The following is a 115343-nucleotide window of genomic DNA, read 5'->3' on the forward strand; positions in this document are numbered from 1 at the left end:
GGATTTTAGGGCGTAGGTGTATTTTTTGGCTTTTGTATTCTGAAGCATTATCTCCCCGTTCTTATCATCTGCATTAACCAATGCAAAAGCAGAAGCCGGAAGCTGATCAAAAAATAATTTTTTCACATCCCTGTATTCCGCAAAGGTTTTATGATAGTCTAAATGATCATGGGAAAGGTTGGTAAAGATCCCGCCTGCAAACTGCAATCCGGTGGTTCTTTCCTGAGCAATTCCATGAGAACTAACCTCCATAAAGCAGTATTCAACGCCCTCGTTATTCATTTTCTTTAAATAAGAATTTATGCTCAGGGAATCGGGGGTGGTATGCGTTGCAGGATACGTGGTTTCCGCTATTTTAATATCAACTGTGGAAAGCAATCCTACTTTATAGCCTGCTTTAGTAAACAAATGATATAATAAAGTAGCGATGGTGGTTTTTCCATTGGTACCGGTTATTCCTATAAGTTTTAAATTTTCGGAAGGGTTGTCATAATAATTGGCAGCCATAAAAGCCAGTGCTTTTTGAGAATTTTCAACCTGAACATAGGTAACGCCATTTACAATATTCTTAGGCATCACTTCACAAATAATAGCCAAAGCTCCCTGATTAACCGCCTTTGAAATGTATTCATGCCCATCTGAAAGAGTTCCTCTCACGGCCACAAAAACATCGTTGAATTCCACTTTTCGGGAATCAAACTGGACCGCATGAATTTGAACTGAAGTTTGTCCAACAACAGCTTCCATTGAAACCTTATATAATATGTCTTTTAGTACTTTCAACTTAAACTAAGTGCTACTTTTTGATTATTCTTAATTTTTTCTCCCGGAGGAACCGACTGGTTTTTCACATTCCCGTTCCCTTTTATTTCCACCTGTAAGCCAAGGTTTTCCAGCAAGGAAATTGCATCCATAACCGGCATTCCCACAACATTTGGCATAAGTTTTTTTTCTTCCCTGGAGGCTGCAAAATATTTCTCAAAATCTTCAGAAATATCGGCATGATTTACTTCCAGCGATTCCAGTTCATCCTCTACCGGCGTATCTGTATAAATTTTTTGAGCGATTCTTTTAAAAACAGGTCCGCTAACATCTGCGCCATAATACCCGATACTGTTCTTGGGCTTATGGATAATTACGATACTGGTATACTTCGGATTTTCAGCAGGAAAATATCCTACAAAAGAAGAGATATAGCGCCTGTTCGAAGCCCAGTCATCCATCCAGTATTCGGTTTGTGCCGTTCCGGTTTTACCTGCCATTGAAAAATTAGGGGAGTACAAACTTTTTGCAGTACCGTGTTCAACCACATTTTTAAGCAATGCCTGAACCTTGTCGATAGTTTCCTTAGAGCAAATTGCAGGATTGATAATTTCCAGGTCGTTCCGAACAATGGTTTTATCCCATTCCTTGATCTCCTTAATAAATCTTGGTTTCACCATTACGCCGTCATTTGCAATGGCATTATAAAATGTGAGGGTTTGCAATGGAGTGATTTGGATACTTCCATATCCGTAAGCCATCCAGGGAAGGGAAATCGCCGACCATGTTTTATCTCCCGGACTTGGTATATACGGAGTCCCTTCTCCTTTTATAGAAATGCCGAGTTTTTGGTTAAGATTCATCCTGTTAAGACCATCTATGAATTTTTGAGGATTGTCCTTATAATTTTCATAGATAAGCTTTACGATCCCAACATTTGAAGAGACTTCAAACGCCTTCGCCGCCGTAATCTTTCCATACCCACCGTGTTTTGAATCCCTTACTTTACTCCTTCTTATGGTCATGATCCCATTTTCGGTATCTACCACAGTACTGGTATCTATCACTTTATCTTCCAGGGCAACAACCAAAGCCATCAGTTTAAATGTGGAACCAGGCTCGTGGGTTTCACCTACTGCATAATTCAGCTTTTCAAAATAAGTACCCTTGGAGGTTCTTCCCAAATTTGAAATAGCTTTAATCTCTCCGGTCTTGGTTTCCATAACCACCACAGTGCCGTGATCTGCCTCATATTTTTCCAACTGTGCCAACAATGCGTGATGTGCTATATCCTGAATATTAACATCTATGGTAGAAATAACATCATACCCATCTTTAGGCTCTACTTCATTATTATCACTAATAGGTTTCCACTGGCCTTTGGCAATTTTCTGCTTTAGCCGGTGCCCGTCTGTTCCCTGTAAAAAAGGACTAAAAGCCCCTTCAAGCCCCACACGGGTGGAATATCCCTGTTCATCTTTCCTGTCATAACCAACGGTTCTGGCAGCCATTCCTCCAAGAGGGTGCTCCCTAACTGTTCGTTGCTCTGTAATCATTCCTCCTTTATAAGTTCCCAGATTGAACATTGGAAAACTCTTCACTTTCAAATATTCTGAATAGCCCAAACCTTTTGCAATAAAAAGGTAGCGGTGTTTGTTCACCCTTGCAGTGCGCAGGGTTTGCGACCAATGGGATTGAGTTTTACCCAACATTGCTGCCAAACTTTTTGATAGTGCACCTATATTTTCTTCAAAATTTTTATCGGAAACAGTAACCGCATCAAAACGGATATCATACTTAGGGATAGAGGTCGCCATTAGATTCCCGTTCACATCATAAAGATTCCCCCTGTTGGCAGGAATGGTGAAATTTCTGAAGGTTCGTTCTTCTGCAAGCTGATTGTATTTATCACCTTCCACAAACTGAATGTTGAGCAACTGAATGGCTATAGCAACTGCAAACACAAACAGGATTCCTGCTACAAAATACAAACGGTTTAATATGTGCTTTTCGGTTGTTGCCACAGTTAGTCTTCAGTTATTTTGATTTTTATCTTGTATGGGGGCGTTTCAGAAGGCTTCACTCCCCTGTTCGACATTTTAGCGGTAAGGGTGGATTCCATCTTGAGTTTCATCAATTCCGATCTTTTTTCCACAAACTCACTTCGCAACTCCCGCACTTCATTATTTAATTTGGCAATTGAATGCACTTTACGCTCTGCGCTATGAGAAAAGGCGATCATCACAATAGCCAAAAAGGTGCAGAAAACTATAAACCGCCAATTCTTAAAAGCATCATTGCTTATAAGAAAATTCGCTTTTAATATCCCGTAGATCCCTTTTTTCATTTCCCTTTTATTTCTTGTTCAGAAAAAAATCCAATCGACAATTTAAGCTTACAGCTTTTTAGCAATTCGAAGTTTAGCACTCCTTGCCCTGTTATTTCTATATATTTCTTCAGCAGTAGGGACAATAAGTCCGCCCACTTTTTTAAATGGAACCGATATATTTCCGAAGAAATCCTTTTCCGGTTCGCCTTCAAAAAGACCACTTCTTATGTACCTTTTCACCAGCCTGTCTTCCAAAGAATGGTAGGAAATAAGACTCAACCTTCCTCCCTTTTTTATAAGCTCCTCGGTTTGCAGTAAAAACTCTTTTAAAGCTTCAATTTCCTGATTAACCTCAATCCTGATAGCCTGATATATTTGAGCCAGTATTTTATGTTCCTTCTCCTTGAATAATATAGGCCGAAGGATTTCATTCAATTGTTCACTGCTTTCTATAGGAGCTTCTGTTCTTGCTTTTACGATTTCTGAAGCTAACCTTGGAGCATTCCGCAAATCGGCATACTCATAAAACAGCTTTTTTAAATGTTCCTCGTCGTATTCATTGATCACCTCATAGGCACTCAGGCTGCTTTTTTGATTCATCCTCATATCCAGTTTAGCTTCAAAACGTGTAGAAAAACCGCGTTCTGCCACATTAAACTGATGCGAAGAAACCCCAAAATCGCCTAAAATTCCGTCAACTTCCTTTACTCCGTAAAATCTTAAAAAGCGTTTTATGAATCTGAAATTTTCATTTATAAGCGTAAACCTGGGGTCATCAATTTTATTTTCAAGCGCATCAAGATCCTGATCGAAGGCGTAGAGCTTTCCCTTTTCACCCAATTTGCTAAGGATCAACTTAGAATGACCACCGCCACCAAAAGTGACATCCACATAAACACCGTCCGGTTTTATGTTTAGCCCATCTACAGACTCCTCAAGCAATACGGGGTTATGATATTCCATCTGATTCATCATTTCCCATGACGTCTTCGGCCAGATCGGCAAAATCATCGGCCGCAGCGTCTAGGGCATTTTCATATTTATCTTTATCCCAAATCTCTATAATGTTGATTGCCGAAGACAAAACAATCTCCTTATCAATTTCAGCAAAACCTACAAGGTCTTTTGGGATCAATAACCTTCCGTTGGCATCAACTTCCACGGTTTTTACACCTGCAGTAAACCTCCGGATGAAATCATTATTTTTCTTTTTGAAACGGTTCAACCCATTCACTTTTTGCATAAGCTTATTCCACTCTTCCATTGGATAGAGTTCCAGACATGGCTGAAAAACAGAGCGTTTCAACACAAAACCATCCTGCAAAAGTGGGGACAATTGCTTTTTTAATGCTGAAGGAACCATCAAGCGGCCCTTAGCATCAACTTTACATTCGTATGTCCCTATCAGGTTTACCACTTCATTTCTTTAAGTATCAAATATATTGAAATTATTACCACTTTCTACCACTTTCTACCACTTTGTTGATAAGTTTCTCCACCTACTTGACTGAAACACTACTAAATAGCGCTAGTTCATTAGATTTCAGCACCTTGGTTTCTGCAGAAGAAAATTTGACTTTTTTTTCAATAATATATCCTGTTTTCAATATAAAAGCTTTGGTTGCAAGAAGAATGGATTATGTAAAAAATGATTATACTTGTGCTTAAATCGCTATATTTGCGATTGCAAAACCGCAAAGGGCATAAATGGAAAATAATTTACAAAAAGAAGGAAAGTTCACATACCTTGAAAAAGGGGAAGGCCCTCCAATAGTTATCTTACATGGACTCATGGGCGGATTGAGTAATTTCGATGGAGTGGTAGATTACTTTCCGAAAAATGGATATAAAGTTATCATCCCGGAATTGCCATTATACAGCATGACGCTGCTGCAAACAAGTGTTCAAACATTTGCGAAATACCTTAAAGATTTTTTAAAGTTTAAGGGATATAAGGATGTTATCTTGCTTGGGAATTCCCTTGGCGGACACATCGCATTGCTAGGAACCAAAATGTACCCTGAACTTGTAAAAGGATTGGTGATTACAGGAAGTTCTGGCTTATACGAAAATGCGATGGGCGAAAGTTACCCCCGCCGCGGAGACTACGAATTTATCAAGAAAAAAGCTCAGAATGTCTTTTATGATCCCGCAACTGCAACCAAGGAAATAGTAGATGAAGTGTATGTTACCGTAAGCGACCGGAACAAATTGATCAAAACCCTGGCTATTGCCAAAAGCGCGATCCGCCATAATATGGCAAAGGACCTTCCTAAAATGAAAACACCTACCTGCATTATTTGGGGTAGAAATGACAATGTTACACCTCCTGAAGTCGCTGAGGATTTTGATAAATTGTTACCGGATTCCGATCTTTTCTGGATCGATAAATGCGGACATGCAGCAATGATGGAACACCCGGATCATTTTAACGAATTACTTTACAACTGGTTACAAAAAAGAGGATTCTAAGACGTTACAAAATGAAAATAAAATCTTCTGAATTTGTTATAAGCAACAGCGAAGTAAGCAAATGTCCAAACAGCAAACTTCCCGAATATGCATTTATTGGACGTAGCAATGTTGGGAAATCCTCCCTTATCAACATGCTTACCGCACGTAAAAGCTTAGCAAAAACATCGGGCAGACCAGGAAAAACTCAACTAATAAATCATTTTTTGATCAATGGGGATTGGCATTTGGTAGATCTTCCGGGATATGGGTATGCCAGGGTTTCCAAATCCATAAAGAACACATTTCAAAAATTTATAACTGCATATTTTGAAAAAAGAGAACAAATGCTGTGTGCGTTTGTTTTAATAGACAGCCGGCATAATGCCCAGCAAATAGACCTGGAATTCATGCAATGGCTTGGCGAACATGCTATCCCCTTTTGCATTATATTTACCAAAGCTGATAAACTCAAGCCGAAAGCTTTGGGACGCAATATTGAAGCCTACAAAAACAAAATGCTGGAATTCTGGGAGGAAATGCCAAAGCATTTTATCACTTCAGCAGAAAATGGTGTTGGTAGAGAAGAAGTTCTTGAATACATTGAAAACCTCAACAATCAATTTATAAAGTAGTTTTACCCTTACTTTTTCTACGCAAAAAAATCACGGCAATTAGAATTCTCCAAAATCATTTATTTTGATTTTGGATGCCCCAATATTGTATTAATGAGAGATAAATTTTGAATTTAAAAAAACAAAAAAACTGTCGGAAAGATAATTTTCCGACAGTTTTTTTGTAATAAAATCAAGATTGATAAAACCTATAATTCCGCAACGTGTTTTGCAAGTTTAGATTTTAGGTTAGAAGCCTTATTTTCATGGATAATGTTCTTCTTAGCCAATTTATCGATCATAGATACAACAGATGGATAAAGTGTTTCAGCTTCTTTCTTATCGGCCTCACGCAATTTTTTGATCGCGTTTCTGGTTGTTTTATGCTGGTAGCGGTTACGTAGACGTTTTACGTCATTGCTACGGATTCTTTTTAACGCTGACTTATGATTTGCCATTACAAATAATTTAATTAAATTTTTTAAAGTAGTCCGTAGGGGAATCGAACCCCTGTTACATGGATGAAAACCATGCGTCCTAACCCCTAGACGAACGGACCATTATCGTTACAAAAAGGAGCCTGCCTTCCGGCAGACACACTTGCCTCTCAACAAGCTGTTGCAATCTAAAATTGCTATCGTAGTCCGTAGGGGAATCGAACCCCTGTTACATGGATGAAAACCATGCGTCCTAACCCCTAGACGAACGGACCATTTTTTCTTTAACGCGGATGCAAAAATACAACTATTTTTTAATGCCGCAAATGTTGATCTATCTTTTTCTGAAAAAAATGCAAATTAGATAAAACCTCACTTTTTTGATTCTCACACGAATAATTCAAAACAACTTTAAACGCCTAATTATTAGCCTTTCCGAAGTGCCAGAAACAAATTCACTTAATTTACAGCCGCTTTGTTTTTTTTTAAGGAAGCTGAAAAATCCTGAATACCACTTTCAGTAAAAAATAGTGGCTCTCACGAAAAATCACTTTGCTTTCTTTATAGACCTTAATAAGCCTTTGCAAAAAGAACTCTTTGAGAGGAAGGATTTCCTGTTAGAATGCATTTCCCATCTTCCATTTTGCCATCCATTGGAATTAGCCTTATGGTAGCTTTTGTTTTGTCTTTAATCTTCAGCTCGGTTTCCGAAGTCCCGTCCCAGTGCGCGGAGATAAATCCACCTTTAGTTTCCAAAACCTCTTTAAATTCCTCAAAATTATCAACTTCAGTAATATGGGAATCCCTGTAATTCTTTGCTCTCTCAAACAGGTTTTCCTGGATCTCTATCATTAAACCCTTCACTTTATCCAAAACCATATCCTGAGGGACGATCTCTTTGCTTAAGGTATCTCTTCTGGCGAGCTCTACGCTGCCCTTTTCCAAATCCTTGGGTCCTATTGCGATTCTTACCGGAACGCCCTGTAATTCATACTGCGCGAATTTCCAGCCCGGTTTATACGTGTCCCGATTATCAAATTTTACCGAAATTCCGGCTTCCCTTAGTTTTCCTGCCATTTCATTTGCCACAACCGAGATTAGCTCCAACTGCTCTTCCCCTTTATAAATGGGAACTATAACCACCTGAACAGGAGCTAATTTAGGAGGTAAAACCAACCCCTGGTCATCACTATGCGTCATGATAAGAGCACCAATCAATCTGGTTGAAACACCCCAGGAAGTAGCCCATACATATTCCTGCTTCCCTTCTTTTGAGGTGAATTTCACATCAAAGGCTTTCGCGAAATTCTGACCCAAAAAGTGGGATGTTCCGGCCTGCAGCGCTTTTCCATCCTGCATAAGTGCTTCTATACAATAGGTTTCCAGGGCTCCTGCAAAGCGTTCATTTTCTGATTTGATTCCTTTTATAACCGGGATGGCCATAAAATTTTCGACAAATTCAGCATAAATATCATTCATTTGTTCGGCTTCTGCTAGAGCTTCCGCCTTGGTTTCATGTGCGGTATGTCCCTCCTGCCATAAAAATTCAGCAGTCCTAAGGAACAATCTTGTACGCATTTCCCAACGAACAACATTTGCCCATTGATTGATAAGGATAGGCAAATCCCTGTAAGATTGAACCCAGCCCTTGTAGGTATTCCATATAATCGCTTCAGAAGTAGGCCTAACAATTAGCTCTTCCTCCAGCTTTGCTTCCGGATCGACGATGAGTTTGGATGGATTATCGGGATCTGTTTTAAGCCTGTAATGAGTTACTACCGCACATTCTTTGGCAAATCCTTCTGCATTTTTTTCTTCAGCTTCAAAAAGACTCTTGGGAACAAAAAGAGGGAAATAGGCATTTTGGTGCCCTGTTGCCTTAAACATTCTGTCTAATTCAGCCTGCATTTTCTCCCAGATGGCGTATCCGTAGGGTTTTATAACCATACATCCACGTACAGCCGAATTCTCGGCCAAATCTGCTGTTACTACTAATTCATTATACCATCGGGAATAGTCTTCCTTGCGGGTAGTTATTTTCTTACTCATATTCTATATATTGGCATAAATATTGCGACTTTTAACAATGTTGTGCTATGTTAAAGGTGCAACTGGTTAGCGCAAAACTAACTATTTTTGTAATGTTCAACAATAAAAAACACAGCTAATGAAACTTTCTAATATTAAATTAAAGAAGATACTTTTTTTCATAGCTCCTGTGTCTTTTCTTTTGTTGGCATCTTGCGGCTCCTACGAGTATTCCGGTTATGAAAGCGACGGGATTTATGGAGAGACCAATCGTGTCTATCAGGAGCATGAACAATATGCAACCCAAGACAGCAACAGTAGTTATTACAAGAATTTATTTTCAGAAGAAGCTGCACTTTATGGCGAGGTATTAGGTGAAGGTGCCATATTTACAGATGTTGAAGGATATAGCTCAACCGGAGACTATGATCCTTCTAATGCCAATCAATCCAATTATCAGGGCGGTAATGCTCCCTGGGGTGAGGATCCAGACCAATACACAATCAATTTTTATAATTCAGGATTTTATAGCGGTTTTTACAATCCCTATTGGGGAGGAGGAATTTATGCTTTTGATCCTTATTGGGGACCTGCCTATTACGGCCCCGGATTTTATGGACCAGGTTATTGGGGTCCCTGGGGCATAGGAAGCAGAGGTTTCTACCGCGGTCATTTTGGATTTGGATTTGGATTTGCTGTTCACCCATTTATTTATGGTGGATATGGCTATTACAATCCCTATAACTTCCACGGATACAGATACTCAAATTACAGGAATAATATCGCATATAACACTGGTAGAAGAAATTCTGTTTCTAACTTCAGAAATAACAGGGTTGAAAATTTAAGAAATGCAACCTCTTTAAGTGACAGGGGAAGAAGCTCCAGTTATTCAAGGAGTATTCGGAATTTGAGAAATTCAAATGATGATTATGGAATTTCCAGAAGAACCTACTCCAGAGAATATCAAACCAGATCGAACACAAACAGTCCCTACAGCACAAATAGATCACGGACAATCAACAGATCATCCCAAAATCAAAATAGCGGAACCTATTCAAGGTCATCAAATTCCAACAGAAGTTCCGGTACAGTGAGAAGAACTACTCCGGCCAGAAGTTCTTCCGGAACAGTGAGAAGTTCCAGCAATACCAGCAGAAGTTCCGGCACCACCAGATCATCTTCTGGAGGAAGTTCTAACAGAGGAAGGGGAAACTAAAGTAAGATTTAAAAGCAATTCATCATTTTATGAAACATCCCTTAGAAGAAAATTTCTTACAAAGGAAAATGATTTTATGGATGTTTCTCCCGATATCGGGAGTCTGCTAAAACAATATGAAAACATATGAAAAAGCTATATACCTTAGTCATAGCCTTATTGGCTGTGACTTTTTCACAGGCACAGGATATCACTGATGCTATCCGATATTCTTCAGAAGAACTTACGGGAACCGCAAGATTTAGAGCTATGAGTGGTGCTTTTGGAGCATTGGGAGGAGATCTTTCTTCCCTGAATATAAATCCTGCAGGATCGGCTGTTTTTTTGAACAGTTTCGCTACCGTTACCCTCAACCACAATCAACGAAATAACGACACCCGATATTTTAGCGGAACTACTTCCAATGAAAATTCAGGTATTAATTTTGACCAGGCAGGAGCTGTTTTGGTTTTTAACAGCAGAGATCCTGAAAATAAGTGGGGAAAATTCACCTTAGGAGTTAACTACGCTCAAACTAACAATTTCGATGATAATTACGTCGCACGTGGAACAAGTTCCAGCTCAATTGACCAATATTTTTTAGGTTATGCAGATGGAATTCCACTGGAATTTCTTGATATCCTGCCAAATGAAACCCCAACCGACCTTTATCGTTTTTTGGGTGAAAACCAGGGGTTTGGCGCACAACAGGCATTTTTAGGATATCAGGGCTTTATCCTGAATCCTGTTTCCGAAGATTTAGATAACACCCAATATACTTCAGCAATAGGATCGGGCACTTTTAATCAGGAATATTCACTTGCTTCCACAGGATTAAACGGGAAATTCACATTTAACTTTGCGTCAGAATTTAATGATTTCCTCTATTTGGGAGCCAATCTAAATTCCCACTTTTTAAATTACGATCGGGGAACACGACTTATTGAAACAAACAATAACTCCGGAAGCGAAACGAATGAAGTTATTTTTACCAATAATCTAAGCACTACCGGAAATGGATTTTCTTTCCAACTGGGAAGCATTGCTAAATTAAATGAAACCTTTAGGGTAGGTCTTTCCTATGAATCCCCAACCTGGTTTACAATTTCTGAACAAACAACCCAACGTCTGGAGACATTTAGAAATCAATTAAATGAAAGAAATGTGGTAAATCCTAATGTGGTAAATATATATCCTGATTATAAATTAAAAACCCCTGGAAAAATAACCGGAAGTTTAGCAGTTTTATTTGGTACAACCGGACTTATAAGTCTCGACTACTCCTATAAGGACTATTCCAGTACAGAATTACGACCAACCGGCGATCCGGAATTCATGTTTCAAAACAATTTGATCTCTAATGAATTAAAGGCTGCATCTATCTATAGAATTGGTGGAGAATACAGATTGGAGAACTGGAGCTTAAGAGGAGGCTACCGCTTTGAAGAAAGCCCATATGAAAATGAAACAACCCTTGGCGATTTAAATGGCTATTCTCTTGGTTTAGGATATAATTTTGGAAATATTAAAATAGACCTGGCTTATGATAACTCTTCAAGAACAGATAACCCTCAATTATACCAGGTAGGTTTAACAAACACAGCAAATATAGAAAGGGATTTTTCCAATGTTATTCTCTCCCTAAGTTTTGGAATTTAAAAATTAAAATAGCCCGGATTTCAACGAAATCCGGGCTTATCGTATTAAGCTGAAATTCCCGCTATATTCTCTAATTGCACCAGAATCGGGATCCTTATATTCTATAAGAAACCAATAATCATCTGCTGCCATTGCCTTCCCGTTAAAATTTCCATCCCAACCGCCGGAAGAAGGGTTGAGCTGTTTCAACAGTTTTCCGAAACGATCAAAAATAAACACTTTTGAAATGGTACCGGAATCATTTACAACATTCCAGGTATCGTTAAATCCATCAGAATTTGGAGTGAAAAACCTGGGGTACCCAATAAGCCTGAATTTTTGAGAGGTGGCATTCCCACACCCATTGATCTCCCGTGCAGAAATTGAATGGTTTCCCGGGGCAACATTATTAAAAACCGGATCCGTTTGCCAGGATCCATTATCAAGCTGATATTCAAATGAAGTTTCATCTCCCAATCCGCTAATAGCATTTCCGCTAACAATAAAACCATTTTCAAAATCGCTCCCCTCAATTTGAACCAAAATTTCCAGAGGAGGTGAAAATAATTTTAATTCTGTAGAAAACTCCTCCATACAACCTGTAACCAGATCGGTGATTTTCACCAAAATATTTCGTTCAGAAGGCACCTCATCGATCCTATAAACAGCATTCTGAATTCCATCCCCATCAGGATCGTTAAAGGGAGTCCATTCATAGGAATAATTGGAACCAAGATCTTCCCCAATTGTTGTTGAACCAACCAGGTTTCCATTAACATCAATACATACAGCAATTATTTCCTCTATGTTAATAGGAATAGGAGCTTCAATTTGAAGTCCGAATTCAACCGGAAGGGAGGTACACCCGGAGTTTAAACTGGTGATTGTTGCAATAATTTTCTTCCCATCCCCACTTTCAAAAGCATTTGGAGCAGTAATTGGCGAGTCACCTTCAAAATCGGTTTGGGATGCATAAAAGTTAAGTGAAAAATCCGCTCCAGTATTCAGATAAATTTCAAGTAATTCATCCCTTGCCGAATTCAGATTAAAAAAAGCTGCATTTTCACTATCACAAATCTGTAAATCATCTGGAATTGTAGCTACCGGCAAATCAAAAAATTCAATCAAAACTTCATCCTCCATTTCTGTGCCTGTAATCTCATTGATGGTTATCACCTTATATAAACCTGTTTCAGTTACGGTATAATTATCCTGGGATTCATTCGGAATTAGTTTGAAAGCACCCGAAGTATCATCAAAAACATACCATTCATAAAGATTGGCGATCACATTTTGGGCAATAAGCTCAACCGTTTCATTTTCACAAACTTTTTGGTCGTTCCCTAAAATATTCACAATAGAGCAATCTGTTTCCCCGGCGGAAGGACTGGAGGTATTGGTTTGTTGTAAACTTATATATCCGGCTGCTTCCGAAAAATTAGTTATTAAAACCACATAAATTTCTCCTCTTAAGGCATTATTAAGAGTAAATGTTTCTATTGCTGAAGGTGAGAAACTACAACTTACCGTATTTTGAGCTGTTAATGAGTTATTTCCACAAAATGCTTCATCCTCCTGGAAAGGACCCCAGGCGATAAAATCTACATCCAGAAGCGCTCCGGAACCATCGGGATTTACCGTTTGACGTATTTGGAAATCCAGGTTGCCGGGTTCTTCAATTTTCAAATAAAACCAGGCAGGAAAAGGTTGCGTTTCAAGGCAGCCATAATTAGGACCACTTTCTGCACTGGCAACATTGCCATTAACCCTACTCGAATTTTGAAAAACAAATTCTGTAGTTCCGGCACAAAATGGCTGAATACTCCCGCACCGATCCCCCTGAGAAAAAGAAATCCCGATACCTGAAAAAAAGCAGGCCATAGCGATAAAGAGAAAGCCAAAGTTTTTCATAAATTATAAAGATGCAAAATAAGGAATTCACCTCAATTTCAAGTACCTGGAATTACGTAATATTTGCTCATAACAGTATTAAATACCTATCTTTGCAAGCCATTTAAAAAGAATACGACTACAAAACAAAAATGTCCTATGAAGATAGATAAAATAGATGACGCCCTGGATGATGTTGGCGATGCTTTTATAAGTGCAAATACCAATACACCAATGCGAAAAGATGCTTTTGACAAAAGCGATGCAGAAAAAATTGAGATTATTCACGAGGATGTTAAAAATATTCTTATCACTTTAGGTTTGGACCTAACCGATGACAGCCTAAAAGGCACACCAAACAGGGTTGCCAAAATGTTTGTAAAGGAAATTTTTGGTGGGTTGAACCCAAAGCTAAAACCTAAAGCTTCCACTTTTGAAAACAAATACAAATATGGAGAAATGCTTGTAGAAAAAAATATTACGCTTTATTCTACCTGCGAGCACCATTTATTGCCAATAGTTGGAAAAGCACACGTAGGATATATTTCTAACGGTACTGTAATTGGCCTTTCTAAAATGAACCGTATCGTTGATTTTTATGCTAAAAGGCCTCAGGTTCAGGAACGACTTACGATGCAAATAGTTAAAGAATTACAGGAAGCCCTGGGTACAGAGGATGTGGCCTGCGTAATAGATGCCAAACACTTATGCGTTAACAGCAGAGGGATTAGGGATGTTGAAAGCAGTACGGTTACCAGTGAATATGGAGGTAAATTTAAAGATGCTGAAACAAGAAGGGATTTTCTGGATTATGTCAATCTGGAAACAAATTTCAATTAAAAACAAGAGTATTTCATGGCGCTTTTTAAAGAACAAAGCTTAAAGATCTACAATTCAATGTCGGGTGAAAAAGAGCTTTTCACCCCTATTACTGAAGGAAATGTAGGAATGTACGTTTGTGGACCCACGGTATACAGCAATGTACACCTGGGCAACTGCCGAACCTTTATTTCTTTTGACCTTGTATTCCGATATTTAAAGCATTTGGGTTATAAAGTGCGCTATGTAAGAAATATTACCGATGCCGGACATCTTGAAAACGACGCCGAAACCGGAGAAGACAGGATTGCAAAAAAAGCAAGACTCGAACATATTGAACCTATGGAGGTGGTACAACGTTACACCATAGATTTTCATAATATTCTTCAAAAGTTCAATAATTTACCCCCAAGCATTGAGCCTACAGCTACCGGCCATATTGTAGAGCAAATTGAAACCATCAAAAAGATCATTGAAAAAGGCCTTGCCTATGAAGTAAATGGATCGGTATATTTTGATGTTTTCAAATTCAATAAAGATCATCATTATGGCAAGTTAAGCGGAAGAGCGATAGAAGATATGATCGCCAATACCCGTGAATTACAGGCACAAAGCGATAAGAAAAATCCTCAGGATTTTGCTCTTTGGAAAAAGGCAGAACCGCAGCACATTATGAGATGGCCATCTCCATGGAGCGATGGGTTTCCTGGTTGGCATTTGGAATGTACTGTGATGAGCTCCAAATACCTGGGTGATGAATTTGATATTCACGGCGGAGGAATGGACTTAAAATTCCCTCATCATGAATGTGAGATCGCACAGGGAGAAGCTGCCACCGGAAAAAATCCGGTTCACTACTGGATGCATGCCAATATGCTTACCCTCAACGGTAAGAAAATGGCGAAAAGCACCGGGAACAACATTCTCCCGGAGGAGATTTTTACCGGAAAAAATGATAACCTCAGCAAAGCTTTCAGTCCTTCTGTAGCCCGATTTTTTATGTTACAGGCTCAATACAGAAGCATCCTCGATTTTTCCAATGATGCATTGCTGGCAAGTGAAAAAGGATTTAACCGATTGATGGATTCCTACCGAAGCATTGATCAACTCCCAACCTCTTCCACATCTTCGTTCTCTGTTTCTGAATGGAAACAAAAATGCTATGATGCAATGAACGATGATTTTAACAGTCCCGTATTGATAGCAACACTATTTGAAGCTGTGAAATTCATCAACTCGGTTAAAGAAGGCGAAGGAAAGATTACTGATGCAGATCAAGAATTACTGAAATCTTCCATGCAGGCCTTTATTTTTGATGTTCTGGGGTTATTGGATGTTGCCGTTGCCAATGAAAACAACAGCGAAAAATTATCAGGAACAGTGGAACTATTGATCAAATTAAGGGCAGAAGCCAGAAATAACAAGGATTTTGCAACCAGTGATCAAATTCGGGATCAATTGCTGGAAATAGGAATCCAACTGAAGGATGGTAAAGAAGGAACAACCTTTTCTGTGGATTAGATTAAATATATATAAAACAGGTATGTTAAAAAAATGGGCAACTTATCCATTTATACTTTTGGTGAAATTTTATCAAAAGGCAATTTCTCCATTAACTCCCGCAACCTGCCGTTATTCTCCTACCTGCTCACAATACAGCCTTACAGCCCTTCAAAAATATGGAGTTCTTAAAGGCGGCTGGATGAGTTTAAAACGCATATTCAGCTGCAATCCCTGGGGAGGTTCCGGATTTGATCCCGTTCCTTAAACACTCTTTTCAATATTCATTTTGTATTTATTCTAAAACGATGCAAATATGTATCTTTACCTATAATTTAAAATTAACTACATGCTTTTTAACGCAATTGTCTGGAGCCCGTCTGAAGGATTAGATCTGGGTTTTTTCACTTTACATTATTACAGTTTAATGTTTCTTATCGCCTTCGGCCTGGGTTGGTACATTATGAAAAGCATTTATGTTAAAGAAGGTGTTTCTATTGAAAAGCTTGATTCCCTTTTCATTTATACGGTCCTTGCAACCCTTATTGGAGCCAGACTTGGGCATGTGATATTTTATGACTGGGATTACTTCCAACACCATCTTCTTGAAATATTTTTACCCGTTCGTTTTGAGCCCGAATTTGAATTCACCGGATTCAGGGGTTTAGCAAGCCATGGAGCGGCCATAGGAATTATTATTGCGATGTATTTATATCGAAAAAAGGTATTGGACAAGCCAGTACTTTGGATACTGGACCGTGTTGTAATCCCGGTTGCCAGTGGAGCTATTTTTATTCGGATTGGAAATTTCATGAATTCTGAGATCATCGGAAAACCTACCAATAGTGACTACGGAGTAATTTTTGCCAATTTGGGAGAAGATTTTGCCCGCCATCCGGCACAACTTTATGAATCCTTTTGTTACATTTTAGTATTCCTGGCCTTATGGTTCATCTATTGGAAAACAGATAAAAAGGAAAAATTGGGTTACATTTTTGGACTTTTTCTTGTTTTATTATGGACGGTTCGGTTTTTTATTGAGTTCCTTAAAGAACCCCAGGGTCCAAATGAGATCGTGATGGGACTAAATACCGGGCAATGGCTTAGTATTCCATTTATCCTGGCAGGATTGTATTTTATGTACCGTCCCACAACAAGAAGACAGGTTTAATTTAGACCAAAAATATTTTAGCTGACTTTTTTTTTGAATTTTAACCGGAAGTCCAAATTGATTCTAAAAGACAAACTTTTATGAAAAAATCATCCAATTATTTCCTGGCATTTATAATTTCTGGTTTATTGTTTTCCTGTGGAGATGAAACCAAGGAATCCAGTATTGAAGTTCCCGAAATCGAATTCAAAAAAGAAGGAGAATTATATTTGCTTAAAATGCAAGACACTATTAAAAAAGTGGACATCGAAATTGCAGATACAAATTATGAAAGACAAACCGGGCTGATGTACCGGAAAGCTATGGAAGAAGATCAGGGCATGCTTTTTATTTACCCAAATGAAGCTCCCCGCAGCTTTTATATGAAAAACACCTACATCGCCCTCGATATTATATTTTATGACAAAGACAGCACTGCAGTAAGTTTTCAGGAGAATGCAAAACCATTGGACGAAACCTCACTGCCATCGGGAAAGCCCGCACAATTCATTCTGGAGCTCAATGCTGGAAAAGTAAAGGAATGGAATATTGAGCTGGGCGACAAAATAGATTTTAAATCGCTATAATAGGGTTCATTTTTAAATTCATCCGGAGGTTATTCCCCAATAATTTAATCGAAAAAAGCTAAAAGCCGCTCCTGGAAACAAGAACGGCTTTTAGCTTTTAATCTAACCGGTTGTTACTTTTACTACAAGGCTTGCTTAAAACACAATAATCAAACTCGGGATTAATCCCCTTTTGAATAAACAGCAACCAACAGAAATAAGAAAAGGCTGCCCAAATGGACAGCCTTTTCTTATGTTAAAATAGCAATTCTTATACGGCAGCTTCTTCTTCAGCTTCCTTCTTTTTCTCTTGTATTTTAGCTTTATCTGTAACACTATCAAACATAACAGGGGTTGCGATAAACAAGGATGAATAGGTTCCTACAAGAATACCAATGATCATCGCGAACATAAACCCACGTAAACTTTCCCCTCCAAAAGTGAAGATAGCAAGTAATACGATTAATGTGGTTAAAGATGTATTCAATGTCCTGCTTAAAGTACTGTTAAGAGCACTATCTATTGTTTTATCTAAAGGCCAGCTGGTATGTTCGTTAACAAATTCCCTTATCCTGTCAAATACAACCACGGTATCATTCAGTGAGTAACCAATTACCGTTAGTATCGCAGCGATAAATGCCTGGTTGATCTCCATGCTGAAAGGCATTAAATTATAGAATAATGAGAAAATCCCAAGTACTATAATCACATCATGAGCTACGGCTGCTACCGCACCAATACTAAATTGCCATTTTCTAAATCTCAATAAAATATAAAGGAAAACAACAACCAAAGATCCCAATACGGCCCAAAAGGAATCATTTTTAATATCATCGGCAATAGTTGGACCTACTTTCATAGACTGCATAATTCCAATAGAGCGTTCAGATGCACCTACCGTGAAATCATCATACGTGACATCTGCCGGTAAATAAGGTTGCAAAGCCTCATACAACATTTCCTGAATTTCAGTATCTACATCTTCTCCTTCGTCTTCAACTTTATACTTTGTAGTAATTTTCAGCTGATTGTTACCTCCAAAGGTTTTTGCTTCAGCACTACCAAAGACTGCTACAAGATCCTGTTCAACATCGGTAGAATTAACATTTTCAGCAAAACGAACCGTATAAGTTCTTCCTCCTACAAAATCTACACCCTCGTTTAATCCATTTACGAATAAAGAAACAACACTTATCAATATTAACACTCCGGAAATAGCATAGGACAACTTACGCTTAGCAAGGAATTTTACATTCATATTCTGAAATAAATTCTTGGTAACAGAAGTTGAAAAATTTAATGACTTTCCATTTTTACCATATCCATCTATAAATAATCTGGTAATAAAGATTGCGGTAAATAAAGAGGTAGCAATACCTATTAATAAGGTAGTTGCAAATCCTTTGATAGGACCGGTTCCTAAAATCAATAATATTAAACCAGTTAAACCGGTTGTTATGTTGGCATCCAGAATAGAAGACAGCGCATTGTTGAAACCATCCCTAATGGAATCCCGTTGAGATTTCCCTTTTGCCAGTTCTTCTTTGATACGTTCAAAAATAAGCACGTTTGCATCTACAGACATACCAATGGTTAAAACAATACCTGCAATTCCAGGCAATGTTAATACGGCTCCAAGTCCGGCTAAAATTCCGAAGATAAAAAGGATGTTTACCGCTAAAGCAACGTCGGCAAACAAACCGGCCTTCCCATAGTAAAATACCATCCATATCAATACAAAAATCAAAGCGATAAGGAATGATAAAACACCACTATCTATAGCTTCCTGCCCAAGAGAAGGACCTACAATTTCACTTTGTATAATATCTGCAGAAGCCGGCAGTTTACCCGCTCTAAGCACGTTTGCCAGATCCTGTCCTTCTGTAATTCCAAAATCTCCTGTAATTTCACTTCTTCCACCGCTAATTGGCCCGGTAGTTACTCCCGGCGCAGAATAAACAGTATTATCGAGAACAATAGCGATATTGCTTTGTTCGGCATAAGCCTTTCCGGTCATCTCCTCCCAAACCTTGGCTCCTTTTCCATTCATTTGCATAGAAACAGCAACCCGTCCTAATTGATCGTAGGTTTGAACAGCATCAGTAATCACATCTCCGGTCAATGGTGGCGTATTTTCACGGTTCCCCTGAATAGCATATAATTCTGCTACATTATCTTTAGGAACTCCCCACGCAAATTTCGCGTATCGTAATTGTGCCGGAAGCAAGGAACGCACTTCAGCCCTATTCAAATATTCATTAACCTTTGCGGTATCTTTCGCCTGAAATGTTGCCAAAATTGCACTTCCCTGAAAACCGGGAGACACCATTAAATCAAATAAAGGATTGTTTCCTGTAGTTTGTGCTGCAGCAGTATCTTCTGCACTGGCAAGCAAAGCTTCAATTTCATCCTCTTCAGTTCCACTTACAGTATCTGTTGCTGTTGTATCGGTTACCTGCGTATCTGCCGGAGTTTCTTTTGAAACAGTTTGTGCTAAAACACTATTGGCATTTCCAAGGAAATTCCCGAATTCGGTATTTTTATAAACATACCAGAATTCTAGCTGGGCAGTACTTTGAAGCAAAGTTTTAACCCGGCTGATATCTTTAGCTCCGGGAAGTTCAACAAGTATTCTTCCGGAATTCCCTAATCGCTGAATGTTTGGCTGAGTAACCCCAAATTTATCGATACGCTTACGCAGTACTTCAAAGGCTGAAGTGATAGATTCATCTACTTTAGTCCTAATGATAGGCTCAACTTCAGAATTTGACATTTCAAAGTTAACCTGATCACTTAATGTTTTATTGGCAAATACATCTGGAGAAGCTAATTTAGCTCCTTCAATTTTGTTAAAAGCCTTAAAGAAAAGATCTATATAATTGTCCTGACTAGCTTTCATTTCAGCATCAGCCTCAGCAAGAGCCTGATTGAAAGCGGGATTGCTGCTGTTATTTGCAAGTCCCTTTAAAACGTCCTTAACCGAAATTTGAAGAATCACATTGATTCCTCCTTTAAGATCGAGACCTTTATTTAATTCCTTTTCTTTTGCAGAAGCATACGTAATTCCTGCAAAAATATCTTCACTCCCAATAGAATCAAGATATCGTTCCTTTACAAGATCCCTTTGTGCCGAATAATTTTCAACATCGGCACTCACCTGCTGTATTGCATACTTTTCTGCCTTATCCTCTACATTGCTCGCAATGAAGGTAAATGATAACTGGTAAATACACACCAGTCCAAATAAAACAGCAAAAATCTTGATCAATCCTTTATTCTGCATTCTTCTTTCTTATTTATGGTCAAATTTTAAAACGGACAAATATAGGATTTCATAATTCAAATCCCAATTATTTTTTTTTGAATAATTTAACTTTTAACCATAAAAAAGACCATTATAGAAATGGCCTTTGTTATGGTTCGACTCAGCGCCGAATGTATGTGAATTTGAGTTTAAAACTTAAGTAAATCATTGGTTTTTTTAACCCCTTCAGCACTTTCTTTTATTTTGGCTTTTTCCGCTTCGTTCAATTCTATTTCAACGATACTTTCAATACCATTTTTTCCAAGTATCACCGGTACTCCTATGCAAATATCATTTAATCCATATTCCCCTTCCAGCAAAACAGAACAAGGAAACATTTTTTGCTGATCACATGCAATTGCCTGTACCAATGATGAAACGGCAGCTCCAGGTGCATACCAGGCACTGGTTCCAAGCAATTTGGTTAAAGTTGCACCTCCTACTTTAGTATCTTCGGAAACCTGATCCAGTCTTTCCTGAGATAAAAATGCAGTTACAGGAATAGAATTTCTTGTGGCCATTCTTGTTAAAGGCACCATTCCGGTATCGCTGTGACCACCTATTACCATTCCATCTACATCTGAAGCTGCACATTCCAAAGCCTCGCTTAATCTGAATTTGAAACGGGCACTATCCAAAGCTCCTCCCATTCCAATAATCTTGTTTTTAGATAAACCTGTGGTTTTATGCACCAAATATGCCATTGTATCCATAGGGTTACTCACAACTATCATTACGGTATCCGGAGAATGCTGTATAAGTTTAGAAGAAACATCCTTTACAATCCCGGCATTAATACCTATCAATTCCTCCCTTGTCATTCCCGGTTTTCTTGGAATACCACTGGTAATTACCACTACATCACTTCCTGCAGTTTTTGAATAATCATTGGTGCTTCCTGTAATTTTGGAATCGAATCCATTCAGGGTAGCGGTTTGCATTAAGTCCATTGCTTTTCCTTCTGCAACACCTTCTTTTATATCCAACAATACAATTTCTGAAGCAAAGTCTTTAATTGCAATATATTCTGCACAACTGGCACCAACTGCACCTGCTCCTACTATGGTAACTTTCATTTTAATTAATTTTAAGGATTATTTATTCTTTTACGTAAAAATACAAATTCAGTAAAGGTTTCTTAATAAAAATTGGTTAAAGAATTATTTTATTCGGTAATGAAGTCCAAGATTGGCATTGAATAAACTCCCGGCGGTAAACATGGTGCTCACTTTAAAATTATTGAAATAATAATTAAAGCCAATGTCTCCTTTAAATTTAGCTTCATTTCCACCTATAGCAGTTAAGGACTGGTTCAAAATTGCAAGACCTGGTCCAGAACCATCCATTTCATAATCAAACTGGGAATTTGTGACTCCAATTGCACCAAACACTTCAAAGGTGTCATATAACTTGGAACCCATTAACTGAACCAACCATAAGTTAGCATTTACATCTATCCGGTTTAACTCTGCTATTTGAATATTAACAGGTACAAATGCGTAATCCACCTTAAAGTTACTATAGGTAGCAACAGCTGCGAACTGAAAATCGTCCGGCCTTGAATATTTAATATACTGATTGAAATTGTGTTTTAAACCTATACCATAGGTGCTGAAACCTACATCATTTACAATTATGGAAGGTAAATATCTCACAGCAACTTCAGTTCCATAAGGCAAGCCAACGGTTACCTGGGGAAATGGGTGAATCAATACTTTTTTGTTGAGGCCTTCAATAGCATCAAATGAAAAATTCTGACCGAAAATACTACCTTCAAAAACAGCTTCAGAATCCCCTCCATAAACGGTAGGGAGAAGCGCATTGTTCATTCCCTGTAAGTTTAAAATTGAAAAATCGCTGTTAGAAGACACTTTGTTCTGTTTGCTCTTGGGTATAAAAAGCGCATTTCCATGTACGGAAAACTCTATGCTCCATTCATCCATAGCACTGGCTGAAGAAAACCAACCCGCACTGGATTGAATTGCGGCGCCCTCGGCCCCTGGAGCAGCAAAATTATCTGCAACCAAAAGCATATCATTTATTAATAATTCCTGATCTGAAGGTGTGGATTGAGCTGTAGTCCTATTACATATAAAGAATAAACATACCACCGGGAAGAATTTAACGTAGTTTCTCAAGATTATGGGTTTTAGTTTGGGTAAAAATACTAAAAATTCGTTCCTATTATTTAAGGAAAACTTAAATCTATAAAATATCATAAAAAAACCCGCCATAAGACGGGTTCTTTGATAAGTTTTATGCTAAACATCAATGTTAGCATATACTGCGTTCTTTTCTATAAATTCTCTTCTTGGCGGAACCTCATCCCCCATAAGCATGGAGAAAATCCTGTCTGCCTCACTACTGTTATCTATGTTAACTTTTCTCAGCTTTCTAAACTCCGGATTCATGGTAGTATCCCATAATTGTTCCGCATTCATCTCTCCAAGACCTTTATAACGTTGAATTTGCACACTCCCACTAAAGCTTTCTGCTATGGTATCGCGTTCTTTTTCGCTCCAGGCATATTGTTTTTTCTGGCCCTTTTTTACTAAGTAAAGGGGTGGCGTAGCTATATAAATATGGCCATTCTCCAAAAGTTCCTTCATATACCTATAAAAGAAGGTAAGAATAAGAGTTTCAATGTGACTACCATCTACATCGGCATCACACATTATCACCACTTTATGATATCTTAATTTTGATAAATTCAAAGCTTTACTATCTTCTTCAGTACCAATGGTTACCCCTAAAGCCGTATATATGTTCTTGATCTCTTCATTATCAAAAACCCTATGCCTCATAGCTTTTTCCACATTGAGTATTTTACCCCTTAAGGGTAATATAGCCTGAAAATTCCGGTCTCTTCCTTGTTTTGCTGTACCACCTGCCGAATCTCCCTCGACAAGATACACCTCACATTTTTCAGGATCCTGTTCAGAACAGTCAGATAATTTCCCAGGTAAACCTCCTATGCTCATCACGGTTTTACGCTGAACCATTTCACGCGCTTTTTTAGCGGCGTGACGAGCCTGGGCAGCAAGAATCACCTTTTCAACAATTATTTTTGCATCGCCCGGATTTTCCTCCAGGTAATTCTCCAGCATTTCTGAAACTGCCTGAGAAACGGCCGCTGTAACTTCACGGTTACCTAATTTAGTTTTGGTTTGACCTTCAAATTGAGGCTCGGCAACTTTTACTGAAATAATAGCGGTAAGCCCTTCACGGAAATCGTCTCCTGCGATCTCAAACTTTAACTTATCCAGCATTCCCGAAGCATCGGCATACTTTTTCAAAGTAGTTGTAAGTCCCCTTCTGAAGCCGGCAAGGTGTGTCCCACCCTCGTGCGTGTTAATATTATTCACATAAGAATGAAGGTTTTCGTTGAAGGAAGTGTTATAAACCATAGCCACCTCAACAGGGATATCGTTTTTTTCCCCTTCCATAGAAATCACATCCTTGATAATAGATTCCCTGTTTCCATCCAAATACCGGATAAATTCTTTTAAACCTTCATCTGAATGAAATGTTTCTGTTGGAATCGTACCATCTTCAGCTTCCAACCGCTCATCGGTTAAATAAATGGTGATCCCTTTATTTAAAAATGACAATTCCCGCATCCTGCTGGCAAGGGTATCATAGTTAAAATCTATTGTTTGTTCGAAAATACTTGGATCCGGCTTAAAAGTAATCACGGTACCTGCAAGATCGGTTTCACCTACAGATCTCACGGGATAGAGTGGCTTCCCTAATTCATATTCCTGCTCCCAAATTACTCCATCGCGATAAACAGTAGCCGTTAAATGCTCTGAAAGCGCATTCACACAACTTACACCTACACCGTGCAAACCTCCTGAAACCTTGTAGGAGTCTTTATCGAACTTACCTCCGGCACCTATCTTGGTCATTACAACCTCAAGCGCAGAAACACCTTCTTTCTTATGAAGATCTACCGGTATTCCCCGTCCATTATCTTCAGTCCTTACAGAACCATCTTTTTGAATTGTAATTTTAATAATGTCACAGTGCCCGGCCATGGCCTCATCTATAGAATTATCCACCACTTCATACACCAGGTGATGCAAACCTCTTATACCGGTATCTCCAATATACATAGAAGGCCGCATGCGCACATGCTCCATTCCTTCCAGCGCCTGAATACTATCTGCGGAATAACTGTTTTTCTTCGCTTCTTCGCTCATATATAACTCTGTTAAATTTCATGATTTCATATAACAAACAAATATAAGAAAACCCCTACTCCTATTAGTCTGAAGCGCTTCATAATACACTTAAGTTATTAACAATTTGTGTAAAAACATCGCTTTTATACTTCGGCTTTTTAATTCGTCAACCCTACACCTGAAAGGCTGTTTTTAGCGATATGTGTGGAATTAGCCCTTCCGCTGGGATCTTTATCTTCCTGCCATTTTGGGGTCCATGTTTTAACAGAATTTGCCGCACTTTCCTGTGGAAAAAATCCTTGAAAAATTTCCCTGTAAAAATAAGCTTCTTTGGTTTTTGGAGTGTTAACAGGATATTTGGAGGAAGCAGTATCTAACTCTACATCACTCACTTTTGATGATGCATAAGCTATCAACCCATCTATCCAGCTATATCCAACTCCATCACTAAATTGCTCCTTTTGTCTCCATAAGACCTCATCGGGTAAAAAAGGAGTTTCAGGTGTATCAAATGCCTTTCTCAAAATATACTTTTCTATCCCGGAATGGGTTACTGGCATTTTATGCTCCGGGGCGATCTCCATGGCGGTCTTTAAAAAAGCTTTGTCCAAAAATGGAACCCTAGCCTCTATTCCATGGGCCATCGTAGATTTATCGGCCCTTAAACAATCTGCGGTAGATAATCGTCTCACTCTTCTTATGGTTTCTTTTTGAAAGGCTTCTGCAGATGGTGCATTTTTAAAGTATAAATAACCACCAAAAATCTCATCGGCTCCTTCTCCCGAAAGCACCACTTTAATCCCTTTTTCAGCAATAGCTTTTGAAAGGAAATACATAGGAGTACTTGCCCTAATGGAAGTAACATCATAGGTTTCCAAATGCCAGATAAGTTTTTTGATTATTTCGATTCCTTCCTCAACAGTGAAGTGAATTTCGTGATGTTCGGTTTTAAGGAACTTGGCAACTTTTCTTGCCGCGATCAAATCCGGAGCATCCGCGTCAAGCCCGATGGAGAAAGAATGAAGTTTTTTTCCCTGCCCCTTCAAAACCCTTGCGGCGATGGAAGAAGTTAGGGAAGAGTCCAATCCTCCGCTCAATAATACCCCTAAAGGAACATCGGCCATCAACCGCTTTTTTGTGGCTTCTACAAGTGCCTCTCTAAGCTTTTTGAGATCTGCTTCCTTCTTACATTTTTCATCCCGATACCATTCCGGCTTGAAATATTGAACAAAACCGGTAGCAGGTGTGTAATAATACCCAGGAGGGAAAGCTTCAAAACTAACACATTGATCTGCCAGAACTTTCATCTCACTTGCAAACCACAAGGCCCCCTCCTTATCTTTACCATAATATAAAGGCTTTACCCCGATTGGATCACGGGCAGCGATAAAATCCTTCCCGTCTACTACTACAAAGGCAAAATCCCCATCTAGTTTTTCAAGGAAACCATATCCGTATTTTTCATATAAATGGACAATAACTTCTGAATCCCCTGTTGTTCTGAAGGTGTGGTCTTTCAATTCATTCTCTTTAAGAGATTGGTAGTTATATATTTCCCCATTATGGATCATCCAGGCTGTTGAAGTTCCCTGAATTGGTTGTATTCCGGTATTAATATCCATAATGGCCAGCCTTTCATGACTCAAAATCGCTCCTGATTCTGTAATATGAAAATCACTTTCATCCGGGCCACGGTGACTCATCCTTTTCGATAACATCTTTAGGCTTTGCGCTTCGGCCTCTTTTTTTCCGATAATTGCTAAAATTCCGCACATAATAATTGCTTTTAATTGAAAGCCAAAAATGCTAATATTAATTTCATTATAAAACACAATAAATCATTTTAGTTATATTTATAAACTAAAAAACGCAATATAACAACCAATAGAAATTTAATAATAGCTAAAAATGCCTGAATACATTTCAAATGAAATTAGCTGCTTGAATTGCTCATATAAAAACATTGAAATCCCTATAGATAAAACTTCGAGTTTTAACATATTTTAAATACTTCATTAACATCTGTACAAAAGCCTAAACAGTACCTTTAGGCAGAATATTAAAAAATAAAAAGTATTATGAAACACCTATTTTTAATAGCATTAGTAGCAATGTTTTCATTTCAAAGCAATTCGTTCGCTCAGGAAACAGAAAAACCAAAAGAAATTCCAAATTTCTCAAAATTGGATGCCAGCCCAATGGATTTGGTAATTTATAAAAATCAGAATGACGAGGTAATCGCAAGAGTAATTTATAGCCGGCCACAAGCAAGAGATCGGGAAATTTTCGGAAAACTGGTACCTTACGGAGAGGTATGGCGCACAGGAGCCAATGAGTCTACTGAGCTTACATTATATAAAGATATGAAAGTTGGGGATGCAGAAGTTAAAGCAGGAACCTATTCCATATATACGGTTCCGCAGGAAAATGAATGGACTGTAATTTTAAACAACGATGTTCACACCTGGGGTGCATATTCTTATACCGATAAAAAAGATCAAGTTCGTATAAAAGTTCCTGTTAGAAATTCTCCTACAACTATCGAAGCCTTTTCTATGGCTTTTGTTCCAGGGGAAAATGGAGCCGATTTATTAATGGGCTGGGATAACAAATATGTTGAAATCCCTTTTAAAGCTATAAATTAAGAGGATTTATCGGTTTTTTGAAATAAAAATCTCGGGCAATTAAAATCCTTAATGAAGGATAAAAGCAGTTAAAAGTTCATTTGTTTGACTTTTAACTGCTTTTTTTATGGGATATTAAGATATTTATGGGTTTGAAGAGAGACTTTCCACCTGGGATTTTTCATAACGTAATCTACGATCAAGGGGATCATCTTATCTCTTTTACTCCATTCCGGCTGAAGATATAAAATACAATTTTCATTAACCTTATCCGCCTGTTCCTCTGCGAATTTAAGGTCATGTACGTTAAAAACAATCACCTTAAGTTCGTTGGCTACTTCGTATATTTCGGGTGTGGGCAATTTTATTTTCTTTGGAGAAAGGCATATCCAGTCCCAGGTACCAGTTAATTTATAGGCTCCGGAAGTTTCGATGTGAATTTGACAACCTTGTTTTTTAAGCAATTGGGTTAAAGGACCCATATCCCAGGTTAAAGGCTCTCCACCTGTGACCACAATAGTTTTACTGTACTCAACAGCTTGTTCAATTATTTCGCCTATAGCGGTTGGAGGATGCAGGTCTGCATTCCAGCTTTCTTTAACATCACACCAGTGGCATCCTACATCACAGCCTCCTATCCTAATAAAATAAGCTGCCGTTCCCTTATGAAATCCTTCCCCCTGAATGGTATAAAAAGCCTCCATTAAAGGCAGCATGATTCCCTCATCCACCAATGCCTGTTTCTCTTGTGTAATCATAGCGTGCAAAGATAAGGAAACTTAAAGACCCACATCATACTATAATCAAATTTAGGAAAGCCCTTAAAAAGTTCATCTTATCCCGAAATAGCCTCCTGAAGATTCAAAATTTTCCTTTAATTTGAAAGGATCTATAAAACCAGTATTTCAAAAGAAGCTGTTTAACAAATACCCCGGAATGAAAAACCTGTTTATTATATTATTTTCCAGTTTATTTTTGATATCCTGTTCTTCTGCGAAAAAATTAAACCGGCAATTAAACCAACAGTTTAAGGCTGAAGTTTTTGTGCAAAGTTTCACCGGTTTTATGATTTACGATCCCGTGAAGAAAAAAACACTCTATGATTTTAATTCTCAGAAATATTTCACTCCCGCCTCCAACATCAAATTGCTCACTTTTTACGCCGGATTAAAAGTGTTGGAAGATTCCATTCCGGCATTGAAATACGTGGTGAAAAATGATTCCCTGGTTTTTTGGGGAACCGGAGATCCTTCATTTTTATATTCAGAATTACCGGAATCCAAAGTTTTAAGCTTTCTGAAAAACAGAAAAGAAAATTTATATTATCTCCCTCCTGTTTTTACCGAAGAACATTTTGGACCCGGATGGGCCTGGGACGATTACAACGCTTATTATTCTGTGGAACGATCTGCATTTCCTATTTATGGAAATTATGCGGTTTTTGAATTTTTCCCGGGAGATTCAATTCCTGTGAGTTTACCTGGAAGTTTCAAAAGAAATTTAATACCCGGTCAGGAAAATTCAAACCGCATTCGAAGGTCCCTGGAAAAAAACACATTTCTATACAAGCCCTTTACAGGATCCGAAGGTTTTACCCAAATTGTTCCCTTCAAAACTTCAGATGAATTATTTGCGGAATTGCTAAGCGATACGCTCCAAAAACCTATTGAGATCCTTAAAATAAGGCCGGAAGATCTTTCTGAGACAAAAACTGTTTTCAGCATAGCTTCAGACAGTCTTTACAAACAAATGCTGCAACAAAGCGATAATTTTTTGGCTGAGCAAACCCTGCTTATGGTTGCCGGAAAAATTTCAGACAGCCTAAAAACCGATATCGCCATTTCTCATATCCTGGAGCAACACTTAAATGATCTCCCGGATAAACCCAACTGGGTAGATGGATCCGGATTGTCCAGGTATAATCTTATCACTCCCCGCAATATGGTTTTCCTATTGCAGGAAATTGCTGAAATTGTACCTTCCCAAAGGCTATTTTCACTTTTGCCCGCCGGAGGAAGATCCGGCACCCTCCAAAACTCATATTTGGCCAAGGAACCGTACATTTTCTCAAAAACAGGAACTTTAAGGAACAATCACGCTTTAAGCGGATTCCTGAAAACCAAAAGCGGAAAGATTTTGATATTCAGCTTTATGAATAATAATTACCCGAATTCTTCGGCAGAAATTAAAAAACAAATGGAGATTATTCTGAAAGGTATTCATGAAAATTATTGATATTTCAAGTCTGTGTTGAAAGCACTTCCAATAATTAAGGCACCTATATTTCAAATAAAAAACAGCGAAAAATGCAAAGAAGAAATTTTTTAAGAAACATTGGAGTGGGCGGATTGTCAATATCACTATCCTCTTTTATATCGCCTGGCGGATTCTCTTCAATTCCCACTGAGAGTTCCAATTCACTTTTGCCAAACGGATTATCTATTGGCGACACCATAGGAATTGTGAGCCCGGCATCGGCCATTTTTGAAACCGAGCCTTATGAGATTGCGGTTGAATCCTTTGAGGCCATGGGTTTAAAAGTGAAATTGGGTGAGTTTGTAAACAACAGGTTTGGACACCTTGGCGGAACGGATGAAGAACGGGCCAAGGAATTCAATGATATGTTTCGGGATCCGGAGGTAAACGCAGTGATAGCATTAAGAGGCGGTTCGGGGGCGGCAAGGATTCTGGATAAGATCGATTATGAGGCCATCGCAAAAAACCCAAAGATCTTTATTGGCTACAGTGATATTACCGCACTCCATTTAGCAATCTATGCCAAGACCGGGTTAGTAACTTTTCACGGGCCGCTTGCCGTTTCTACCTGGAATAAATTCAGCTATTCAATATTCAAACAAATTCTATTTGATAAACAGGCATTATTGCTTGAAAACCCCAAGGATACTGGCGATAATTTAACCCAGGTAACAAATAGAATAAGAACAATAACACCCGGAACAACACAGGGAGTTTTGCTTGGAGGAAACCTCTCTGTATTAACCGGAATTATGGGATCTGAATATTTTCCTTCTCAATGGGAAAATAAGATCCTGTATCTTGAAGATATAGGAGAACAAATTTATGCGGTAGACAGAATGATGACCCAATTGAAACTTGGGGGAGTCCTGGATAAAATTTCCGGATTTGTATTTGGAAAATGTACCAGTTGTGATCCGGGATCGGGATATGGATCTTTCACACTGGAAGAAGTGATAGACCATTATATCAAGCCACTGAATATCCCGGCGTATTCCGGAGCTATGTTTGGGCATATAAGCGATAACTCCACGATTCCAAATGGTTTACGGGCTGAGATCAACGCTGATAACGGAACCATACAAATGCTTGCTCCTGCGGTAAGCTAATATTGAAAAACGTGCTTTTTAGCTATAAAAAGTTTCACGTTCATTAAAAAAACATGGAGAACATACTTCGCTTTTATTCAACAAACTATGATGTCTTAACTCAAAAATCTGCTGAAATTAGAAAAACACATCCATTCAATTCCCAATTTTTTGATAACTTAGTAATATGAAAGACCACCAAAAGTTTATAGAACATATTCAAAAAGGCTATACCACAAAAGGAGATTTTATACACATGGGTGCAGCGATGCTGGAAGGATTGACTTTTCCCGAGGCCGCGGTAAAAATCCCATTAAAAACATTAAACCGGCATGGTCTTATTGCCGGGGCAACAGGAACCGGAAAGACAAAAACCCTGCAAATCCTTGCTGAAAATTTATCGGAAAAAGGTATTCCTGTTTTGATGATGGATATTAAAGGGGATTTAAGCGGTATTGCGATGCCAGCTAAGGAAAATGAAAAATTAACAGCCCGCCACAAAGCAATTGGTTTTGATTTTGAACCTATGGCATCCCCGGTGGAAATGATGAGCTTATCACAGCAGCCCGGGGTTCGCCTTCGGGCTACCGCCAGTGAATTTGGCCCGGTCCTTTTATCCCGGATCCTGGATCTTTCAGATGTACAAACCGGAATTCTTGCAATTATATTTAAATATTGCGACGATAATCATTTGCCTTTGCTGGATTTAAAAGATCTAAAAAAGATCGTCCTCTTTGCAACAGATCAGGGAAAAGAGGAATTTGAAGAGAGCTACGGCAGGATGTCTAAAGCATCTACCGGAACCATTCTGCGGAAAATAGTCGCTCTTGAACAACAGGGAGCCGATTTATTTTTTGGAGAACCTTCATTTGATGTTCTGGATCTTGTTGGAAAAACTTCGGAAGGAAAAGGATATGTAAATATTATAAGGCTGAATGACATTCAGGAAAAACCAAAATTGTTCTCCACTTTTATGTTGAGTTTGCTGGCTGAAATTTATACCACTTTTCCTGAAAAAGGAGATAGTGACAAGCCGGAATTAGTACTGTTTATTGATGAGGCACATCTAATTTTCAAAGAGGCTTCAGGAGCATTGATGGATCAATTGGAAAGTGTCATAAAACTCATTCGCTCCAAAGGAATTGGTATATTTTTCGTCACCCAAAATCCAACCGATGTACCAAAGGAAATATTGAGTCAGTTAGGGTTAAAAATTCAGCATAGTCTAAGGGCCTTTACCGCAAATGATCGAAAAGCAATAAAATTAACCGCAGAAAATTATCCAATATCTGAATTTTATGATACCAAAACCGTGCTTACCTCGTTAGGAATAGGCGAAGCACTTATTTCGGTTTTAGACGAAAAAGGACGCCCTACTCCACTTGCTGCAACTATGATGAGAGCTCCCGGTAGCAGGATGGACATTTTATCACCAGAGGAATTAACCAAAATTATTAGCAATTCTTCCTTAGCGGCCAAATACAATAAAAATATAGACCGGGAAAGCGCTTATGAAATACTCGAACATAAAATAGAACGGGCTGAAAAGGAAGATGCCAGGGAAAAAGCAAAAGAAGAAAGGGAAAAAGTAAAACGTACTTCATCCAGAACTTCCGGAAGAAGCAGAAAAAGACAGGATCCAATTATTAAGGTTTTAACCAGCGCTACATTTATAAGAGGCGTAATGAGCATATTAAACAAAGCATTTAAATAAAGCCCAGGCAATAAAAGCATGAAAAAAATAAGTATTCTACTAATAACAATCGTTTTTATAATTGGTTGTAATCGGAATTCAGATCCATTTCTAATCGACAATACAAGGGTAGGCCAACTCACCAAGGAAATTAGGATCAATCAGCTGGACTCTATTTTCTCCAATGATTCTATAGTAAGAAATATCTCAGGAAATGAATTTCTAAATTCCACCAATAATATAGAAATCTATGATAAAGATGGCTCGCCGCTACTTATTCTGGAACCGGTGCAACAATTTGATACCACAAGTACAATTGGGTATATTCAGATTTTGGATCCCAGGTATGAAACCATTAAAGGTTTAAATATAAACAGCACCTTTGGCGATGTGGTAGAGAAATACAAGATTTCCAGAATTGAAAATACTTTGAATTCAGCTGTGATATTTATAGATGAATTGAATTTATATCTCACCATAGATAAGCGGGAATTACCTTCCAGTTTAAGATATGATACGGATACCCGGATTTCGGCTTCTCAAATACCGGATAATGCGAAAATCAAATATTTTATGATTAGCTGGTAATTCTGCTCATGTTTAAGAAATGTTAATGTAAATGTTGGTTGAATTTCTTTGGTTACCTTTACATCCTAACCAATAATTTACAGTATGATTAAGATTTTAGCAGTTATAATGTTAATAGGAGGTGCCATATCCTTAGTAATGGGCGTTCTTGGAATCTTTGGAAGTTTAGCTTTAGCGATAAGCCCCTGGCCATTGGCGATTTTGGGATTTGTATTTTTTATAGCTGGAATATCCATGCTGAAATACAGAAAAGATACAGATGAAGTGGCCGTAGATAATAAAAAAACAGAATAAATTTACTTTGGGGTAGCAAGTATATTTTTAAGAACAACCAAAAAAATGGTCTACTTATCTTTATATTTGCTACCCTACTTTATTTAAAAAAAAATGCAACTCACCCGTATAAATAAATATCTAAGCGAAGCCGGTTTCTGTTCAAGACGTGAAGCTGACAAATTAATTGAGCAGGGACGAGTAACTATAAACGAAAACATCCCGGAGATGGGAACCAAAGTAGCAGAAAATGATGTTGTAAAAGTGGATGGGAAAACCATTATTAATCAGGATGAAAAACCTGTTTATCTTGCATTTAATAAACCTGTAGGTATTGTTTGCACCACAGACACGGGTGTTGAAAAAGACAACATTATAGACTACATAAACTATCCAAAACGTATTTTCCCAATAGGAAGACTTGATAAGGCCAGCGAAGGTCTTATTTTCTTAACAGATGATGGGGACATTGTAAACAAAATTCTGCGCGCCAGGAATAATCACGAAAAGGAATATATCGTCACCGTAAGCAGGCCCTTAACCTCCAATTTTCTTCAACGAATGAGCATGGGAGTTCCTATATTGGATACTATGACTAAAAAATGCGAGGTCGAGCGTTTGGGAAAATTTGATTTCAAAATCGTTCTCACACAGGGATTGAACAGGCAAATTAGAAGAATGTGTGAATATTTGGGATATGAAGTTATAAACCTGAAACGCACAAGGATCATGAATGTTATTTTAGACACTCCAACCGGCGAATGGCGCGATTTAACCGCCCAGGAATTAAAAACCTTAAATTCCATGGTTTCAGATTCTGAAAAAATAGAAAAACCTGTTCAAAAGGCTGAATCGCCCGAAAGGTCTAAAACTCAGGAAAAAAATGAGCCTAGAAGATCATTTAAAAATACTGAGAAACCTCGAGCCGGATCAAAAAAAAATAAATCTTAACAGATAATTGGCACTAAATAGCCATTATATCTTTATAATTTTATAACAAACTAAAAACGAATTGATCATATGACTAATAAAGTTCAGCCATTTCACCTGGCAATTCCTGTTTTGGACTTAGAGACCAACCGAAGTTTTTACCGGGACACACTGGGCTGTACTGAAGGCAGAAGTAGTGATCATTGGGTTGATTTCAATTTTTTTGGACATCAGTTGGTGATCCACGTTCAGGAACCAGCTCCTACTTCGACTCACAAAGGAAATATAGTAGATGGAAAAGATGTTCCAATCCCACATTTTGGTGTTGTATTGGAATGGGATGTGTTTCAGGATTTTTCAGAAAAACTGAAAGGGAAAAATATTGAATTTGTAATTGAGCCCTACATTCGTTTTAAAGGTAAAACAGGTGAGCAGGCAACTATGTTTTTTAAAGACCCGTCTGGTAATGCATTAGAATTTAAAGCTTTTAAAAACATTGACCAACTTTTCGCAAAATAAGATTATAGATGGATAGACTAAAACCCTCTTTAGTACGCCAGCTTTTCGTGCTGATGTTAATTATCTTTTTAGGGCTTTTAATATTTAAGGAAATCATTCCTTACTTTTCCGGTGTTCTGGGAGCAATCACATTATATGTTATTTTAAAAAAATGGATGGGAAAACTTCTGGCAAGGGGATGGAACAGATCTCTGGCGGCCGCTTTATTAATGATAGTATCCTTCATTGGAATTTTGATCCCCATCTCGTTGATTGTTTTTATGCTTTCATCTAAAATTGGGAAAGCGGTAGTAAATTCAGAAAAGGTAATTAGAGCTATCAAGGGTCAAACAAATAAAGTTGAAGAATATTTTGGGTACAACCTCAGCAAAAGTATCGATAGTTCTGCCATAACAGAGTGGGTATCTACAAATCTACAGAGTTTGGCCGGCGGGACCTTTAATGCTTTTATCGCGATAGGTATCATGTATTTTATGCTTTATTACATGTTGATCAATAAAGAAAAAATGAAGGAATTGCTTAATACGTACATTCCATTAAACGATGAAAACATTAAACGCGTAGGAGTAGAAAGCGATATTTCGGTTCGTTCCAATGCCCTGGGAATTCCCCTGGTAGCATTAATTCAAGGGGTAATCGCATTGATTGGTTATCTTATCTTTGGAGTGCCGGATCCTTTTTTCTGGTTTGTAATTACCGCTGTTGGCTCTATGATACCGTTTATTGGAACGGCTATTGGAATAATTCCGGTTACCTTGCTTTTGTTATCTCAAGGACAAAACTGGCAGGCCATCGCGATTTTGATCTATGGATTTGTAGTAGTAGGTTCCACCGATAACCTGGTACGCTTGTATATTTTAGAAAGGCTCTCCAGCGTTCACCCATTGATCACACTATTTGGAGTGGTTGTTGGAGTACCTCTTTTTGGATTTATTGGACTGATTTTTGGCCCTCTTTTAATATCGCTTTTCCTGTTGATCCTTAAAATATACAAAACAGAATATGGAAATGACACTTTATAAAATTAACCATTAAAAAAACACACAACTATGTTTGGCAAAAAATCTAAATTAATAGACGAGGAATATGTAAGTGGTGAAATCACTAAAATAAATGAAGATGACGTAGAAGTGGCTATGAGCAGCCAGGAAGCTATCGCTGATAAAATTGTTAATTCAAGTGTATTAAAAAAATATACAGAGCTTGGCAAGGTTATGTTTGGGATGCTGAAGGATTACCGTAAAGGAATTTATACCAATGTTCCCTGGTTTACAATTGCAGCGATCGCATTTGCTTTTCTTTATATTTTGAATCCACTTGACATAATTCCCGATTTTATTCCTGGAATAGGATATATAGACGATTTTGCTGTATTTACGTTCGGACTGAAATTTATTGAATCTGATCTACACAAATATCTTGATTGGAAACTGGAGGAAGAGTAATTTTTTTTCCTGAAAACAAAGAAATAAAATTAAAGTAAAAAGCCGCAAAATGCGGCTTTTTACTTTTTAAATATCAATCGAATTTTATATTTTCCCTCTGTGATTTTCGCGTGCCAACAGTGTGTTTTTAAGCAACATAGAAACCGTCATTGGCCCAACCCCACCAGGTACCGGTGTGATATACGATGCTCTTTTACTTACATTATCAAAATCTACATCGCCTTTTAAAACATATCCTCTTTCTGCGTTTTCATCTGGCACTCTCGTTATCCCAACATCGATTACAACGGCATCATCCTTAATCATTTCGGCTTTTAGAAAATCGGGGATACCTACGGCGATGATAATAATATCGGCCTGGGATGTAATTTGGGTAATATTCTTTGTGAACTCATGAGTAAGAGTGACCGTTGAATTGCCTGGGAAACCACTTCTTCCCATTAGAATGCTCATTGGGCGTCCAACGATATGGCTACGTCCTATTACCACCGTATGTTTCCCTTTTGTAGGAATATCATACCGCTCCAGCAATTCCAAAATCCCAAACGGTGTAGCCGGTATAAAAGAACTCATATCCAGCGACATTTTCCCGAAATTGGTTGGATGAAAACCATCTACATCCTTTTCAGGATCTACCGCCATCAAAACTTTTTGTGTGTCTATTTGCGGGGGAAGCGGTAACTGAACTATGAACCCATCAATATCATCATTTTCGTTGAGTTCTTTAATTTTCGCCATCAATTCCAGTTCGCTTATGGTAGATGACATTCTATATAAGGAAGATTCAAAACCAACTTTCTTACAGGCCTGAACTTTGCTATTCACATAGGTTAAACTTGCTCCATCGCTTCCTACAATTATAGCGGCCAGATGTGGGATTTTTTCGCCCCGTTGTTTCATTTTTGTAACCTCTACAGCAATTTCATCTTTAATATCGTTGCTTGTTTTTTTACCATCCAGAATTATCATTTCAGTAATCGGTATTATAATTAGTTAGCTATCAAGGTAAGTTGATCTTTTTTTGAATTCATCAATCGGGCATTTGAGGATATTTATTTCATTCCCTTCATCATCTGCATCATCTTTCTTCCGCCACCCCCTTGCATCATCTTCATCATTTTTCCCATCTGGCCAAATTGCTTTAATAATTGATTCACCTGCTGAACCGATGTTCCTGAACCTGTTGCAATTCTTTTCTTTCTGGATGCGTTTATAAGAGTAGGAGTACTTCGCTCTGCCTGGGTCATTGAATAAATAATCGCTTCTACATGTTTAAATGCATCATCATCAATATCAACATCTTTCAGCATTTTACCTGCACCCGGGATCATTCCCATAAGGTCTTTCATAGACCCCATTTTCTTTATTTGATGTAATTGAGTAAGAAAATCGTCAAAACCAAATTGATCTTTAGCAATTTTCTTCTGAAGTTTTCTTGCTTCCTCTTCATCATATTGTTCCTGTGCGCGTTCTACAAGGGAAACCACATCCCCCATTCCAAGAATCCTGTCGGCCATACGGGAAGGATAGAAAACGTCTATCGCATCCATTTTTTCACCGGTACCAATGAACTTTATCGGTTTTTTTACAACCGATTTAATGGAAATAGCTGCACCACCACGGGTATCACCATCAAGTTTTGTAAGAATTACCCCATCAAAATTCAGGCGGTCATTAAAGGCTTTCGCGGTGTTCACCGCATCCTGACCAGTCATGGAATCTACAACAAACAAGGTTTCATTTGGTTTGATCGCGGAATGGATATTTGCGATCTCTGTCATCATAGCTTCATCTACCGCCAAACGACCTGCGGTATCTATAATTACCACGTCATGCCCGTTTTGCTTTGCAAATGCGATTGCCGCCTGAGAAATATTAACAGGATCCTGATTTCCTTCATCACTAAATACCGCTACTCCTATTTGTTCACCAACTATTTGTAACTGATTTATCGCTGCCGGTCTGTAAACATCACAGGCAACCAATAAAGGATTTTTAGTTTTTTTGGTTTTGAGATAATTCGCCAGTTTTCCAGAAAATGTGGTTTTACCACTCCCCTGTAAACCTGCCATTAAAATCACTGAAGGCTTTCCTGAAAGATCGATCCCTGCAGCCTCGCCTCCCATCAATTCGGTAAGCTCGTCTTTTACGAGTTTTACCATCATTTGTCCCGGCTTCAAGGCTGTCAAAACATCCTGTCCCATTGCTTTTTCCTTTACCGTGGTGGTAAATTCTTTAGCAATTTTATAATTCACATCGGCATCAACAAGTGCCCTGCGAACTTCCTTTAAGGTTTCCGCTACGTTTACTTCCGTGATCTGGCCATGTCCCTTAAGGATGTGTAAGGCATTATCTAACTTATCGCTTAAACTATCGAACATAATTCTACTTCTTATTTAAGTTGACCGCCCTTTCCCGGCGGTTTGCAAATTTAATGATTTGATACTGAAGTGAAAAGTTTTATTTTCGGTATTCTGTATGTTTCCCCTTCCGTTTTCCCCCTTCAGGGGTTAGGGGGCTTTTACATTCGCTCCGGAACCTGGATCCCTAATAATCCAAATGATGATTTAATGACGTCCCCTACTATTTTTGACAACTGCACCCTGATTTTTTTTTCAACTTCATTATCGGTTCCCAGAATAGTCACATTCTGATAAAATGAATTGAATTCCCTAACCAAATCGTATGTGAAATTAGCAATCAATGCCGGACTGTGATTTTCTGAAGCCAGCTGGATCATTTCAGGATATAACTGGATTTGCTTAATAAGTTCCTTCTCCTTTTCGTGTAATTGATACGTTACAGGAATAATGAGTTCTTCAGAATAATCAAAATCTGCTTTTCTAAGAATAGATTGAATACGGGCATAGGTATATTGTATGAATGGACCCGTATTTCCCTGAAAATCTACCGATTCTTCCGGATTAAAGAGAATTCGTTTTTTAGGATCCACTTTCAAAATATAATACTTCAAAGCTCCCAACCCAATCATTTTATGCAGTTCCGCCTTTTCCTCTTCTGAATATTCATCCAACTTGCCAAGTTCTTCTGAAATAGCTTTTGCGGTAAGGGTCATTTGCTCCATCAACTCATCGGCATCTACCACGGTTCCTTCCCTGCTTTTCATCTTCCCTGATGGCAGATCCACCATCCCGTAACTTAGATGAACCAGGTAATTCGCCCAATTAAATCCAAGTTTTTTCAGAATTAAGAACAGGACTTTAAAATGATAATCCTGCTCGTTTCCAACGGTATAAACCATACCATCTATATCAAAATCTTTTACCCGTTGAATCGCTGTACCTATATCCTGCGTCATATAAACCGCGGTACCGTCACTACGCAACACTATTTTTTCGTCCAGCCCTTCATCAGTAAGATCTATCCAAACGCTTCCATCATCTTTCCTGTAGAAAACGCCTTTTTCAATTCCCTGTGCAACAACATCCTTCCCTAGTAAATACGTATCGCTTTCGTAGTAATTTTTATCAAAATCAACTCCAAGGTTGCTATAGGTTTCTTCAAACCCACTGTAAACCCATTGATTCATTTTTTCCCACAAAGCGATCACTTCAGGATCTCCGGCTTCCCATTTAAGAAGCATTTGTTGTGCTTCTTTAATAATTGACGCTTCCGCTTTTGCTTCATCCTCAGTTTTTCCCTGAGCAATTAATTCTGAAATTTGCTTTTTATATTCCTGGTCGAATTTTACATAGTAATTTCCAACCAGCTTATCCCCTTTTAGTCCCGTAGATCCTGGTGTTTCTCCATTTCCAAATCGCTCCCATGCCAGCATGGACTTACAAATATGGATTCCACGATCGTTTATTATTTGGGTTTTATAAATCTTATTTCCCGCAGCCTTCAAAATTTCGGCTACAGAAAACCCTAAAAGGTTATTCCTAACATGACCAAGATGCAAAGGCTTATTGGTGTTTGGGGAAGAATACTCCACCATGATAGTTTTAGAATTTTCAGAAAAATCAAGCTTTCCAAAATCCTTCTGATTTTTTATCTCATTAAAAAAATTCAAATAGAAGGTATCGCTTAAAACAAGGTTTAAAAACCCCTGAACGACATTGAACTTTTCAACTTCGGAAACATTTTCAACCAGAAATTCTCCAATACTTTGCCCTAACTGTACCGGGCTTGTTTTTACCTGTCGCAGCATGGGAAATGTCACCAAAGTTATATCTCCTTCAAAATCTTTGCGGGTAGGCTGAAATTCAAACTGTTCTATTTCTACATCGTAAATCTTTTCAAGTGCATTTTTAACCGCTTGTTCAATGGTTTTTTGAATATTCATTTTAGATATTTTAACCTTTTTTCAGACTTAATAAGGGGCAAAGATAATGGAAAATACGGGCAAGCGATAGTCCTTTAGTCCCAAATCCTTATCTTTATAAAAAAATGTTATGCTACTGAATATAAGTTACAATCAGCCAAAAATCCGCGAAAAAATCAATGCTGAAGTGGGTGCTCCTTTCACCCTTTTGCAACGCTTCAAATTAAATGGAATAGGTTCTCCAAAACTCCACATTACTACTATGAGCATCGATATACATAATTTAATGGTTTTGGACCAGAACATCAATACATGCAATGTGGAAATGCGTCCGAAGGGAATTATCGTGATGTTCCGGTCTTTATTGGAAACTTATGCATTGGTCATCCCTTATTATAAATTGAACCTTTATAAAGGAAAAGCAGAAGAATATTCGATCTACAAAGATCATTATTTCATTAAAGTAAAAGCAGATGATGCCGGAATTCACAAATACTTTAAAAAAATTCTTGATTATAAAAGTGACAATGCTCCAACCCAGGTGGAGGACATGCAGTAACACTAATTTCACGGTAGGCAGATTTATCAGGTGTTTAATTGACACAAGCTTAATTTATGGATAAACACCGGAAAGCTTTGCTAACGTTCCTTTGCTGCAAAAAAGAATGGAATTATTTATCTATGTTTTTGCTGCGCTCTTTTCTGTTATTAATCCATTGGGAACGGTTCCTATTTTTGTGGGACTTACAAAGGATGATACCTCTGTAGAACGGTCCAAAACATCCCTTCTTACATCGATTAACATTTTTGTAATCCTTGTGATCTCCTTTTTCACCGGTCGATATTTGCTTCAATTTTTTGGCATAAGCATTGAATCTTTAAGAATCGCCGGGGGACTTATTATCGTAACTTCAGGATTTGCATTGCTAACAGGATCCTTTTCAAAACATAAAGGAATGGATAAGCAGCGCGTAAAAGACGATGCTTATCAGCGGGAAGGAGTTTCTCTGACACCACTGGCAATCCCTATGCTGGCAGGCCCGGGCTCAATTTCTTTGTTAATTGGAATGTATCAGGAATATGGGGCTTTTTATGAAAGGATCATCACAGTTCTGGCTATTTTTGCAGTTTGCCTGGCAACCTTTGGCGTTCTAAAAAGCTCCCATTATATAGTGAGAATACTAGGAGCTTCCGGAATTAACGCAATTTCCAGGATAATAGGATTTATTGTAATCGCAATTGGGATAGAGTATATCAGCTCGTCCATAATAATGGTTTTAGCGAGCGCTTTAAATTAAATCTTTGTTTACCTTTTTCCGAAGGCAACTCCTCCAACTAATGCCAAAATACCCAGTACGATCATTGCGTAAGACTGCGTTTTATCGCCTTGAGCTTCAATCTTTAGAGGCCCGGCTTCCATTAGTACTTCCGGAGTTATTAAGGTATATAATCCATAGCCTACCAAGGCTACTCCAGCAACTAATAAAACTATCTTAAGGGTGTTGTTCATTTTGTTTAAAATTTATTAATTTAAGTGAAAGTAGACAATTTATTCTTAAATTATGAACTATTAAAATATTCTATGAGAATTTTACTTACCGGTGCCAATGGCTACATTGGATTAAGACTTTTACCTCAACTAATAGAACTTGGTCACGAAGTAGTTTGTGCTGTAAGGAACAAAAACAGATTATCTGCTAACAAAGAATTGCTTTCAAAAATAGAAATAGTTGAAATAGATTTTCTTGAACTTCCTGATGAAACACCCGATGCGATTAAAAATATTGATGCAGCATATTATTTGATCCATTCCATGTCCGGTTCTATGGAAGATTTTGATGAACAGGAAGCAGAATCGGCTCAAAATTTCAATAAGCTGATGGCAGAAACTTCGGTAAAGCAGGTGATTTATCTTAGCGGAATTGTAAATGAAGAAAAACTTTCCAGGCATCTTCAATCCAGGAAAAGGGTGGAGGAAATTTTATATCAGGGTGATTTCAAACTAACGGTTCTAAGAGCAGCTATCATTGTGGGTTCCGGAAGTGCTTCCTTTGAGATCATCAGGGATCTCTGTGAGAAATTACCAATAATGATCACTCCCAAATGGGTAAACACAAAATGCCAGCCCACATCAATAAGAGATGTTCTACTCTTTCTTACCGGGGTGCTTGGGAATGAAAAATGCTATAATAATTCTTTTGATATTGGAGGCCCCGACGTGCTTTCGTATAAACAGATGATGCAGCAATATGCTGAAGTTAGGGATTTAAAATTATACATTCTGGATGTTCCCATAATGTCTCCAAAACTATCTTCTTACTGGCTGTATTTTGTCACCTCCACCTCCTATAAACTTGCTGTAAACCTTGTAAACAGCATGAAAGTAGAAGTGATTTCCAATGATAAGCGGCTTGAGGAAATTTTAGACCTTCATCCCATTTCCTATAAAGAGGCAATCAAACTGGCATTTTATAAAATTGAACAAAACCAGGTCATTTCAAGCTGGAAAGACTCCATGAGTAGCGGCAGATTTCGCAAAGACCTTAATAAATACATCCAGGTACCTACCTTTGGCTGCTTAAAAGATGCGCAATCGATCAAGATTGAAAATCCGGAGGAAGTTCTTGAGCGAATTTGGACCATTGGCGGATTAACCGGCTGGTATTACGGAAACTGGCTATGGAAAGTACGCGGCTATCTTGATAAAGCTTTTGGAGGCGTAGGGCTTAGGCGCGGAAGAACGCATCCTTCTAAAATTAATGTGGGGGATTCCCTTGATTTCTGGAGGGTTTTACTTGCCGATAAAGAGCAAAAACGACTTTTGCTTTTTGCCGAAATGAAAGTTCCCGGAGAAGCCTGGCTTGAATTTGAAATCGATGACGAAAATGTGCTTCATCAAACTGCCACCTTTCGGCCTAAAGGAATTTGGGGCAGACTTTACTGGTATTCCATGCTCCCTTTTCATTATTTTATATTTGATGGAATGCTTAAAAGAATCGCTAAAGGCGATAAAAAGTAAGGCAAGGAGATTTAAAATCACCTTGCTTACATCAAAAAACCTCGATACAAGCATACGAGGTTTGTCCAGATAATTAGGAAAGAAAATATTTTAAAAATTGGCGGCAACCCTGAGCCGTTACTACCTATACCCTTGGCAGGAAAACTTCCGCCAACATGCAGCGAGCGCTTCCGCCTCCGCAGGTTTCAATAGTATTCAAATTTGAACTTAGGATCTCACAATATTTCTCTATGGCATTTATTTGACCTTTTGTCAAACTTTTACGAGCGGTATCGCTCATAACAAGATGTTTTTTGCCATTAGTCCCAAGAACCTGCAACATGTTACCTGCAAACTGCTGAATTTGAGCTTCGGTAATAGGAATAATCTCTTTCCCGTCCTCTTTTAAATGTTTTCTAACATTCTTTCTCTCCTTAACATCATCTATGCAATCCAGGCAAATTACCGCAAACTCTTCGGCTACACACATCATAACATTGGTATGATAAATAGCTTTCCGGTCTCCTGCTACATCCTGAAAGGCTTTAAAGACAACAGGAGTGTATTCAAAATCCTCACAAAACTCAATAAGCAAGTCTTCATCAGCTCTGGGAGACAAAGCACAATATGCTTTTCTATTAACTCTGTCCAGAATCAGACTTCCTGTACCTTCCAGGAAAATTTCTTCTTCTTCAGCTTGGGTATAATCCACAACCTCATCGATCTTAAAACCTCGACTTTCCAGAGCCTCAAAAAATTCCATGCGTCGTTCCTTTCTTCTGTTTTCTGCAAACATAGGATATATTGCAACTCTTCCATCATTATGAAAAGAAACCCAGTTATTTGGAAAAATGGAATCCGGAGTATCCAGTTCTTTTTTATCATTTACAACGATTACATTCACTCCTACTGCTTCCAGTTTTTCCACAAAAGCATCAAACTCCTCCTGTGCCTTTTTATTGATTTCTTCCTGCTTTAGCTGAAGATCTTCCTGGAAATAATTGTTTACCGCGGTTTGTTCATTCATTCTAAAAGCCACCGGGCGTACCATCAATACACTGTTTGTTGTTTGTTCCATCTTTTTATTCTCTTATTAGTGGCAATGTTGAACATCGTAAAAGTCCTTCCTGTTTAGAAATTTCGGCATAAGGAACTTCCTCTACCTTAATACCCTGTTGGCGCAACCAGGTATTCAATCGGGTAAAATTCTTTTCTGAAATTACAACTTCTTCTGAAATTGAAAAAATATTGGAATTCATGTTATACATTTCATCCCGGGTTATTTCAAAAATATTTTCCTTTCCGAAGAGATTCACCAACCATTCATATTCTTCTTCAATTAAAAATCCGCCTTTATAAATAATCGCTTTATCCTTCCCTACCGGCTGAAAGCAGCAATCCAGATGCAAGGCATTTTCCCTGGCTTCGGTATTTGATTTTCTAAGGCTAAAGGAAACGACCTTCTTTTTAGGGAATAGTTCCTGAAGTGCTACTACCGCTTCCATATTTGTGCGTGCAGTTATAAATTCCTTATAATCATCTCCTTTGTAGGTACCAACAAGGATATAATCTTTATATGGCATTACATCTCCCCCTTCAATATGGGCATCTTCGGGTAAGGTAATTACATTCTCCGGAGCAATTTGTTCGATGACGTGATTGATAGCTTCAATTTCTTCATCCCTATCCGGTAAAATATTGGCTTTTATAAATTTATCTTCAATCACAAAAGCGATATCCCGGGCAAAGATTTGGTTATAATCTTCAATAAGTTTAGGCCTGAAGACCTGAACATTATATTTTTCAAGAACAGCAGCTACAGCCTCCATTTCAAGAACCATATCCTCTTCTTTAGGATAGGTACCGGATTTTATGAATTCCGCCGATTTAGGATCATAAGCTTCCTCAAGTTTAGGCACCGGTCCAACATTCTTGGCAGTGCCTAACACTACCGCCTTTAAAGGGGCGGTTTCACTTGTTATATTTAATTTCAACATTGCTGTCTCTCATTTTTTGCAAATATAAAAAAAGCTCCGCTGGAAAAGTATGTTTTAATCTAAATTGAAGCGTCTATTTTTAGCATTTTTCAATAAAAAAAAGCCCCATTATAAAATGAAGCTTTCGTTTAGTACAAAATGATTTTTTATCTGTTATCCAATTGCTTAAAACCACGAAGATTTTCGCCTATATAAACCTGGCGAGGTCTTCCAATAGGTTCTTTGCCTAAGCGCATTTCTTTCCATTGAGCGATCCAACCTGGTAATCTTCCAACTGCGAACATTACTGTAAACATTTCTGTGGGAATTCCCATCGCGCGATAAATAATACCTGAATAGAAATCTACGTTTGGATATAATTTACGCTCTACAAAATAAGGATCTTCCAGGGCTGTTTTTTCAAGAGCTTTTGCTATATCAAGAATTGGATCCTCGACACCTAGCGCTTCCAATACTTCATCTGCAGACTTTTTAATAATCTTGGCGCGGGGATCAAAGTTTTTGTAAACCCTATGCCCAAAGCCCATCAATCTAAATGGATCCTCTTTATCTTTTGCTTTTGCTATAAATTTAGAAGTATCTCCTCCGTCATTTTGAATTTCTTCAAGCATTTCTATAACTGCCTGGTTTGCTCCTCCGTGAAGTGGACCCCACAATGCAGAAACTCCGGCAGATATTGAGGCAAATAAACCGGCCTGAGAAGAACCTACCAATCTAACTGCAGATGTAGAACAGTTTTGTTCGTGATCTGCATGAAGGATCAATAATTTATCCAATGCATCTACAATGGTTTGATCTTGTATATATTCCTCTCCTGGCTTTTCAAACATCATTTTTAAAAGACTTTCCACATAACCAAGACTTGTATCACGATTGTTTAAGGGTTGATCATTTCTTTTTCGTAAAGTCCAGGCTGCAAGGGTAGGAAATTTAGCCAATATCTTAACGATAGCCTTATACATATCCTCCTCAGAATCTACATTGACAGATTTTGGATTAAAAGCTATGAGTGCACTTGTCAAGGAAGATAACATCCCCATTGGATGGGCAGAGGAAGGAAAGCCATTAATGACTTTCTGCATATCCTCATTCACTTCACTTTGATCTATTATATCTTTTTTGAATTTATCTAATTGTTGCTTATTAGGTAGTTCTTCAAAAATCAACAGATATACAACCTCAAGGAAATCTGCCTTTTCCGCAAGTTCCTCAATCGAATATCCTCTATACCGAAGGATTCCTTTTTCTCCATCCAGGAAAGTGATAGCACTTTCACAACTACCCGTGTTTTTAAATCCCGGGTCAAGTGTTATTGCTCCTGTTTCTCCTCTTAAACTCTTAATATCAATGGCAACTTCATTTTCTGTTCCAATGGTTACCGGGAATTCATATTTCTTCCCATCTATCTCTATCGTAGCAACTTTTGACATATTGTTATTATTACTTTTTGGTGATTAATCTAATACTGCTAAAATACAAAAATTCGTTCGAAAACACTGCTATATGGGGTGTTCAATTTTAGCTAAAAGTGTAATAAAAGTAGTTTTTACAATTAAATTTATCAATAAATAAATAGAACCTGAGTTTTTTCCGAAATACGTAATTCAACAGGAATTGTTTTAAACGACAAAAGCCTCTCTAGATTAGAGAGGCTTTTATAGAACTTTAATATTTTTTTATATTTTAAAAGCGTTCTCCTGCGGAAAATACCCCACGCTACCTAGTTCTTCTTCAATTCTCAATAACTGATTGTACTTGGCCATACGGTCACTTCTGGAAGCCGATCCTGTTTTGATTTGACCTGTGTTTAAAGCAACAGCAAGATCGGCAATAATGCTATCTTCAGTTTCTCCCGAACGATGAGAGATCACAGAGGTATATCCGGCATTTTTTGCCATATTAACAGCCGCAATTGTTTCGCTTATGGTACCTATTTGATTAAGTTTTATAAGAATTGAATTTCCTATACCTTCCCTTATTCCTCTTCCTAGTCGCTCAACATTGGTAACAAATAAATCATCTCCCACCAACTGAACTTTATCCCCAATCTTTTCGGTTAAATATTTCCATCCATCCCAGTCATTTTCATCCATTCCATCTTCAATGGAGATGATAGGATATTTGGAAGCCAATTCAGCAAGATAATCTGCCTGGTCTTCACTACTTCTTATTTTACCTGAAGCACCTTCAAATTTGGAATAATCATATTTTCCATTTTCATAAAATTCTGCTGCAGCACAATCCAAAGCGATCATCACTTCATCTCCACCTTTATAACCCGCATTTTTAATGGCAAGCAAAATTGTATCAAGAGCATCTTCAGTTCCATCTAAGGTAGGAGCAAACCCGCCTTCATCCCCAACTGCAGTACTCAAACCTCTATCGTGAAGCACTTTTTTAAGATTATGGAATATTTCGGTACCCATTTTTAGCGCATGGGTAAAATTCTTTGCCTTTACGGGCATGATCATAAATTCCTGAAACGCAATAGGAGCATCACTGTGGGAACCTCCATTTATAATGTTCATCATAGGCACAGGAAGCGTGTTTGCGCTAACTCCACCAAGATATCTGTACAATGGCATATTCAATTCATTGGCAGCCGCTTTTGCAACAGCCATGGAAACACCAAGAATGGCATTAGCCCCTAAATTTGCTTTATTTGGAGTGCCATCCAATTCGATCATTGCCTGATCGATTATATTTTGATCGAAAACCGAATATCCCAATAGTTCTTCTGCCAGGATGGTATTCACATTCTCTACCGCTTTTAATACTCCTTTCCCCATATAATCACTTCCTCCGTCACGCAGCTCTACAGCTTCATGTTCGCCTGTTGAAGCACCGGAAGGCACTGCTGCTCTTCCAAGGATACCATTCTCTGTTGTTACATCTACTTCAACGGTAGGATTACCTCTTGAGTCAAAAATTTGACGGGCGTGAACATTGATTATTACACTCATAATTATTTATTTATTATTATTTTCTAAAACAGATAGCAATATACGAATACAAGTGTTGATTAACCAGTAAAATAGCAGGTTTTGGCGTAAATTTATACGAAAACGATTTCGAAAACTGGGTTCCAAAAAGGACTATTTTGCGAATACATCCCAGTAAAACCGAAGTCCTAAGCCAATTGTGGAACTGTTTGAAATAGTTGTCCTGATGTTATATTCTGAAAAATCCAGTTTTTGAAAAGCTTCATCAGTATTTAAAAACGTGTAATGAACTGCTAAAGTAAACCAGTAGGAATCTGTCTTTACTGCAAAGCCTTCCAAGGCTATAGAAAAACTCCAGAAGGAAATTGGAACTGAAGTTTTTTGTCGTTCCTCGAGGCCATAATCTCCATTATTCAACAAAACAAAATAATCTCCCTTTGCTTTAACTTGTCCAATATGATATTTCGGAGAAATAATAAGAAAGGCATCTTCCCTCCCAAATTTCAATTTTGGCGAAATGGTAAGTAAAGATCCATTAAAACTTTTTTCGAGCCGCTGCAAAGATTGTGCATTTGGATCTATAGGATTTAAGATGTCTTGTTCATTTAATGCTCCAAAGTACAAATCATAGCCAATTTCAGGAGCAAAGAATTTCCACTGGTAAACCTGTGCCCCAACATTAAAATTACCTATAGAATTATTGCTGAAACCTGTATTCCTGTAATATTCAAATCCAGCGTAAACTACAGGGTGATTTTGAGCCCCTGCATTTAAGCTGCTTGCCAGAAAAAGAATGAATATAATTAATTTGATAACAGCCATCCTAATCTAAGGCCAATTATTGGAGAGAAAAAAGAACTACCAGATTCGTTAAAACCGTAACCTGCTCCTAAATTTAGGTCTAATTTAAATCCGATTCCATAATAACGTTGTAAGCCCCAAACCGGCCCGATAACTCCAAAATAATCTTCATTGTACTCGAGGTCTCCAATGATGGGTTTTCCAAACTGGACAGCTCCGCTTAACGCAATATAATTAGCGCTATTATTGCCAATATCCTTCTCTTTTTCCAGACGTTTTTGCAAATTATAGTAATAGCGGTATTGCACATTAAGTATTGGGTATATACCAAAACCTTCACCGATGTAGCTATTCTTTCTATAAGCTAAACCTGTCCCTGCCCGTAAATCTAAAGTAGTGGTGTTTGTAAGTCCATATTCATACTCCAACCCCGGCGTTAAGATATTTACCGATAATAATCCATTTTCAACTGAAGCTTGGTCTTGTGCATTGATAGAAAATGAGAAAAGGCCAAAACCTAGTAGTAGAAATTTTTTCATTTATGAATTTTGTAAGGTTTTGATGAATTTGAGGCTGCAATATAGATTAAAATCAGTTTTAACAAAAGAAAAGCCCAAAATCTTTAAATTTTGGGCTTTTATCAATTTTTAATAGAAAATATTTAAGCTTTTGCACCTTTTATTCTATCCATAAATTCATCAAAAAGATAGGCCGCATCATGCGGTCCCGGACTAGCCTCCGGGTGATATTGCACTGAAAAACAGTTCTTGTTTTTCATCCTCATTCCTCCAATGGTGTTATCATTTAAACAAATATGGGTGATCTCAAAATCGAAATGAGCGGCAGTTTCCTTCTCATCTACCGAGAATCCGTGATTTTGTGATGTAATTTCACCTTTTCCGGTTAAAAGATTTTTAACCGGGTGATTGATCCCTCGATGTCCATGATGCATTTTATAAGTTGAAATCCCATTTGCTAAAGCGATAACCTGGTGTCCAAGACAAATTCCAAATAGGGGTTGATCATTTTCCAAAATGATCTTTGTCAATTCAATAGCTTCAGAAAGGGGTTTTGGATCACCAGGTCCATTGGATAGAAAATATCCATCTGGATTCCAGCTACTCATTTCCTCATAGGTCGCATTGTAAGGAAATACCTTTACATAGGCATCCCTTTCATCAAAATTACGCAGGATGTTCTTTTTAATTCCAATATCTAATGCAGCAATTTTATAGGATGCATTTTCATTTCCGTAGAAATAAGGCTCCTTTGCAGAAACTTTTGAAGCCAGTTCAAGACCGTTCATATCGGGCACTTTGGCTAATTCCTCTTTTAGACCGGAAATATTGTCAACATCTGTAGAGATAATGGCATTCATAGCTCCATGCTCCCTAATGTAGGTTACTAAAGCTCTTGTATCCACATCAGAAATTGCAAACAAATCATTTTTGTTCAAAAATTCTTCCAACGAATTATCTGCTGCCGGCCTTGAATAGTTATAACTAAAATTCTTACAAATCAAACCCGAGATCATCGGTTGATAAGATTCGTTTTCTTCCTCATTCACGCCATAGTTTCCAATATGCGCATTGGTCGTAACCATAAGCTGACCAAAGTAAGAAGGATCTGTGAATATTTCCTGATATCCGGTCATCCCGGTGTTGAAACAAACTTCTCCTACCGCACTTCCATCCTTATTTCCAACAGATTTCCCGTGGAATATTGTTCCATCTGCCAGTAATATTATTGCCTTTTTTCTTGTTTGATATTTCATCTGTATATTATATTGTTTTAGTGGACTCCAGATAGCTATCGGGAGTAACAACCATATTATAGTTTTCCTGTACGAGAAATTTTATTCTCACGGGTGTTTCATAGCTAGGCGTGTAAACTTTCTGAGGTTGTTGGATTTGCTAACTCACCATATCCGCTTTCGCGAAAATAGTATAAAAAAATTATATAAAAAAAAGGATAAACCTTGATGGCTTATCCTTTTTTAAATTGTGATGTAAAAGAATCATTACTAGGCTTCTTTAGAATCATCTTTTTTATCTTCTTTGGTTTCAGAAGGTTTGGTTTCAGCTTTAGGAGCGGCTTTTGCCTCAGGAGCAGCCTTTGCATCTGCACCAGTCTCTTCAGCTTTTTTCTTACCAGCTCTACGAGTTGATTTTTTCTTCTCAGGTTTGGTTAGGTTATAAATTTCGTTATAATCTACCAATTCGATCATCGCCATATCTGCATTATCACCAAGACGATTACCTAATTTGATAATTCGGGTATATCCGCCTGGACGATCTCCAACTTTTGGAGCTACATCCCTGAACAATTCTGCCACAAAATCCTTTTGACGAAGTTTGGCAAAAACCAATCTTCGGTTATGAGTAGTATCCACTTTAGATTTTGTAACCAAAGGTTCTACAAACTGCTTTAAAGCTTTTGCTTTTGCAACAGTTGTGTTTATGCGCTTATGCTCAATTAGGGAGCACGCCATGTTTGCCAACATGGACATACGGTGTGCTTTTTTCCTTCCTAAGTGATTTATTTTTTTTCCGTGTCTCATTTTTTCTTAGATATTAGACGTTAGATATGAGGTTTTAGATTTTTACTTCTTAATGTGAGAAAGATGTGTTTCAACTTTTCTCAAATCTAATGTCTCATTTCTTGAGTCTATATTAGTCTTTATCCAATTTATATTTTGAAAGATCCATCCCAAAGTTTAAACCTTTATTGTTCACAAGCTCTTCAAGCTCGGTTAAAGATTTTTTACCAAAGTTGCGGAACTTCATCAAGTCATTTTTATTATAGGAAACTAAATCCCCCAGCGTATCAACTTCTGCAGCTTTCAAGCAGTTTAGCGCTCTTACCGAAAGATCCATATCCACCAATTTCGTTTTTAGCAACTGTCTCATGTGAAGGGATTCTTCATCATAGGTTTCAGTTTGTGCTATTTCATCTGCTTCAAGGGTGATGCGCTCATCAGAGAACAACATAAAGTGATGTATCAGTGTTTTAGCAGCTTCGGTTAAAGCTTCTTTAGGATGAATGGATCCATCGCTTACGATTTCAAAAATCAATTTTTCATAATCGGTTTTTTGCTCTACCCGAAAGTTTTCAATACTATATTTTACATTTTTGATTGGGGTATAAACCGAATCTGTAAAAATAGTACCTAAAGGTGCATTTGCTTTTTTGTTCTCTTCTGCAGGAACATAACCACGACCTTTTTCAACAGTAAGTTCCATATTGAAACTCACTTTTTTATCAAGATTACAAATCACCAAATCTGGATTCAGGATTTGAAAACCGGAGATAAATTTTTGAAAATGACCGGCAGTAAGCTGATCCTGACCTGAGACAGAAATTGTAACGGCTTCGTTGTCTATTTCATCAATTTGCCTTTTAAACCTTACTTGTTTCAGGTTTAATATAATTTCTGTTACATCTTCCACCACGCCAGGGATTGTAGAGAATTCATGATCAACTCCTTCAATGCGAACAGAGGTGATTGCAAATCCTTCTAATGATGATAACAGTACTCTTCTTAAAGCGTTACCAACGGTTAATCCATAACCTGGTTCCAAAGGACGAAATTCAAATTTCCCTTCGAAATCAGTGGAATCAATCATTATAACTTTATCGGGCTTCTGAAAATTTAGTATTGCCATATTACGACTTCTGTGAATTATTACTTCGAATATAATTCGACGATGAATTGTTCATTAATATTTTCCGGAATTTGAACTCTACCAGGTACAGAAACATACGTTCCCAGTTTGGTTTCGTTATTCCAGGTAATCCACTCATAGGTTGCACTTGAGTTGGAAAGTGAATTTAGAATTGCTTCTAAAGATTTCGACTTTTCTCTAACCCCAACTACATCACCGGGATTTAATTGATAAGACGGAATATTTACTAATTCACCATTTACGGTAATATGCCTGTGAGAAACCAATTGCCTTGCTCCGCTTCGTGAGGGAGAAACTCCCATTCTATACACTACATTATCAAGACGTGATTCACATAATTGCAACAACACTTCCCCGGTAATACCGTTAGCACGTGTTGCTTTTTCAAACATATTTCTGAACTGACGCTCTAAAATACCATAGGTATATTTAGCTTTTTGCTTTTCCATTAACTGGATAGCATATTCAGATTTTTTACCTCTTCTACGGTTGTTCCCGTGTTGTCCGGGAGGGTAATTTCTTTTTTCAAAAGACTTGTCATCTCCGAAAATAGCTTCGCCAAATTTACGAGCTATCTTAGTCTTTGGACCAGTATATCTTGCCATTATAAATTTTGTGTTTAAGAAAGCGATTATGAATTAAGGTCACTGTCCTTCGATAATCTGGGTGCTTTCCCTGTTTATACTTATTATTTATTAAACTCTACGTCTTTTTGGAGGTCTACAACCATTGTGCGGTAAAGGAGTAACATCAATAATTTCTGTTACTTCAATTCCTGCATTATGAATTGATCTTATTGCAGATTCTCTTCCGTTACCAGGACCTTTCACAAACACCTTTACTTTGCGCAATCCTGCTTCATGTGCTACTTTCGAAGCATCTTCAGCAGCAAGTTGTGCAGCATAAGGAGTGTTTTTCTTAGATCCTCTAAAGCCCATTTTACCGGCTGAAGACCAGGAAATCAAATCTCCTTTTTTATTTGTCAAAGATATAATAATGTTGTTAAAAGAAGCAGTAACATGCGCTTCTCCATTGGACTCCACAATTACTTTACGTTTCTTTTGAGCTGTTTTAGTTTTTGCCATCCTACTTATTATTTAGTTGCTTTCTTCTTGTTGGCAACTGTTTTTCTTCTTCCTTTTCTCGTTCTGGAGTTATTCTTAGTTCTTTGACCTCTTAAGGGAAGTCCAGATCTATGACGAACACCACGGTAGCATCCAATGTCCATAAGACGTTTGATACTCATTTGTACTTCTGAACGAAGTTCTCCTTCAATTTTGAAAGTTCCTACAGTTTCACGAATACGTCCGATTTCATCATCGTCCCAATCTGAAACTTTTTTACTTTCATCTACATTAGCATCTTTCAGGATTTCCTGAGCTCTGCTCTTTCCAATTCCGAAGATATAGGTCAAAGCTATAACTCCGCGCTTTTGTTTTGGTATATCAACACCTGCAATTCTAGCCATAACTTATCCTTGTCTTTGTTTGAATTTCGGATTCTTTTTGTTTATCACGTAAAGCCTGCCTTTTCTGCGTACAATCTTGCACTCGGCACTTCTTTTTTTAACTGATGCTCTAACTTTCATCTTAATTAATATCTATAAGTTATTCGAGCCTTTGATAAATCGTATGGGCTCATTTCTAATTTGACTTTATCCCCGGGTAATAATTTAATATAATGCATACGCATTTTACCCGAAATATGAGCGGTCACAACGTGACCATTCTCCAGTTCTACCCGGAACATAGCATTTGATAATGCCTCAATGATTGTTCCGTCTTGTTCAATTGCTGATTGTTTTGCCATAATTACGCTATTGCTTTTCTGTTTTTTCCAGTTTTCATCAAACCGTCGTAATGCCTATTTAACAAGTACGAATTCACTTGTTGCATAGTGTCAATCGCAACCCCTACCATAATTAGTAGGGAAGTACCTCCAAAGAACAATGCCCAACCCTGTTGTACACCCAACAGTTGAACTACAACAGCGGGGAACACCGCTATTAAAGCAAGGAAAATTGAACCCGGAAGGGTAATTTGTGACATGATCCTATCCAGGAATTCCCCTGTTTCAGAGCCTGGACGAATACCGGGTATAAACCCACCACTTCGCTTAAGATCATCTGCCATTTTATTGGTAGGTACTGTAATTGCCGTGTAAAAATACGTAAACACAATAATCAATAAGGCGAAAACCAAATTGTACCAAAACCCAAATATATCACTAAACGCAGCTGCAATTCCTTGTGAGGTCTCTCCTTCAGAAAGTCCTGCTACGGCAGCTGGTATAAACATTATAGCTTGTGCGAATATAATTGGCATTACACCGGAAGCATTTAATTTAAGAGGTATATACTGTCTTGAACCAAATACATTCTTTTCATATCCACCGGATGCTGTTCTTCTGGCATACTGAACCGGGATTTGACGAACTGCCATCACCAGCATTACAGATGCAAGAATAATAAGGAACCAAATTACCAATTCAATTAAAATCATAATTAAACCACCATTAGATTCGAAAACCCTGGAAGCAAATTCCTGAATAAAGGCCTGAGGAAGGGTGGCAATAATACCAACCATAATCAATAGGGAAATCCCATTTCCTATTCCTTTATCAGTGATCTTTTCACCCAACCACATTGCAAAAATAGTTCCTGTGGTTAATATAATTACTGAAGAAGCTACGAATGTAACGGTATCTCCAAGTAAAAAGGCACTTTGAGGCAAGGTTGAAAAAAGGTTATAAATATAACCAGGACCCTGCACTAAAGTAATTGCTATTGTTAACCATCTTGTTATCTGGTTGATTTTTCTTCTACCACTTTCTCCCTCTTTTTGTAATTTTTGCAAATAAGGAACCGCAATTCCCATAAGCTGCACTACAATAGAGGCAGAGATATATGGCATAATTCCTAATGCAAAAACCGAAGCATTTGAAAAGGCACCACCGGTAAACGCATTAAGGAGGCCTAAAAGACCTCCATCAGTTTGACTTGCCAAATTGGAAAGCTGTGAAGCATCTACCCCTGGCAAAACAACCTGCGCACCAAACCGATAAACCAATAACAAACCAAGGGTCACTAAAATTCTATTTTTTAGTTCCTCAATTTTCCAGATATTTTTAAGAGTACTGATAAATTTCATCGTTTATCTATTATAAAGTAACAACTTCACCTCCGGCAGCTTCGATAGCTTCCTTTGCTGAGGCAGTAAATTTATGAACAGATATTTTCAACGTTGCTTTTAATTCTCCTCTACCTAATATCTTTACTAGTTCGTTTTTTCCGGCTAAACCATTTTCAACCAAAACCTGCATATCTACGGTATCTTTAATCCTACCGTTATCTACAAGCATTTGAAGTGTATCAAGGTTAATACCCTGATGTTCTTTTCGGTTAATGTTGGTAAAACCAAATTTTGGCACCCTACGTTGAAGCGGCATTTGACCACCTTCAAAACCAATTTTCTTAGAATAACCAGAGCGGGATTTGGCACCTTTATGACCACGAGTAGAAGTTCCTCCTTTACCGGATCCTTCACCCCTACCTACTCGCTTATTGTTACTTTGAACTGAACCTTTTGCAGGTTTTAAGTTACTTAAATCCATGTGAATTTATTATTTTGTTTCCTCTACGGAAACTAAGTGTTTAACTTTATCTACCATACCAAGGATATTTGGTGTGTTTTCGTGCTCTACTACCTGGTTTAATTTTCTAAGACCAAGTGCTTCTAAAGTACGTTTCTGGTTTTGAGTACGTTTAATTGCACTTTTAACCTGTGTAACTTTTATCTTTCCCATTTTATCCTTGAATTAACCTTTAAATACTTTATCTAATGTAACTCCACGTTGTTTCGCTACAGTTTGGGCACTCCTCAATTGCAATAAAGCATCAAAAGTGGCTTTTACCACGTTATGCGGATTTGAGGATCCCTGATTTTTTGAAAGTACATCGTGAATACCAACAGATTCCAATACTGCACGTATTGCTCCACCGGCGATTACTCCAGTACCAGTTGCCGCTGGCAACAATAATACTCTTGCTCCACCATACTTCCCTTTTTGTTCGTGTGGGATGGTTCCTTTGTTTAAGGGGATTCTTACCAAATTCTTTTTGGCATCCTCTACACCTTTGGAAATAGCATCGGCAACCTCTTTAGATTTACCTAAACCCTGGCCTACTACACCATTTTCATCACCTACTACTACAATCGCAGAGAAACCAAATGCTCTACCACCTTTTGTAACTTTAGTAACACGTTGTATACCTACCAAACGATCCTTTAATTCAAGACCCGCCGGTTTTACAAGTTCTACATTTTTATAATCTTGATACATATCTTTTTAGAATTTTAGTCCTCCTTCACGGGCACCATCTGCCAACGATTTAACTCTTCCATGATATAAATAACCACCTCTGTCAAAAGAGATTGTTTCTATACCGGCTTTTAACGCCTTTTCGGCAAGACTTTTACCAACCAAAGTTGCTTTCTCAATCTTGTTTCCTTCTGCCGAAGTTACGTCTTTATCTCTTGAAGAAGCTGCAGCCAAAGTTTTTCCTTCCACATCGTCTACTATTTGGGCATAAATTTCTTTATTGCTCCTAAATACTACCAATCTTGGACGGCTTTGTGTACCACTAATATCCTTACGAATACGCTTCCTAATCTTTTGTCTTCTATCTTGTTTTGAAAATGCCATATCTAAAGTCTATTAAGCCGATTTACCAGCTTTTCTTCGTAATTGTTCTCCTACAAACTTAATACCTTTCCCTTTGTAAGGCTCTGGAGCCCTGAAAGAACGTATTTTAGCTGCTATCTGGCCTACCAGTTGTTTATCATATGAAGTCAATTTCACGATAGGGTTTTTACCTTTATCTGAAATTGTTTCCACTTTCACTTCAGGAGCCAATTCAAAAACAATATTATGAGAGAATCCAACAGCGATTTCCAATCTTTGTCCCTGGTTTGATGCACGATAACCTACACCTACAAGTTCCAATTGCTTGGTAAATCCGTTTGCTACTCCTTCAATCATATTATTTACCAAAGAACGGTATAACCCGTGCTTTGCTTTTTGGTCCTTTTTTTCAGAGAATCGCTCAAAAGTAATGATTCCATCTTCAATTTTAATGTCGATGTCACTAAATTCCTGAGTTAATTCTCCTAATTTTCCTTTTACCTTCACAATTCCGTCCTTAACGTCAACTGTAACGCCTTCTGGGATAGTGATTGGGTTTTTACCTATTCTTGACATTTCTTAAGTCTTTAAGTATTAGTAAACGTAACAAAGAACTTCACCACCCACATTTTCAGCTTTGGCCTGCTTTCCAGTCATTACCCCATGAGAGGTAGAAACTATCGCTATTCCAAGTCCGTTAAGGATACGAGGTACTTCGTTAAATCCGGCGTATTTACGCAAACCGGGTTTACTTATTCGTTGAATATTCTTTATTACTGACTCTTTAGTAAGTTTATCGTACTTAAGTGCTATTTTGATGGTTCCCTGGTGGGAATTCTCTTCAAATTTGTAACTAAGAATATATCCTTGATCGAATAATATTTTAGTGATCTCCTTTTTAAGATTAGAAGCTGGTATCTCAACCACTCTGTGGTTTGCAAGTACCGCATTTCTAATTCTTGTTAAATAATCTGCAATAGGATCTGTAGTCATTTGTTTTTATTTTCGAAAGTGGTTTTTCAATCCCGATAGCTTTCGGGATGAAACCTTCCTCCTGTTAAATCTTAATTACCAACTAGCTTTTCTTACCCCTGGGATTAATCCCATATTGGCCATTTCTCTAAACATCACACGGGAAAGTCCAAACTGTCTCATGTAGCCTTTAGGTCTTCCTGTTAATTTGCATCTATTATGCAACCTAACGGGAGAGGCATTTTTTGGAAGTTTCTGCAAGCCTTCGAAATCTCCGGCTTCTTTTAAAGCTTTTCTTTTCTCTGCATATTTCTTCACAGTTTTTTGTCTCTTCACCTCTCGGGCTTTCATTGATTCTTTAGCCATAATTAATTCTTTTTAAAAGGTAAACCCAGTTCCGTTAACAATGATTTTGCTTCCTTATCTGTAGCTGCATTAGTTACAAATGTAATATCCATTCCAGAGATTTTATTCACCTTATCGATATCGATCTCAGGGAAGATAATTTGTTCGGTAACACCTAAGTTATAATTACCTCTTCCATCAAAACCGGTAGCTTTAATTCCACTGAAATCACGAACCCTTGGAAGGGCCGATGTGATTAAACGATCCAGGAATTCATACATTCTATCTCCACGTAAAGTTACTTTGGCACCAATTGGCATCCCTTTACGAAGTTTGAAAGATGCAACATCCTTCTTAGATATGGTTGATACGGCTTTTTGACCGGTTATTGCAGTTAGTTCATCTACTGCATAATCAATCAATTTCTTGTCTGCTACAGCAGCTCCAACTCCCTTGCTCAAAACTATTTTTTGTAGTCTTGGAACTTCCATGATGTTGGAGTAACTGAATTCTTCTTTAAGAGAAGACATTACTCTGTCTCTATACTCTTGTTTAAGTCTTGGTACGTATGCCATAACTAAATTACTTCATTGGATTTTTTGGAAAATCTCACTTTCTTACCGTCTTCAGTCCTATAACCAACACGGGTGTTATCACCCTTTTTATCTATTAAAGATAAATTGGAAATATGAAGCGGAGCTTCCTTCTTTACTATTCCTCCTTGTGGATTGGATGCACTTGGCTTCTCATGTTTGGAAACCATATTCACACCTTCCACAATTGCTTTGTTCTTTTCACGAAGAATCTTTTGAACCTTTCCCTCCTGACCTTTATGATCACCAGCGATTATTCTAACTGTATCTCCGGATTTTATTTTAAGCTTGTTCATCATACTATGTATTAAAGCACCTCTGGCGCTAATGAAACAATCTTCATGAATTGCTTATCACGAAGCTCACGGGCTACAGGGCCAAATACACGTGTACCACGCATTTCACCTGTTGGATTCAAAAGAACACATGCATTATCATCAAAACGGATGTAAGATCCATCTGGTCTACGCACTTCCTTCTTGGTACGAACAACAACTGCTGTTGAAACCGCACCTTTCTTAATGCTTCCATTAGGTGTGGCTTCTTTAATACTGACAACTATTTTGTCTCCAACAGAAGCGTATCTTCTTTTTGTACCCCCTAATACCCTAATCGTCAAAACTTCTTTGGCGCCGGTATTGTCTGCTACTCTTAATCTGGACTCTTGTTGTACCATTTTATTTAGCTCTTTCTATAATTTCTACTAATCTCCAACATTTAGATTTACTCAATGGACGTGTTTCCATTATTTTTACTGTATCTCCAATGTTGCAGTCATTTGTCTCGTCGTGCGCCACATATTTCTTCGTTTTCAAAACGAACTTTCCATACATGGGGTGTTTTACCTTTTTAACTTCAGCAACCACTATGGATTTCTGCATTTTATTACTGGTAACTACACCTATACGTTCTTTTCTTAAATTTCTTTTTTCCATCTTTCAGCAGAATAACACTTATTGTTGTTCTCTTTTTGTTAACTCTGTAGCAATTCTCGCTATAGATCTTCTTACAGCACGAAGCTGTATTGGGTTCTCTAATGGCGATACTGCGTGAGCCATTTTTAAATCTGAATACGCTTTCCTGGTTTCACCAAGTTTTTCCTGCAATTCTGCTACAGATAATTCTCTTACTTCTGATTGTTTCATAACTTCTCTTAATTAAGCTTGATAATCTCTAGCTACAATAAACTTGGTTTTTACCGGAAGTTTTTGTGCGGCAAGTCGCAAAGCTTCTTTGGCCACATCATAAGGCACCCCTCCTATTTCGAAGAGGATCCTTCCTGGTCTAACAACTGCTGCCCAATATTCTACAGCACCTTTACCTTTACCCATACGTACCTCAAGAGGTTTCTTGGTGATAGGTTTATCTGGAAAGATTTTGATCCATAATGAACCTTCTCTTTTCATATAACGGGTTGCGGCTATACGCGCTGCTTCTATTTGACGTGCAGTAAGGAAATTTGAGTCTAATGATTTAATCCCAAATGTACCGTTTGAAAGTCTGTGCCCCCTTTGGGAGTTTCCTTTCATACGGCCCTTTTGCATCTTGCGATATTTTGTTCTTTTAGGCTGTAACATTTTTCTTTACTTTAAAAGATTACTTTCTACGACGTGACTTGTTACCACCTCGTGCGGCACCGGGTCCAGGTTTTCCACCACTTTTTTGCTTGTCCATGCCTACAAGAGGGGAAAGATCTCTTTTACCAAATACCTCACCTTTCATGATCCATACTTTAACACCTAATCTACCATATGTGGTATGTGCCTCAACTAAAGCATAATCAATATCGGCTCTAAAAGTTGACAAGGGAATTCTTCCATCTTTGTAGCCTTCAGAACGTGCCATTTCAGCACCGTTCAATCTACCTGAAATCTGGATTTTAATCCCTTCAGCATTCATTCTCATGGCAGCTGCGATGGCCATTTTTATTGCACGACGGTATGAGATTCTATTCTCAATTTGTCGTGCAACACTGGAGGCTACTAAATGTGCATCCAGTTCTGGTCTCTTGATTTCAAAAATGTTAATTTGAACTTCCTTGTCGGTAATTTTCTTAAGTTCCTCTTTCAACTTATCTACCTCCTGTCCACCTTTCCCAATGATAATACCGGGTCTGGCAGTGGTGATAGTAACGGTTATAAGTTTTAGAGTACGTTCGATAATTACCCTAGATACACTCGCTTTAGATAAACGAGCATGGATGTATTTTCTAATCTTATCGTCTTCGGCTAATTTATCGCCGTAGTCATTTCCTCCGTACCAGTTGGATTCCCATCCTCTTATGATACCAAGGCGATTCCCGATTGGATTTGTTTTTTGTCCCATACTCTTCTTAGCTTTGTGTATTATTGTTAGCTCCAAGCACTAATGTAACGTGGTTGGAACGTTTTCTTATTCTGTGAGCACGGCCCTGTGGTGCAGGACGCAATCTCTTTAACATACTACCTCCGTCTACACGGATCTCCTTCACAAATAATTCAGCTTCCTCTATACTTGCGTCCTCATTTTTGGCTTGCCAGTTTGCAATTGCAGACAATAACAATTTTTCCAATTTACGAGATGCCTCTTTAGAGCTAAATTTCAATATCTGAAGCGCTTTTTCTACTTTCTCACCACGAACCAAATCTGCGACTAAGCGCATCTTCCTAGGTGAAGTAGGGCAGTTATTCAGTTTTGCAAAAGCTAATAATTTCTTAGCTTCCTTTGTTTGCTCTGCTTTTTCTCTTTTACGAACTCCCATAGCTTCAGTTATCTTTTACCTTTATTTTTCGCACCTGCGTGACCTCTAAAAGATCTTGTAGGTGAGAATTCCCCTAATTTATGACCTACCATATTTTCGGTTACATAAACAGGAACAAATTGTTTCCCATTATGAACAGCGATGGTTTGCCCAACAAAATCCGGTGTTATCATTGAAGCCCTTGACCAGGTCTTAATAACAGCTTTCTTCCCGGATTCTACATTTTGGGAGATTTTTTTATCTAGTTTATAGTGAACGTAAGGTCCCTTTTTTAATGAACGTGCCATATCTTATTATTTCTTTCTACGTTCTACAATATATTTATTACTCGCTTTCGTTTTAGATCGGGTTCTGTAACCTTTAGCAGGTATACCTTTTCTAGAACGTGGGTGACCTCCGGAAGATTTCCCTTCACCACCACCCATTGGGTGATCCACAGGGTTCATCACAACCGGTCTGGTTCTTGGTCTTCTACCCAACCATCTGCTTCTACCGGCTTTCCCGGAAACAAGCAATTGATGATCACTGTTTGAAACAGCACCAATTGTACATATACAAGTAGTAAGTACTCTTCTAATTTCTCCTGACGGTAATTTTATGGTCGCATATTTCCCTTCTCTTGCCACAAGTTGAGCAAAAGCACCAGCACTACGAGCCATAACAGCTCCCTGCCCTGGTCGTAATTCAATACAGGAAATAACTGTTCCAAGAGGAATACTGGCCAAAGGCATTGCATTTCCAATTTCCGGTGCTGCCACAGCTGCATCTGAAACTATATTCTGCCCAACCTGAAGTCCATTTTGAGCAACAATATATCTTTTTTCGCCATCCTGATAATTCAATAATGCGATAAAAGCCGTTCTGTTCGGATCATACTCTATAGAGGCAACAGTAGCCGGAATTCCGTGCTTGTCGCGTTTAAAGTCTATAATCCTGTAACGCCTTTTGTGACCACCACCTTTATAGCGCATGGTCATCTTTCCTTGACTGTTTCTACCACCTGACTTTTTAATCGGAGCTAACAAACTCTTCTCCGGCTTATCAGTAGTAATGGCGTCAAAACCATTAACTACTCTAAAACGCTGCCCAGGGGTGATTGGTTTTAATTTTCTAACTGACATTCTTTAATCTTAAAGATTACTATATAAATCAATAGTTTCACCTTCCGCCACCTGTACATATGCTTTTTTATAAGCACTTGTTTTACCAGTGACCACACCTGTCTTTGTATAACGGGATTTGCGATCTGGACGGACATTCACTGTGCGAACTTTAGTAACTGAAACACCATAAGCAGATTCTACTGCGTTCTTAATTTCAATCTTATTCGCCTTATTATTAACAACAAATGAAAAGCGGTTATTCAACTCGCTATCTGCTGTTGCTTTTTCTGTAATAATAGGTTTTATTAAGACACTCATACTGCTTATTTACTTAAGTTCAACTCAATTCCTTCTAAAGACCCCTCTACAAACACAAGATTATTTGCATTTAATATTTTGTAAGTACTTAATTCTGAACTACTTACAACCTCAGAGCCCTTTAAATTGCGTGAGGACAAATATACATTTTTATTTGAGTCACCCAACACTATTAGAGATTTTTTACCTTCAACTCCCAAACCTTTCAAAACATCGATAAAGTTTTTGGTTTTTGGAGTGTCAAATTGAAAATCTTCTACAATTATTATCGCCTTATCCTGAGCCTTAAGAGAAAGAGCAGATTTTCTTGCCAATCTCTTTAAGTTCTTATTAAGTTTGAAACCATAGTTTCTTGGACGTGGTCCAAAAACGCGGCCTCCACCTTTAAAGATTGGAGATTTAATACTACCGGCACGTGCTGTACCTGTTCCCTTTTGCTTTTTGATCTTACGTGTACTTCCTGCTATTTCCGCACGCTCTTTTGCTTTGTGCGTACCCTGGCGCTGATTTGCCAGATATTGTTTAACATCAAGATATACCGCATGATTGTTAGGCTCTATTCCAAAAACAGCGTCAGAAAGGTTGACCTTTCTACCTGTTTCTTTTCCTTTAATATCTACAACTGCTATTTCCATTACTTCTGAATGATTACATACGAGTTCTTATGTCCCGGAACACATCCCTGAACTACAAGTAGGTTCTTATCTGAAACCACTTTTAAGACCCTTAAGTTTTCTACTTTCACTTTATCTCCACCCATTCGTCCAGCCATGCGCATTCCTTTAAATACCCTCGCTGGGTAAGATGCAGCACCAATGGAACCCGGGGCTCTTAAACGGTTGTGTTGACCGTGAGTAGCTTGACCCACACCAGCAAAACCGTGTCTCTTTACAACACCCTGGAAACCTTTACCTTTACTTGTACCGGAAACGTCAACAAACTCGCCCTCGGTAAAATGTTCAACTGTAATGGAATCTCCTAATTTGTGCTCTCCTTCAAATCCCTTGAATTCAACGACTTTGCGCATTGCTGCGGCTCCGGCTTTTTTAGCGTGCCCTGTGGCAGCTTTATTAGCAGTCTTTTTGTCATCGAAACCAAGTTGAAGAGCTTCGTACCCGTCGACCTCTATGGTTCTGACTTGGGTAATTACGCACGGCCCAGCTTGTATAACGGTACACGGAATGTTTTTCCCGTTCTCGTCAAAGATGCTGGTCATGCCTATTTTCTTTCCTATTAACCCAGACATAATTATTAATTATTAATTAAACTATTTATTTAAAAATATTCAGGACCGAAAATACTTTCAGTCCTGAATGTATTTTTACCGTTTTTCCTTTGCGAAACGCGCCGGACATGTATTGCAGAATCTGAATTCAAAATTCTGAATTCAAAATTTTGAATTATATCATCACACCTTGATCTCTACCTCTACTCCGCTGGGAAGCTCAAGTTTCATTAAGGCATCGATGGTTTTAGATGAAGAACTATAGATGTCCAACAACCTTTTGTACGAGCTTAATTGAAATTGCTCTCTTGCCTTTTTATTAACGTGAGGAGAACGCAATACTGTAAATATCTTTTTATGTGTTGGCAATGGGATTGGCCCGGTTACCACAGCACCCGTAGATTTTACGGTTTTTACGATTTTCTCTGCAGACTTGTCTACCAGATTGTGATCGTACGATTTTAGTTTTATTCTGATTTTCTGACTCATATCCCTTTAATTAATCGTTTGTTGTACCCTTAGCTGCTTTTATAACTGATTCTGAAATGTTGGAAGGAGTTTCAGCATAATGAGAAAATTCCATTGTTGAAGTCGCTCTACCAGATGATAATGTTCTTAATGTGGTAACATACCCAAACATTTCAGAAAGTGGCACTTCTGCTTTAATCACTTTTGCTCCAGATCTGTCGGACATGTCATTTACCTGTCCTCTTCTTCTGTTTAAATCTCCCACTATATCTCCCATGTTTTCTTCAGGAGTTACAACTTCTACTTTCATTATTGGCTCAAGAATAACAGCACCTGCTTTTTTAGCAGCAACTTTATACCCCATTTTAGCCGCCAATTCGAACGAAAGTTGATCAGAATCTACAGGGTGGAATGAACCATCTGTTAATTCAACCTTTAAAGTATCCATTTTAAATCCGGCCAATGGCCCAGCTTTCATAGCTTCTTTAAAGCCTTTTTCTACCGAAGGAATAAATTCCTTAGGAATACGACCACCTTTAACAGAATCTACAAACTGAAGGCCTGGACCTTTAAAATCTTCATCTGCCGGTGACATATTAAATACGATATCACCAAATTTACCACGACCACCAGATTGTTTTTTATAAATCTCCCTGTGATTTGCACTTTTAGTAATAGTTTCTTTATACTCAACCTGAGGCTGACCTTCATTAACTTCAACCTTGAATTCCCTTCTCATACGATCTACAAGAATTTCCAGGTGCAATTCACCCATTCCTGAAATAATTGTTTGACCTGAATTTTCATCGGTTTTAACCTGGAAGGTTGGATCTTCTTCAGCAAGTTTTGCCAAAGCCATACCCATTTTATCAACATCAGCTTTTGTCTTAGGCTCCACAGCGATACCAATTACCGGTGCAGGGAAAGACATGGACTCTAATGTAATAGGATGCTTCTCATCTGTAAGTGTATCTCCGGTTTTAATATCTTTAAAACCAACAGCAGCTCCAATATCCCCAGCTTCAATTCTGTCAATAGGTTCCTGCTTGTTAGAGTGCATCTGGTAAATACGTGAAATACGCTCTTTTTTACCAGAACGGTTATTCAACACGTAAGAACCTGCATCCAACGCTCCGGAATAAACTCTAAAGAAAGCCAAACGTCCTACGAAAGGATCGGTAGCGATTTTAAAAGCTAAAGCAGAAAATGGAGAATCAACATGTGGCTTACGCGACTCTTCTTCTTCCGTATCAGGGTTAACACCTATAATAGCATCAACATCTACAGGAGATGGTAAATATCTCATAACCGCATCCAACATCATTTGAACACCTTTATTTTTAAAGGCAGATCCACACATCATTGGAATAATAGACATATCGATAGTTGCAGCTCTAAGCGCAGCAATGATTTCATCTTCAGTAATGGAATTTTCATCTTCGAAGAATTTTTCCATTAAAGCTTCATCATAATCAGCTACGGCTTCTACCAAAAGAGTACGGTACTTTTTCACATCTTCCATAAGCTCCTCGGGGATCTCAATGGTCTCATATGTCATACCAAAATCTTCTTCATTCCAAACGATCGCAGTCTTGGAAATAAGATCTACAATCCCTTTAAAATTTTCTTCTTCCCCGATTGGAATTTGCAATGGAACCGGGTTTCCACCCAACATAGTTCTCACCTGATTACAAACGTTGAAAAAGTCAGATCCCTGACGGTCCATTTTATTAACAAACCCTAAACGTGGAACCCTATACTTATCTGCCTGTCTCCAAACAGTTTCAGATTGTGGCTCAACGCCATCAACCGCACTGAATAAAGCAACCATACCATCCAGAACACGTAATGAACGCTCTACCTCTACGGTAAAATCTACGTGACCAGGAGTATCAATAATATTTACAGTATATTCTGTATTTCTATAATTCCACTTACAATGAGTTGCAGCAGAAGTAATGGTAATACCTCTTTCCTGCTCTTGCTCCATCCAGTCCATAGTAGCGGCGCCATCGTGCACCTCCCCTATTTTATGACTTACACCGGTATAGAACAAAATACGCTCTGTAGTGGTGGTTTTACCAGCATCAATATGAGCGGCAATACCTATATTTCTTGTAAATTTTAAATCTCTTTGTGCCATTTTGTTTAGAATCTAAAGTGAGAGAATGCTTTGTTAGCTTCAGCCATTTTATGAGTATCTGTTCTTTTCTTAACAGCAGCACCTTCTTCCTTGGAAGCAGCGATAATTTCTCCGGCTAATCTTTGGGCCATAGATTTCTCGTTACGTTTTCTGGAGTAAGAAATCAACCACTTCATGGCAGTTGAAACCTTACGGTCCGGACGAATTTGCATTGGTATTTGAAAAGTAGCACCACCAACACGTCGACTTCTAACTTCTACGTGAGGCATTACATTAGAAAGGGCATCCTTCCAAACTTCTAGAGCCGATTTTTCTTCGTCTTGTTTTTTCTCTTCTACAATTGCGATAGCATCGTAGAACACTTTATAGGAAACCGATTTCTTACCATCCCACATCATCATGTTTACAAAACGCGTAACCAATTGATCATTAAATTTTGGATCCGGTAAAAGAGGCCTCTTTTTTGCCTGTCTTTTTCTCATTTCTTCTTTTGAGTTAATTGTTAAGGTTAAAACACTTAAGGCCTGAAGCCCTTTAATGCATTAACTTCTAACGTTTGTTTTACTTCTTAGGGCGTTTTGCTCCGTATTTTGATCTACGCTGAGTTCTTCCAGCCACACCGGCGGTATCTAAAGCACCACGAACAATGTGATACCTAACTCCCGGTAAATCTTTTACCCTTCCGCCTCTAACCAATACTATCGAGTGCTCCTGTAAATTGTGTCCTTCTCCGGGAATGTATGCGTTTACCTCTTTACCATTTGTTAACCTTACCCTTGCAACTTTACGCATTGCAGAATTAGGCTTCTTAGGCGTAGTGGTGTAAACACGCGTACAAACTCCCCGACGTTGAGGGCACGATTCCAAAGCAGCCGATTTACTCTTCTTGGTTATTTTGGCTCTTCCTTTTCGTACTAATTGTGAAATTGTTGGCATAATTTCTTCTACACTAATTATTGTTAAAAATTACCTCCCTATTTTTTAGGGTTGGCAAAGGTAGAAATAAAAACGAATTATTCAAATGATAATTCATTAATTTTCAGAAGAATCTCCTCCCAAATAATAATATCCCTTAAAAATCACCAAAGCCTAATGTTGCTCTCACCAAAAATTAAAAGCATAATATGTTCATCAGCTATGACGGCCTTAAACAAATTATAAAGAATTTGACCCGGCAGTCTTATTTTTTGATAGGCATCAAATCTTAATAAAACAGCAATATTATTATAAACAAAACTAATAAGTATTGGTATTCTCAATAAAATATCACCTAATTAAAAATTTATTCATACTTGGGGTTTTAATCCAAACATTTAATTAAAAAAATTCAGTGAAATTAATTATAATTCGCTTAATATTTGTCTTTCAGCCTTCTACCTTATTAATTAACATTGATTTAACGTTAAAATATTTTTTTTGTGGCAATGACTTGGATAGCATCCTATTTCTCACCAATTTTGGCGTTGGCTAATTCAAACAAATTAAACAATGAAAACAAAATTTAGTAGTATTATGACGCTGTTATTGGCGTTCGTTGTGCAGATAACATTTGCACAACAGCAAACGGTTACCGGTAAGGTAACCGATGAAAGTGGTTTACCTCTACCCGGGGTGAACATAATTATTAAGGGTACTTCTACAGGAGTACAGAGTGATTTCGATGGGAATTACGCAATCGAAGCTTCGCAAGGAGATATTTTGGTGTTTTCCTTCATAGGTCTTCAAACTGCAGAATATCCAGTAGGCAGCAACAATGTTGTCGATGTAGCTTTAGCTGCCGATTCAGCTCAACTAGACGAGGTGGTAGTTACCGCATTAGGTATTTCAAGGGAAAAAAAATCTCTTGGTTACGCAACCCAGGAAGTGGATGGAGATGAAGTTAATACCGCTAAAGAAGGAAACTTTGTGAACTCTCTCTCCGGGAAAATTGCAGGTCTTGACATTAAAAAGAGTTCTACTTTAGGTGGATCTTCAAATGTTGTTATTCGTGGATATTCCTCCATTACCGGAAACAACCAGGCCTTATTCGTGGTAGATGGTGTGCCAATTAATAATGAGACTTACAACACCGGAAGTCAAACTGGAGGTGGAAATGGCTATGATTACGGAAATGGTGCTTCAGACATTAATCCAGATGATATTGCCAGCGTTAACGTTTTAAAGGGTGCAGCGGCAACTGCCCTCTATGGATCCAGAGCTGCCAATGGTGCAATAATCATCACAACCAAAAAAGGTAAAAAGAATCAGGGTCTTGGAGTTACTGTTAACACTTCTGTTTCTGTTGGAAATTACGACAAAGATACCTTTCCAAAATTCCAAAAGGAATACGGTGCAGGTTATGGACCATTTTACGGCGCGGGACCTGGAGGTTACTTCCTTGGCGAAGACATCAATGGTGATGGCGTAGAGGATCTTGTGATCCCTACCACTGAAGATGGTTCTTTTGGTGGGCGTTTTGATCCTAATTTAATGGTTTATGGATGGGAATCTTTCTACCCTGAGTTGGAGGATACCTACCAACAAGCTATGCCTTATACCGCAGGTGCCAATGGCCCTGAATATATTTTCCAGACTGCCTATACCGATACTGAAAACGTAGCTATAAGTTCTGGAGGTGATAAAGGATCTTCAAGGATTAGTTACACCCGTTTTAATCAAACAGGTATTCTTCCCAATTCAGAAATAACCAGACATACTATGGATTTTTCTGGAACTTTAGAATTAACTGATAAATTTACAGCTACCGCCAAGGCAACCTACACTAAAAATTCTGGTTTGGGACGTTATGGAACAGGTTACGATGCCGAAAACCTAATGACCAATTTCAGACAATGGTGGCCGAATAATGTGGATTTAAAGGCACAAAGGGATGCATATTTCCAAACAGGAAGAAACATAACCTGGAATCCACACAGTTTTAGTGATACTTCACCTATCTACTGGGATAACCCATATTTCACACGTTACGAAAACTTTAATACCGACGAAAGAAACAGGTTATTTGGATATGTAACTTTAGGTTACGATTTCACAGAGTGGTTAAATGTTTTAGGTAGAGCAACAGTAGATACCTACAGTGAATTCAGGGAAGAACGTAATAATATCGGAAGTGTCGATCTTCCTCAATATTCGAGAAGAAATATAAATTTCACCGAATACAACTATGATTTATTACTTAATTTCAAAAAGGATTTCGGAACAGATTTCGGAATAACAGGAGTACTGGGAACAAACTTCAGACAAACGAAGTTTCAGGATATTAGCGCCAGCACAAACGGAGGTCTAACTTTACCTCGTCTATTTGCCTTAAGTAACTCTGCAAGCCCTATTAATTTTCCTGTAGAAAATGACCAGGAAGTGCGGGTAGTAGGTTATTTTGGAACAGCAAGTCTTGATTATATGAATACCTATTACCTTGAAGGATCATTAAGAAGAGATGTATTTTCAACCTTAACCGATGGTCAAAATGCCTTTAATTATCCAGCAATTTCAACAAGTATTATTTTTTCAAATCTTATAGAAAGTAGTGCTTTAACCTATGGTAAACTTAGAGCAGGGTATGGTGAGGTAGGAAACGGAGCCAATGCATATCAGTTGAGGAACACATTCAATGCTGTTGCGGGATTTAATGGCACACCATTATATTCTAATCCTGGAGTTGCAAAAAATCCTAATTTAACTGAAGAACGCACCAATGAACTTGAAGTTGGTTTAGAGATGAGTTTCTTTAACAGAAGGTTAGGTTTTGATGCTTCCGTCTATAAAAAGGAAACAGAAAATCAAATCATTCCTATTAGTGTTACTCCTGCAACAGGATTCCAAAACTATGTTGTGAATTCGGGTATTGTAGAAAATAAAGGTTTAGAATTACAGGTTTTCGGTTCACCGGTTAGAACAGAAGATTTTGAATGGAGAATTAACACAAACTTCTCAACTTATAAAAGTGAAGTAACTAAATTAGTTGGTGATACTAAAAACTTATTACTGAACTCGTTTTTTGGAGTTACCTTAAATGCTGCTTTAGATGAGCCTTTTGGTGTAATAAGAGGTACCGATTATATTTATGAAAATGGTCAGCGAGTGGTAAGAGAAGATGGTAAATATGCTAAAACAGCAAACCGTGATAACGTGATTGGAGACATCAATCCAGACTGGAAAGCTGGGATTCAAAACTCTCTTAGATACAAGAACTGGGATTTCAGTTTCTTGATCGATATCCAGGAAGGTGGAAGCGTATTTAGTGGAGATATGTATTTTGGTCTTGCTACCGGGGTATATGCAGAAACTGCAGGTCTTAACGATTTAGGGAACCCATTAAGAGATCCTGTTACAGATGGAGCAGACTCTGGTGGAGCCATTCTTTCTGGAGTACAGGCCGATGGTTCAACCAACACCGTAAGAGCTTCATTTGAAGATTATTCAAACCCACTTGGACGTTATGGAAATGCTCCCGATGCCCAGTTCGTTTATGATGCTTCTTATGTAAAACTAAGAGAAGTAACTTTATCTTATAATATGCCCAAAACGACTTTGGAGAGTCTTCCATTTACAGGAATTAAAATCTCTGCAACCGGTCGTAATTTATGGATAATTGATAAAGATCTACCTTACGCCGATCCAGAATCAGGATTTAGTGCAGGTAACGTACAAGGCTTTCAAATAGGAGCTTACCCTTCTACTCAGGAGTACGGATTAAATGTACAATTACAATTTTAAAAAATAAAAAACATGAAAAAATTATTAATTTTGATGTTGATCGGTTTTACAGCGATAAGTTGTACTGAAGATATAACCGATTACAACGTAGATCCTAAAAGACCGGAAACAGTGCCGGCTGGAACTTTATTCTCCAACGCTGAAAAGAACCTTGGAGACCTTATGACAGAAGTATCTTCGGGAAGAAATTTACTTAAACTCTGGTCACAACACTGGACAGAGACCACATATAATGATGAAGCCAATTATGACATCATTGGTAGAGATCCTTCCGAAAGTTTTTGGATAAGAATATATAACAATGTTCTACAGGATCTAAGCTCAGCAAGAGAAGCTATTGCACTTGATGAGTTGCTTGACGATCAAACCAGAGCAAATCAGCTTGCAATTATTGACGTTTTGGAAGTGTATTCATACCAGGTATTAGTAGATCTTAACGGGGATGTTCCTTATACGGATGCATTAAATGTTTCAGAAAACATCAACCCTGCTTACGATGATGCAGCCTTTATTTATGAAGATTTGATAAGACGTATTTCTAAAGATGCTACTACTTTAGCCCAGGGCGGAAGTTCTTTTGGATCTGCCGATATATACTATGGTGGAGATGTTGCAAAATGGGCGAAATTCGCCAATTCCCTAAAATTAAAGTTAGGGATGAGAATTGCCGATGTTAACTCTGGATTAGCTTCGACTACAGTTAGTGAAGCATTTGCAGGAGGAGTAATGGAATCTTCAGATGATAGCGCAATTATCTTTTACGAAGAAGCATCTCCAAATAACAACCCCTTGCACAATTTATTTGTACTGAATAACCGTGGATCAGATTATGTTGCGGGAAAAACATCGGTAGATTATTTGCTTTCTGTAAATGATCCAAGAATTGATGATTTCTTTGATGAAAATATTGACGGCTATGTTGGTGGTCCTATTGGGGGAAATAATTCTTATCCAAACTTCTCACACATTGCTCCGGAATTGACTGAAAACCCTAGTGCCCCAGGTGCTATTCTAGAGTATTTCGAGGTCCAATTTTTCTTAGCTGAGGCTGTTGAAAGAGAATTTATCACCGGAGATGCTCAAATGTTCTATAATAATGCGGTAACTGCAAACATTATAAAATATAATGGTACAGCGGCTGAAGCCACTGCTTACCTTGCAAAAGCAGAAGTAGCATATAGCTCTTCAAACTGGGAGCAATTAATTGGAACCCAAAAATGGATTGCTTTGTTCAACAATGGTTTTGAAGCCTGGACTGAATGGAGAAGACTTGATCATCCAGATTTTCTGGTCAATTCTGCTTTAAGTGATCAACCTGTTCCTTTAAGGATTTTTTATCCTACTAATGAAAATGCTTTAAATGCAGATAATTATAACGCAGCTGTACAAAACATAGGTGGATCAGATGATCTTTATACTCCTATCTTTTGGGATGTTAACCAATAATTTAATTCTATAGAATACCTAAAGAGGCTGCCCAAAAGGCAGCCTCTTTTTTTATATGGATCCGGTAAACCCACTTTAATCAGAAAAAAATAATCATTAAAAAAAATCGTACCCATATAAAGGAAATTTCATAAAAAGCTATCTTTGCCCCTATGGAAGACAATACCACAATTTTTGGAATAAGAACCGTAATGGAAGCTATTCAAAGCGGGAAGAACATCGATAAGATCTATATTCAAAAAGGGCTTTCCGGCCCCTTATTTCAAGAACTCTTACACCAAATAGGAAAAGAAGGCTACAACCTTTCCTATGTTCCTGTAGAAAAACTAAACAAACTCTCCAATGGGAACCACCAGGGAGTAGTTGCGAAGATTTCGCCAATTAAATTCAGGAACATGGAAGATGTTGTTCAGGAAATCCTGGAAGAGCCTTCAAAAACCCCATTGTTCCTTTTATTAGATCAGATTACCGATGCCCGTAATTTCGGAGCTATTATCCGGACGGCAGAATGTTGCGGAGTTCATGCGATCATTGTTCAGAATAAAGGTGGCGCACCGGTCAATGCCGATACGGTAAAAACCTCCGCCGGCGCTGTTTTCAAAATACCTATCTGTAAGGTGAATCATATTAAAGATGCCATATATTATATGCAGTCTTCGGGCATCCATGTAGTGGCAGCTACCGAAAAGACTGAAGATACCTTATACTCGGTCGATTTTAAACTTCCCACTGCTTTAATTATGGGTAGTGAGGAAAAAGGAGTTAATCCATCGGTTTTAAAAATAGTAGATGCCAAAGCTAAATTACCAATGTATGGAACTATTGGCTCCCTAAACGTATCTGTGGCTTGTGGGGCCTTTTTATATGAAATTGTGAGACAACGGATTTAAAGTAGATTTGGGATTTGGGATTTGGGAAAAAAAATAGAGAAAAGAAAATAGAAATAGAGATTCGGAATAGGAAAGTTTAAAGGTCAATTCTGATTTTTTTCTTCGGAAATCTGCTAGATCTTACGAAGGATAAAATACAGCAAACATTGAATTAAGGTTTAAAGACGGTCATTACGAATCAGGAAAGTTTAACATTAGTGCATTGGTTAATATTTTTTTGATGAACATATGGTTTATGTTCTAAATAAAATTCAAATCCCAAACTAGCGAATCATCATTCCCGAATTAACGATTTAATGAATTTTGAATCCTGAATCTTGAATTTTTATTCCTCTTTAGACTTCTTATAAAAATAGACGTAGCTGGTTCCCGGGGATTCCTCTTCTGTTATTTCTTCGATCGGTTCTGTTTCTGGTAGCGTTTCAACAAAATTCCCATCCTCATCAAAATGCCTCATAAATGGGTCGTCTTCCTGATTATAGTTTGGTTTTTCCCATTCATATTTAGGTGGTTTTACAATTTTTTGCTTGTAGATAAAGGCAAATAACAATCCTGCCAGAAGGCCGGATAAATGTCCTTCCCATGAAATCCCTGGATCTACAGGAACTACAAACCACAATAAACCGCCATAGAGAAAAACCACTATAAAAGACAAGGCGATCAGTCTATAATACCGGGAGAAAATTCCTTTAAAAAACAAAAAAGAAGCCAGAAGATAAATCACTCCACTTGCGCCAATATGATTGGCAGGTCTTCCTATCCCCCAGGTAAAAAGTCCTGTGAACAGAATTCCAAAAAGTAAAATTTGCCAGGCGATCCCTCGGTAAAAATAAAAAAGCGCCATCGACAACACAAATAAAGGAATAGTGTTATTAAACAGGTGTTTAATGTCTGAATGAATAAAAGGTGAAAGAATCACTCCTCTTAGCCCTTCCAGGGTACGAGGTCTTACTCCCAAATAATTAAAATCAACACCAAACCGGACCTCGGTCCAAAAAACGATCCAAATAAGCAAAACAAACACTATAGGATAACCTATAACCCCGGAGGAAAAGACAAAAGGTTCAGATGTTTTCAAAATTTGTTTGTTATTTAATTGATATAAACCAGATTCAGAAAATATCAAAATTCTGATATACGAGTTTTTTTAAATATTTGCTTCCAATCAAGTTTCATCGACATTTTCCACTAATAAATTTATGAATAAAATACTTAGAAATTTATATTCAGAAAAAAACTGAAATTCTATTATAGATTCCTTTATTTGAGGGCAAAAGCTATGCTAAAAAAAGCAGTTTGACAAATTGGCAACCTCCCTGATAGAATGCAGAAATCATATTTGTTGTATAGGGAATTGCTACCTTTGCAAAATGAATGAACCACTTGCAGAACGGCTAAGACCTAAAAAATTAAGCGACTATTTAAGTCAGCAACATCTTATAGGTGAACAGGGTGCTTTAACCAAACAAATCAAACAGGGAGCCATTCCTTCTCTTATTTTGTGGGGACCTCCAGGCGTTGGGAAAACCACTTTAGCCAATATTATCGCTATGGAAAGCGGCCGGCCATTTTACACTTTATCAGCGGTAAGCAGCGGAGTGAAAGACGTGCGTGAAGTGATTGAAAAAGCGAAAAAAAACGATGGCCTCTTCACTACAAAAAATCCTATTTTATTTATAGATGAGATCCATCGTTTCAGCAAATCGCAACAGGATTCTTTATTGGGTGCTGTTGAAAAAGGTTGGGTTACCCTAATTGGGGCTACTACAGAAAACCCCAGTTTTGAAGTGATCTCTGCCTTGCTTTCCAGGTGTCAGGTTTATGTTTTAAAACCCTTTGGAAAGGAAGAATTAATCGCTTTGATAAAACGTGCGATGGAATTCGATCCCATCATAAAACAAAAGCAGGTTAAATTAACCGAAACAGAAGCTTTACTGCGGTTTAGCGGAGGTGATGCCCGCAAACTCCTTAATATTTTCGAATTGCTTGTAACCTCTGCTGAAGGGCCTGTCGAGATTACCGATGCAATGGTTAAAACCCAGGTTCAGCAAAACACCGTTTTATACGATAAGACAGGCGAGCAACATTATGATATCGTTTCGGCTTTTATTAAATCTATTCGTGGAAGTGACCCCAATGCAGCGGTCTATTGGTTGGCAAGAATGATTGAAGGAGGGGAAGATGTAAAATTTATTGCACGCCGCCTGCTAATACTAGCAAGTGAAGATATTGGAAACGCGAATCCAACTGCCCTGATTATGGCCAATAATACGTTCCAGGCGGTAACAACAATTGGATTTCCCGAATCGAGGATCATTTTGAGCCAGTGTGTGATCTATCTGGCCACTTCCCCAAAGAGCAATGCCTCTTATATGGCAATTAATGAGGCCATGAGTTTGGTGAAAAAGACCGGAAATCTTTCGGTTCCACTTTCTCTGCGAAATGCTCCAACCAAATTGATGAAAGATATGGGATATGGTGACAATTATCAATATGCCCATAACTATGATAACAATTTTACTCAAGCTGAATTTCTTCCGGAGGAGGTGAAAAACACTGCTTTCTATAAACCCGGGAACAATCAGCGGGAGAATGCTCAAAGGGAATTTTTAAAGATTAGATGGAAGAATAAATATAATTATTAACTTAAAAAGGACGGAATTTTAAAGTCAATGGATTGAATTAATCCTGCTTTTGAAACAACCTGATTTCGACAGAATTGGTTTCTTTATTCAGAATTTCAACAACCAGGTTTCCTTTCTCATCAAAATTAGCGATCCCCTGAGCGGTGATCGAAGAATAAATGAAGCTGTCATTACTATTGGAAGCGATTAAAGAGGCGAATGGCTCAGACATTCCTTTCTGAAATAAATTATATCCATTTCCAGATTTCCTTAAAGAATAGGTTCCCGGGCCCATCCTGAAAGTCATTTCTTCAGATGTGCCCAAATCCTTTTCTTCTGATTTGTTTTCAACAGAAATTTCAATTCCTTTTGGTTCCACTGGAATTGCACTTACCTCAACAATACTATCTTCTTCCTTTTTAGTTATATTGGGAATCGCACTTACTTCAACAATACTAGCTTCTTCCTTTTCAATTACTGCAGGAATTGTACTTACTTCAACAATGCTGTCTTGTTCCGGTTCAGTTAAGGAGGGAACCGCACTTACTATAACTGTTTTTTCTTCAATTGTTTCTGAAAGCTTATAGTTATAATTCAAAGCTGCAATGGATACGAAGGCATCCCGAAGCGCTTCCTGATAGGCAAATTTATAATCCTTTTCCCTACTTCTCCCTTCTTCAGAATTAAAGACCTTTTTATTCTGGCAATCCTTCAAAACAACCACCAATTTGGTAACAAAAATACTCGATTCGTTTTCCACATCGGCAAAAAGAGCCTTACAGCGGTTGGTTTTAAGATCTTCGGGGAGTTCTTCATTTTCCATATAGGCTTGAAAACCGTATTTATCGAAGAGAAATTTGGTTAAAGAATTTAACTGAAACATATCCGGTGCCTTCGTGAAATTATATTCCTCTGGAACGATAACATATTTATAAGAATTAAGATCCTGGGCAACCGAAACAAAGGAAATCAAAAAACCGAAGATCAAGAAAAGTGCCTTTTTCATTATTTATTTATTATAAATTGAAATCCCAATTGAACGGACTGATATTGCGATTTTGCAAGGTTAAAATAACCAAATAAATTATCTGCAGCAAGATAGAAATTAAATTTCTTTATTCGGGTGGAAATCAATAATCCAACATTGGTATAGGAAAAATCATCCAGTGTGTAAGCCACCTTAATTCTTAATTTAGGAATTACCATCGTATCATAATAGGTGGACAATGCATATTTTAAGGCTCCCGGCCTTTTAATTCCAAAAAGATGAATTCCTACTTTATTCTGGTAGATTATTTTTGTCCTTATGCGATAATCACAGGGAGGAAAATTTTTTCCAAATCTAAATTGCAAAGAAGCGTTTAATTTAAATGGGCGCCAGGTAACATAGGATTCATTCAGGGTTTCATCAACCAGGTTTGCATCAACCTCATCTTCAAATTCGTCCCAGTACGGCAAGGCTGTTCCATCGGGTCCTATTTCCGGAAAGAGAGGCTCGATTCCATCCGTTTGATAGGTTCCTTTATATGTGTAATTTTCAACTTCATCTCTTTGAAACATCAACCCCAAATCCTGAATTGAACCTGTAATTATTAGATTATCCTGAATTTTATAGGTTGCTCCCAGATCTAATCCCGCACCTATATTTCCCCCAAAGAAGGATTTACTCAACAAATCTCTTGATGCTTCCTGAACGGTTTGATTTGCATCCCTTAGCGTTGTAAAACCAGAAGTATTAACCCGAACATCGATATTCTCTGCAAAATGACGGTAATAATTAGGGCCATCGGGGGTGTTTCGGGTTAAGAATGTACCGGTATTATTTACACTTTCTACATTAAAAATTCCAGAGTACATTTTTAATCTTGCGCCTACTGTGAGTTGGTTGTTTATTATTCGGTTTAAACCCAAATGATAAACCGTTAGAACTTCCCCGGTAAAAGAGACGTGAGAAAAATCGAATGGAACATTGATATAATTGGCATTTCCCTGGCTCACCAGGACCGCAGGATCCTTAGGGAAATAAGCAAATAAATCCATTTCCTGATAAATTCCGGCTGAGAAATAATCATATTTATTTAAACGCCACCCAAGGGATAAAACCTCAAGTTGTTCCTGAGCTGTGAAATAGTCCTTACTGCTAAGCCGGTTAATGGCATTTGTAACCCTTTGGTTTACATTAGGATTAGAATCATCAAAAATATCGTGCAAGTTAATTCCGGAAGATCCCGCAGCAATATTTATATGGGAAATTAAAGGAATCCCAAAATGCCCGTCAAAATTAATCTGAGCCCCGGGGTTGCTCATCAAGGTTTGCGGCAGGCTATTTACATTATAAAGGAGTTGCTTATTTTGGCCCTGGCACAGTAGCATAATAAAAAATGTACTTAGGGTTAAAAATAATCTCATGTTTTAAAATTGAAATGAGAATAAACCTTTAGATTGAAATGTCAATTCTCCTGTAAAAGGTTCGGAATTAGGTAAAACTTCAATTTCCACCACCATTTTAATACTTCTGCGTATCACCGCTATTTGATCTTGTGCAATAAATTCTATTTTTTCTGTAGTAACCGGATTTGCGATTGTGCCCGGAGCTATGTAAAAGTCAACCCGGTGTTGAACATTATTGTTTTCAGAAAGAAAAAATATACCGCTATTAAAAGCCTGCGGAAAGGAATTGATGTATTTAAAACTGAACTCTACTTCGCTAAGATCTTCTTGAATATAATCATCATCCAAAAATTCAAGACGAACGGTATCACGAATTATAGTTTTCTGGGCACCGGTTGCAGGATCCCTGAAATCCACTTCATCAACATCGAAAATGAGAAGATCAACCTGTAAATCTGGTTTAAGGGTAATACGTTCTGCCTGATCAAGATCTACATCTTTAACACAGGAGGTTAGCCCTGCGATTAAAAACAGAAATAAACAAAGTTTAAGGTTAGGTTTAGAAAAAGACATTTAGGGCAAAATTTCTGTTAACTTTAACGAATATAGGGATTCTTTATTGCTATAAATAGACCCGAAGTTCTTTTAACTTTTGAATTGTAATCGATTCTGAAACTTCCTTTTTTTGATAATAATCGAAGAAAACAGTCTCTAATCCGGCATTTTTGGCACCAACTATATCAGCGGCATAATTGTCGCCTATCATAATACTATTGTTGGGCAAGGCTTTAGATTTACGAAGTGCTCTGTCAAAAATATGAGGATGGGGTTTTTTCACTCCAGCTTCCTCGGAAGTGGTTATAGTTGAGAAATAATCAAAAATATTTGAATTCACCATTTTTGTTGTTTGAACTTCCTGAAATCCATTTGTGATGATATGAAGTTGGTACCTCGGTTGCAAATATTCCAAAATATCCTGTGTGTCTTCCAGCAAATGTATAAAGGTTGGTAAAAACTCTATATATTTATCTGAAAGTACATCAAGGGTTTTTGAGGGAATTTTAAATTTTAAAAGCTTGAAACTATCCTTTAATCTTCCTGTCCTTAATGACTCCTTGGATATTTGATTGTTTCGGTACAATTCCCAATAATTACTGTTAATTGGCACATAAGCTCCCAAAAAATCCTGCAATTCAATATTTATTTTTTCCTCCTTAAAAATAGCTTCAAAGGTGAGAGCAGAATTTTTATCGAAATCCCATAGCGTGTGATCCAGGTCAAAATAGACGTGTTGAATATTTTTAAATTTCATGAACTTGCTTTAACAATGAGTAATAAAAGGCATTATTGTAATATTCTGAAAAATCGCGGTTTTTAAAAATAGAAACAAAAGGTGCCTGTACCAGTTTTAATTCCCTCATAATACCAGTTATGGTGTGCTGGATCTCTTCCGAAGTTCGTGTGTGACAAACCTGGGAATGAAAAACATAAGGATGTATTTTTAAGGGAGTTGTGACCTCCATATTGATATCATAAAATAAATAAGGAGTGCTGGTTCCGGCTCTAAAACCAATGGTTTCCGGATATCCCATAGAATAATCATTAGCGATCTCCAATTCATTTAAATAGCTGTAATGTTCCGGTAACATTAAATTATATCTGCTGTTTAGGACATTTTGCAGAGGCCCATGGATTATATTTTCAAATCGCTTTTTTTCAAGCTTAAGCGCCTTAATTTCCTTAACAGCAAAAAAGCCCAGACGTAAACCAACATCGGAATAATCTGCCACATATTTAATTATAGCTTTATAATTAAGCCGATTGTGATTGATATTCCTGTCATAAATATTAAAATCGCTTAATTGAAACATGAAAACCATTTTTACTTTATGCTCCTTTACAATTTTTATGAGATCATCAAAAACATTGTAAGGATCTTTTTTTAGTCTAAGCAAAACCTTTATCCTGTCCCGTACCTTTGAGATTTTTAATCGCCCCAGATCGATTGCTGTTCCGGCAAGGCTTCTAAGGAATCCTTTGTTTTTGAAATTGAATACATGGCTCACAGAAATAATGGTTACCGATTCATAATTCCGTTTTTTAAAATCGATATCTGCAAAGCGAAATGCCAATATTTTTTTAAATTTATAAGCCCAAACATCTATAACCGGACTGTGAAGAAAACCTTCCTTGTAAGCTAAACTTTCAGACGAAGGAAAACGGCCCAAATCATCCTTTACGTGCGGCAGGTATTCCTCATACCGTGATAAAAGATAGAACGAGGCCGCAAAAATATCAAAGGGGACATCGCTGTTTTCTGAAACCGCAAAAAAGCATTTGCTTTCTTCCCAGGGCTGCACCTTAATTTCTATATCCCCTAAACCTTGTTCAAGCAAAAGATCAACATTTTGAATAAAAAGTTCATTCCCCAGTCGTTTTTTTCCGTAGGAAAATTTTAAATCCGGGTGGGCAATAAATTCTTCAATTTTAGTTGTAAATTTGATCTCAATTCCAAGAACCTGGGTACATATATGTTTAAAAACATAGATTATTCTTGGCGTGACCTTACTGGTATAAATTAAAAGCATGTTTTATTTTGCATTACAACAAGCCTTCATCGGCAAAGCTAAAATAGGATTTTTCAGTAACAATAAGATGATCCAGGACTTTAATATCCAGACTTTCGGCGGCGGTTTTCAATTTGGTGGTGAGTTGCTTATCTGCCTCACTGGGATTTAAATTTCCCGATGGATGGTTATGCGCCAGAATTAGTGAAATAGCACCAAGTTCCAAAGCTCTTCTCAAAGTAATTCTAACATCCACCAAGGTGCCGGTAATCCCACCTTTGCTAATTTGAAACTGTTCTATTATTTTGTTGGCATTATTCAAATAAAGAATCCAGAATTCCTCGTGGGCCAATTCCCCTATTATGGGTTGCAGCAGTTCATAAACAGAATTGCTGGAGGTTATCTTCACCTGCTCCAGGGCTTCTTCCGTCCTTCTTCTTCTGCCAAGCTCCATGGCAGCGATTATACTAATGGCCTTAGCCTCCCCTATTCCTTTGAAATTCATAAGTTGTTGTACCGAAAGCTTTCCGAGCATACTGAGATTATTCCTATGCAAAGAAAGTATCCTTTGGCTTAATTCTACCGCACTCTCTTTTCTATTTCCTGAACCGATTAAAATAGCGATAAGCTCGGCATCGGTTAAAGCTAATTTGCCTTTTTGGAGTAGTTTTTCACGAGGCCTGTCCCCGGAAGCCCAGTTTTTAATGCTAAGAGGTACACGTTCATGCGACATTAGGTTCACTTTTTATTAAAGATAAAAAAATGAACCCAATATTTCAGTTTAAAAATTCAAAACCTGAAAATCACAACTTACGGGCTTCAATATCAGGAAATCCAATCCTTTATCTGCTCGAACTTCAGTCCTCCATAATTCCCTGAACTCATCAACAAGACAACTTTTTCTGAATAATCCAATGTTTTGAGGTAATTCTGAAATTCCTCTGCATTGGTATACACAAGAAGATCCTGCTTCCCAAAAGCCTCCAGGATCTGTTCTTTTGAAAGCATCTCCAGTTTTTTTATTTTCAAAGCTTCCGGAGAATAAAAAACAATAGCGGTATCTGCAGGGTCAAGACTATTTTTATATTCCTTTAAAAACTCCGGATTTAAACTGCTGTACGTATGCAATTCAAGGCAAGCTACAAGCTCTTTATTTGGGTATTGGTCTCTAACAGCTTTTACAGTTGCAGTTACCTTCGAGGGACTATGAGCAAAATCCTTAAAAACAACCGCATCTCTTGTTTCATGAATTTTCTCTAAACGTTTAGAAGCGCCTTTAAAAGTGGCAATCGCCTCATAAAAGTCATCTTCATCCACACCCATATGCTGGCAAATCCATTTGGCACCGGAAAGATTGTTAAGGTTATGAGCTCCAAATATTTCAATAGGAAGATCACCCTCTGGAGTATCCAGCATGGTTATTCCATCCTCAATCCTATAATTTGGAGTTTGATACGCATGTTTTCTTATTTGATTAGTGGTTTCATCTACAATTTTGGTCAATGCCGCATCTTCTACGTTGTAAACAATTATTCCGCCGCTGATTATGGAATCTACGAAAATCTGGAATTGCTCCTCGTAAATTTCATAGGTAGGGAACACATTGATATGATCCCAGGCAATTCCGCTTAAAAGAGCAATATTTGGTTTATAAAGATGAAATTTTGGTCTTTTATCCATTGCTGAAGATAAATATTCATCACCTTCCAGTAAGATAAAATCATTCTTTTCTGTAAGATGTACCATCGTATCGAATCCTTCCAGTTGAGCACCAACCATAAAATCCACTTCCCGCTCGTGATAATGTAATACATGAAGTATCATAGAGGTAATTGTAGTTTTTCCATGGGAACCACCAATAACTACCCTGGTTTTATTTTTGGATTGTTCAAAGAGAAATTCGGGATAGGAGAAAATCTTAAGGCCCAGTTCTTTGGCTTTTAAAAGCTCCGGATTATCTGCTTTTGCGTGCATCCCAAGAATAACGGCATCAAGATTAGCAGAGATTTTTTCTGGAAACCAACCAAAAGTTTCAGGAAGTAATCCGGATTTTTCTAACCTGGATTTTGAAGGTTCAAAAATAGCATCATCACTTCCGGTAATTCTATAGCCTTTTTGATGCAGCGCCAGGGCAAGATTATGCATAGCACTTCCCCCTATAGCGATAAAATGAAGATTCATAAAATTTGAATTTCTGCAAATATACTTATTCTCACAGGAAAAATTGCGTCGGAAATCCGGATAGAAACAGGTCCTTTCGAGCCACGGAAGGCTGGCGAATTATACGAAAATTTAGAAAAATTTGGAAAGATTCATTTCCGACTTCGAAAAGGGCTTTAATAGTTAACATGAATTAGCTGAAAACAAGCTTCTTTGGCATCTCATGGGAAGATAGCTTCACAAATTCAATTACAGGCCCCGAATCCGACGAATGGGCATCAGGAATTTAAAACAATCAGGGGAATTAAAGCTGCTGAATTCTTTTTTTCTCAAGTTCCGCTTCTTTAAAATTACCCCTAAGCGTTAGAGCCTTATCTATGGATTTAATAGCTTCAGATTTGTTCATTAATGCAGCTTGTAATTTAGCTTTATTGTAATATGCCCATTCCAGTGGATAAATGTCATTATAACCAAAATTGGCGATATATTCATTTAATAGTTTTAAGCCGTATTGTGGATAGACTTCAAAATCTGATGCTGCTTTCCCCAGTTCGTAATTCAAATTGTTACGCTTCTTATTGCTCGCCAATTGTTGGTGGGCTTCAAGAGCCTTTTTGAAAAATACTTCTGCTTCATCCAGGCCTTTATCCTCCTTTATGATAAAAGCCTGCGCCAGAAAATAATCAACTTTGTTCAAGTCTTCCAGATCATTGGCAAATCCCTGAGCCTTATCTAAACTACCTCCCAGAATCCCGGGTAATTTGACATATAATTCTACAAGAACTCTCCTGGATTCCACATGCTTAGGATTTAATTCGACTGCTTTCTCTAGATATTTTTTTATATCAGAAATATAAATCACCGACTGAAGTTTGGAAATACTTAGTGCTTTCATACCAAGAGCCGCGCCATATTTGAAACTATAATCGGCATTATCAGGATGCGTTTGAATCAGGTTTTTATACAAAGCCATGGAGGCATCCCAATTTTTCTCAAAACCTGCTATATCTCCAAGATATGCCAAAGCGACTGCATCGTTTGGATTTTCAGAAACCCTTTCATGGAGCAGTTTTTTAGCGGTTACAAGTCTGCCCTGATCCATTGCGGACTCAATCTCGGACATAGATGACTGGGAATAACTTCCCAAACCCAGGAATAACATCAACAACAAGAATATTTTTTTCATAACGCGAAGATATATGTAATTACGCATCACTTTACTATACATTTAACCCTCAACATCTTGATATTAACAAAACCTTAACTATTTATACTTTGATTGTTAAAATAGTGCTTAAAAACACCAGTATTGTTGAAAATTATTGCAATATTTGTGTGGCCTATTGAGCCACCTTAAAACTTAACTTTACACATGTCAAATTTAACACCTAGCCTATGCAAAATTTTACTTTAGGAAAGAAAGGCATATCTATGCTCTTCTTTGCCTTCTTTTTATTAATTGGAAGTTCGCCCACATTCGGGCAAACCTGCCCCACAGTAAGTAACACAAATCCTGATGATTTTTGTTACTTAGACGATATTGCAGATCTTACCTTAAAGTCTGGCGCAGTAGCCAGTACCGATGGCCTTAGATGGTATCGAACTGCAAATTCAACAAATCCAATTCCCAATGATGAATTTTTGGGTACTGGCACCTATTATGCCGGAAATAGTTCCGGATCCTGCGTAAATAGAATAGCCGTCACTGTAACAGTAACAAATATTGGAGCTCCAGTTGCAGAATTTGGCAACTTTTTCCAGCCTTGTGAATATGATGCAGATGACACCAGCACAGTGCAGGATCTTATAGATAACGTTACTGCTACGAATACAAGCTATACAATAGAAGTTTTTGATGAAGAATATGGAACTACTGCCCTTGATCCAGCCACTCCATTAATTAGCGACGATAACATGAGCTATTTCATAGGGCAACGTGATCCAAATGCTTCACCAAATTGTCCCTCCAGCAGAATTGCTGTAAGTTATGATCCTGTTTTAGCAGAAGCTCCAACCGGTGATGCAGTACAAACCTTTTGTGCGGGTGCAACAGTGGCAGATCTGGAGGCTTCTTTTACCAGTCCAAATGGCACAGCCATCAGATGGTATAGCACCGAAGTTTCTCAACCTAGATTAAGTGCTACAACTCCATTGATTAATGGGGAATTTTATTACGCCAGCCAAATTGTAAACAGGCAAAATTCTTCATTACCTCCATGTGAAAGTACAGAAAGATTTGAGGTAAGAGTTGTTTTAGAAGTAGTTCAAACCAATGAAAACACACAATCCTTCTGTGTAGATTCAGAAGACGCTTCCACAACCCCTACAGTTGAGGATTTAATTTCACCTTTTGGAAATCCCTTTTTTGCGGATGAGGAATTCACTCAACTTTTAAGCCCTTCTACTTCTTTGGTTGATGGGGAAGATTACTTCACCGCCTCAGGAGATGAAAATGATTGCCAGATAGAAAAAGTGATCGTGCAATTTGTTGAAATTCCAAATGCTGGTGCCGATGTTAATGAAACCGTTTGCAGCACAGAATTAGATAATCCAAACGCACTAATTGCAGAGTTCACGGCCTTACTTGCGGGCAGAGACCTTGGCGGTGAATTTACCAATAAGGATTTGCAACAATTGGCAGCGCAATATACACAAAGCCCGTTTGGAATTTTTACTACAACTTATACCGTAACCAATGGAAATTGTGAAGATTTTGCAATACTTACAGTTACAGTACAGGAAGCCACACCTGCAGATGCTGGTACTATAGACGATTTTCAACTTTGCCAAAGTGAAGAATCTACCAATTTATATACATTTCTCGGCTTAGATCCCAATGATAGAGGAATTTTCACCGATGAAAATGACGACGTTATTGCTGATGGTAATTTTACACCTTCAGCTGTAGATGATTTCCCAATTACTTATACAGTAAGTGCAGACAACGAGGGAACTTCATGTGTTGTAGGATCTGATTCTGAAGACTTTACAATTACCGTTGTTGCCCAAGAAGTTGCCAATGCAGGAGGAAATCAAACTGAAGAATTTTGTGAAGACGAAGATGAAGATATCGACCCGAGTACTTTTCTTGGACCAGATGCAATTCAAGGTGGAACATTTGTTCTTAATGGAGAAGAGATCACTACTTTTAATCCGGCGACCAGAGGTCCTGGAGAATATGAAATAACCTACACCGTAACAGGAGATTGTATTACAGGAACCGATGCGGCAACTATTACGGTAACTGTTATTGCGCAGCAAGAAGCAGAAGGTGGTGAAAATAGAAATGATCTTGTCTTCTGCTCCAATGAGGCAGATATTGAACTTTCTCAATTCCTTGTAAATGCAATGGCCGGTGGAATATTCTCAGGACAAGGAGTTACAGATAATATGTTTAACCCTTCTACAACCGGAGCCGGAGATTTCACGATCATCTATACCGTAACAGATGATGCTGACTGTGTAATAGCAGGATCTTCGGACACCGCAACTTTTGAAATTACGGTACTTGAACCAACTGAAGCTAATGCCGGTAGAAATACCACCCGCAATTTCTGCGTTTCTCAGGATGAGAACATTTCTTTGTTAAGCCTAATCGATCCAACGGCTAATATGTTTGGCACTTTCAAGCTCAATGGCGAGGGTGAGGAAATAACTTCATTTAATCCTTCAGAGCAAGGCACAGGCTTTTTCCAGGTGATTTACACCATAGAGGGGGCAGATAATTGTGCAATAGGAACAGATACCGCCGAAATCAACATAAATGTGAGCCCGGTACTACCTGCAAATGCCGGTGGAGATCAAACTCCTGAGGTATGTGTAAATGAAAATCAAACCATCGCTTTAACCAGCCTTTTGGGTGAAAATGCCAATGTATTTGGAACCTTCGTATTGGATGGAGAAGAAGTTTCTTCCTTTAATCCTTCAGAATTAGGAGTAGGAGAATATGAGTTTACCTATACGGTAACTGAAGATGATTGTGCGACAGGCACAGACCAAGCATTGATAACCCTTACCGTTAAAGCATTAGAAAATGCAAACGCAGGTGAAGATAGAAATGATCTTGTATTCTGCGTTAATGACGATGATGTAAATCTTTCGGAATTGCTAATAAATGCAATGGCCGGTGGAACATTTTCCGGAACAGGAGTTACAAATGGTATGTTTAGCCCTTCTTCAACCGGGGATGGAGATTTCACAATTACCTATACCGTAACAGATGAAGCTAACTGTGTAATAGAAGGATCTTCAGACACCGCAATTTTTGAAATTACGGTGCTTGAACCTACAGAAGCTAGTGCCGGAGATAACCAAACCCCGGATGCTTACTGTGTAACTGACGATCAGGATAAAGAACTTGTTTCACTTTTAGGAGATGGAGCCAATCCGTTTGGAACATTCACCATCGACGGAGAAGAAATTACTAGCTTTAATCCAGCGGAATTAGGAGCAGGTGAATTCGTATTTACTTATTCTATAGATGAAAATGATTGCGCAATTGGAACAGATAGCGCAACAATTACCGTCAAGGTTACTGCAACTCCAGATACTCCAGTAGCAGATGCAAATCAATCTTTCTGTTTAATTAACAATCCTACCGTAGCAGATATAGTTGCAACTGGGGAAAATGTGAAGATTTATTTAGATGAAGCGCTTAATGATGAAGCGACTGGAACCAATCCTTTGGCAGACACGGAGGTTTATTATGCAGCTGCAACCAACAACGGATGTAAATCTGATGGGGTAAAGATTACAATAAGTTTGACCAATGGAACTGTTCCTACCCTTCAAACGGACGGAAATGAATTCTGTAGAAGTGATAATCCTACTGTTCAGGATCTAATTAACAACCTAAGCGGAAGTGGAATCAAGATTTATCAGGCTTCAACCGGAGGAACTGCTTTGGCAACCTCAACATCGCTTGTAGATGGAACCACTTATTTTGCTTCAGGTACTGATGCTGCCGGATGTGAAAGTTCAGAAAGGCGTCCGCTACAGGTTGAAGTAGCATTCTGTGGAATACCAGAAGCCTTCTCTCCAAATGGGGATAATATAAATGACCGATTTGTAATTCCGGATATCGCAACTGATTTCCCTAACTACACTATTGAGATTTTTAACCGATGGGGTAACGTGGTATTTAAAGGAAATTCAAGCACAGGAGACTGGGATGGAGTTTCAAACCAATCCGGAACTTTAGGTGACAATGTTTTAGCTGCAGGAGTTTATTTTTACATCCTGAATTACAATGATGGACAAACTGCTCCTATTCAGGGTAAAGTATACTTAAGTAGATAACGAAAGGATAAACACTAAAAAGAAATGAAAAACACAATAATAAAATATTTAATCTTTACAGGCATTATCCTTTTTTCTCTAAAAGGTATGTCACAACAAGATCCGCTGTTCACTCAATATATGTATAATATGAGTGTGGTTAACCCAGCTTACGCAACCGATAATCCCGGAATGCTTAATCTTGGTGGAATTTATAGATCTCAATGGGTAGGAATTGACGGTGCACCAAGCACCGCCAGTTTCTTCGCTCATACTCCGGTAAGCGAGCGCATTGAATTGGGTCTATCGATAGTTCACGATGAAATTGGGGATATTATTAAAGAAAATAATATTACTGCCGATTTCGCCTACGTACTACCTTTAGACGACAATAACAACAAACTTTCCTTCGGTGTGAAGGGGGGACTTACAACTTTTGATGGTGATTTGTCCCGTTTGGAAACAAACCAGCCAAATGATCCTGCAATGCAGAATTTAAGTGAAGTTTTTCCTGTTTTTGGGGTTGGAGCCTATTTATTTGGAGAAAAGTACTATTTAGGCCTTTCTGCTCCAAATCTCTTTACTTCTAAACACCTTGAAAATGCTCAGGGATTGAGATCACTTGGAGAAGAAAATATTCATTATTTTCTTACCGGTGGTTATGTATTTGATCTTTCAGAAGACTTCAAACTTAAGCCTGCATTTATGGCAAGAGGAGTTGAAGGTGCACCTTTATCTGTAGACATTACCGCAAACGTTCTAATGTTCAACAAACTTGAAGCCGGTATTGGTTATAGATTTGGAGATTCGGTAACTGGACTCATTAATTTTGCTGTAACTCCGGGAGTAAGGGTTGGTTATGCATATGATTACACAACCTCAAACCTGAGTAGTTATAATGACGGGACACACGAATTCCTTTTATTATTTGATCTGGATATGTTCGGATTATCAAAAGGATATGACAAATCACCTAGATTCTTCTAAAAACCAGAGACAACATGAAAAAATTATATAGTACAATTTTAATAATCCTTATAAGCGTTTCAGGTTTTGCACAAAATTCTGAAATTAAAAAAGGTGACCGATATTTTGCTTCAAAAGCATATATGGACGCTGCCGATGCTTATGAAAAGGTGAACGACAAAGACCAGGAGGTCCTTCAAAACTTAGGAGATGCATATTTCTATACCAATCAATTGGTGAACGCAACAGATGTTTACAAGTTGTTATTTCTAAGACATGAAGCAACTGTGCAAGATGAATACAAATTCAGATTTGCGCACGCCTTGATGGGAATCGACAAGACAAAGGAAGCAGATAAGTATTTTACTGAATACTATGGTAAAGATTTCAATTTTGAAAAATTCAGAAAAGAACTTGATACAACAGTATCTCACGTATATACCACCAAACAGGTAATGAACAATGCTGCATCTGCAGATTTTGGAATTGCTTATTATGGTGATAAAGTGGTATTTGCTTCTACAAGAAATCAGGAAAGACCTATTTATCCATGGGATAAAAGGCCTACCCTTGATCTTTACACAGCTGATGTTAGCGGTGATAAAACCTTAAACGAAATTGTTCTTTTCCCTGGTGATATCAATACAGATTCTCACGAAAGTTCGACTACATTCAGCCAGGACGGAATGACCATGTATTTTGACAGAACCAATGAGAAAAGGGTAAAAGATGCAAACGATGTAAAAGTTGCCCACATCAGAATTTACCGCGCTGAGATGGTAGATGGAAATTGGACCAATATCCAAGCTTTACCTTTTACAAGTGATGAGTATTCAACAGAGCACCCAAGCTTAAGTCCGGATGGTTCGAAGTTGTATTTTTCCAGTGATATGCCAGGATCTAAAGGATCTTTTGATATCTATGTGGTTGATGTGAATTCAGATGGGACTTTTGGAACTCCTCAAAATTTAGGAGCTATAAATACAGAAAAGAGAGAACAATTCCCTTTTATAAGCGATGAAAATGTTTTATACTTTTCTTCCAACGGGCATCAGGGATTTGGTAATATGGATGTTTTCAAAACCGAAGGAAATTTTTCTGAAATCAAAAATCTTGGAACAAGTGTGAACAGCGGAAGCGATGATTTTGCATTTGTAATAAAAGAAGACAATGATGAAGGATGGTTTGCTTCTAACAGAAGAGGAACAGATAATCTTTACAACTTTACAAGAAAGGATTACACGCCTCCTGTTGTTGAGATTGACGATAGAGAAACCAACCTGGAAACAGGAAGACAACAATTAAGAGGTGTTGGAAATATATATTTCGACTTTGACAAATCCACGATCAAAAAAGAGTCTGAAGTTACTCTTGATAAAGTGGTTGATATCATGAAAAAATACCCAACTCTTGAAATTGAAATAGGATCTCACGCAGATGCAAGAGGATCTGATAAATACAATATGGCCCTTTCTGAAAGACGTGCTGCTGCCACCCTTGAATACCTTGTAGAACATGGTATTGAAAGAGAACGCTTAACCTCTAAAGGTTATGGTGAAAGTATGCCATTGAATGACTGTACTCAGCCAACCGGATGTTCTGTAGAAGAATATGCCAAGAACAGACGTAGCGAGTTCACTATTATGAATTAAAGCTTGCAACTAACTAACCAACCAGAAAATGCCCCGGGAAACCGGGGCATTTTTATTATATAATTAAAAGAGAAAAGACTAAAAAAAACTATAAATAGGACAATGTTCCGATTTGCCATTCTGAACGAGCTTTTGAGTGAGGAAGATTCTCAACGGGGAATGTGCAGGTTAATGAGTGTCACATTAAATTTTTCTCAGGTTCACGTAGGATTCTTCACTATTCAGGATGACAAAACAAAAGTATTCTAGGAAGGAAGCAAGAAAATATGCGGAATGTAATTATTTCTTAGGAGGGTACCCATTCAAAGCCTTAAGCACCATAATACTTAGCTGGGTTTCCCTGTTTTGAGGAGTAGCTTTTTTATCAAACTTACCATCTACAACAGCCTGCCAGATGAGAGAATCATTTTTTGCATCGATAAAATCCAGGGTTAATCTCAAATAAGTGTCGGGACCTCCTATAGGAAATCCACCAGAAACGCCCACACCTACATTACCTCCACCACCGCCAACTCCTACCCCTATATTATTTCGGCTCGCCGTCTCATATTCTGAAGCGTAAAAATTGATATAAATATGGGGATCTTCAGTACAGGAAAATCCTTCAGAAGCCATTTCTCTTTCCAGAATTGACAATACCCGCTGTTCATCCAGCTGACTCATTCGAGAGGCAAGATTTGGGTATATTTCATATGTATTTAGGGTATTAAATGAGGCTTTTTGATCGTAGTCAAAAACAGCAGTTGGGGTACTGCAGGAAGCAAAAATTGCTAAGACGAGAATATATTTGAAATTTTTCATGGAATGATTTTTATTAAAGTTACATAAAAATCATTCCATGAAAAATCCTGTTTAACAATAAATCTTTTACCACGGAGCTAACTCAGAAAAGAAATATTTGAAATTTCGATTAAAATGCAGTGTTAGGATTAAACAACCTCTTTATTCAGCATTTCCCAAAGTTTATCTTTTAATTCCATCAAACCTTGTTGTGCAACAGAGGAAATTAACAAATAAGGAGCTTTCAAGTCCTTATCCAAAATTGTCTTCAATTCGGTCTTCAATTCCTCATCCAGCATATCGCATTTGGAGATAGCCACAAGACGATCCTTATCCAACATTTCTGGATTATAGCGTCTTAATTCATCCAGCAGAATTTCGTATTGTTTAACAATATCGGGGGCATCTGCAGGTATTAGAAACAATAGGGTAGAGTTTCTTTCAATATGTCTTAGAAACCGGTGTCCAATTCCTTTTCCTTCAGCTGCACCTTCAATTATACCAGGAATATCTGCAACTACAAAAGTTTTAAATTCCCTGTATTCCACAATTCCCAGGTTGGGTTTTAATGTGGTAAACTCGTAATCGGCAATTTTTGGCTTTGCAGCGGTGATTACCGATAGCAATGTAGACTTTCCTGCGTTTGGAAATCCTACCAATCCAACATCTGCAAGTAATTTCAATTCCAGAGTAACATCCACTTCTTCCCCATCCATTCCCGGTTGGGCATATCGTGGGGTTTGATTGGTGGAAGATTTAAAGTGATTATTCCCAAGACCACCTTTGCCGCCTCTGGCAACTATAATTTCCTGACCATCCTCTGTGATCTCATTTAAAATTTGCTGGGTTTCGGTATCTCTAATTACTGTTCCCAATGGCACTTCGATGTATTGATCGGCACCATCTGCTCCTGTACTGGTTTGCTTCCCCCCGTGTAACCCATGTTCTGCGCGAACGTGGCGTTTAAATTTTAGATGAAACAACGTCCAGAGATTTTTATTTCCCTTTAAAATAACGTGTCCTCCACGTCCTCCATCTCCACCGTCGGGTCCTCCTTTGGCAACATATTTCTCCCTACGCAAATGCGCAGATCCCTGACCTCCTTTTCCGGAAGCCACATGTATTTTTACATAATCAACAAAATTCCCTTCAGTCATACCCGTACTTATTGTCGTTTCAAAGAAAACGAACGCTTTATTATATTATAATTTGGCAGATTACTCTGCCTGTATTGAATCTATTACTTTACTTATTCTTTGGGTTATGTCGTCTACAGAACCAACCCCATCCACGCCAAAATATTTATCCTGTTTCAAATAATATTGTTTCAGAATCGCGGTTTCTTCATAATAAACCCTAATCCTTTCTCTAATGATAGCCTCATCGGCATCATCTTTCCTTCCTGAAGTTTTACCACGTTCAAGCAATCGTTCCACCAAAATCTCATCATCAACTTCCAATGCGATCATCGCAGAAACTTCTGTATTTTTTTCAGATAGTAAATCTGATAAGGCTTCTGCCTGAGCTACGGTACGAGGAAAACCATCAAAAATAAATCCTTTTGCACCGGGATTTTTATCCACCTCTGCTCCAAGCATTTTAATAGTCACATCGTCGGGAACCAATTGCCCTTTATCCATATACGATTTGGCATTTTTACCAAGCTCGGTTTCATTCTTTATATTATACCTAAATACATCTCCTGTAGAAATGTGGATAAGTTGATATTTATCCTTTAAAACGCTTGCCTGGGTTCCTTTTCCTGCTCCAGGAGGACCAAATAACACCAAATTTGTCATGTTTGCTTTTTTAAGTTTATATATTTGAGAAAGATTTCGGCCTAAACCATCATAATCCAAACCATAACCAACAATAAAATCATTTGGGATTTCCATCCCTATATAATCAATCTTAAGGTCCTTTTTATAGGCTTCAGGTTTAAAAAACAAGGTAACAACCCGGTAACCTGCAACTCCTGAATTTTTTAAAATCCCATCAATTGCAGCCAGCGTATGTCCCGTATCTACAATATCCTCAATAACAATTACTTCTCTTCCTATTAAGGATTGATTTAGACCGATTAAGGTTTCAACATTTCCGGTGGTTGAAATACCTTCATAAGAACCAAGTTTCACAAAAGCAACCTCGCAGTTTCCTTCAAATCTTTTAATAACTTCTGAAGCAACCAGAAAAGCACCATTTAGTATTCCCAGGAAAACTGGGGTAATTCCATCATAATCCCTGTTTAATTGCGCACTTATTTTTTCTATCGCTGTAGTTATTCTCTCTTCAGAAATAAATGGCTCAAACTTTAAATCGTGTAACTGGATCAAACTGCTAATTTTTAAAGGAGCAAAGATAAGGATTCTAAACAATCCCTGCTTATAACAAATAGATTGATTTCTTCCGGATTCGCTCGTTATTCCATCTTAAAAAATTATTTTTGCATAAATTACTGAATGCTTATGATCAACTATTTTTCATCTAATTTCAAATTAGGTATTTTAGGTGGCGGCCAGCTTGGGAAAATGCTGCTTTACGAAACCCGTAAATACGATATTCAAACCTTTGTTATGGATCCCAGCGAAGAAGCGCCCTGTAAAATTTCAGCGAATCACTTCATTACCGGTGATCTAATGGATTATGATAGTGTGCTGGAATTTGGAAGAAAAGTAGACGTTCTTACCTTTGAAATAGAATCTGTAAACGTTAAAGCTTTAAAACAGCTGGAAAAAGAAGGAATTAAAGTTTATCCTTCTTCTGATACCTTGGAAAAAATTCACGATAAATCTGTTCAGAAACAGTTTTACAAAGCAAATAATATTCCCACTGCAGCTTTCGGCATTTTTAAGTCAAAAGCTGAATTTTTAGAAGCTGAAAATACAGGGGAAATTAAATTGCCCGTAGTTTGGAAAAGTGCCACCGGTGGTTATGATGGCAGAGGAGTACAAATAATAAGATCAAAAGAAGATTTAAAAGAGATCGCTGAAGGAGTCTGCATTGCCGAATCCCTAATTCCTTTTAAAAATGAACTCGCTGTAATTGTAGCCCGAAATCCTTCAGGAGAAATGAAGACATTTCCCGTGGTTGAGATGGAATTTCATCCCACCGCAAACCAGGTAGAATATGTAATCTGTCCCGCCAGGATTGATGATGCTGTAGCCAAAAAAGCACGAAAACTGGCCGAATCTGTTTCTGTGGCTTATCAACATGTAGGATTACTGGCAGTAGAAATGTTCCAGACAAAAGATGATGAGATCATAGTAAATGAAGTAGCACCCAGACCGCATAATAGTGGACATTACAGCATTGAAGCAAGCTATACCAATCAATTTGAGCAACATTTACGCGCGATATTGGATCTGCCTTTGGGAGATACAGAAAATAAAGTAAGCGCCGTAATGGTTAATCTTTCCGGGGAAGAAGGACACACAGGTCCTGCTGTTTATAAAAATATTGACGAAATACTGAAAATGCCTGGTGTCACCCCACATATTTACGGAAAAAAAATCACCAGACCTTTTCGGAAAATGGGACATGTGACCATTGTAAATAAGGATATGAAGATGGCCCATGAAATTGCCGAAAAAGTAAAAAAAACCATTAAGGTAATAAGTATAAAATAGTAGAAACCTCACAGGTTTTTAAAACCTGTGAGGTTTAAATTCTAAAAACTTGACAAAATGAGCAAAGTAGCAGTAATAATGGGAAGCACCAGCGACTTACCGGTTATGCAGGATGCCATAGATATATTAAAAGGATTTGATATTGAGGTAGAGGTAGACATCGTTTCGGCACACCGTACTCCCGAAAAATTATTCGATTACGGTAAAAACGCTCATACCCGTGGGATCAACGTTATTATTGCCGGCGCCGGTGGTGCCGCGCATCTGCCGGGAATGATTGCATCCTTATCCCCCCTTCCGGTAATTGGGGTTCCGGTAAAATCCAGCAACTCTATAGATGGCTGGGATTCTGTCCTGTCCATTTTACAAATGCCCGGAGGGGTTCCCGTAGCGACCGTAGCATTGAATGGCGCCAAAAATGCCGGAATTCTTGCAGCTCAAATAATTGGAGCTACAGATAAATGTATGCTGGACAAGGTTTTGTTTTATAAAGAAGGTTTAAAACAAAAAGTAATAGAAGGCGCAAAAGAAATCAAAAAGTAAGAAGACCACGCGAACGTGGCCTTCCTGAGTAGTACTATTTTGCTTAAAAATATTATTTATTAACCATTCTAAATATATTAATCTAAACTATTTAAGTAACTACTTTATTATTCTTTTATACATTTTAAAAGTTAAAAATATATATATTTTTAATATATCCCAACCAAAAACGTTAAAACATTTACCGAACACGTTATAAAAAAATCTAAATATGCCTATTTCAGTTGATAATCCATTGCTGGAGGAATTTTCTTTTGCGCCCTTCTCCAACATAAAAAATGAACATTTTAAACCTGCATTTTTAAGATCCATTGAAATTGCAAAAACCGAAATTGACCTGGTTACTTCTTCAAAAGAGGATCCTACTTTTAAAAATACTATTGAAACCCTGGAATTTTCGGGGAAGCAACTTGATTTGGTGACCAGTATCTTTTTTAATCTGAATTCAGCTGAAACCAATGACGAAATTCAGAAGATCGCTCAGGAGGTTTCACCGCTTCTTTCTGAATTTAAAAATGATGTCATCCTGAACAAGGCACTTTTTGAAAGGGTTAAGACGGTTTATTTACAAATGGAATCCCTGGACCTCACTATAGAACAGCGAATGCTGCTCGATCAAAAATACAAGGCTTTTTCAAGAAACGGAGCAAATCTTTCCGAAGATAAAAAGAAAGAATTACGGGAAATAGATAAACAACTATCTACTTTAAGCTTGAAATTTGGAGAGAATGTTTTAGCAGAAACCAACAGGTTTGAACTTCTTATCACCAAAGAAAAAGATCTTGAAGGCCTACCGGATTCTGTAAAAGAAGAAGCTGAAGCAACCGCAAAAGAAAAAAACAAGGAGGGATGGATCTTTACCCTGGAATATCCAAGCTATATCCCCTTTATGAAATATGCCAAAAACAGGGAACTTCGGAAAGAACTGGCACTCGCCTTTGGTGCAAAAGGTTTTCATAATGACGAACTCGATAATCAGCAAAATGTACTGCAAATAGTTAACTTAAGATATCAAAGAGCCCGTCTTCTGGGATTCGAAACCCATGCAGATTTTGTTTTGGAAGAACGAATGGCAGAAAAGCCGGAAAAAGTAAAATCTTTCCTCTCGGAATTACTGACAAAAGCAAAACCCGCCGCACAAGGGGAATTTAGTGAACTTGAAAATTTTGCCAAAAACCTCGATCAAATAGACCGACTAGAAAAATGGGATGCGGCATACTACGGAGAAAAATTAAAACAAGAACTTTTTGATCTCGACGACGAAAAACTGAAACCTTATTTCAAACTTGAAAATGTAATAGACGGTATTTTTGAGGTTGCAAATAGATTATACGAACTTAATTTTGAGGAAGTTTTTGAAGTTGACACCTATCATCCCGATGTAAAAACCTATCAGGTAACCGATGTAAAAAACAATCCCGTGGCGTTATTTTATGCCGATTTTCATCCGCGTCCGGGAAAAAGAGATGGCGCATGGATGACCGTTTATCGCCCACAATATGTACAAAATGATAAAAACTACAGACCACATATTTCCATAGTTTGCAATTTCACTAAGCCCACCAAAAAAACACCTTCATTATTGACCTTTAATGAGGTTACAACCCTGTTTCACGAATTTGGTCATGCCTTGCATGGAATGCTTGCAGACACAACCTATCCAAGCCTTTCCGGAACAAGCGTTTACTGGGATTTTGTAGAGTTGCCAAGCCAAATGCTGGAAAACTGGTGTTACGAGCAGGAGGCCCTTCAAATCTTTGCAAAACATTACGAAACCAAAGAAATTATTCCGGAGAAACTTATTGAGAAAATTAAAAAAGCGTCCAATTTCCATGAAGGAATGGCAACTTTGCGCCAAATAAGCTTCGGAATGCTGGATATGAGCTGGCACGGAATTGATCCCTCAAAAATAAAAGACATCAAAGCGCACGAAGATGCCGCATTTGAACCCACTAAATTATATCCGGATGTGCCGCAGAATTGTATGAGCACCTCATTTTCTCATATCTTTCAGGGAGGGTATTCTTCCGGTTATTATTCCTATAAATGGGCAGAAGTCCTTGATGCAGACACTTTTGAATATTTTCAGGAAAATGGAATTTTCAGCAGGGAGATTGCACAAAGTTTTAGAGACCATGTGCTATCCCGGGGTGGAACAGAGCACCCAATGACATTATATAAACGTTTCAGAGGGAAAGAACCTCAGCCCGATGCTTTATTGAAAAGAGCCGGATTAATGAAAAAACAACGGAGAATTATGGATTAGCACTGAAAATTACAGCGCTTAATCTTTAGTTTTTTTTAAGCCATTCGGTCCAACTTTTTACTATTTTTGGGAATATTATGTTAATTGCCTATGTCTACAAATCAAATCGATCCTACAAAATGGGTAGATAAATATTCCGATTACCTTTTCAATTTCACTATTGTAAGGGTAAATGACAGAGAACTTGCGCATGATTTAATTTCTGAAACTTTTCTGGCAGGCTTAAGGTCCATGAAAAATTTTAAAGGAGAAGCCACAGAACGCACCTGGCTTATCTCGATTTTGAAACGGAAAATTATCGACTATTACCGAAAGATCAATTCCAAAAAAGGCCGGGCTGAAGTAAAAATTAATTACAGCGATGATTCCAACGAAGGAGACTGGTTGGAAGAACAGGCTCCGGACAGGTTTGACAAGACCGCTGAAGACATCATGGAAAATGAAGAACTAGGCCTTGCAATCCTGGATTGTATGGAGAAGCTACCAAAAAAACAAGCTAAAATTTTCAAAATGAAGACCATTGAAGGTCTTGACACGGAAGCTATATGTAATGAGTTTGATATCACTCCGTCTAACTTGTGGGTTATAGTCCACAGAGCAAGAACCGCTTTAGCTCAATGTTTGGAAAAAAACTGGTTTTAAAATGACTAAAAAAAAATCATTATTTATCGACTGTTCAGAAGCTGCACATTGCTGCGATAAGGCACAATACGAAGAAGCATCTTTATACGAAAAGATGAAGATTCATCTACATATATTCTTATGTAAACCCTGCAAAAATTATACGAAACAAAATACAAAACTCACCCAACTCATTGAGAAATCCAAACTAAAAACCTGTTCGGAAGATGAAAAAAAGGTTTGGAAAGAGAAAATTGAAAATCATACAACTAAATAAGCATCCCTAAAACACTTAAGATCAACCACCAAATTATGGGTATTCCTTCCACCCAAAATGATGAATAATATTCCTTCTGACTAATACCGGAATTTATCAGGAATATACTGGTGATCATTCCAACAAATAATACACTTAACCCCTCCGCCAAAGAGCTATTTTGTTTTAGGAATTCCAGTAACACAAAAACAAGAATCAGCAGCAGACCTACGAGTTTTGTTTTTTTAACCCCTATCTTTTGAGGAATCGTTCTCAACTGTTTCAAATCAAATTTAAGATCCCGAATTTCAAAAGGTAATGTCAATGCAATGATGAAACAGAAACGTTGAAGAAATTCAAGAAAAAAATCCATTTGAAAAAAATCCATTTTATCTACAACAGGCAATAACACGGTTACTCCTGCCCAAACAAATGCAATTACATATATTTTTACACCCGTTAAAGCTCTTAAATTTCTATTCTTGCTAAAAACCGGTATGGCGTATAATATTGTAAATAAACCCATAATTCCGGCAACAATTAATACGGAAACTGGCTGAAAAAAGCAACTATAAATAAACCCCAGGAACGCAATAAGTGAAAATCCCTGAATCACTTTAAGGTTTGTAGCAAGCGTTCTATAGTAAAGCTTGGCCAATCCCGCATATTTCACAAAATTATATCCGGTTATACTTCCAAGAAAAATGAATATTAACAGGTTTATATTCAAAGAAAGTTGAAAACATTGAAAGGTAATTGCGACCAGGGAGACTACAGCTAGTGAAACATGGATACTGCTGTTTATATAAAAATTAAACGCTCTTTTTAGCATCTTTTTAATCGGCTTTTTGAATAAAAAACTCCGTCGTAAGTTTTCATAAAAATCTTACCAAGTTGGTTGTCTGAAATGCCAAAAATCTACGTTTAAATATGTAATTTTGCAGCACAAAACGCAACTTTATTTTAATGAGAACAGATTCTTTTGCCCTAAGACATATTGGCCCTGATGAAATTGAATTACAAGACATGCTTTCCACTGTGGGTGTCCCAACTTTAGATCGGTTAATTTACGAAACTATTCCAGATGATATCCGTTTAAAAAACCCACTTGATCTACCTGCAGCGTTAAGCGAAAATGAATATGCCGAACATATCGGGCAATTAGCTTCTCTAAATAAAGTTTTTAAAACCTACATAGGTTTGGGATATCATCAGGCTATCCTGCCTGCTGTAATTCAGCGTAATGTTTTGGAAAATCCGGGATGGTACACGGCTTACACTCCGTACCAGGCAGAAATTGCTCAGGGAAGATTGGAAGCATTGCTTAATTTTCAAACAATGGTAAGTGATCTTACTGGCATGGAACTGGCAAATGCATCTCTCCTGGATGAATCTACCGCTGCAGCCGAGGCTATGGCATTGCTTTTTGCGGTTAGAGAAAGGGAACAGAAGAAAAATGAAGTTGCAAAGTTCTTTGTTTCTGAAGAAGTGCTGCCTCAAACAATCTCCTTATTAAAAACAAGAGCCATTCCCCTGGGAATAGAATTGGTTATTGGAGACCACACAGAATTTGACTTTTCCACGGAATTTTTTGGAGCAATTCTTCAATATCCTGGAAAATCCGGACAGGTATTCAATTATACCAACTTTGTTTCAAGATCAAAAGAAGCTCAAATTAAAATAGTTGTAGCTGCAGATATTTTAAGTTTAGTGAAATTACAGGCACCGGGAGAACTAGGAGTTGATGTAGTTGTTGGAACCACCCAACGTTTTGGAATCCCATTAGGATACGGTGGACCGCATGCGGCCTATTTTGCAACTAAAGAAGAATATAAACGAAGTATTCCCGGAAGGATTATAGGGGTTACAAAAGACATGAATGGCAATCGTGCCCTTAGAATGGCGCTTCAAACAAGGGAGCAACACATAAAACGTGATAAGGCAACATCCAATATTTGTACTGCCCAGGTTTTATTAGCTGTTATGGCGGGTATGTACGCGGTTTATCATGGCCCCAAAGGCTTAAAATATATTGCAGATACCATTCATTCCTCTGCCGTTACCTTGGAAAAAATGTTGAAAGAATTAGGTTTTCAACAGCTAAACTCCTCCTATTTTGATACGATCCAAATAAAAGCAAATGCTTCGGTTGTGAAGCCTATTGCTGAAAAAAATCAAATAAATTTTTATTACCCGGATCCTGAAACGGTGGTTATCGCTATAAACGAAACTACCAATATATCAGATTTAAATAAAATTGTCGCTGTTTTTTCTGAAGCTTCAGAGAAGTCCAAATTGACAATAGAAGCCTTGGAAAAAGGCACAACAATTCCGAAGGAGATTGAACGAAAGAAAGATTTTCTCACCAATGAGGTCTTTAATTCCTATCATTCTGAAACGGAATTGATGCGTTACATCAAGAAACTGGAACGCAAGGATCTTTCTCTTAACCATTCCATGATCGCTTTGGGATCTTGTACAATGAAACTAAATGCAGCTTCAGAAATGCTTCCTTTAAGCAATCCGCAATGGGGGAATATTCACCCTTTTGCACCTGTAGAACAGGCTGAAGGTTACCAGGTAGTATTAAAAAAACTGGAAGACCAACTTACCGAGATTACAGGTTTTGCCGGAACTTCCCTACAGCCAAATTCCGGAGCTCAGGGAGAATATGCTGGGCTTATGGTTATTCGCGCATATCACGAATCCAGGGGAGATGCGCACAGGAATATTTGCCTTATCCCATCATCAGCTCACGGCACCAATCCTGCATCGGCAGTGATGGCCGGAATGAAAGTGGTGGTTACAAAAGCAACCAACGAAGGAAATATAGACCTGGATGATCTAAGGGAAAAAGCGATAAAACACAAGGATAACTTAGCCGCATTGATGGTTACGTACCCTTCCACTCACGGAGTTTTTGAATCTTCCATAAGAGAAGTAACAAGGCTAATTCATGAGAATGGCGGGCAGGTTTATATGGATGGTGCAAATATGAATGCACAGGTAGGACTTACAAATCCCGGTGCCATTGGTGCCGATGTTTGCCACCTGAACCTTCATAAAACTTTTGCGATTCCGCACGGTGGTGGTGGCCCCGGTGTAGGTCCAATATGTGTTGCAAAGCAACTACTCCCGTTTTTACCGGGAAATCCGGTGATTAAAACCGGCGGGGAACAGGCAATTACCGCAATTTCTTCCGCACCCTGGGGATCGGCTTTAGTATGCCTTATTTCGTATGGTTATATCACAATGCTAGGAAGCAAAGGTTTACAGAAAGCAACAGAATATGCGATCCTGAATGCCAACTATATAAAAGCCCGGTTAAAAGAACATTATCAAACTTTATATTCCGGAGAATGCGGAAGAGCAGCCCATGAGATGATCCTGGATTGCCGTCCTTTTAAAAACAACGGAATTGAAGTAGTAGATATCGCCAAAAGACTTATAGATTACGGATTCCACGCTCCAACTGTCTCTTTCCCGGTTGCCGGAACTTTAATGATCGAGCCTACCGAAAGTGAAAGCAAGGCAGAACTCGACCGTTTTTGTGATGCTTTAATTTCTATAAGACAGGAAATAAGTGAATCTTCTGCAGAGGATGAAAACAATATTTTAAAAAATGCGCCTCATACAATGCCGATGCTTACTGCCGAAACCTGGGACTTCCCATATAGCAGAAAACAGGCAGCTTTCCCTTTGGAGTATGTAGCCGACAATAAATTCTGGCCAACGGTAAGAAGACTGGACGATGCGTATGGAGACAGAAATTTGATATGCACCTGTGATCCTATCGAAGAGTATATGGAAGCCTAAAAACATTGTCGTCAATGTTTGAAAGATTCCTAAAATAAACGTAAAATAATTTAATTGTTACTGATTTTTAAAGCATAAAATATCAAAACTATAATTAAGCATATTTTTTCCACTTTGTAGGTCTAAACTAAAATTGCTTTTAGTAATTTGGTTAAAGATTTCACAAATTAAGTCGTTTCAATGAGTATAAAAATAACAGGTATAGGCAGTTTTATTCCTAACTTAAAAAGAAAGAATTCAGACTTTCTAAAGCAAGAATTCAGGAATACCGACGGATCTCCATTCCCTCATGCAAATGAGGTTACTATTGAAAAATTTCAGGCAATCACTGGAATTGAAGAACGAAGGTATCTGGAAGAGAATTTAAGCACTTCGGACATGGCGACCGTTGCTGCACAAAGGGCGATTGAAGATGCAGGCATTGATCCTGAAACCCTTGATTATCTAATTGTTGCCCACAACTACGGAGACGTAAGATCCGGAAGTGTTCAAAGCGATACCGTGCCCAGCATTGCTACCCGTGTTAAACACAACCTGAAAATTAAAAATCCTAAATGTGTAGGATATGATGTGTTGTTTGGCTGTCCGGGCTGGATCGAAGCAGTTATCCAGGCGCAGGCTTACATCAAATGCGGAATGGCAAAGAAATGCCTTGTAATTGGCGCAGAAGCCCTTTCCAGAGTTGTGGATAAGTTTGACCGGGATTCAATGATCTTTTCAGATGGAGCCGGGGCTACGGTACTGGAAATCACCGAGGAGGAAGGTGGGATTTTAGCGCATGACTCAGCTACCTATGCATATCAGGAAGCCAATCATATCTATTTTGGAAAGTCAAATCTTCCGGGGGAGGTTGAAGATACGCGCTTTATTAAAATGAATGGCCGCAAGATCTACGAATTTGCACTTACCGAAGTTCCCGGCGCGATGAAAACCTGCCTGGAAAACAGCGGAAAAACAATTGCCGACGTTAAGAAAATTTTCATTCATCAGGCCAATGAAAAGATGGATGATGCAATAATAAAACGCTTTTATAAATTACATAAGTTGCCTGTTCCGGAAAAAGTGATGCCTATGAGTATTCAGGAGTTAGGAAATAGCAGCGTAGCCACTGTACCCACATTATTGGATCTTGTGATCCGCGGACAAATAAAAGACCAGGAACTTAAAAAAGGGGATGTTATTATTATGGCCAGCGTTGGTGCCGGAATGAATGTTAATGCCATCGTATATCAATACTAAAATGTACGAAAGGACCTTTCCTACCAAAAGATTTAAAAAAACCCTGGAATTTTTAGAAGAAAACGTTCCTCCACCAGCAAAAATACTGGATCTGGGAGTTGAAAATCCTTTTTCTGAAATAATGAAACAAAATAAATATCAGGTCACCAACACAAAAGGGGAAGATCTCGACCTTGATTCAAATGCTGTAAAATCCAATGAATATGATGTTATAACAGCTTTTGAAATTTTTGAACACCTTGTGTCTCCCTTCAATGTATTAAAAGATATTCAGGCTAAAAAACTGGTGGCTACCGTTCCTTTAAAAATGTGGTTTTCCAATGCCTATCAAAATAAAACCGATTTAAGAGACCGGCATTTTCACGAATTTGAAGACTGGCAATTCGACTGGCTGCTGGAAAAAGCAGGATGGACGATTAAAAAGCGTGAAAAATGGACTAACCCGGTAAACAAAATCGGTTTCCGGCCATTGCTTAGAAAATTTACTCCACGGTATTACGCGGTTTATGCCGAAAGATCCTAGAAATCTCAGAATTTTCTTCCAAATCAATATTCCCCTCCTGCTCTAATTTTCGCTAATCAGATTATCGTATTTTAGCAAAAACAATCGCTTTCTTGAAACTATATATCGTAATTCCAGCGTATAACGAAGCTGAATTTATAGGGAAAACACTTCTATCTTTGGTAGCACAAACCTGGCTTCCAGACAGGATCGTAGTAGTAAATGATCAGTCTACTGATTCAACTGAAAAAATCATCCTGGATTTTGCTGAAAAACACGATTTTATCTCCCTTGTAAACACCACATCTGAAGGGGAACATTCTCCCGGAGGCAAGGTAATTCGAACTTTTAATCAAGGTTATAAAATCCTGGATGAAGATTACGACATCATATGTAAATTTGATGCCGATTTGGTTTTTCCTGAAAATTATCTTGAAAGTATAATCAAAATCTTTGAAGCAGATCCTTCAACCGGAATGGCAGGCGGTTGTTGCAGCATTCTTAAAAACGGGAATTGGGTCTTGGAAAATCTTACCGATAAGGACCATATTCGGGGCGCATTAAAAGCCTACAGAAAAGAATGTTTTCTGGAGATTGGCAAACTTCAGCCATCGATGGGCTGGGATACTGCCGATGAGCTTCTCGCCCAGTTTCACGGCTGGAAAATAAAAACTGACCCTGAGCTAAGAGTGAAACATTTAAAACCAACAGGCGCCAGTTACAACAGTGCTTCTAAATACAAGCAAGGAGAAGCCTTTTACCGACTTCGGTACGGATTTTTCATCACCCTGATAGCTTCTGCTAAGCTGGCATATCTAAAAAAGAATTTTAGTTTGTTCAACGATTACCTCAGCGGATATTTTAAGGCAAAAAAAGAAAAGCAGCCCTTTCTTGTTTCCGAAGAAGAAGGCCGCTTTATAAGAAATCTACGCTGGCAAAAAATGCGACGTAAAATATTCTGAGTTTTTATTCTAAAACAAAAATTTACTTTTTCTTATCCAACATAATATATAAAGGTTTGCCGGTTGCTGCATTCGGATTTGAAATACCGAGAATTGCGGAAATAGTGGGTGCAATATCTATAATTTCAGAACGCTCAAAAGTGCTTCCCTGAGGCACCCCATTTCCGAAGAAAATAAGAGGCGCATGAGTGTCATAATTAAATCCGCTGCCGTGCGTTGAACCTGTTATAGAATAAGAGATTACCGAAGGTTTTAACACCATAATAACATCTCCGCTCCGTTTTTGATTAAACCCATTTTGAACCAATTGCGCTGTACCTTCAGAAAAAGTGGCACCTTGCATTTGACTTCTGGTATAAACATTATTGACCTGTGGATACTGCAAAATAAAATGTGCAAGAGCACTTTCAAGATCAGATGCTTTAACATGCGCTTTCTGAAGTGCAGTATAATCAAAGAAAATCTGGTAACTGTGCACCTTTTCAATAAGATTTGCAGTTTTAAATTCTTCCTCAACAAAATTCTTCAGCTTGTCCTCAAACTCATTATTATCAAAATAACCGGATGGAATTTTAACCGTTTTCAAATAAGAAGGGACGTCTACCCCACCATGATCTGAAGTTAAAAACACGGTGTAATTCCCTGCGCCAACCTGTTCATCCAAAGCGGTCAATAACCTGGCAAGATCAAGGTCAAGACGTAAGTAGGTATCCTGAATTTCCTTAGAATTAACGCCAAAATTATGCCCTATATAATCTGTACTGGAATAACTTATAGTAAGGAAATCGGTAAAATCATCTTTTCCAAGATCTTCGGCTTTCATTGCTGCAATAGCAAAATCTGTAGTAAGTGTATTTCCGAAGGGGGAAATTTTTACACGTTCAAATTTGTTCTTTTCTGTTGAAAGTGCTTCCAGGTCATACGGAAAAGTGGTTTGTCCGTGGAATCCTTCTTCAAAACCGGAGAGATCAGGTCCACTTTCTGAATAGGTTTCAATATCGCCCAATGTATTCCATGGCTGGATGTATGAAGCCGCCTTGCCTGAATTATTAAATTCATTTACCCAATTCGGTAAATTCTCCATGTAAAAGGTACTCGTAATCCATTTTCCCTCATCGCGCCCCTGAAACCAATACGCAGCATTAGCGGTATGTCCAGCGGGTAAAATAGCACCCCGATCTTTCATCCCTATACCTATGGTTTTACCCCGCATTTGGGTAAACAATCTATTTTCATCTGCCACCGTAGTTGCGATCATGCGATGTGGAGACATTTTACCAGCATCAGATGAAGTTCCTAAAGATTCCACAGAATCATCTCCGGCATTATACACTTCCTTTTTTTCAAACTTATTATACCATCCATTCCCAATTATTCCGTGATTTTGAGGCGTTGTACCTGTAAAAACAGACGCATGTCCCGGAGCAGTATAGGTAGGAATATAATTAAAATGGTTATTTTTAAAAGAATAACCATCCTTTATAAGCCTTCTAAATCCTTCCTGCCCATATTTATTCCAAAAACGGGTGATATAATCATAGCGCATTTGATCCACTACAATACCAACTACAAGTTTAGGTTTTTCATTATCAATAGAAGTTTGTTTTGGTGTTTGACCATTCAACGGCAAAAAGCATAAGAAAACAACAAAAAGTAACGTGTAATTCTTCATAAGTATGATTAAAATAGTATGCTTCAAATTTACTAAATACTGAGGGTTAAAGTTTAATTCTACGTTAAATAGTTTCCCCGTAAAATTTAGTATTTTAGCTTTACAAAAATTCATAAATGAGGTACCTCAATTCGATTGGTGAATACTTTTTAATGTTAAAGGGTGTGTTTGGCAGAATGACCAAAGGGTCTGTTTTAAAAGAACTTATATTCAAAGAAATAGATCAACTAATTATTGGCTCTCTAGGGATTGTAGCATTTCTATCCTTTTTTATTGGTGGTGTTGTTGCCCTGCAAACCGCATTAAACCTTAACAATCCCTTAATTCCAAAAACCCTGATTGCATTTGCTGCGAGACAATCGATCATTCTTGAATTCTCCCCTACCTTTATCTCTATTATCATGGCAGGAAAAGTAGGATCTTTCATAACATCAAGCATTGGCTCTATGAGGGTGACTGAACAAATCGATGCCCTGGAAGTTATGGGAGTAAATTCCCTTAATTATTTGATTTTTCCTAAAATTATCGCAATGTTAACATATCCCTTTGTTATTGCATTATCCATGTTTTTGGGGATAGTAGGAGCTTATTCTGCTGCCGTACTTGGTGGTTTTGTTGGAGCTGAAGAATTTATCGAAGGACTTCAAACCGATTTTGAAGGCTTTCAGTTATTTTACGCATTTTTTAAAACCTTTCTGTTTGCCTTAATTCTTGCAACCATTCCAGCGTACCATGGATATTATATGACTGGTGGATCCCTGGAGGTAGGAAAGGCCAGTACCACTTCATTCGTGTGGACCAGTGTGGTCATCATCGTTACCAATTATATTGTAACCCAATTACTGCTTAGCTAATGATAGAAATTAAAAATTTAAAAAAGAGATTTGGGGACGAAGAAATTTTAAAAGGAATTGACTTTGTTTTTGAAACCGGTAAAACCAATCTTGTCATTGGCCAATCCGGATCAGGAAAAAGCGTCCTTTTGAAATGCATGTTGGGACTATTCACGCCAGAGGAGGGAACTATTGAATACGATGGAAACACTTATTCAGACTTTTCCGATGAAGAAAAGCGGGCACTTAGACAGAAAATCGGGATGTTATTTCAGGGAGGAGCTTTATTTGACTCCATGACAGTAGAAGAAAATGTTATGTTTCCGTTAAGAATGTTCACAAAAAAAAGAAAAAAGGACTTGCACGAACGGGTACAGGAAGTATTAAAAAGGGTTAACTTGGAAGATTCAGCAAAAAAATTCCCTTCAGAAATTAGTGGAGGAATGCAAAAAAGGGTTGCCATTGCCCGAGCAATAGTTAATAAACCTAAATATTTGTTTTGTGATGAGCCAAACTCCGGCCTAGACCCCCATACGGCAACCATCATTGATAACCTTATTCATGATATAACGGTAGAATACGATATAACTACCATAATAATTACCCACGATATGAATTCCTTGCTGGAAATTGGAGAGAACATCGCTTTTTTAAAAGACGGGGTTTTGGCTTGGAAAGGTGACAAATCCCAAATTTTCAAAACCGATGACAAAACGGTAACAGACTTTGTTTATACTTCCGATCTATTTAAAAAAGTGCGGGAAGCCCAAAATCAGGGGCTCTAATTAATTCAGGGATTTTACTGCCAGAGTATCAAGTTTTAGTCTCAAGGTTAACCATTTCTGAATCTTTTCAGCCTCAGAATTTTTTGTTTTGCTGTTAATATTTTGTTTCCAGGTAATATTAAAGGTGGGAATTGTATCTATTTTTGAAAAGTTTGTAGAGATCGTATTGGCAAAACTGAGATTGGATATATTGGAATAATTTACCTTCACCTCATCGCTAATCTCTTTAAAAGAAAAATCTCCCTGCCTGTATTTCAACAATTCATTTTCTAAAAGTGAAATTTTGGAATCTTTATTTTCTATAACTTCCTGATTCTTTACATAAAGATCCTCCAAAATCCCAGTTCGAACTTGGGTTGACAGCAAAGCCATATCACCATTTGCACCGGAACCCTGATGAACGATAAGGGTAGTTTCATTAAGAACCTTGATATCTTTTAATTGTTCCTTCCAGGTTTGAATAGTTTCTTCAGGAACAGCGGCTCCTATTAAATAAACCTCAATCTCCTTTTTATTATAATCCTGCGCAGTTTTAATTTTCTGTGTTCCGGTATACCGTACAACTTCTGTTAAAAATTCCTTCGCACTGGTCTCAAAAAATTGTTTCTGTAAAAGGTTTACAAAAAGAATAATACTTGGGATCATTACAATAATAGCGATCGTGGATGCAATTTGCGCAGTTCGCTTTCTGCTTTTACTGTTTACATATTTTACCAAAGGAAAATCAAGCAGTTTAGATACCACAAATGTAGTAAGCGCTATGAAGACAGCGTTAATGGAGAAGAGATAGATCGCTCCTCCGGCATATGCCAAGTTTCCAATGGCAAGACCATAACCAACAGTACACAATGGAGGCATAAGGGCAGTAGCAATGGCAACTCCAAAGATCACACTTGCAATGGTGCCCTTTTTTGTTTTAGCTACAATCAAAGCCAATCCGCCAAATATGGCTACCAGCACATCCAGAATTGTAGGATATGTTCTGGCGATTAATTCCGGGGTTTCCTCTGTTATTGGAGAAATCAAAAAATAAATATAAGCTGTTAAAACACTAAGAAATACCATCACCCCAAGATTGATGAAAGATTTTTTTAAAGTCTCCACATCGTTAATGGCAACAGATAATCCTACACCCACTATAGGTCCCATAAGTGGAGAAATAAGCATCGCACCAATCACAACCGCAGTACTGCTTACGTTTAAACCTATAGAGGCCACAAATATGGAAAAGATAAGGATCCACGCATTGTGCCCCTTAAAGGAAATATCTTTTTTTATGGCTTCTAAAGTTGCTTCCCTATCGGTATCATGCCGTATATCCAGTAATTCTGAAACAAACGCCCTAACACTCGCCCATATCCCTTCCACATGTGAAAACTCATTTTTTTCAGGATCCTGTAGTGTATCATTACCAATATTATCCTTATTCTCCATATTTATCCTAAATTTTCACCAAATTTCTCCATCACTTTACTCCTGATCTCTTTGATTTCCTGGTCTTTTTCTTTTGGCACAATCATTAAAACATCCTTATCATCTACTATGATATAATCTTCAAGCCCATCTATAACTACCACTTTTGGCGTATGAGTATAGATTAAATTCTTTTTTGCATCCATTGGAAATAAATGGGCGCTTATTACCGCATTTTCATCCTTGTCCTTTGCAAGCTCGTGATATAATGCACCCCAGGTTCCAAGGTCATTCCAGTCAAATGTAGCCGGTATCACCCGTACGGCATCCGATTTTTCCATCACTGCATAATCAACAGAAATATTCTGGGTTTCAGGATAGGTTTCTTCAATAAATTCCTCTTCCTCAGGACCGTTCAGCTTTTCGATTCCTTTTTCAAAAAGCCCTGTCATTTCCGGCTGATACTTTGCAAAAGAATCAATAATAAATGAAACTTTCCAAATAAAAATTCCGGCATTCCATAAGTAATTGCCCTCTTCAAGGAATTTTTCGGCATTTCGAAGGCTAGGTTTTTCAGTAAATTTTTCTACTCTATAGAAACTTTTACCTTCTTCTTTCTCATATTTTATATATCCAAATCCTGTATTTGGAGCAGTAGGTTTGATGCCAAGAGTGATCAATATATTTTCTCGGGAAGCCGCTTCAAACGACTTTTTTATATCATCGATAAAATTTTCCTGTTGCTGAATCCAATGATCACTGGGCACCACCAACATTACCGCTTTCTCATTTTGTTTATTGATCTTTAATGCCGCCAGTAATATACACGGTGCAGTATTGCGCAATGCAGGTTCGAGTATAATTTGAGCGGTCGTAATATTAGGCAATTGCTCCTTTACAAGATCCAGGTAACTATGATTGGTAAGAATAAGGATGTTTTCCCTTGGAACCACATGTGCCAGCCTCTTAAATGTGCGATGAAGCAAGGTTTCCCCGGATCCCGTCATATCGTGGAATTGTTTTGGAAACGCAGCAGTGCTAACCGGCCAAAACCTGGAACCCACTCCTCCGGCCATTATTACCGCATAATAATCCTTATTATAATTATCCATTCTAATAAATTTAAAATTGAAGAATATCTTAGCCTACCAACAGTTCCACCTGGGCGTTGGGCTGGAAAAGATACACCTTTCCTGTTTCCACCTCAAGACACTCATAGCGTTTCCTAAGCTTTTGGCCCTTCTTAAAAATTTTTCCATTATAAATTTTGAATAATCCTCCCGCGGGAAGCTCAAAAATATAATTTTTATCGTTCTCGGGGTCAAATTTTTTGAGTGCCACAGAAAGATGTGCATCTGTATCACTACTTGCCTTCGGATTTTTAAAATGACTTGCAATTATTGGAAGCAACTGAACAGGGAAAATCTCAGGCCTTATAAACGGTAACATCATTTGCTGAAACGTAAATTTCCACTCATTGCCATGTGGCTTTATAGTTCTTCCAAATCTCTCAAAGGCCAATAAATGAGATATCTCATGAATTAAAGTTATTAGAAACCTGTATTCATTCAAATTGGCATTTACCGTTATTTGATGAATCCCGTCAGGCATTCTTCTATAATCTCCATGACGTGTTACCCGCTCGTTCACAATCTTGAGATGAACCCCGTGTTCCTTTACCATTTCAAAAACGGGAGAAACGGCATGACTGGGAAGGTATTTTTCAAGTATATCACTCATCCTTTTTGTCCTAGGGAGTACTATTGGAAACCTGTAACAGTTTTCCGTTATAATATTTGTTCGCTGTTAAACTAAAATCTACTATATATTGTGCCATTTCCGCAGCCTTTAAAGGTGCTTTATATCCCGGAAAAGCCTCTTCCAGCATTTCGGTTTGTACTGCTCCAAGAGCGAGTACATTAAAGGAGGGACCATGCTCTTTATATTCTTCAGCGAGCATTTCTGTAAGACTAATAAGCGCTCCTTTGCTTGAACTATAAGCAGAAAGACCAGGAAATTTTACGCTTCCCTGTACTCCGCCCATGCTGCTTATATTCACAACATGTCCGGCTTTACCCATGAAAGGAAGCACCTGTTGAATTAATCCAACTACTCCAAAAACATTGGTATCATAAATCCTTTTAAACTCCGCTATGCTGGATTCTTTAAAAGATTTATTAAGAATCGCTCCGGCATTGTTTATCAAAACATCTACTCTTTCCCATTTAGACTGAATAAATCCATCGACCTCCTGTAAAGAAGCTTCATTGGTGATATCACAGGATAAAGCAGTTACATTTTCAAGACCCAGCTCTTTTACAGGTTGAATGTTTCTGGATAACGCCAATACTTTATGTCCTGAATTTGAAAATAACTTTACCATTTCCAGCCCTATTCCCCTGCTGGCGCCAGTAATTACTATATGCTTCATTATCAATTTAGTTTTATTTCTTTTTCTGAAGTATTTGTCATTTTAAGCAGGCCTGGGATAACTTTTTCAATGAGATCTGCCATATGGGCAATATCCATTTTTTCAGCTTCATCTGAAACATGATGGTAATACTCATAATTGGTAAAATCAAACGTGCTTATGGTTTGAGCAGGAACCTTAAATTCCTGATAAAAAGAATAATTATCACTTCGTTTGAAAAGATTGTATTCTTTGGCTTGTGGCAAAAACCCAAGGATTTCAGCTTCAGAATATTCATTGAATTTTTCGGCTAAATTGGAGTTTTCATATCCGGTAAGATAAGCCAGGTGATCTTTGCCTTGCATTGGAACCCCAATCATTTCAAAGTTCACCATCGCATATAGGTCAAGATCTTCAGACTTTAACCGCTTCGATATATGCTTTGCGCCCTGCAGACCCATTTCTTCTGCAGAAAAAAGGATAAAAAGAATACTTCTTTTATTAGCCTTCAATTTTGCGAATTGCTCAGCCAGTTCCATTACGGCAACCGTTCCTGCCGCATTATCATTAGCGCCATTGGCAATGGAATCATTATCCACGGCTTTTTCTATCCCAATATGATCATAATGCGCGCCCAGAATGATAAATTCCTTTTTCAGTTCCGGATCGTTTCCTTCCATAAAACCAATTACGTTAAACCCTGTTCTATCGGAAACTTCAAAAGAATCCCTATAGGTTTCATAATAGGGTTTAATGTTGTTTTTTTTGAAAAAAGCTTCAATATAACCCGCAGCTTTGTTAATTCCTTCGGTACCCGTTTGGCGTCCCCTTAAATCATCTGAAGCAAGGAATTCCAGTTTTTCTTTGACCGATGCTTCGCTTATGGCTATATCAGGAAGAGTTGTATTTATTATATTTTCTGAAATTATCACATTCTCACTATTGGAATTCTTTGCAGAATTACAGGCGCCAAATGTGATTAAACCCGCAAATACACTAATTTTAATTATATTTTTCCTCATAAAGTTAAAGATAAAAAAATCCCGCTATAGAGCGGGATTTTGTGTACAATTATTCCATTTTTGAAAATTATTTAAGCCAGCATTGTTACCGGGTTCTCCAGATAGTTTTTTAATGTCTGAAGAAATGCTGCTCCTGTCGCTCCATCCACAGTTCTGTGATCACAGGCCAGGGTAACTTTCATCGTATTTCCAACAACTATTTGTCCGTTCATCACGACCGGTTTTTCCACGATAGCTCCTACCGAAAGGATCGCAGAATTAGGTTGATTTATAATACTTGTAAATTCAGTAATCCCGAACATTCCAAGATTTGAAACGGTAAA

117 protein-coding genes and 2 tRNA genes (2 of these 119 cut by a window edge) are annotated in these 115343 nt (G+C 38.0%); 40 read left to right on the plus strand and 79 right to left on the minus strand.

Translation table 11 applies throughout. From position 1 onward, the window contains the following. The 5 genes in view from ACKGJN_RS00195 to mraZ are tightly spaced (at most 48 nt apart) and all read right to left on the minus strand, a layout consistent with a single transcriptional unit that may run on beyond the window. Positions 1–783 carry the 5' portion of a UDP-N-acetylmuramoyl-L-alanyl-D-glutamate--2,6-diaminopimelate ligase gene (locus ACKGJN_RS00195; protein WP_409537406.1) on the minus strand. 681 nt of this gene lie to the left of the window's left edge, so the window shows 783 of its 1464 coding nt (coding positions 1–783); its start codon is at positions 781–783; its stop codon lies off the left edge, out of view. Next, a complete protein-coding gene (locus tag ACKGJN_RS00200; protein WP_409537407.1) occupies positions 780–2786 on the minus strand; it encodes a penicillin-binding protein in 2007 nt (668 codons plus the stop codon). Before ACKGJN_RS00200 ends, ACKGJN_RS00195 begins: the two co-directional genes overlap by 4 nt. Before the next feature lie 2 nt (positions 2787–2788). Next, positions 2789–3109, minus strand: coding sequence for an FtsL-like putative cell division protein (locus ACKGJN_RS00205; RefSeq protein WP_409537408.1), 321 nt, complete (start codon positions 3107–3109; stop codon positions 2789–2791). Between the two features lie 48 nt (positions 3110–3157). After that, complete coding sequence (gene rsmH, locus ACKGJN_RS00210) at positions 3158–4054, minus strand: 16S rRNA (cytosine(1402)-N(4))-methyltransferase RsmH (protein ID WP_409537409.1); 897 nt, start codon at positions 4052–4054, stop codon at positions 3158–3160. Next, positions 4041–4508, minus strand: coding sequence for a division/cell wall cluster transcriptional repressor MraZ (gene mraZ, locus ACKGJN_RS00215; protein WP_409537410.1), 468 nt, complete (start codon positions 4506–4508; stop codon positions 4041–4043). Before mraZ ends, rsmH begins: the two co-directional genes overlap by 14 nt. 290 nt (positions 4509–4798) lie before the next feature. Between mraZ and ACKGJN_RS00220 the strand changes: the two genes are divergently transcribed. Next, on the plus strand, positions 4799–5563 hold the full coding sequence (locus ACKGJN_RS00220) for an alpha/beta fold hydrolase (RefSeq protein ID WP_409537411.1): 765 nt from the start codon (positions 4799–4801) through the stop codon (positions 5561–5563). An 11-nt stretch (positions 5564–5574) separates the two neighbouring features. Next, positions 5575–6177: a ribosome biogenesis GTP-binding protein YihA/YsxC gene (gene yihA, locus ACKGJN_RS00225; protein WP_409537412.1), complete on the plus strand. Its 603-nt coding sequence runs from the start codon at positions 5575–5577 to the stop codon at positions 6175–6177. A gap of 188 nt (positions 6178–6365) precedes the next feature. On the opposite strand, the gene rpsT is transcribed toward yihA, so the two are convergent. From rpsT to proS, 4 genes are all read right to left on the minus strand, one after another. After that, positions 6366–6614: a 30S ribosomal protein S20 gene (rpsT, locus tag ACKGJN_RS00230; RefSeq protein ID WP_409537413.1), complete on the minus strand. Its 249-nt coding sequence runs from the start codon at positions 6612–6614 to the stop codon at positions 6366–6368. Positions 6615–6643: 29 nt separating this feature from the next. Continuing rightward, positions 6644–6715, minus strand: a tRNA-Glu gene (locus ACKGJN_RS00235). An 81-nt stretch (positions 6716–6796) separates the two neighbouring features. Beyond that, a tRNA-Glu gene (locus tag ACKGJN_RS00240) sits at positions 6797–6868 on the minus strand. A gap of 295 nt (positions 6869–7163) precedes the next feature. Then, positions 7164–8642, minus strand: coding sequence for a proline--tRNA ligase (gene proS / locus ACKGJN_RS00245; protein WP_409537414.1), 1479 nt, complete (start codon positions 8640–8642; stop codon positions 7164–7166). Positions 8643–8760: 118 nt separating this feature from the next. Between proS and ACKGJN_RS00250 the strand changes: the two genes are divergently transcribed. Both ACKGJN_RS00250 and ACKGJN_RS00255 read left to right on the plus strand, forming a co-directional pair. Beyond that, positions 8761–9840: a hypothetical protein gene (locus ACKGJN_RS00250; protein ID WP_409537415.1), complete on the plus strand. Its 1080-nt coding sequence runs from the start codon at positions 8761–8763 to the stop codon at positions 9838–9840. Positions 9841–9966: 126 nt separating this feature from the next. Further along, on the plus strand, positions 9967–11478 hold the full coding sequence (locus ACKGJN_RS00255; RefSeq protein ID WP_409537416.1) for an OmpP1/FadL family transporter: 1512 nt from the start codon (positions 9967–9969) through the stop codon (positions 11476–11478). 36 nt (positions 11479–11514) lie between these two features. Here ACKGJN_RS00255 and ACKGJN_RS00260 read toward each other — a convergent pair whose 3' ends face one another. Further along, positions 11515–13368, minus strand: a complete 1854-nt coding sequence (locus ACKGJN_RS00260) for a T9SS type B sorting domain-containing protein (protein WP_409537417.1) — start codon at positions 13366–13368, stop codon at positions 11515–11517. A 138-nt stretch (positions 13369–13506) separates the two neighbouring features. On the opposite strand from ACKGJN_RS00260, the gene folE reads away from it, so the two are divergent. The 5 genes from folE (at position 13507) to ACKGJN_RS00285 (ending at position 17403) form a co-directional block, all read left to right on the plus strand. After that, the gene (folE, locus tag ACKGJN_RS00265) at positions 13507–14187 is read left to right on the plus strand and encodes a GTP cyclohydrolase I FolE (RefSeq protein ID WP_409537418.1); all 681 of its coding nucleotides are present in this window, start codon (positions 13507–13509) and stop codon (positions 14185–14187) included. 15 nt (positions 14188–14202) lie between these two features. Continuing rightward, the gene (gene cysS, locus ACKGJN_RS00270) at positions 14203–15687 is read left to right on the plus strand and encodes a cysteine--tRNA ligase (protein WP_409537419.1); all 1485 of its coding nucleotides are present in this window, start codon (positions 14203–14205) and stop codon (positions 15685–15687) included. Between the two features lie 22 nt (positions 15688–15709). Next, entirely contained in the window at positions 15710–15934 is a 225-nt protein-coding gene (gene yidD / locus ACKGJN_RS00275) for a membrane protein insertion efficiency factor YidD (RefSeq protein ID WP_409537420.1), read from the plus strand. An 81-nt stretch (positions 15935–16015) separates the two neighbouring features. Further along, entirely contained in the window at positions 16016–16837 is an 822-nt protein-coding gene (gene lgt, locus ACKGJN_RS00280; RefSeq protein WP_409537421.1) for a prolipoprotein diacylglyceryl transferase, read from the plus strand. Between the two features lie 80 nt (positions 16838–16917). Further along, entirely contained in the window at positions 16918–17403 is a 486-nt protein-coding gene (locus ACKGJN_RS00285; protein WP_409537422.1) for a DUF192 domain-containing protein, read from the plus strand. A 250-nt stretch (positions 17404–17653) separates the two neighbouring features. Here ACKGJN_RS00285 and secDF read toward each other — a convergent pair whose 3' ends face one another. The 5 genes from secDF to asnB form a co-directional block, all read right to left on the minus strand. Beyond that, a complete protein-coding gene (gene secDF, locus ACKGJN_RS00290; protein ID WP_409537424.1) occupies positions 17654–20665 on the minus strand; it encodes a protein translocase subunit SecDF in 3012 nt (1003 codons plus the stop codon). 170 nt (positions 20666–20835) lie between these two features. Then, the gene (mdh, locus tag ACKGJN_RS00295) at positions 20836–21762 is read right to left on the minus strand and encodes a malate dehydrogenase (RefSeq protein ID WP_409537425.1); all 927 of its coding nucleotides are present in this window, start codon (positions 21760–21762) and stop codon (positions 20836–20838) included. Between the two features lie 84 nt (positions 21763–21846). Beyond that, positions 21847–22824: a DUF6588 family protein gene (locus ACKGJN_RS00300; RefSeq protein WP_409537426.1), complete on the minus strand. Its 978-nt coding sequence runs from the start codon at positions 22822–22824 to the stop codon at positions 21847–21849. 123 nt (positions 22825–22947) lie between these two features. After that, a complete protein-coding gene (gene gyrB / locus ACKGJN_RS00305; protein ID WP_409537427.1) occupies positions 22948–24888 on the minus strand; it encodes a DNA topoisomerase (ATP-hydrolyzing) subunit B in 1941 nt (646 codons plus the stop codon). Between the two features lie 140 nt (positions 24889–25028). Continuing rightward, positions 25029–26645 carry an asparagine synthase B gene (asnB, locus tag ACKGJN_RS00310; RefSeq protein WP_409537428.1) on the minus strand — a complete coding sequence of 539 codons (1617 nt, stop codon included), beginning with the start codon at positions 26643–26645 and terminating at the stop codon, positions 25029–25031. A 303-nt stretch (positions 26646–26948) separates the two neighbouring features. Here asnB and ACKGJN_RS00315 point away from each other — a divergent pair, with 303 nt between their 5' ends. Next, on the plus strand, positions 26949–27515 hold the full coding sequence (locus tag ACKGJN_RS00315; protein ID WP_409537429.1) for a DUF2911 domain-containing protein: 567 nt from the start codon (positions 26949–26951) through the stop codon (positions 27513–27515). Between the two features lie 104 nt (positions 27516–27619). On the opposite strand, the gene ACKGJN_RS00320 is transcribed toward ACKGJN_RS00315, so the two are convergent. Continuing rightward, on the minus strand, positions 27620–28252 hold the full coding sequence (locus ACKGJN_RS00320; RefSeq protein WP_409537430.1) for a 7-carboxy-7-deazaguanine synthase QueE: 633 nt from the start codon (positions 28250–28252) through the stop codon (positions 27620–27622). Between the two features lie 178 nt (positions 28253–28430). Here ACKGJN_RS00320 and ACKGJN_RS00325 point away from each other — a divergent pair, with 178 nt between their 5' ends. The 9 genes from ACKGJN_RS00325 to ACKGJN_RS00365 all read left to right on the plus strand — a co-directional run bounded on the left by ACKGJN_RS00325 (position 28431) and on the right by ACKGJN_RS00365 (position 36286). Continuing rightward, a complete protein-coding gene (locus tag ACKGJN_RS00325; RefSeq protein WP_409537431.1) occupies positions 28431–29729 on the plus strand; it encodes a D-alanyl-D-alanine carboxypeptidase/D-alanyl-D-alanine-endopeptidase in 1299 nt (432 codons plus the stop codon). 71 nt (positions 29730–29800) lie between these two features. Next, entirely contained in the window at positions 29801–30859 is a 1059-nt protein-coding gene (locus tag ACKGJN_RS00330; RefSeq protein ID WP_409537432.1) for a S66 peptidase family protein, read from the plus strand. A 166-nt stretch (positions 30860–31025) separates the two neighbouring features. Further along, on the plus strand, positions 31026–32552 hold the full coding sequence (locus ACKGJN_RS00335) for a helicase HerA-like domain-containing protein (protein ID WP_409537433.1): 1527 nt from the start codon (positions 31026–31028) through the stop codon (positions 32550–32552). Positions 32553–32570: 18 nt separating this feature from the next. Continuing rightward, positions 32571–33119: a hypothetical protein gene (locus tag ACKGJN_RS00340; RefSeq protein ID WP_409537434.1), complete on the plus strand. Its 549-nt coding sequence runs from the start codon at positions 32571–32573 to the stop codon at positions 33117–33119. 84 nt (positions 33120–33203) lie between these two features. Beyond that, complete coding sequence (locus ACKGJN_RS00345; RefSeq protein WP_409537436.1) at positions 33204–33413, plus strand: hypothetical protein; 210 nt, start codon at positions 33204–33206, stop codon at positions 33411–33413. 93 nt (positions 33414–33506) lie between these two features. After that, on the plus strand, positions 33507–34343 hold the full coding sequence (gene rluF, locus ACKGJN_RS00350) for a 23S rRNA pseudouridine(2604) synthase RluF (RefSeq protein ID WP_409537437.1): 837 nt from the start codon (positions 33507–33509) through the stop codon (positions 34341–34343). Between the two features lie 69 nt (positions 34344–34412). Further along, a complete protein-coding gene (locus ACKGJN_RS00355; protein WP_409537438.1) occupies positions 34413–34841 on the plus strand; it encodes a VOC family protein in 429 nt (142 codons plus the stop codon). An 8-nt stretch (positions 34842–34849) separates the two neighbouring features. Then, on the plus strand, positions 34850–35863 hold the full coding sequence (locus tag ACKGJN_RS00360) for an AI-2E family transporter (RefSeq protein ID WP_409537439.1): 1014 nt from the start codon (positions 34850–34852) through the stop codon (positions 35861–35863). A 27-nt stretch (positions 35864–35890) separates the two neighbouring features. Then, the gene (locus ACKGJN_RS00365; RefSeq protein ID WP_409537440.1) at positions 35891–36286 is read left to right on the plus strand and encodes a YkvA family protein; all 396 of its coding nucleotides are present in this window, start codon (positions 35891–35893) and stop codon (positions 36284–36286) included. A gap of 84 nt (positions 36287–36370) precedes the next feature. On the opposite strand, the gene ACKGJN_RS00370 is transcribed toward ACKGJN_RS00365, so the two are convergent. The 3 genes from ACKGJN_RS00370 to argS form a co-directional block, all read right to left on the minus strand. Continuing rightward, positions 36371–37255, minus strand: a complete 885-nt coding sequence (locus ACKGJN_RS00370) for a bifunctional 5,10-methylenetetrahydrofolate dehydrogenase/5,10-methenyltetrahydrofolate cyclohydrolase (protein ID WP_409537441.1) — start codon at positions 37253–37255, stop codon at positions 36371–36373. Between the two features lie 83 nt (positions 37256–37338). Further along, on the minus strand, positions 37339–38667 hold the full coding sequence (ffh, locus tag ACKGJN_RS00375) for a signal recognition particle protein (protein ID WP_409537442.1): 1329 nt from the start codon (positions 38665–38667) through the stop codon (positions 37339–37341). Positions 38668–38807: 140 nt separating this feature from the next. Next, entirely contained in the window at positions 38808–40592 is a 1785-nt protein-coding gene (argS, locus tag ACKGJN_RS00380; RefSeq protein WP_409537443.1) for an arginine--tRNA ligase, read from the minus strand. 109 nt (positions 40593–40701) lie between these two features. Between argS and ACKGJN_RS00385 the strand changes: the two genes are divergently transcribed. Continuing rightward, positions 40702–41130: a hypothetical protein gene (locus ACKGJN_RS00385; RefSeq protein ID WP_409537444.1), complete on the plus strand. Its 429-nt coding sequence runs from the start codon at positions 40702–40704 to the stop codon at positions 41128–41130. Between the two features lie 106 nt (positions 41131–41236). Continuing rightward, positions 41237–41869, plus strand: a complete 633-nt coding sequence (locus tag ACKGJN_RS00390) for a MarC family protein (protein WP_409537445.1) — start codon at positions 41237–41239, stop codon at positions 41867–41869. Positions 41870–41877: 8 nt separating this feature from the next. Here the strand turns inward: ACKGJN_RS00390 and ACKGJN_RS00395 are convergent, their stop codons facing one another. After that, positions 41878–42081, minus strand: a complete 204-nt coding sequence (locus ACKGJN_RS00395) for a hypothetical protein (RefSeq protein ID WP_409537446.1) — start codon at positions 42079–42081, stop codon at positions 41878–41880. A gap of 72 nt (positions 42082–42153) precedes the next feature. Here ACKGJN_RS00395 and ACKGJN_RS00400 point away from each other — a divergent pair, with 72 nt between their 5' ends. Continuing rightward, entirely contained in the window at positions 42154–43590 is a 1437-nt protein-coding gene (locus ACKGJN_RS00400; RefSeq protein WP_409537447.1) for an SDR family oxidoreductase, read from the plus strand. 124 nt (positions 43591–43714) lie between these two features. Here the strand turns inward: ACKGJN_RS00400 and ctlX are convergent, their stop codons facing one another. The 39 genes from ctlX to rpsL form a co-directional block, all read right to left on the minus strand. Continuing rightward, positions 43715–44647: a citrulline utilization hydrolase CtlX gene (gene ctlX, locus ACKGJN_RS00405; RefSeq protein ID WP_409537448.1), complete on the minus strand. Its 933-nt coding sequence runs from the start codon at positions 44645–44647 to the stop codon at positions 43715–43717. Positions 44648–44651: 4 nt separating this feature from the next. Further along, entirely contained in the window at positions 44652–45566 is a 915-nt protein-coding gene (locus tag ACKGJN_RS00410) for a dimethylarginine dimethylaminohydrolase family protein (protein WP_409537449.1), read from the minus strand. Positions 45567–45712: 146 nt separating this feature from the next. Then, on the minus strand, positions 45713–46996 hold the full coding sequence (locus ACKGJN_RS00415) for a citrate synthase (protein WP_409537450.1): 1284 nt from the start codon (positions 46994–46996) through the stop codon (positions 45713–45715). 246 nt (positions 46997–47242) lie between these two features. Beyond that, positions 47243–48529, minus strand: a complete 1287-nt coding sequence (eno, locus tag ACKGJN_RS00420) for a phosphopyruvate hydratase (RefSeq protein WP_409537451.1) — start codon at positions 48527–48529, stop codon at positions 47243–47245. A 132-nt stretch (positions 48530–48661) separates the two neighbouring features. Continuing rightward, the gene (locus ACKGJN_RS00425) at positions 48662–49330 is read right to left on the minus strand and encodes a hypothetical protein (protein WP_409537452.1); all 669 of its coding nucleotides are present in this window, start codon (positions 49328–49330) and stop codon (positions 48662–48664) included. Beyond that, complete coding sequence (locus ACKGJN_RS00430; protein ID WP_409537453.1) at positions 49312–49848, minus strand: hypothetical protein; 537 nt, start codon at positions 49846–49848, stop codon at positions 49312–49314. The genes ACKGJN_RS00425 and ACKGJN_RS00430 overlap by 19 nt, the downstream gene beginning before the upstream one ends. Before the next feature lie 122 nt (positions 49849–49970). Then, positions 49971–51083, minus strand: coding sequence for a glutamine-hydrolyzing carbamoyl-phosphate synthase small subunit (gene carA, locus ACKGJN_RS00435; RefSeq protein WP_409537454.1), 1113 nt, complete (start codon positions 51081–51083; stop codon positions 49971–49973). A gap of 249 nt (positions 51084–51332) precedes the next feature. Beyond that, a complete protein-coding gene (gene rplQ / locus ACKGJN_RS00440) occupies positions 51333–51869 on the minus strand; it encodes a 50S ribosomal protein L17 (protein WP_409537455.1) in 537 nt (178 codons plus the stop codon). A gap of 112 nt (positions 51870–51981) precedes the next feature. Then, positions 51982–52974 (minus strand): DNA-directed RNA polymerase subunit alpha, encoded by a 993-nt coding sequence (locus ACKGJN_RS00445; protein WP_409537456.1) that lies wholly within the window; start codon positions 52972–52974, stop codon positions 51982–51984. 20 nt (positions 52975–52994) lie between these two features. Beyond that, on the minus strand, positions 52995–53600 hold the full coding sequence (rpsD, locus tag ACKGJN_RS00450; protein ID WP_409537457.1) for a 30S ribosomal protein S4: 606 nt from the start codon (positions 53598–53600) through the stop codon (positions 52995–52997). A 90-nt stretch (positions 53601–53690) separates the two neighbouring features. Next, the gene (gene rpsK, locus ACKGJN_RS00455) at positions 53691–54080 is read right to left on the minus strand and encodes a 30S ribosomal protein S11 (RefSeq protein ID WP_006988526.1); all 390 of its coding nucleotides are present in this window, start codon (positions 54078–54080) and stop codon (positions 53691–53693) included. Between the two features lie 8 nt (positions 54081–54088). After that, positions 54089–54463, minus strand: coding sequence for a 30S ribosomal protein S13 (gene rpsM, locus ACKGJN_RS00460; RefSeq protein WP_409537458.1), 375 nt, complete (start codon positions 54461–54463; stop codon positions 54089–54091). Between the two features lie 3 nt (positions 54464–54466). Then, positions 54467–54583 (minus strand): type B 50S ribosomal protein L36, encoded by a 117-nt coding sequence (ykgO, locus tag ACKGJN_RS00465; protein ID WP_006988528.1) that lies wholly within the window; start codon positions 54581–54583, stop codon positions 54467–54469. A 5-nt stretch (positions 54584–54588) separates the two neighbouring features. Continuing rightward, positions 54589–54804, minus strand: a complete 216-nt coding sequence (gene infA / locus ACKGJN_RS00470; protein ID WP_006988529.1) for a translation initiation factor IF-1 — start codon at positions 54802–54804, stop codon at positions 54589–54591. A 2-nt stretch (positions 54805–54806) separates the two neighbouring features. Next, positions 54807–56144, minus strand: a complete 1338-nt coding sequence (gene secY / locus ACKGJN_RS00475; RefSeq protein WP_409537459.1) for a preprotein translocase subunit SecY — start codon at positions 56142–56144, stop codon at positions 54807–54809. A 10-nt stretch (positions 56145–56154) separates the two neighbouring features. After that, positions 56155–56607 (minus strand): 50S ribosomal protein L15, encoded by a 453-nt coding sequence (rplO, locus tag ACKGJN_RS00480; RefSeq protein ID WP_409537460.1) that lies wholly within the window; start codon positions 56605–56607, stop codon positions 56155–56157. A gap of 9 nt (positions 56608–56616) precedes the next feature. Then, positions 56617–56799, minus strand: a complete 183-nt coding sequence (rpmD, locus tag ACKGJN_RS00485) for a 50S ribosomal protein L30 (RefSeq protein WP_409537461.1) — start codon at positions 56797–56799, stop codon at positions 56617–56619. A gap of 12 nt (positions 56800–56811) precedes the next feature. Beyond that, positions 56812–57336 (minus strand): 30S ribosomal protein S5, encoded by a 525-nt coding sequence (gene rpsE, locus ACKGJN_RS00490; RefSeq protein ID WP_006988533.1) that lies wholly within the window; start codon positions 57334–57336, stop codon positions 56812–56814. Positions 57337–57342: 6 nt separating this feature from the next. After that, positions 57343–57699 (minus strand): 50S ribosomal protein L18, encoded by a 357-nt coding sequence (gene rplR / locus ACKGJN_RS00495; protein ID WP_409537462.1) that lies wholly within the window; start codon positions 57697–57699, stop codon positions 57343–57345. 12 nt (positions 57700–57711) lie between these two features. Further along, on the minus strand, positions 57712–58254 hold the full coding sequence (gene rplF / locus ACKGJN_RS00500; protein ID WP_409537464.1) for a 50S ribosomal protein L6: 543 nt from the start codon (positions 58252–58254) through the stop codon (positions 57712–57714). 18 nt (positions 58255–58272) lie between these two features. Then, complete coding sequence (gene rpsH, locus ACKGJN_RS00505) at positions 58273–58671, minus strand: 30S ribosomal protein S8 (protein WP_409537465.1); 399 nt, start codon at positions 58669–58671, stop codon at positions 58273–58275. A 75-nt stretch (positions 58672–58746) separates the two neighbouring features. Next, entirely contained in the window at positions 58747–59016 is a 270-nt protein-coding gene (rpsN, locus tag ACKGJN_RS00510; protein WP_006988537.1) for a 30S ribosomal protein S14, read from the minus strand. 2 nt (positions 59017–59018) lie between these two features. After that, positions 59019–59570: a 50S ribosomal protein L5 gene (rplE, locus tag ACKGJN_RS00515; protein WP_409537466.1), complete on the minus strand. Its 552-nt coding sequence runs from the start codon at positions 59568–59570 to the stop codon at positions 59019–59021. 2 nt (positions 59571–59572) lie between these two features. Next, on the minus strand, positions 59573–59884 hold the full coding sequence (rplX, locus tag ACKGJN_RS00520; RefSeq protein WP_409537563.1) for a 50S ribosomal protein L24: 312 nt from the start codon (positions 59882–59884) through the stop codon (positions 59573–59575). 11 nt (positions 59885–59895) lie between these two features. Further along, the gene (gene rplN / locus ACKGJN_RS00525) at positions 59896–60264 is read right to left on the minus strand and encodes a 50S ribosomal protein L14 (protein ID WP_409537467.1); all 369 of its coding nucleotides are present in this window, start codon (positions 60262–60264) and stop codon (positions 59896–59898) included. A 1-nt stretch (position 60265) separates the two neighbouring features. Continuing rightward, positions 60266–60523, minus strand: coding sequence for a 30S ribosomal protein S17 (rpsQ, locus tag ACKGJN_RS00530; protein WP_006988541.1), 258 nt, complete (start codon positions 60521–60523; stop codon positions 60266–60268). 18 nt (positions 60524–60541) lie between these two features. Further along, positions 60542–60733, minus strand: a complete 192-nt coding sequence (rpmC, locus tag ACKGJN_RS00535) for a 50S ribosomal protein L29 (protein ID WP_006988542.1) — start codon at positions 60731–60733, stop codon at positions 60542–60544. Between the two features lie 12 nt (positions 60734–60745). After that, positions 60746–61165, minus strand: coding sequence for a 50S ribosomal protein L16 (rplP, locus tag ACKGJN_RS00540; protein WP_006988543.1), 420 nt, complete (start codon positions 61163–61165; stop codon positions 60746–60748). Positions 61166–61184: 19 nt separating this feature from the next. Further along, positions 61185–61913 (minus strand): 30S ribosomal protein S3, encoded by a 729-nt coding sequence (rpsC, locus tag ACKGJN_RS00545; protein WP_409537468.1) that lies wholly within the window; start codon positions 61911–61913, stop codon positions 61185–61187. A gap of 7 nt (positions 61914–61920) precedes the next feature. After that, on the minus strand, positions 61921–62328 hold the full coding sequence (rplV, locus tag ACKGJN_RS00550) for a 50S ribosomal protein L22 (RefSeq protein WP_409537469.1): 408 nt from the start codon (positions 62326–62328) through the stop codon (positions 61921–61923). An 8-nt stretch (positions 62329–62336) separates the two neighbouring features. Further along, positions 62337–62615, minus strand: a complete 279-nt coding sequence (gene rpsS / locus ACKGJN_RS00555) for a 30S ribosomal protein S19 (protein WP_006988546.1) — start codon at positions 62613–62615, stop codon at positions 62337–62339. A gap of 6 nt (positions 62616–62621) precedes the next feature. Continuing rightward, positions 62622–63449, minus strand: coding sequence for a 50S ribosomal protein L2 (gene rplB / locus ACKGJN_RS00560; RefSeq protein ID WP_409537470.1), 828 nt, complete (start codon positions 63447–63449; stop codon positions 62622–62624). Between the two features lie 9 nt (positions 63450–63458). Further along, positions 63459–63749, minus strand: coding sequence for a 50S ribosomal protein L23 (rplW, locus tag ACKGJN_RS00565; protein ID WP_409537471.1), 291 nt, complete (start codon positions 63747–63749; stop codon positions 63459–63461). Between the two features lie 5 nt (positions 63750–63754). After that, the gene (gene rplD, locus ACKGJN_RS00570; RefSeq protein ID WP_006988549.1) at positions 63755–64384 is read right to left on the minus strand and encodes a 50S ribosomal protein L4; all 630 of its coding nucleotides are present in this window, start codon (positions 64382–64384) and stop codon (positions 63755–63757) included. After that, positions 64384–64995 (minus strand): 50S ribosomal protein L3, encoded by a 612-nt coding sequence (gene rplC / locus ACKGJN_RS00575; RefSeq protein ID WP_409537472.1) that lies wholly within the window; start codon positions 64993–64995, stop codon positions 64384–64386. Before rplC ends, rplD begins: the two co-directional genes overlap by 1 nt. A 162-nt stretch (positions 64996–65157) precedes the next feature. After that, entirely contained in the window at positions 65158–65463 is a 306-nt protein-coding gene (rpsJ, locus tag ACKGJN_RS00580) for a 30S ribosomal protein S10 (protein ID WP_006988551.1), read from the minus strand. Between the two features lie 10 nt (positions 65464–65473). Continuing rightward, positions 65474–67585, minus strand: a complete 2112-nt coding sequence (gene fusA, locus ACKGJN_RS00585; RefSeq protein ID WP_409537473.1) for an elongation factor G — start codon at positions 67583–67585, stop codon at positions 65474–65476. Positions 67586–67590: 5 nt separating this feature from the next. Beyond that, positions 67591–68067 carry a 30S ribosomal protein S7 gene (gene rpsG, locus ACKGJN_RS00590; RefSeq protein ID WP_409537474.1) on the minus strand — a complete coding sequence of 159 codons (477 nt, stop codon included), beginning with the start codon at positions 68065–68067 and terminating at the stop codon, positions 67591–67593. Positions 68068–68146: 79 nt separating this feature from the next. After that, positions 68147–68521: a 30S ribosomal protein S12 gene (rpsL, locus tag ACKGJN_RS00595; RefSeq protein ID WP_006988554.1), complete on the minus strand. Its 375-nt coding sequence runs from the start codon at positions 68519–68521 to the stop codon at positions 68147–68149. Between the two features lie 552 nt (positions 68522–69073). Here rpsL and ACKGJN_RS00600 point away from each other — a divergent pair. From ACKGJN_RS00600 to rlmB, 3 genes are all read left to right on the plus strand, one after another. Continuing rightward, positions 69074–72301 carry a SusC/RagA family TonB-linked outer membrane protein gene (locus tag ACKGJN_RS00600; RefSeq protein WP_409537475.1) on the plus strand — a complete coding sequence of 1076 codons (3228 nt, stop codon included), beginning with the start codon at positions 69074–69076 and terminating at the stop codon, positions 72299–72301. A gap of 12 nt (positions 72302–72313) precedes the next feature. Continuing rightward, positions 72314–73747 carry a SusD/RagB family nutrient-binding outer membrane lipoprotein gene (locus ACKGJN_RS00605; protein ID WP_409537476.1) on the plus strand — a complete coding sequence of 478 codons (1434 nt, stop codon included), beginning with the start codon at positions 72314–72316 and terminating at the stop codon, positions 73745–73747. A 152-nt stretch (positions 73748–73899) separates the two neighbouring features. Next, positions 73900–74637, plus strand: coding sequence for a 23S rRNA (guanosine(2251)-2'-O)-methyltransferase RlmB (gene rlmB / locus ACKGJN_RS00610; RefSeq protein ID WP_409537477.1), 738 nt, complete (start codon positions 73900–73902; stop codon positions 74635–74637). Between the two features lie 325 nt (positions 74638–74962). On the opposite strand, the gene ACKGJN_RS00615 is transcribed toward rlmB, so the two are convergent. Further along, complete coding sequence (locus ACKGJN_RS00615) at positions 74963–75715, minus strand: rhomboid family intramembrane serine protease (RefSeq protein WP_409537478.1); 753 nt, start codon at positions 75713–75715, stop codon at positions 74963–74965. A gap of 292 nt (positions 75716–76007) precedes the next feature. On the opposite strand from ACKGJN_RS00615, the gene ACKGJN_RS00620 reads away from it, so the two are divergent. Then, positions 76008–77282 carry a replication-associated recombination protein A gene (locus ACKGJN_RS00620; protein WP_409537479.1) on the plus strand — a complete coding sequence of 425 codons (1275 nt, stop codon included), beginning with the start codon at positions 76008–76010 and terminating at the stop codon, positions 77280–77282. 37 nt (positions 77283–77319) lie between these two features. On the opposite strand, the gene ACKGJN_RS00625 is transcribed toward ACKGJN_RS00620, so the two are convergent. The 8 genes from ACKGJN_RS00625 to ACKGJN_RS00660 form a co-directional block, all read right to left on the minus strand. Further along, a complete protein-coding gene (locus ACKGJN_RS00625) occupies positions 77320–78267 on the minus strand; it encodes a hypothetical protein (RefSeq protein WP_409537480.1) in 948 nt (315 codons plus the stop codon). Then, complete coding sequence (locus tag ACKGJN_RS00630; RefSeq protein ID WP_409537481.1) at positions 78267–79670, minus strand: DUF5723 family protein; 1404 nt, start codon at positions 79668–79670, stop codon at positions 78267–78269. The genes ACKGJN_RS00625 and ACKGJN_RS00630 overlap by 1 nt, the downstream gene beginning before the upstream one ends. Positions 79671–79673: 3 nt before the next feature. Beyond that, on the minus strand, positions 79674–80225 hold the full coding sequence (locus tag ACKGJN_RS00635; RefSeq protein ID WP_409537482.1) for a hypothetical protein: 552 nt from the start codon (positions 80223–80225) through the stop codon (positions 79674–79676). A 49-nt stretch (positions 80226–80274) separates the two neighbouring features. Beyond that, positions 80275–80964: a YjjG family noncanonical pyrimidine nucleotidase gene (locus ACKGJN_RS00640; protein WP_409537483.1), complete on the minus strand. Its 690-nt coding sequence runs from the start codon at positions 80962–80964 to the stop codon at positions 80275–80277. Continuing rightward, a complete protein-coding gene (locus tag ACKGJN_RS00645; RefSeq protein ID WP_409537484.1) occupies positions 80954–82240 on the minus strand; it encodes a polysaccharide deacetylase family protein in 1287 nt (428 codons plus the stop codon). The genes ACKGJN_RS00640 and ACKGJN_RS00645 overlap by 11 nt, the downstream gene beginning before the upstream one ends. Before the next feature lie 13 nt (positions 82241–82253). Continuing rightward, positions 82254–82952 (minus strand): RadC family protein, encoded by a 699-nt coding sequence (gene radC / locus ACKGJN_RS00650; protein WP_409537485.1) that lies wholly within the window; start codon positions 82950–82952, stop codon positions 82254–82256. Positions 82953–83044: 92 nt separating this feature from the next. Continuing rightward, complete coding sequence (locus ACKGJN_RS00655) at positions 83045–84400, minus strand: UDP-N-acetylmuramate--L-alanine ligase (RefSeq protein ID WP_409537486.1); 1356 nt, start codon at positions 84398–84400, stop codon at positions 83045–83047. Between the two features lie 283 nt (positions 84401–84683). After that, positions 84684–85565 (minus strand): tetratricopeptide repeat protein, encoded by an 882-nt coding sequence (locus ACKGJN_RS00660; protein WP_409537487.1) that lies wholly within the window; start codon positions 85563–85565, stop codon positions 84684–84686. Between the two features lie 209 nt (positions 85566–85774). Between ACKGJN_RS00660 and ACKGJN_RS00665 the strand changes: the two genes are divergently transcribed. Genes ACKGJN_RS00665 through ACKGJN_RS00675 form a run of 3 tightly spaced genes read left to right on the plus strand, consistent with a single transcriptional unit; the run spans position 85775 to position 92274 of the window. Further along, positions 85775–89677, plus strand: a complete 3903-nt coding sequence (locus ACKGJN_RS00665) for a gliding motility-associated C-terminal domain-containing protein (RefSeq protein WP_409537488.1) — start codon at positions 85775–85777, stop codon at positions 89675–89677. 24 nt (positions 89678–89701) lie between these two features. After that, positions 89702–90643: a PorP/SprF family type IX secretion system membrane protein gene (locus ACKGJN_RS00670; protein WP_409537489.1), complete on the plus strand. Its 942-nt coding sequence runs from the start codon at positions 89702–89704 to the stop codon at positions 90641–90643. Between the two features lie 14 nt (positions 90644–90657). Then, a complete protein-coding gene (locus ACKGJN_RS00675) occupies positions 90658–92274 on the plus strand; it encodes an OmpA family protein (RefSeq protein WP_409537490.1) in 1617 nt (538 codons plus the stop codon). Positions 92275–92553: 279 nt separating this feature from the next. On the opposite strand, the gene ACKGJN_RS00680 is transcribed toward ACKGJN_RS00675, so the two are convergent. From ACKGJN_RS00680 to ACKGJN_RS00690, 3 genes are all read right to left on the minus strand, one after another. After that, positions 92554–93075: a DUF4136 domain-containing protein gene (locus tag ACKGJN_RS00680; protein WP_409537491.1), complete on the minus strand. Its 522-nt coding sequence runs from the start codon at positions 93073–93075 to the stop codon at positions 92554–92556. Positions 93076–93203: 128 nt separating this feature from the next. Continuing rightward, positions 93204–94211, minus strand: a complete 1008-nt coding sequence (obgE, locus tag ACKGJN_RS00685) for a GTPase ObgE (protein ID WP_409537492.1) — start codon at positions 94209–94211, stop codon at positions 93204–93206. Positions 94212–94271: 60 nt separating this feature from the next. Next, the gene (locus ACKGJN_RS00690; protein ID WP_409537493.1) at positions 94272–95387 is read right to left on the minus strand and encodes an adenylate kinase; all 1116 of its coding nucleotides are present in this window, start codon (positions 95385–95387) and stop codon (positions 94272–94274) included. Positions 95388–95519: 132 nt separating this feature from the next. On the opposite strand from ACKGJN_RS00690, the gene ACKGJN_RS00695 reads away from it, so the two are divergent. From ACKGJN_RS00695 to ACKGJN_RS00715, 5 genes are all read left to right on the plus strand, one after another. Beyond that, positions 95520–96680, plus strand: coding sequence for a 5-(carboxyamino)imidazole ribonucleotide synthase (locus ACKGJN_RS00695; RefSeq protein ID WP_409537494.1), 1161 nt, complete (start codon positions 95520–95522; stop codon positions 96678–96680). 57 nt (positions 96681–96737) lie between these two features. Further along, positions 96738–97223, plus strand: coding sequence for a 5-(carboxyamino)imidazole ribonucleotide mutase (gene purE / locus ACKGJN_RS00700; RefSeq protein WP_409537495.1), 486 nt, complete (start codon positions 96738–96740; stop codon positions 97221–97223). A gap of 211 nt (positions 97224–97434) precedes the next feature. After that, positions 97435–99489, plus strand: coding sequence for a M3 family metallopeptidase (locus ACKGJN_RS00705; RefSeq protein ID WP_409537496.1), 2055 nt, complete (start codon positions 97435–97437; stop codon positions 99487–99489). Between the two features lie 90 nt (positions 99490–99579). Continuing rightward, positions 99580–100131, plus strand: coding sequence for a sigma-70 family RNA polymerase sigma factor (locus ACKGJN_RS00710; protein WP_409537497.1), 552 nt, complete (start codon positions 99580–99582; stop codon positions 100129–100131). Between the two features lies 1 nt (position 100132). Continuing rightward, positions 100133–100387, plus strand: coding sequence for a hypothetical protein (locus tag ACKGJN_RS00715; RefSeq protein ID WP_409537498.1), 255 nt, complete (start codon positions 100133–100135; stop codon positions 100385–100387). Here ACKGJN_RS00715 and ACKGJN_RS00720 read toward each other — a convergent pair. After that, positions 100380–101198, minus strand: a complete 819-nt coding sequence (locus tag ACKGJN_RS00720) for a UbiA prenyltransferase family protein (RefSeq protein ID WP_409537499.1) — start codon at positions 101196–101198, stop codon at positions 100380–100382. The genes ACKGJN_RS00715 and ACKGJN_RS00720 overlap by 8 nt on opposite strands. A gap of 134 nt (positions 101199–101332) precedes the next feature. Between ACKGJN_RS00720 and gcvP the strand changes: the two genes are divergently transcribed. The 4 genes from gcvP to ACKGJN_RS00740 all read left to right on the plus strand — a co-directional run bounded on the left by gcvP (position 101333) and on the right by ACKGJN_RS00740 (position 106885). Then, complete coding sequence (gene gcvP, locus ACKGJN_RS00725; RefSeq protein ID WP_409537500.1) at positions 101333–104182, plus strand: aminomethyl-transferring glycine dehydrogenase; 2850 nt, start codon at positions 101333–101335, stop codon at positions 104180–104182. Positions 104183–104362: 180 nt separating this feature from the next. Further along, complete coding sequence (locus ACKGJN_RS00730) at positions 104363–105421, plus strand: 3-oxoacyl-ACP synthase III family protein (protein WP_409537501.1); 1059 nt, start codon at positions 104363–104365, stop codon at positions 105419–105421. Position 105422: 1 nt separating this feature from the next. Continuing rightward, positions 105423–105944, plus strand: a complete 522-nt coding sequence (locus tag ACKGJN_RS00735; RefSeq protein WP_409537502.1) for a methyltransferase domain-containing protein — start codon at positions 105423–105425, stop codon at positions 105942–105944. 92 nt (positions 105945–106036) lie between these two features. Continuing rightward, the gene (locus tag ACKGJN_RS00740; RefSeq protein ID WP_409537503.1) at positions 106037–106885 is read left to right on the plus strand and encodes a glycosyltransferase family 2 protein; all 849 of its coding nucleotides are present in this window, start codon (positions 106037–106039) and stop codon (positions 106883–106885) included. 22 nt (positions 106886–106907) lie between these two features. Here ACKGJN_RS00740 and pafA read toward each other — a convergent pair whose 3' ends face one another. Beyond that, positions 106908–108557, minus strand: coding sequence for an alkaline phosphatase PafA (gene pafA, locus ACKGJN_RS00745; protein ID WP_409537504.1), 1650 nt, complete (start codon positions 108555–108557; stop codon positions 106908–106910). A 116-nt stretch (positions 108558–108673) separates the two neighbouring features. Here pafA and ACKGJN_RS00750 point away from each other — a divergent pair, with 116 nt between their 5' ends. Next, positions 108674–109411: an MlaE family ABC transporter permease gene (locus tag ACKGJN_RS00750; RefSeq protein ID WP_409537505.1), complete on the plus strand. Its 738-nt coding sequence runs from the start codon at positions 108674–108676 to the stop codon at positions 109409–109411. Then, positions 109411–110175, plus strand: coding sequence for an ABC transporter ATP-binding protein (locus ACKGJN_RS00755; protein ID WP_409537506.1), 765 nt, complete (start codon positions 109411–109413; stop codon positions 110173–110175). The genes ACKGJN_RS00750 and ACKGJN_RS00755 overlap by 1 nt, the downstream gene beginning before the upstream one ends. On the opposite strand, the gene ACKGJN_RS00760 is transcribed toward ACKGJN_RS00755, so the two are convergent. The 6 genes from ACKGJN_RS00760 to ACKGJN_RS00785 all read right to left on the minus strand — a co-directional run. Next, entirely contained in the window at positions 110176–111609 is a 1434-nt protein-coding gene (locus tag ACKGJN_RS00760) for a DUF389 domain-containing protein (RefSeq protein ID WP_409537507.1), read from the minus strand. A gap of 2 nt (positions 111610–111611) precedes the next feature. Beyond that, entirely contained in the window at positions 111612–112700 is a 1089-nt protein-coding gene (locus ACKGJN_RS00765) for a mannose-1-phosphate guanylyltransferase (protein WP_409537508.1), read from the minus strand. A gap of 28 nt (positions 112701–112728) precedes the next feature. Then, entirely contained in the window at positions 112729–113328 is a 600-nt protein-coding gene (locus tag ACKGJN_RS00770) for a SprT-like domain-containing protein (RefSeq protein WP_409537509.1), read from the minus strand. 10 nt (positions 113329–113338) lie between these two features. Then, the gene (locus ACKGJN_RS00775; RefSeq protein ID WP_409537510.1) at positions 113339–114019 is read right to left on the minus strand and encodes an SDR family NAD(P)-dependent oxidoreductase; all 681 of its coding nucleotides are present in this window, start codon (positions 114017–114019) and stop codon (positions 113339–113341) included. Positions 114020–114021: 2 nt separating this feature from the next. Then, positions 114022–115020: a M20/M25/M40 family metallo-hydrolase gene (locus ACKGJN_RS00780; protein WP_409537511.1), complete on the minus strand. Its 999-nt coding sequence runs from the start codon at positions 115018–115020 to the stop codon at positions 114022–114024. A gap of 71 nt (positions 115021–115091) precedes the next feature. Then, positions 115092–115343: the final stretch of a pyruvate dehydrogenase complex dihydrolipoamide acetyltransferase gene (locus tag ACKGJN_RS00785; protein WP_409537512.1), read on the minus strand. Its footprint extends 1416 nt past the window's final position; the window shows 252 of its 1668 coding nt (coding positions 1417–1668); its start codon lies off the right edge, out of view; it ends in the stop codon at positions 115092–115094.

The sequence above is a fragment of the Gillisia xinjiangensis genome (genome assembly GCF_046298265.1).
Taxonomy (GTDB): Bacteria; Bacteroidota; Bacteroidia; order Flavobacteriales; family Flavobacteriaceae; genus Gillisia; species Gillisia xinjiangensis.

Coding starts and splice junctions, on each gene's coding strand:
- cysS (WP_409537419.1), top strand. CDS start 14,203: ATGGCGCTTTTTAAAGAACAAAGCTTAAAGATCTACAATTCAATGTCG.
- ACKGJN_RS00385 (WP_409537444.1), top strand. CDS start 40,702: ATGCTACTGAATATAAGTTACAATCAGCCAAAAATCCGCGAAAAAATC.
- ACKGJN_RS00705 (WP_409537496.1), top strand. CDS start 97,435: ATGCCTATTTCAGTTGATAATCCATTGCTGGAGGAATTTTCTTTTGCG.
- ACKGJN_RS00325 (WP_409537431.1), top strand. CDS start 28,431: ATGAAAAACCTGTTTATTATATTATTTTCCAGTTTATTTTTGATATCC.
- rplP (WP_006988543.1), bottom strand. CDS start 61,165: ATGTTACAGCCTAAAAGAACAAAATATCGCAAGATGCAAAAGGGCCGT.
- proS (WP_409537414.1), bottom strand. CDS start 8,642: ATGAGTAAGAAAATAACTACCCGCAAGGAAGACTATTCCCGATGGTAT.
- ACKGJN_RS00770 (WP_409537509.1), bottom strand. CDS start 113,328: ATGAGTGATATACTTGAAAAATACCTTCCCAGTCATGCCGTTTCTCCC.
- rpsC (WP_409537468.1), bottom strand. CDS start 61,913: ATGGGACAAAAAACAAATCCAATCGGGAATCGCCTTGGTATCATAAGA.
- eno (WP_409537451.1), bottom strand. CDS start 48,529: ATGAGTGTAATAATCAATGTTCACGCCCGTCAAATTTTTGACTCAAGA.
- ACKGJN_RS00760 (WP_409537507.1), bottom strand. CDS start 111,609: ATGGAGAATAAGGATAATATTGGTAATGATACACTACAGGATCCTGAA.
- rpsM (WP_409537458.1), bottom strand. CDS start 54,463: ATGGCTAGAATTGCAGGTGTTGATATACCAAAACAAAAGCGCGGAGTT.
- radC (WP_409537485.1), bottom strand. CDS start 82,952: ATGTCGCATGAACGTGTACCTCTTAGCATTAAAAACTGGGCTTCCGGG.
- ACKGJN_RS00730 (WP_409537501.1), top strand. CDS start 104,363: ATGAGTATAAAAATAACAGGTATAGGCAGTTTTATTCCTAACTTAAAA.
- ACKGJN_RS00670 (WP_409537489.1), top strand. CDS start 89,702: ATGAAAAACACAATAATAAAATATTTAATCTTTACAGGCATTATCCTT.
- ACKGJN_RS00360 (WP_409537439.1), top strand. CDS start 34,850: ATGGATAGACTAAAACCCTCTTTAGTACGCCAGCTTTTCGTGCTGATG.
- ACKGJN_RS00715 (WP_409537498.1), top strand. CDS start 100,133: ATGACTAAAAAAAAATCATTATTTATCGACTGTTCAGAAGCTGCACAT.
- ACKGJN_RS00390 (WP_409537445.1), top strand. CDS start 41,237: ATGGAATTATTTATCTATGTTTTTGCTGCGCTCTTTTCTGTTATTAAT.
- ACKGJN_RS00220 (WP_409537411.1), top strand. CDS start 4,799: ATGGAAAATAATTTACAAAAAGAAGGAAAGTTCACATACCTTGAAAAA.
- ACKGJN_RS00765 (WP_409537508.1), bottom strand. CDS start 112,700: ATGGATAATTATAATAAGGATTATTATGCGGTAATAATGGCCGGAGGA.
- secY (WP_409537459.1), bottom strand. CDS start 56,144: ATGAAATTTATCAGTACTCTTAAAAATATCTGGAAAATTGAGGAACTA.
- ACKGJN_RS00655 (WP_409537486.1), bottom strand. CDS start 84,400: ATGAATCTTCATTTTATCGCTATAGGGGGAAGTGCTATGCATAATCTT.
- ACKGJN_RS00755 (WP_409537506.1), top strand. CDS start 109,411: ATGATAGAAATTAAAAATTTAAAAAAGAGATTTGGGGACGAAGAAATT.
- rplB (WP_409537470.1), bottom strand. CDS start 63,449: ATGTCAGTTAGAAAATTAAAACCAATCACCCCTGGGCAGCGTTTTAGA.
- yidD (WP_409537420.1), top strand. CDS start 15,710: ATGTTAAAAAAATGGGCAACTTATCCATTTATACTTTTGGTGAAATTT.
- ACKGJN_RS00640 (WP_409537483.1), bottom strand. CDS start 80,964: ATGAAATTTAAAAATATTCAACACGTCTATTTTGACCTGGATCACACG.
- ACKGJN_RS00415 (WP_409537450.1), bottom strand. CDS start 46,996: ATGTCAAAAGTTGCTACGATAGAGATAGATGGGAAGAAATATGAATTC.
- ACKGJN_RS00775 (WP_409537510.1), bottom strand. CDS start 114,019: ATGAAGCATATAGTAATTACTGGCGCCAGCAGGGGAATAGGGCTGGAA.
- carA (WP_409537454.1), bottom strand. CDS start 51,083: ATGAAATATCAAACAAGAAAAAAGGCAATAATATTACTGGCAGATGGA.
- purE (WP_409537495.1), top strand. CDS start 96,738: ATGAGCAAAGTAGCAGTAATAATGGGAAGCACCAGCGACTTACCGGTT.
- ACKGJN_RS00620 (WP_409537479.1), top strand. CDS start 76,008: ATGAATGAACCACTTGCAGAACGGCTAAGACCTAAAAAATTAAGCGAC.
- rplO (WP_409537460.1), bottom strand. CDS start 56,607: ATGGATTTAAGTAACTTAAAACCTGCAAAAGGTTCAGTTCAAAGTAAC.
- ACKGJN_RS00205 (WP_409537408.1), bottom strand. CDS start 3,109: ATGAAAAAAGGGATCTACGGGATATTAAAAGCGAATTTTCTTATAAGC.
- ACKGJN_RS00695 (WP_409537494.1), top strand. CDS start 95,520: ATGATCAACTATTTTTCATCTAATTTCAAATTAGGTATTTTAGGTGGC.
- ACKGJN_RS00645 (WP_409537484.1), bottom strand. CDS start 82,240: ATGCTTTTAATTTATACCAGTAAGGTCACGCCAAGAATAATCTATGTT.
- ACKGJN_RS00400 (WP_409537447.1), top strand. CDS start 42,154: ATGAGAATTTTACTTACCGGTGCCAATGGCTACATTGGATTAAGACTT.
- folE (WP_409537418.1), top strand. CDS start 13,507: ATGAAGATAGATAAAATAGATGACGCCCTGGATGATGTTGGCGATGCT.
- asnB (WP_409537428.1), bottom strand. CDS start 26,645: ATGTGCGGAATTTTAGCAATTATCGGAAAAAAAGAGGCCGAAGCGCAA.
- secDF (WP_409537424.1), bottom strand. CDS start 20,665: ATGCAGAATAAAGGATTGATCAAGATTTTTGCTGTTTTATTTGGACTG.
- rplF (WP_409537464.1), bottom strand. CDS start 58,254: ATGTCAAGAATAGGTAAAAACCCAATCACTATCCCAGAAGGCGTTACA.
- ACKGJN_RS00365 (WP_409537440.1), top strand. CDS start 35,891: ATGTTTGGCAAAAAATCTAAATTAATAGACGAGGAATATGTAAGTGGT.
- ACKGJN_RS00750 (WP_409537505.1), top strand. CDS start 108,674: ATGAGGTACCTCAATTCGATTGGTGAATACTTTTTAATGTTAAAGGGT.
- ACKGJN_RS00675 (WP_409537490.1), top strand. CDS start 90,658: ATGAAAAAATTATATAGTACAATTTTAATAATCCTTATAAGCGTTTCA.
- gyrB (WP_409537427.1), bottom strand. CDS start 24,888: ATGAGCGAAGAAGCGAAGAAAAACAGTTATTCCGCAGATAGTATTCAG.
- rpmC (WP_006988542.1), bottom strand. CDS start 60,733: ATGAAACAATCAGAAGTAAGAGAATTATCTGTAGCAGAATTGCAGGAA.
- rplW (WP_409537471.1), bottom strand. CDS start 63,749: ATGAGTGTCTTAATAAAACCTATTATTACAGAAAAAGCAACAGCAGAT.
- ACKGJN_RS00345 (WP_409537436.1), top strand. CDS start 33,204: ATGATTAAGATTTTAGCAGTTATAATGTTAATAGGAGGTGCCATATCC.
- argS (WP_409537443.1), bottom strand. CDS start 40,592: ATGAATATTCAAAAAACCATTGAACAAGCGGTTAAAAATGCACTTGAA.
- ACKGJN_RS00600 (WP_409537475.1), top strand. CDS start 69,074: ATGAAAACAAAATTTAGTAGTATTATGACGCTGTTATTGGCGTTCGTT.
- rplR (WP_409537462.1), bottom strand. CDS start 57,699: ATGGCATTTTCAAAACAAGATAGAAGACAAAAGATTAGGAAGCGTATT.
- ACKGJN_RS00625 (WP_409537480.1), bottom strand. CDS start 78,267: ATGAAAAAGGCACTTTTCTTGATCTTCGGTTTTTTGATTTCCTTTGTT.
- ACKGJN_RS00635 (WP_409537482.1), bottom strand. CDS start 80,225: ATGTCTTTTTCTAAACCTAACCTTAAACTTTGTTTATTTCTGTTTTTA.
- obgE (WP_409537492.1), bottom strand. CDS start 94,211: ATGACTGAAGGGAATTTTGTTGATTATGTAAAAATACATGTGGCTTCC.
- rlmB (WP_409537477.1), top strand. CDS start 73,900: ATGGAAGACAATACCACAATTTTTGGAATAAGAACCGTAATGGAAGCT.
- fusA (WP_409537473.1), bottom strand. CDS start 67,585: ATGGCACAAAGAGATTTAAAATTTACAAGAAATATAGGTATTGCCGCT.
- ACKGJN_RS00320 (WP_409537430.1), bottom strand. CDS start 28,252: ATGATTACACAAGAGAAACAGGCATTGGTGGATGAGGGAATCATGCTG.
- gcvP (WP_409537500.1), top strand. CDS start 101,333: ATGAGAACAGATTCTTTTGCCCTAAGACATATTGGCCCTGATGAAATT.
- rpmD (WP_409537461.1), bottom strand. CDS start 56,799: ATGGGAAAGATAAAAGTTACACAGGTTAAAAGTGCAATTAAACGTACT.
- ACKGJN_RS00430 (WP_409537453.1), bottom strand. CDS start 49,848: ATGAAAAAATTTCTACTACTAGGTTTTGGCCTTTTCTCATTTTCTATC.
- rplC (WP_409537472.1), bottom strand. CDS start 64,995: ATGTCTGGGTTAATAGGAAAGAAAATAGGCATGACCAGCATCTTTGAC.
- rpsH (WP_409537465.1), bottom strand. CDS start 58,671: ATGACTACAGATCCTATTGCAGATTATTTAACAAGAATTAGAAATGCG.
- lgt (WP_409537421.1), top strand. CDS start 16,016: ATGCTTTTTAACGCAATTGTCTGGAGCCCGTCTGAAGGATTAGATCTG.
- ACKGJN_RS00680 (WP_409537491.1), bottom strand. CDS start 93,075: ATGAAAAATTTCAAATATATTCTCGTCTTAGCAATTTTTGCTTCCTGC.
- ACKGJN_RS00630 (WP_409537481.1), bottom strand. CDS start 79,670: ATGAGATTATTTTTAACCCTAAGTACATTTTTTATTATGCTACTGTGC.
- rpsJ (WP_006988551.1), bottom strand. CDS start 65,463: ATGAGTCAGAAAATCAGAATAAAACTAAAATCGTACGATCACAATCTG.
- yihA (WP_409537412.1), top strand. CDS start 5,575: ATGAAAATAAAATCTTCTGAATTTGTTATAAGCAACAGCGAAGTAAGC.
- rpsG (WP_409537474.1), bottom strand. CDS start 68,067: ATGAGAAAAAGACAGGCAAAAAAGAGGCCTCTTTTACCGGATCCAAAA.
- rpsD (WP_409537457.1), bottom strand. CDS start 53,600: ATGGCAAGATATACTGGTCCAAAGACTAAGATAGCTCGTAAATTTGGC.
- rplE (WP_409537466.1), bottom strand. CDS start 59,570: ATGGCATACGTACCAAGACTTAAACAAGAGTATAGAGACAGAGTAATG.
- ACKGJN_RS00315 (WP_409537429.1), top strand. CDS start 26,949: ATGAAACACCTATTTTTAATAGCATTAGTAGCAATGTTTTCATTTCAA.
- ACKGJN_RS00660 (WP_409537487.1), bottom strand. CDS start 85,565: ATGAAAAAAATATTCTTGTTGTTGATGTTATTCCTGGGTTTGGGAAGT.
- rplX (WP_409537563.1), bottom strand. CDS start 59,884: ATGAACAAGCTTAAAATAAAATCCGGAGATACAGTTAGAATAATCGCT.
- ACKGJN_RS00355 (WP_409537438.1), top strand. CDS start 34,413: ATGACTAATAAAGTTCAGCCATTTCACCTGGCAATTCCTGTTTTGGAC.
- rpsQ (WP_006988541.1), bottom strand. CDS start 60,523: ATGGAAAAAAGAAATTTAAGAAAAGAACGTATAGGTGTAGTTACCAGT.
- rpsN (WP_006988537.1), bottom strand. CDS start 59,016: ATGGCTAAAGAATCAATGAAAGCCCGAGAGGTGAAGAGACAAAAAACT.
- ykgO (WP_006988528.1), bottom strand. CDS start 54,583: ATGAAAGTTAGAGCATCAGTTAAAAAAAGAAGTGCCGAGTGCAAGATT.
- ACKGJN_RS00330 (WP_409537432.1), top strand. CDS start 29,801: ATGCAAAGAAGAAATTTTTTAAGAAACATTGGAGTGGGCGGATTGTCA.
- rluF (WP_409537437.1), top strand. CDS start 33,507: ATGCAACTCACCCGTATAAATAAATATCTAAGCGAAGCCGGTTTCTGT.
- rpsL (WP_006988554.1), bottom strand. CDS start 68,521: ATGCCAACAATTTCACAATTAGTACGAAAAGGAAGAGCCAAAATAACC.
- rpsT (WP_409537413.1), bottom strand. CDS start 6,614: ATGGCAAATCATAAGTCAGCGTTAAAAAGAATCCGTAGCAATGACGTA.
- ACKGJN_RS00665 (WP_409537488.1), top strand. CDS start 85,775: ATGCAAAATTTTACTTTAGGAAAGAAAGGCATATCTATGCTCTTCTTT.
- ACKGJN_RS00260 (WP_409537417.1), bottom strand. CDS start 13,368: ATGAAAAACTTTGGCTTTCTCTTTATCGCTATGGCCTGCTTTTTTTCA.
- ACKGJN_RS00720 (WP_409537499.1), bottom strand. CDS start 101,198: ATGCTAAAAAGAGCGTTTAATTTTTATATAAACAGCAGTATCCATGTT.
- rplV (WP_409537469.1), bottom strand. CDS start 62,328: ATGGGAGTTCGTAAAAGAGAAAAAGCAGAGCAAACAAAGGAAGCTAAG.
- ACKGJN_RS00445 (WP_409537456.1), bottom strand. CDS start 52,974: ATGGCAATACTAAATTTTCAGAAGCCCGATAAAGTTATAATGATTGAT.
- mdh (WP_409537425.1), bottom strand. CDS start 21,762: ATGAAAGTTACCATAGTAGGAGCAGGTGCAGTTGGTGCCAGTTGTGCA.
- ffh (WP_409537442.1), bottom strand. CDS start 38,667: ATGTTCGATAGTTTAAGCGATAAGTTAGATAATGCCTTACACATCCTT.
- rplN (WP_409537467.1), bottom strand. CDS start 60,264: ATGGTACAACAAGAGTCCAGATTAAGAGTAGCAGACAATACCGGCGCC.
- ACKGJN_RS00735 (WP_409537502.1), top strand. CDS start 105,423: ATGTACGAAAGGACCTTTCCTACCAAAAGATTTAAAAAAACCCTGGAA.
- ACKGJN_RS00285 (WP_409537422.1), top strand. CDS start 16,918: ATGAAAAAATCATCCAATTATTTCCTGGCATTTATAATTTCTGGTTTA.
- rpsE (WP_006988533.1), bottom strand. CDS start 57,336: ATGTATCAAGATTATAAAAATGTAGAACTTGTAAAACCGGCGGGTCTT.
- ACKGJN_RS00710 (WP_409537497.1), top strand. CDS start 99,580: ATGTCTACAAATCAAATCGATCCTACAAAATGGGTAGATAAATATTCC.
- ACKGJN_RS00340 (WP_409537434.1), top strand. CDS start 32,571: ATGAAAAAAATAAGTATTCTACTAATAACAATCGTTTTTATAATTGGT.
- ACKGJN_RS00250 (WP_409537415.1), top strand. CDS start 8,761: ATGAAACTTTCTAATATTAAATTAAAGAAGATACTTTTTTTCATAGCT.
- ctlX (WP_409537448.1), bottom strand. CDS start 44,647: ATGGAACAAACAACAAACAGTGTATTGATGGTACGCCCGGTGGCTTTT.
- ACKGJN_RS00410 (WP_409537449.1), bottom strand. CDS start 45,566: ATGTTGAAATTAAATATAACAAGTGAAACCGCCCCTTTAAAGGCGGTA.
- rplQ (WP_409537455.1), bottom strand. CDS start 51,869: ATGAGACACGGAAAAAAAATAAATCACTTAGGAAGGAAAAAAGCACAC.
- rplD (WP_006988549.1), bottom strand. CDS start 64,384: ATGGAAATAGCAGTTGTAGATATTAAAGGAAAAGAAACAGGTAGAAAG.
- rsmH (WP_409537409.1), bottom strand. CDS start 4,054: ATGGAATATCATAACCCCGTATTGCTTGAGGAGTCTGTAGATGGGCTA.
- ACKGJN_RS00605 (WP_409537476.1), top strand. CDS start 72,314: ATGAAAAAATTATTAATTTTGATGTTGATCGGTTTTACAGCGATAAGT.
- ACKGJN_RS00335 (WP_409537433.1), top strand. CDS start 31,026: ATGAAAGACCACCAAAAGTTTATAGAACATATTCAAAAAGGCTATACC.
- rpsS (WP_006988546.1), bottom strand. CDS start 62,615: ATGGCACGTTCATTAAAAAAGGGACCTTACGTTCACTATAAACTAGAT.
- ACKGJN_RS00370 (WP_409537441.1), bottom strand. CDS start 37,255: ATGATAATTCTGGATGGTAAAAAAACAAGCAACGATATTAAAGATGAA.
- ACKGJN_RS00780 (WP_409537511.1), bottom strand. CDS start 115,020: ATGAGGAAAAATATAATTAAAATTAGTGTATTTGCGGGTTTAATCACA.
- rpsK (WP_006988526.1), bottom strand. CDS start 54,080: ATGGCAAAAACTAAAACAGCTCAAAAGAAACGTAAAGTAATTGTGGAG.
- ACKGJN_RS00255 (WP_409537416.1), top strand. CDS start 9,967: ATGAAAAAGCTATATACCTTAGTCATAGCCTTATTGGCTGTGACTTTT.
- pafA (WP_409537504.1), bottom strand. CDS start 108,557: ATGAAGAATTACACGTTACTTTTTGTTGTTTTCTTATGCTTTTTGCCG.
- infA (WP_006988529.1), bottom strand. CDS start 54,804: ATGGCAAAACAATCAGCAATTGAACAAGACGGAACAATCATTGAGGCA.
- ACKGJN_RS00425 (WP_409537452.1), bottom strand. CDS start 49,330: ATGGCTGTTATCAAATTAATTATATTCATTCTTTTTCTGGCAAGCAGC.
- ACKGJN_RS00395 (WP_409537446.1), bottom strand. CDS start 42,081: ATGAACAACACCCTTAAGATAGTTTTATTAGTTGCTGGAGTAGCCTTG.